Annotated in this window: 108 protein-coding genes, 2 tRNA genes and 9 pseudogenes (2 of these 119 cut by a window edge); 78 read left to right on the top strand and 41 right to left on the bottom strand. The window is 65.0% G+C overall.

What is annotated here, in order from left to right:
* The 3 genes from PE067_RS06025 to PE067_RS06015 form a co-directional block, all read left to right on the top strand.
* On the top strand, window positions 1–75 hold the 3' end of the coding sequence (locus PE067_RS06025) for a LysR family transcriptional regulator (RefSeq protein ID WP_276188277.1). 204 nt of this gene lie to the left of the window's left edge; the window shows 75 of its 279 coding nt (coding positions 205–279); its start codon lies beyond the left edge, outside the window; the stop codon is at window positions 73–75.
* On the top strand, window positions 27–395 hold the full coding sequence (locus PE067_RS06020; RefSeq protein WP_276188276.1) for a LysR substrate-binding domain-containing protein: 369 nt from the start codon (window positions 27–29) through the stop codon (window positions 393–395). The genes PE067_RS06025 and PE067_RS06020 overlap by 49 nt, the downstream gene beginning before the upstream one ends.
* A gap of 82 nt (window positions 396–477) precedes the next feature.
* Complete coding sequence (locus tag PE067_RS06015; RefSeq protein ID WP_276188275.1) at window positions 478–699, top strand: LysR substrate-binding domain-containing protein; 222 nt, start codon at window positions 478–480, stop codon at window positions 697–699.
* Between the two features lie 75 nt (window positions 700–774).
* Here PE067_RS06015 and PE067_RS06010 read toward each other — a convergent pair whose 3' ends face one another.
* From PE067_RS06010 to fabA, 4 genes are read right to left on the bottom strand one after another with little or no spacing between them, the layout of a single operon-like run.
* Window positions 775–1596, bottom strand: coding sequence for an alpha/beta hydrolase (locus PE067_RS06010; RefSeq protein ID WP_276188313.1), 822 nt, complete (start codon window positions 1594–1596; stop codon window positions 775–777).
* An 8-nt stretch (window positions 1597–1604) separates the two neighbouring features.
* The gene (locus tag PE067_RS06005) at window positions 1605–2393 is read right to left on the bottom strand and encodes an enoyl-ACP reductase (protein ID WP_276188274.1); all 789 of its coding nucleotides are present in this window, start codon (window positions 2391–2393) and stop codon (window positions 1605–1607) included.
* Between the two features lie 19 nt (window positions 2394–2412).
* Window positions 2413–3645, bottom strand: coding sequence for a beta-ketoacyl-ACP synthase I (gene fabB / locus PE067_RS06000; protein WP_276188273.1), 1233 nt, complete (start codon window positions 3643–3645; stop codon window positions 2413–2415).
* A gap of 21 nt (window positions 3646–3666) precedes the next feature.
* The gene (gene fabA / locus PE067_RS05995) at window positions 3667–4176 is read right to left on the bottom strand and encodes a bifunctional 3-hydroxydecanoyl-ACP dehydratase/trans-2-decenoyl-ACP isomerase (protein WP_276188272.1); all 510 of its coding nucleotides are present in this window, start codon (window positions 4174–4176) and stop codon (window positions 3667–3669) included.
* A gap of 190 nt (window positions 4177–4366) precedes the next feature.
* Between fabA and PE067_RS05990 the strand changes: the two genes are divergently transcribed.
* From PE067_RS05990 to sulP, 6 genes are all read left to right on the top strand, one after another.
* A complete protein-coding gene (locus PE067_RS05990) occupies window positions 4367–5062 on the top strand; it encodes a fumarylacetoacetate hydrolase family protein (RefSeq protein ID WP_276188271.1) in 696 nt (231 codons plus the stop codon).
* A gap of 83 nt (window positions 5063–5145) precedes the next feature.
* The gene (locus PE067_RS05985; RefSeq protein ID WP_276188270.1) at window positions 5146–6027 is read left to right on the top strand and encodes an MBL fold metallo-hydrolase; all 882 of its coding nucleotides are present in this window, start codon (window positions 5146–5148) and stop codon (window positions 6025–6027) included.
* Window positions 6028–6030: 3 nt separating this feature from the next.
* The gene (locus PE067_RS05980) at window positions 6031–6339 is read left to right on the top strand and encodes a metalloregulator ArsR/SmtB family transcription factor (RefSeq protein WP_276188269.1); all 309 of its coding nucleotides are present in this window, start codon (window positions 6031–6033) and stop codon (window positions 6337–6339) included.
* 43 nt (window positions 6340–6382) lie between these two features.
* The gene (locus tag PE067_RS05975) at window positions 6383–6808 is read left to right on the top strand and encodes a YeeE/YedE family protein (protein WP_276188268.1); all 426 of its coding nucleotides are present in this window, start codon (window positions 6383–6385) and stop codon (window positions 6806–6808) included.
* A complete protein-coding gene (locus tag PE067_RS05970; protein WP_276188267.1) occupies window positions 6808–7227 on the top strand; it encodes a DUF6691 family protein in 420 nt (139 codons plus the stop codon). Before PE067_RS05975 ends, PE067_RS05970 begins: the two co-directional genes overlap by 1 nt.
* A gap of 6 nt (window positions 7228–7233) precedes the next feature.
* On the top strand, window positions 7234–8949 hold the full coding sequence (sulP, locus tag PE067_RS05965) for a sulfate permease (RefSeq protein WP_276188266.1): 1716 nt from the start codon (window positions 7234–7236) through the stop codon (window positions 8947–8949).
* A gap of 89 nt (window positions 8950–9038) precedes the next feature.
* Here the strand turns inward: sulP and panC are convergent, their stop codons facing one another.
* The 3 genes and pseudogenes from panC to PE067_RS05950 all read right to left on the bottom strand — a co-directional run bounded on the left by panC (window position 9039) and on the right by PE067_RS05950 (window position 11260).
* A complete protein-coding gene (panC, locus tag PE067_RS05960) occupies window positions 9039–9887 on the bottom strand; it encodes a pantoate--beta-alanine ligase (RefSeq protein ID WP_276188265.1) in 849 nt (282 codons plus the stop codon).
* Window positions 9884–10715 (bottom strand): annotated as a pseudogene (panB, locus tag PE067_RS05955) (3-methyl-2-oxobutanoate hydroxymethyltransferase). Before panB ends, panC begins: the two are co-directional and overlap by 4 nt.
* A 470-nt stretch (window positions 10716–11185) precedes the next feature.
* A tRNA-Gly gene (locus PE067_RS05950) sits at window positions 11186–11260 on the bottom strand.
* Window positions 11261–11596: 336 nt separating this feature from the next.
* On the opposite strand from PE067_RS05950, the gene PE067_RS05945 reads away from it, so the two are divergent.
* On the top strand, window positions 11597–12091 hold the full coding sequence (locus tag PE067_RS05945) for a DUF5671 domain-containing protein (protein WP_276188264.1): 495 nt from the start codon (window positions 11597–11599) through the stop codon (window positions 12089–12091).
* Window positions 12084–12527 carry a hypothetical protein gene (locus PE067_RS05940; protein WP_276188263.1) on the top strand — a complete coding sequence of 148 codons (444 nt, stop codon included), beginning with the start codon at window positions 12084–12086 and terminating at the stop codon, window positions 12525–12527. Before PE067_RS05945 ends, PE067_RS05940 begins: the two co-directional genes overlap by 8 nt.
* Window positions 12528–12583: 56 nt before the next feature.
* On the opposite strand, the pseudogene PE067_RS05935 reads toward PE067_RS05940, so the two are convergent.
* Both PE067_RS05935 and PE067_RS05930 read right to left on the bottom strand, forming a co-directional pair.
* Window positions 12584–16022 (bottom strand): annotated as a pseudogene (locus PE067_RS05935) (pyruvate carboxylase).
* A 142-nt stretch (window positions 16023–16164) separates the two neighbouring features.
* Window positions 16165–16626: a nucleoside deaminase gene (locus tag PE067_RS05930; RefSeq protein WP_276188262.1), complete on the bottom strand. Its 462-nt coding sequence runs from the start codon at window positions 16624–16626 to the stop codon at window positions 16165–16167.
* 108 nt (window positions 16627–16734) lie between these two features.
* Here PE067_RS05930 and PE067_RS05925 point away from each other — a divergent pair, with 108 nt between their 5' ends.
* Window positions 16735–18270 (top strand): pseudouridine synthase, encoded by a 1536-nt coding sequence (locus PE067_RS05925; protein ID WP_276188261.1) that lies wholly within the window; start codon window positions 16735–16737, stop codon window positions 18268–18270.
* Here PE067_RS05925 and PE067_RS05920 read toward each other — a convergent pair.
* Window positions 18222–18398: a hemin uptake protein HemP gene (locus tag PE067_RS05920; RefSeq protein WP_276188260.1), complete on the bottom strand. Its 177-nt coding sequence runs from the start codon at window positions 18396–18398 to the stop codon at window positions 18222–18224. The two genes, PE067_RS05925 and PE067_RS05920, sit on opposite strands and share 49 nt — an antisense overlap.
* A 170-nt stretch (window positions 18399–18568) precedes the next feature.
* Complete coding sequence (locus tag PE067_RS05915) at window positions 18569–19573, bottom strand: zinc ABC transporter substrate-binding protein (RefSeq protein ID WP_276188259.1); 1005 nt, start codon at window positions 19571–19573, stop codon at window positions 18569–18571.
* Between the two features lie 201 nt (window positions 19574–19774).
* Here PE067_RS05915 and PE067_RS05910 point away from each other — a divergent pair, with 201 nt between their 5' ends.
* The 4 genes from PE067_RS05910 to PE067_RS05895 all read left to right on the top strand — a co-directional run bounded on the left by PE067_RS05910 (window position 19775) and on the right by PE067_RS05895 (window position 22229).
* Complete coding sequence (locus tag PE067_RS05910; protein WP_276188312.1) at window positions 19775–20206, top strand: Fur family transcriptional regulator; 432 nt, start codon at window positions 19775–19777, stop codon at window positions 20204–20206.
* A gap of 29 nt (window positions 20207–20235) precedes the next feature.
* Window positions 20236–21024, top strand: coding sequence for a metal ABC transporter ATP-binding protein (locus PE067_RS05905; RefSeq protein ID WP_276188311.1), 789 nt, complete (start codon window positions 20236–20238; stop codon window positions 21022–21024).
* The gene (locus tag PE067_RS05900; protein WP_276188310.1) at window positions 21017–21799 is read left to right on the top strand and encodes a metal ABC transporter permease; all 783 of its coding nucleotides are present in this window, start codon (window positions 21017–21019) and stop codon (window positions 21797–21799) included. The genes PE067_RS05905 and PE067_RS05900 overlap by 8 nt, the downstream gene beginning before the upstream one ends.
* Before the next feature lie 208 nt (window positions 21800–22007).
* Window positions 22008–22229, top strand: a complete 222-nt coding sequence (locus tag PE067_RS05895; RefSeq protein WP_276188258.1) for a hypothetical protein — start codon at window positions 22008–22010, stop codon at window positions 22227–22229.
* A gap of 141 nt (window positions 22230–22370) precedes the next feature.
* On the opposite strand, the gene PE067_RS05890 is transcribed toward PE067_RS05895, so the two are convergent.
* From PE067_RS05890 to PE067_RS05875, 4 genes are all read right to left on the bottom strand, one after another.
* Window positions 22371–23024, bottom strand: a complete 654-nt coding sequence (locus PE067_RS05890; RefSeq protein WP_276188257.1) for a YjbF family lipoprotein — start codon at window positions 23022–23024, stop codon at window positions 22371–22373.
* Entirely contained in the window at window positions 23021–25219 is a 2199-nt protein-coding gene (locus tag PE067_RS05885; protein WP_276188256.1) for a YjbH domain-containing protein, read from the bottom strand. Before PE067_RS05885 ends, PE067_RS05890 begins: the two co-directional genes overlap by 4 nt.
* A gap of 86 nt (window positions 25220–25305) precedes the next feature.
* Window positions 25306–26370: a hypothetical protein gene (locus tag PE067_RS05880; protein WP_276188255.1), complete on the bottom strand. Its 1065-nt coding sequence runs from the start codon at window positions 26368–26370 to the stop codon at window positions 25306–25308.
* A 163-nt stretch (window positions 26371–26533) separates the two neighbouring features.
* Window positions 26534–27916, bottom strand: a complete 1383-nt coding sequence (locus PE067_RS05875) for an L-serine ammonia-lyase (protein ID WP_276188254.1) — start codon at window positions 27914–27916, stop codon at window positions 26534–26536.
* 379 nt (window positions 27917–28295) lie between these two features.
* Here PE067_RS05875 and PE067_RS05870 point away from each other — a divergent pair.
* The 10 genes and pseudogenes from PE067_RS05870 to hflX all read left to right on the top strand — a co-directional run bounded on the left by PE067_RS05870 (window position 28296) and on the right by hflX (window position 40372).
* A pseudogene (locus PE067_RS05870) lies at window positions 28296–29229 on the top strand (tRNA-dihydrouridine synthase).
* The gene (locus tag PE067_RS05865; protein ID WP_276188253.1) at window positions 29226–30341 is read left to right on the top strand and encodes an ATP-binding protein; all 1116 of its coding nucleotides are present in this window, start codon (window positions 29226–29228) and stop codon (window positions 30339–30341) included. Before PE067_RS05870 ends, PE067_RS05865 begins: the two are co-directional and overlap by 4 nt.
* Before the next feature lie 14 nt (window positions 30342–30355).
* Window positions 30356–31847, top strand: a pseudogene (locus PE067_RS05860) (response regulator).
* 87 nt (window positions 31848–31934) lie between these two features.
* Window positions 31935–34199: a PAS domain-containing sensor histidine kinase gene (locus PE067_RS05855; RefSeq protein WP_276188252.1), complete on the top strand. Its 2265-nt coding sequence runs from the start codon at window positions 31935–31937 to the stop codon at window positions 34197–34199.
* On the top strand, window positions 34196–35584 hold the full coding sequence (locus PE067_RS05850; RefSeq protein ID WP_276188251.1) for a sigma-54 dependent transcriptional regulator: 1389 nt from the start codon (window positions 34196–34198) through the stop codon (window positions 35582–35584). The genes PE067_RS05855 and PE067_RS05850 overlap by 4 nt, the downstream gene beginning before the upstream one ends.
* 165 nt (window positions 35585–35749) lie before the next feature.
* Complete coding sequence (gene trkA, locus PE067_RS05845; protein WP_276188250.1) at window positions 35750–37126, top strand: Trk system potassium transporter TrkA; 1377 nt, start codon at window positions 35750–35752, stop codon at window positions 37124–37126.
* Window positions 37127–37134: 8 nt separating this feature from the next.
* On the top strand, window positions 37135–38151 hold the full coding sequence (locus PE067_RS05840; protein WP_276188249.1) for a hypothetical protein: 1017 nt from the start codon (window positions 37135–37137) through the stop codon (window positions 38149–38151).
* Window positions 38094–38726, top strand: coding sequence for a potassium transporter TrkG (locus tag PE067_RS05835; protein ID WP_276188248.1), 633 nt, complete (start codon window positions 38094–38096; stop codon window positions 38724–38726). Before PE067_RS05840 ends, PE067_RS05835 begins: the two co-directional genes overlap by 58 nt.
* 104 nt (window positions 38727–38830) lie before the next feature.
* Window positions 38831–39064, top strand: a complete 234-nt coding sequence (gene hfq, locus PE067_RS05830) for an RNA chaperone Hfq (protein WP_276188247.1) — start codon at window positions 38831–38833, stop codon at window positions 39062–39064.
* Window positions 39065–40372, top strand: coding sequence for a GTPase HflX (gene hflX / locus PE067_RS05825; RefSeq protein WP_276188246.1), 1308 nt, complete (start codon window positions 39065–39067; stop codon window positions 40370–40372). It begins immediately after the preceding gene.
* Window positions 40373–40718: 346 nt separating this feature from the next.
* On the opposite strand, the gene PE067_RS05820 is transcribed toward hflX, so the two are convergent.
* From PE067_RS05820 to PE067_RS05800, 5 genes are all read right to left on the bottom strand, one after another.
* Window positions 40719–41639 carry a carbohydrate kinase gene (locus tag PE067_RS05820; RefSeq protein WP_276188245.1) on the bottom strand — a complete coding sequence of 307 codons (921 nt, stop codon included), beginning with the start codon at window positions 41637–41639 and terminating at the stop codon, window positions 40719–40721.
* Window positions 41640–41655: 16 nt separating this feature from the next.
* Window positions 41656–42966 (bottom strand): zinc ribbon domain-containing protein, encoded by a 1311-nt coding sequence (locus PE067_RS05815; protein ID WP_276188244.1) that lies wholly within the window; start codon window positions 42964–42966, stop codon window positions 41656–41658.
* An 11-nt stretch (window positions 42967–42977) separates the two neighbouring features.
* The gene (locus PE067_RS05810) at window positions 42978–44099 is read right to left on the bottom strand and encodes an SPFH domain-containing protein (RefSeq protein ID WP_276188242.1); all 1122 of its coding nucleotides are present in this window, start codon (window positions 44097–44099) and stop codon (window positions 42978–42980) included.
* Window positions 44100–44207: 108 nt separating this feature from the next.
* Window positions 44208–44786 (bottom strand): DUF2927 domain-containing protein, encoded by a 579-nt coding sequence (locus PE067_RS05805; protein WP_276188309.1) that lies wholly within the window; start codon window positions 44784–44786, stop codon window positions 44208–44210.
* Window positions 44787–45368: 582 nt separating this feature from the next.
* Window positions 45369–46514, bottom strand: a complete 1146-nt coding sequence (locus tag PE067_RS05800; protein WP_276188241.1) for a toxic anion resistance protein — start codon at window positions 46512–46514, stop codon at window positions 45369–45371.
* 180 nt (window positions 46515–46694) lie between these two features.
* Between PE067_RS05800 and fabF the strand changes: the two genes are divergently transcribed.
* The 22 genes and pseudogenes from fabF (at window position 46695) to cysE (ending at window position 65518) form a co-directional block, all read left to right on the top strand.
* Window positions 46695–47957, top strand: a complete 1263-nt coding sequence (fabF, locus tag PE067_RS05795) for a beta-ketoacyl-ACP synthase II (RefSeq protein ID WP_276188240.1) — start codon at window positions 46695–46697, stop codon at window positions 47955–47957.
* On the top strand, window positions 47954–49135 hold the full coding sequence (gene mltG, locus PE067_RS05790; RefSeq protein WP_276188239.1) for an endolytic transglycosylase MltG: 1182 nt from the start codon (window positions 47954–47956) through the stop codon (window positions 49133–49135). The genes fabF and mltG overlap by 4 nt, the downstream gene beginning before the upstream one ends.
* A 119-nt stretch (window positions 49136–49254) precedes the next feature.
* On the top strand, window positions 49255–49701 hold the full coding sequence (locus tag PE067_RS05785) for a hypothetical protein (protein WP_276188238.1): 447 nt from the start codon (window positions 49255–49257) through the stop codon (window positions 49699–49701).
* A gap of 312 nt (window positions 49702–50013) precedes the next feature.
* Window positions 50014–50358 carry a permease gene (locus tag PE067_RS05780; protein ID WP_276188237.1) on the top strand — a complete coding sequence of 115 codons (345 nt, stop codon included), beginning with the start codon at window positions 50014–50016 and terminating at the stop codon, window positions 50356–50358.
* Window positions 50315–51654 (top strand): annotated as a pseudogene (locus PE067_RS05775) (terminase family protein). The gene PE067_RS05780 and the pseudogene PE067_RS05775 overlap by 44 nt, the downstream one beginning before the upstream one ends.
* Before the next feature lie 85 nt (window positions 51655–51739).
* Window positions 51740–52924 (top strand): phage portal protein, encoded by a 1185-nt coding sequence (locus PE067_RS05770; RefSeq protein WP_276188236.1) that lies wholly within the window; start codon window positions 51740–51742, stop codon window positions 52922–52924.
* 3 nt (window positions 52925–52927) lie between these two features.
* A complete protein-coding gene (locus PE067_RS05765) occupies window positions 52928–53161 on the top strand; it encodes a hypothetical protein (protein WP_276188235.1) in 234 nt (77 codons plus the stop codon).
* A gap of 67 nt (window positions 53162–53228) precedes the next feature.
* Window positions 53229–53702, top strand: coding sequence for an HK97 family phage prohead protease (locus tag PE067_RS05760; RefSeq protein WP_276188308.1), 474 nt, complete (start codon window positions 53229–53231; stop codon window positions 53700–53702).
* Window positions 53703–53735: 33 nt separating this feature from the next.
* Entirely contained in the window at window positions 53736–54899 is a 1164-nt protein-coding gene (locus tag PE067_RS05755) for a phage major capsid protein (protein WP_276188234.1), read from the top strand.
* A 151-nt stretch (window positions 54900–55050) separates the two neighbouring features.
* Window positions 55051–55674 (top strand): hypothetical protein, encoded by a 624-nt coding sequence (locus PE067_RS05750; protein WP_276188233.1) that lies wholly within the window; start codon window positions 55051–55053, stop codon window positions 55672–55674.
* On the top strand, window positions 55671–56015 hold the full coding sequence (locus tag PE067_RS05745) for a head-tail adaptor protein (protein WP_276188232.1): 345 nt from the start codon (window positions 55671–55673) through the stop codon (window positions 56013–56015). Before PE067_RS05750 ends, PE067_RS05745 begins: the two co-directional genes overlap by 4 nt.
* Complete coding sequence (locus PE067_RS05740; RefSeq protein ID WP_276188231.1) at window positions 56012–56431, top strand: DUF3168 domain-containing protein; 420 nt, start codon at window positions 56012–56014, stop codon at window positions 56429–56431. The genes PE067_RS05745 and PE067_RS05740 overlap by 4 nt, the downstream gene beginning before the upstream one ends.
* 13 nt (window positions 56432–56444) lie before the next feature.
* Window positions 56445–56858 (top strand): phage major tail protein, TP901-1 family, encoded by a 414-nt coding sequence (locus PE067_RS05735; RefSeq protein WP_276188230.1) that lies wholly within the window; start codon window positions 56445–56447, stop codon window positions 56856–56858.
* Window positions 56858–57172: a gene transfer agent family protein gene (locus tag PE067_RS05730; RefSeq protein WP_276188229.1), complete on the top strand. Its 315-nt coding sequence runs from the start codon at window positions 56858–56860 to the stop codon at window positions 57170–57172. The genes PE067_RS05735 and PE067_RS05730 overlap by 1 nt, the downstream gene beginning before the upstream one ends.
* Window positions 57169–57408, top strand: coding sequence for a phage tail assembly chaperone (locus PE067_RS05725; protein ID WP_276188227.1), 240 nt, complete (start codon window positions 57169–57171; stop codon window positions 57406–57408). Before PE067_RS05730 ends, PE067_RS05725 begins: the two co-directional genes overlap by 4 nt.
* A gap of 15 nt (window positions 57409–57423) precedes the next feature.
* Entirely contained in the window at window positions 57424–58089 is a 666-nt protein-coding gene (locus PE067_RS05720) for a phage tail tape measure protein (RefSeq protein WP_276188226.1), read from the top strand.
* Between the two features lie 4 nt (window positions 58090–58093).
* The gene (locus tag PE067_RS05715) at window positions 58094–58726 is read left to right on the top strand and encodes a DUF2460 domain-containing protein (RefSeq protein WP_276188225.1); all 633 of its coding nucleotides are present in this window, start codon (window positions 58094–58096) and stop codon (window positions 58724–58726) included.
* Window positions 58723–59562, top strand: coding sequence for a DUF2163 domain-containing protein (locus PE067_RS05710; RefSeq protein WP_276188224.1), 840 nt, complete (start codon window positions 58723–58725; stop codon window positions 59560–59562). Before PE067_RS05715 ends, PE067_RS05710 begins: the two co-directional genes overlap by 4 nt.
* Window positions 59563–59565: 3 nt before the next feature.
* Complete coding sequence (locus PE067_RS05705) at window positions 59566–59991, top strand: peptidase (RefSeq protein WP_276188223.1); 426 nt, start codon at window positions 59566–59568, stop codon at window positions 59989–59991.
* A 25-nt stretch (window positions 59992–60016) separates the two neighbouring features.
* Window positions 60017–63907 (top strand): annotated as a pseudogene (locus PE067_RS05700) (glycoside hydrolase/phage tail family protein).
* Window positions 63900–64613, top strand: a complete 714-nt coding sequence (locus tag PE067_RS05695; protein ID WP_276188222.1) for a DUF2793 domain-containing protein — start codon at window positions 63900–63902, stop codon at window positions 64611–64613. The pseudogene PE067_RS05700 and the gene PE067_RS05695 overlap by 8 nt, the downstream one beginning before the upstream one ends.
* A 68-nt stretch (window positions 64614–64681) precedes the next feature.
* Window positions 64682–65518: a serine O-acetyltransferase gene (gene cysE / locus PE067_RS05690; RefSeq protein WP_276188221.1), complete on the top strand. Its 837-nt coding sequence runs from the start codon at window positions 64682–64684 to the stop codon at window positions 65516–65518.
* A gap of 13 nt (window positions 65519–65531) precedes the next feature.
* Here cysE and PE067_RS05685 read toward each other — a convergent pair whose 3' ends face one another.
* Window positions 65532–66590, bottom strand: a complete 1059-nt coding sequence (locus tag PE067_RS05685) for a quinone-dependent dihydroorotate dehydrogenase (protein WP_276188220.1) — start codon at window positions 66588–66590, stop codon at window positions 65532–65534.
* Window positions 66581–66919, bottom strand: coding sequence for a DUF952 domain-containing protein (locus PE067_RS05680; RefSeq protein WP_276188219.1), 339 nt, complete (start codon window positions 66917–66919; stop codon window positions 66581–66583). Before PE067_RS05680 ends, PE067_RS05685 begins: the two co-directional genes overlap by 10 nt.
* A gap of 157 nt (window positions 66920–67076) precedes the next feature.
* Here PE067_RS05680 and PE067_RS05675 point away from each other — a divergent pair, with 157 nt between their 5' ends.
* Entirely contained in the window at window positions 67077–68675 is a 1599-nt protein-coding gene (locus tag PE067_RS05675) for a bifunctional metallophosphatase/5'-nucleotidase (RefSeq protein ID WP_276188218.1), read from the top strand.
* A gap of 42 nt (window positions 68676–68717) precedes the next feature.
* Here the strand turns inward: PE067_RS05675 and PE067_RS05670 are convergent, their stop codons facing one another.
* Both PE067_RS05670 and PE067_RS05665 read right to left on the bottom strand, forming a co-directional pair.
* Window positions 68718–69878 carry a Hint domain-containing protein gene (locus PE067_RS05670; RefSeq protein WP_276188217.1) on the bottom strand — a complete coding sequence of 387 codons (1161 nt, stop codon included), beginning with the start codon at window positions 69876–69878 and terminating at the stop codon, window positions 68718–68720.
* A 123-nt stretch (window positions 69879–70001) separates the two neighbouring features.
* Entirely contained in the window at window positions 70002–70343 is a 342-nt protein-coding gene (locus PE067_RS05665; protein ID WP_276188216.1) for a metalloregulator ArsR/SmtB family transcription factor, read from the bottom strand.
* Between the two features lie 187 nt (window positions 70344–70530).
* Here PE067_RS05665 and PE067_RS05660 point away from each other — a divergent pair, with 187 nt between their 5' ends.
* The 5 genes from PE067_RS05660 (at window position 70531) to PE067_RS05640 (ending at window position 73165) form a co-directional block, all read left to right on the top strand.
* The gene (locus PE067_RS05660; RefSeq protein WP_276188215.1) at window positions 70531–70875 is read left to right on the top strand and encodes an AtpZ/AtpI family protein; all 345 of its coding nucleotides are present in this window, start codon (window positions 70531–70533) and stop codon (window positions 70873–70875) included.
* 2 nt (window positions 70876–70877) lie between these two features.
* A complete protein-coding gene (locus PE067_RS05655; RefSeq protein WP_276188214.1) occupies window positions 70878–71624 on the top strand; it encodes a F0F1 ATP synthase subunit A in 747 nt (248 codons plus the stop codon).
* 59 nt (window positions 71625–71683) lie between these two features.
* Window positions 71684–71917, top strand: coding sequence for a F0F1 ATP synthase subunit C (locus PE067_RS05650; RefSeq protein WP_276188213.1), 234 nt, complete (start codon window positions 71684–71686; stop codon window positions 71915–71917).
* A gap of 76 nt (window positions 71918–71993) precedes the next feature.
* Window positions 71994–72614 (top strand): F0F1 ATP synthase subunit B', encoded by a 621-nt coding sequence (locus PE067_RS05645; RefSeq protein ID WP_276188212.1) that lies wholly within the window; start codon window positions 71994–71996, stop codon window positions 72612–72614.
* Window positions 72611–73165 carry a F0F1 ATP synthase subunit B gene (locus PE067_RS05640; RefSeq protein ID WP_276188211.1) on the top strand — a complete coding sequence of 185 codons (555 nt, stop codon included), beginning with the start codon at window positions 72611–72613 and terminating at the stop codon, window positions 73163–73165. The genes PE067_RS05645 and PE067_RS05640 overlap by 4 nt, the downstream gene beginning before the upstream one ends.
* A 178-nt stretch (window positions 73166–73343) precedes the next feature.
* On the opposite strand, the gene PE067_RS05635 is transcribed toward PE067_RS05640, so the two are convergent.
* Together PE067_RS05635 and PE067_RS05630 are read right to left on the bottom strand one after the other, a co-directional pair.
* Complete coding sequence (locus PE067_RS05635) at window positions 73344–73985, bottom strand: OmpA family protein (protein ID WP_276188210.1); 642 nt, start codon at window positions 73983–73985, stop codon at window positions 73344–73346.
* Window positions 73986–74140: 155 nt separating this feature from the next.
* Complete coding sequence (locus PE067_RS05630) at window positions 74141–74737, bottom strand: methylated-DNA--[protein]-cysteine S-methyltransferase (RefSeq protein WP_276188209.1); 597 nt, start codon at window positions 74735–74737, stop codon at window positions 74141–74143.
* Window positions 74738–74858: 121 nt separating this feature from the next.
* Here PE067_RS05630 and nth point away from each other — a divergent pair, with 121 nt between their 5' ends.
* The 3 genes from nth (at window position 74859) to PE067_RS05615 (ending at window position 77156) form a co-directional block, all read left to right on the top strand.
* Entirely contained in the window at window positions 74859–75527 is a 669-nt protein-coding gene (gene nth / locus PE067_RS05625; RefSeq protein WP_276188208.1) for an endonuclease III, read from the top strand.
* On the top strand, window positions 75524–76537 hold the full coding sequence (locus PE067_RS05620) for an adenosine kinase (RefSeq protein ID WP_276188207.1): 1014 nt from the start codon (window positions 75524–75526) through the stop codon (window positions 76535–76537). Before nth ends, PE067_RS05620 begins: the two co-directional genes overlap by 4 nt.
* A gap of 166 nt (window positions 76538–76703) precedes the next feature.
* Entirely contained in the window at window positions 76704–77156 is a 453-nt protein-coding gene (locus tag PE067_RS05615) for a DUF3597 domain-containing protein (protein WP_276188206.1), read from the top strand.
* 60 nt (window positions 77157–77216) lie between these two features.
* Here PE067_RS05615 and PE067_RS05610 read toward each other — a convergent pair whose 3' ends face one another.
* The 8 genes and pseudogenes from PE067_RS05610 to PE067_RS05575 form a co-directional block, all read right to left on the bottom strand.
* A complete protein-coding gene (locus PE067_RS05610) occupies window positions 77217–79403 on the bottom strand; it encodes a 3-hydroxyacyl-CoA dehydrogenase NAD-binding domain-containing protein (protein WP_276188205.1) in 2187 nt (728 codons plus the stop codon).
* Complete coding sequence (locus tag PE067_RS05605; protein ID WP_276188204.1) at window positions 79400–79918, bottom strand: NADAR family protein; 519 nt, start codon at window positions 79916–79918, stop codon at window positions 79400–79402. Before PE067_RS05605 ends, PE067_RS05610 begins: the two co-directional genes overlap by 4 nt.
* A 4-nt stretch (window positions 79919–79922) precedes the next feature.
* Window positions 79923–81134 carry an acetyl-CoA C-acetyltransferase gene (locus PE067_RS05600; RefSeq protein ID WP_276188203.1) on the bottom strand — a complete coding sequence of 404 codons (1212 nt, stop codon included), beginning with the start codon at window positions 81132–81134 and terminating at the stop codon, window positions 79923–79925.
* The gene (locus PE067_RS05595) at window positions 81131–81772 is read right to left on the bottom strand and encodes a glutathione S-transferase (RefSeq protein WP_276188202.1); all 642 of its coding nucleotides are present in this window, start codon (window positions 81770–81772) and stop codon (window positions 81131–81133) included. The genes PE067_RS05600 and PE067_RS05595 overlap by 4 nt, the downstream gene beginning before the upstream one ends.
* A complete protein-coding gene (locus PE067_RS05590; protein ID WP_276188201.1) occupies window positions 81769–82311 on the bottom strand; it encodes a hypothetical protein in 543 nt (180 codons plus the stop codon). The genes PE067_RS05595 and PE067_RS05590 overlap by 4 nt, the downstream gene beginning before the upstream one ends.
* Window positions 82312–82634: 323 nt before the next feature.
* A pseudogene (locus tag PE067_RS05585) lies at window positions 82635–84411 on the bottom strand (acyl-CoA dehydrogenase C-terminal domain-containing protein).
* Window positions 84408–84821, bottom strand: a complete 414-nt coding sequence (locus tag PE067_RS05580; RefSeq protein WP_276188200.1) for a MerR family DNA-binding transcriptional regulator — start codon at window positions 84819–84821, stop codon at window positions 84408–84410. The pseudogene PE067_RS05585 and the gene PE067_RS05580 overlap by 4 nt, the downstream one beginning before the upstream one ends.
* Window positions 84822–85077: 256 nt before the next feature.
* Entirely contained in the window at window positions 85078–85461 is a 384-nt protein-coding gene (locus PE067_RS05575) for a MerR family DNA-binding transcriptional regulator (protein ID WP_276188199.1), read from the bottom strand.
* 183 nt (window positions 85462–85644) lie between these two features.
* Here PE067_RS05575 and PE067_RS05570 point away from each other — a divergent pair, with 183 nt between their 5' ends.
* The 3 genes and pseudogenes from PE067_RS05570 to PE067_RS05560 all read left to right on the top strand — a co-directional run bounded on the left by PE067_RS05570 (window position 85645) and on the right by PE067_RS05560 (window position 88057).
* Window positions 85645–86082 carry a PaaI family thioesterase gene (locus tag PE067_RS05570; RefSeq protein WP_276188198.1) on the top strand — a complete coding sequence of 146 codons (438 nt, stop codon included), beginning with the start codon at window positions 85645–85647 and terminating at the stop codon, window positions 86080–86082.
* Window positions 86083–86118: 36 nt separating this feature from the next.
* Window positions 86119–86620, top strand: a pseudogene (locus PE067_RS05565) (PaaI family thioesterase).
* An 81-nt stretch (window positions 86621–86701) separates the two neighbouring features.
* Entirely contained in the window at window positions 86702–88057 is a 1356-nt protein-coding gene (locus PE067_RS05560) for an MATE family efflux transporter (protein WP_276188197.1), read from the top strand.
* Window positions 88058–88144: 87 nt separating this feature from the next.
* On the opposite strand, the gene PE067_RS05555 is transcribed toward PE067_RS05560, so the two are convergent.
* Window positions 88145–88462, bottom strand: coding sequence for a DUF1476 domain-containing protein (locus PE067_RS05555; protein ID WP_276188196.1), 318 nt, complete (start codon window positions 88460–88462; stop codon window positions 88145–88147).
* A gap of 152 nt (window positions 88463–88614) precedes the next feature.
* Here PE067_RS05555 and purC point away from each other — a divergent pair, with 152 nt between their 5' ends.
* The 11 genes from purC (at window position 88615) to PE067_RS05500 (ending at window position 99209) form a co-directional block, all read left to right on the top strand.
* The gene (gene purC / locus PE067_RS05550; RefSeq protein ID WP_276188195.1) at window positions 88615–89379 is read left to right on the top strand and encodes a phosphoribosylaminoimidazolesuccinocarboxamide synthase; all 765 of its coding nucleotides are present in this window, start codon (window positions 88615–88617) and stop codon (window positions 89377–89379) included.
* An 11-nt stretch (window positions 89380–89390) separates the two neighbouring features.
* Window positions 89391–89630 carry a phosphoribosylformylglycinamidine synthase subunit PurS gene (purS, locus tag PE067_RS05545; RefSeq protein ID WP_276188194.1) on the top strand — a complete coding sequence of 80 codons (240 nt, stop codon included), beginning with the start codon at window positions 89391–89393 and terminating at the stop codon, window positions 89628–89630.
* 66 nt (window positions 89631–89696) lie between these two features.
* Complete coding sequence (locus PE067_RS05540; RefSeq protein WP_276188193.1) at window positions 89697–90575, top strand: LysR family transcriptional regulator; 879 nt, start codon at window positions 89697–89699, stop codon at window positions 90573–90575.
* 98 nt (window positions 90576–90673) lie between these two features.
* On the top strand, window positions 90674–91165 hold the full coding sequence (locus PE067_RS05535; protein WP_276188192.1) for a formate dehydrogenase subunit gamma: 492 nt from the start codon (window positions 90674–90676) through the stop codon (window positions 91163–91165).
* Window positions 91162–92715, top strand: coding sequence for a formate dehydrogenase beta subunit (locus PE067_RS05530; protein WP_276188191.1), 1554 nt, complete (start codon window positions 91162–91164; stop codon window positions 92713–92715). Before PE067_RS05535 ends, PE067_RS05530 begins: the two co-directional genes overlap by 4 nt.
* A complete protein-coding gene (gene fdhF / locus PE067_RS05525) occupies window positions 92712–95591 on the top strand; it encodes a formate dehydrogenase subunit alpha (protein WP_276188190.1) in 2880 nt (959 codons plus the stop codon). Before PE067_RS05530 ends, fdhF begins: the two co-directional genes overlap by 4 nt.
* A gap of 19 nt (window positions 95592–95610) precedes the next feature.
* Window positions 95611–96453, top strand: a complete 843-nt coding sequence (fdhD, locus tag PE067_RS05520) for a formate dehydrogenase accessory sulfurtransferase FdhD (RefSeq protein ID WP_276188189.1) — start codon at window positions 95611–95613, stop codon at window positions 96451–96453.
* A complete protein-coding gene (locus PE067_RS05515) occupies window positions 96435–96656 on the top strand; it encodes a formate dehydrogenase subunit delta (protein ID WP_276188188.1) in 222 nt (73 codons plus the stop codon). Before fdhD ends, PE067_RS05515 begins: the two co-directional genes overlap by 19 nt.
* A 378-nt stretch (window positions 96657–97034) precedes the next feature.
* The gene (locus tag PE067_RS05510; protein ID WP_276188187.1) at window positions 97035–98066 is read left to right on the top strand and encodes an IS110 family transposase; all 1032 of its coding nucleotides are present in this window, start codon (window positions 97035–97037) and stop codon (window positions 98064–98066) included.
* A gap of 71 nt (window positions 98067–98137) precedes the next feature.
* Entirely contained in the window at window positions 98138–98386 is a 249-nt protein-coding gene (locus PE067_RS05505) for a hypothetical protein (protein WP_276188186.1), read from the top strand.
* 1 nt (window position 98387) lies between these two features.
* Entirely contained in the window at window positions 98388–99209 is an 822-nt protein-coding gene (locus PE067_RS05500) for an IS110 family transposase (protein WP_276188185.1), read from the top strand.
* A gap of 210 nt (window positions 99210–99419) precedes the next feature.
* Here the strand turns inward: PE067_RS05500 and PE067_RS05495 are convergent, their stop codons facing one another.
* Entirely contained in the window at window positions 99420–99701 is a 282-nt protein-coding gene (locus tag PE067_RS05495) for a hypothetical protein (RefSeq protein ID WP_276188184.1), read from the bottom strand.
* A 244-nt stretch (window positions 99702–99945) separates the two neighbouring features.
* On the opposite strand from PE067_RS05495, the pseudogene PE067_RS05490 reads away from it, so the two are divergent.
* Window positions 99946–100701 (top strand): annotated as a pseudogene (locus PE067_RS05490) (IS5 family transposase).
* Between the two features lie 1134 nt (window positions 100702–101835).
* Here PE067_RS05490 and PE067_RS05485 read toward each other — a convergent pair.
* Window positions 101836–101915: transfer RNA gene (locus tag PE067_RS05485), tRNA-Thr, on the bottom strand.
* Between the two features lie 267 nt (window positions 101916–102182).
* Between PE067_RS05485 and rnr the strand changes: the two genes are divergently transcribed.
* Window positions 102183–104447: a ribonuclease R gene (gene rnr, locus PE067_RS05480; protein ID WP_276188183.1), complete on the top strand. Its 2265-nt coding sequence runs from the start codon at window positions 102183–102185 to the stop codon at window positions 104445–104447.
* Window positions 104448–104583: 136 nt separating this feature from the next.
* On the opposite strand, the gene PE067_RS05475 is transcribed toward rnr, so the two are convergent.
* Window positions 104584–106182: a phosphoenolpyruvate carboxykinase gene (locus PE067_RS05475; protein WP_276188182.1), complete on the bottom strand. Its 1599-nt coding sequence runs from the start codon at window positions 106180–106182 to the stop codon at window positions 104584–104586.
* 234 nt (window positions 106183–106416) lie between these two features.
* Here PE067_RS05475 and PE067_RS05470 point away from each other — a divergent pair, with 234 nt between their 5' ends.
* Genes PE067_RS05470 through PE067_RS05450 form a run of 5 tightly spaced genes read left to right on the top strand, consistent with a single transcriptional unit; the run spans window position 106417 to window position 109163 of the window.
* Window positions 106417–106827 (top strand): serine kinase, encoded by a 411-nt coding sequence (locus PE067_RS05470; RefSeq protein ID WP_276188181.1) that lies wholly within the window; start codon window positions 106417–106419, stop codon window positions 106825–106827.
* A gap of 5 nt (window positions 106828–106832) precedes the next feature.
* Window positions 106833–107768 (top strand): RNase adapter RapZ, encoded by a 936-nt coding sequence (gene rapZ / locus PE067_RS05465; RefSeq protein ID WP_276188180.1) that lies wholly within the window; start codon window positions 106833–106835, stop codon window positions 107766–107768.
* A gap of 28 nt (window positions 107769–107796) precedes the next feature.
* Window positions 107797–108225: a PTS fructose transporter subunit IIA gene (locus tag PE067_RS05460; RefSeq protein ID WP_276188179.1), complete on the top strand. Its 429-nt coding sequence runs from the start codon at window positions 107797–107799 to the stop codon at window positions 108223–108225.
* Window positions 108222–108500, top strand: coding sequence for an HPr family phosphocarrier protein (locus PE067_RS05455; RefSeq protein WP_276188178.1), 279 nt, complete (start codon window positions 108222–108224; stop codon window positions 108498–108500). The genes PE067_RS05460 and PE067_RS05455 overlap by 4 nt, the downstream gene beginning before the upstream one ends.
* 12 nt (window positions 108501–108512) lie before the next feature.
* Window positions 108513–109163 (top strand): TetR/AcrR family transcriptional regulator, encoded by a 651-nt coding sequence (locus tag PE067_RS05450; protein ID WP_276188177.1) that lies wholly within the window; start codon window positions 108513–108515, stop codon window positions 109161–109163.
* Window positions 109164–109313: 150 nt separating this feature from the next.
* On the opposite strand, the gene PE067_RS05445 is transcribed toward PE067_RS05450, so the two are convergent.
* The 3 genes in view from PE067_RS05445 to PE067_RS05435 are tightly spaced (at most 50 nt apart) and all read right to left on the bottom strand, a layout consistent with a single transcriptional unit that may run on beyond the window.
* Window positions 109314–110009 (bottom strand): hypothetical protein, encoded by a 696-nt coding sequence (locus PE067_RS05445; RefSeq protein ID WP_276188176.1) that lies wholly within the window; start codon window positions 110007–110009, stop codon window positions 109314–109316.
* A gap of 9 nt (window positions 110010–110018) precedes the next feature.
* Complete coding sequence (locus PE067_RS05440; protein WP_276188175.1) at window positions 110019–111389, bottom strand: glutamate--cysteine ligase; 1371 nt, start codon at window positions 111387–111389, stop codon at window positions 110019–110021.
* Between the two features lie 50 nt (window positions 111390–111439).
* Window positions 111440–111704, bottom strand: the 3' portion of a protein-coding gene (locus tag PE067_RS05435; RefSeq protein WP_276188174.1) for a hypothetical protein. It continues 260 nt past the right edge of the window; 265 of the gene's 525 nt are visible here — the last part of the coding sequence; its start codon lies beyond the right edge, outside the window; it ends in the stop codon at window positions 111440–111442.

The following is a 111704-nucleotide window of genomic DNA, read 5'->3' as shown; positions in this document are numbered from 1 at the left end:
CCGCGCCGACCTCGGCGGCCTTCGACATGCTGCGCGACGCGGCTGATCAGGTCGAGATGCGGCAAAGCGTGCTGACGATTTCATCGCTGGTCAGTCTGGCAGGGAACTGGCTGGCGCCGCGGCTGGACCTGTTCCAGATGCAGCATCCCGAACTGACCGTGCGTCTGGAAACCACCGACCGCAGCGTCGATTTCTCGCGCGAGGATATCGATGTCGCGATCCGTTACGGCCGGGGCGAGTGGCCGGGGCTGGAAACGGTCTGGCTGATGGATTTCAATTTCTCGCCCATGCTGTCGCCGGCGCTGATCGAACGCGCGGGCGTGCGCGAACCTGCCGACCTGCTGCGCCTGCCGCGCATCGATCCGACGAACCGCGCCTGGTCGATCATCGGATGAAATCGGCGGGGGTCGATTTTCCGATGCGCCGGCGGTTCCCCGGCTGGTTCTGGGCACCCGGTTGCACGAGGCGCGGGTGGCGATGGCCGGGCGGGGAGTGGCGCTGCTGACCCCGCGCTTTTTCCGCTATGAACTGGCCAGCCAGGATCTGGTCCAGCCCTTCGCTCAGGTCAGCGGCAATGGCGCGTCCTATTGGCTGGTCTATCCCCCGGGGCGCAGGAACCGGCCTGCCATCCATAAGTTCCGCGCCTTTCTTCTGGATGAGATTGCAAAGGACAATCAACAGGCTGCGATCAATATGTGACCGGATGGCGGTGCGTTGCCGCGCCAGGCGTTTCGCGGTAGCTGGCCGGATCCGCATGCCCTGCGGGGCGGGGTTTCAGCGCAGCAGTTGCAGCCAGGCATTGATTGCGGACAGGGATTCGGTTTCGTCCAGAAAAGGAATATGGGCGCGATCCGGCACTTCGGCCAGGATCATGTCGGGCCGGCGGCGGTGCATTTCCCTGGCTGTCGCTGCCGACAAAAGGTCGGAATTCGCCCCGCGGATCAGGGCCAGCGGCAGTGCGGCCAGATCGAGCAAGGGCCAGCCATCAGGCAGCGGCCCGTCGAAAGCCGCAAGAAAGGCCTCTCTCAGCGCGGGATCGTAGTTGATCTGCAGCGACCCGTCCGGTTGGGCGATATAGTGGTGCCGCGCCTCTTGCAGCCAGCGTTCATGCGGCACATTCGCGAAGCCGGGCATGACACCCGGCAGCTTGGCGGCCAGTTCCTCATGGTTGCGCGCGGCGGGGTTGCGGCCGATGTAATCCTTGATGCGGTCAAGTCCGGGCTTTTCAATGACCGGGCCGATATCGTTCAGGCACAATCCCAGCATCCGGTCGCGCGACGTTGCCGCCAGAAACATCCCGATCAGCCCGCCGCGCGGGGTGCCCAGAATGGCGGCCTTTTCGATCCCCAGATGATCCAGCAGGGCGATGGCATCGGCGGCTTCCTGCGGGACGGTATAGGTGGCGGGCCCCGTCCAGTCCGAGCCGCCACGACCGCGATAATCGGGCCGGATCAGGCGCACATCCCGCAGATGCGGCGCCAGATAATCGAAATCGGACCCGTTCCGCGTCAGCCCGGCCAAAGCCAGAACCGGCAAACCCCGGCCTTCGTCGCGATAGGCAAGCCGGGCGCCATCTGCTGCGGTGAACTGCAGCAGATCCGGCATCACAGATTCTCCGATTGCGGCATGCCCAGAACGTGGTAACCGCCATCGACCAGCACGACCTCGCCCGTGGTGCAGGCGCCCCAGTCCGAGGTCAGCCAGACCGCCGTGCCGCCAATCGCCTCCAGCGTGGCATTGGCGCGCAGGGGGGCATTGGCTTCGGTGTGGCGATATGTTTTCCGCGCGCCGCCGATCGCCGCCCCGGCAAGCGTTTTCATCGGGCCGGGGCTGATCGCATTGACGCAGATCCCGTCCGGGCCAAGATCGTTCGCCAGATATCTGACGCTGGATTCCAATGCAGCCTTGGCCACCCCCATCACGTTGTAATACGGCGTCACCCGATTCGAGCCCGCATAGGTCAGCGTGATGATCGAGCCGCCATTCGTCATCAGAGGCTGCGCCCGGCGGGCGACATCGATCAGCGAATAGCAGGAAATCGTCAAGGAATTCTTAAAATTGTCGCGGCTGGTGTTGATGATGCGGCCGGTCAGCTCATTCTTGTCGGAAAAGGCGATGGCATGGACGATGATGTCCAGCCCGCCCCACCGCTTCTGGATCTCGGCAAAGCCGCGATCCAGCGATTCGTCATCGGTCACGTCCATGTCCAGAAGAAACTCCGAACCGACCGACCGGGCCAGCGGCTCGACCCGTTTGCCAAAGGCCTCACCCTGATAGGAAAAGGCAAGCTCGGCCCCCTGGGCCGCCAGCGCGCTGGCGATGCCCCAGGCAATCGAGCGCTCATTCGCGACGCCCATGACAAGCCCGCGTTTTCCCTTGAGCAATTCGGTCATGACTTAACCTTTTCTTATATCAATCGCGGTAAGACGAAAATGCCAGCGTCGCATTGGTGCCGCCAAAGCCGGGAAACTGTTGGAAAGGACCGAGATCGAAATCGACATCATCCACGCGCTTCAGCGCGATTTCCTCGGGGCGGATCTGCGGGTCCAGATCGGTTACATTGGCCGATGCCGCGATAAAGCGGTTCTGCATCATCAGCAGCGAATAGATCGCCTCATGCACGCCGGTCGCGCCAAGCGAATGGCCGGTCAGCGATTTGGTCGAGGCAGCAACCGGGGTCGAACCCATGCCAAAGATCCGGCGGATCGCGTCGATTTCGCCGACATCGCCAACCGGGGTCGAGGTGCCATGAGTATTGATATAGCTGATCTTGCGATCTTCGGGCAGCGTGGACAGGGCCAGGCGCATCGAACGCTCGCCACCCTCGCCCGACGGGGCGACCATGTCATAGCCGTCGCTGGTCGCGCCATATCCGGTGACCTCGGCGTAGATCCGGGCGCCGCGTGCCAGCGCGTGGGACAGTTCCTCCAGCACGACCACGCCGCCGCCGCCCGCGATGACAAAGCCGTCGCGCGTCGCATCATAGGCGCGCGACGCGGTTTCGGGCGTGTCGTTATATTTCGACGACATGGCGCCCATGGCGTCGAACAGGCAGCTGAGCGTCCAGTGCAGTTCTTCGCCGCCTCCGGCAAAGACGATGTCCTGCTTGCCCAACTGGATCTGTTCTACCCCGTTGCCGATGCAATGCGCGCTGGTCGAACAGGCCGAGGTGATCGAATAATTCACGCCCTTGATCTTGAACGGCGTCGCAAGACAGGCCGGAGTGGTCGAGGACATGCAGCGCGTCACCATGAAAGGCCCCATGCGCTGGGGCGCACCCTTTTCGATGACGGTGCGATGGGCGTCGAACAGGTTCGCGGTCGACGGCCCGCCCGATCCCATGATCAGACCGGTGCGCTCGTTCGACACATCCTTTTCCTCCAGCCCGGAATCGGCAATCGCCTGTTCCATCGCGATGAAATTATAGGCCGCACCCATGCCCATGAAACGCAGGTTGCGCTTGTCGATATGATCCTCGACCGTGATCCGGGGCATGCCGTGGACCTGACTGCGAAAGCCCAGCTCGGCATATTCGGGCGCAAAGACGATGCCCGAGCGGCCGGCCCTGAGGCTGTCGGTGACTTCGGCAGCATTGTTTCCGATGGGCGAGACGATCCCCAGCCCGGTGACGACGACGCGACGCATGACGTCCTCCTTTTTTCTGGGTCAGCTGGCGGACAAAGCCACCTTCATGTCCTTGACTTCATAGATCGTTTCGCCGTCGGCCTCGACCCGGCCATCGGCCACGCCCATGGTCAGGCGGCGGGTCTGGATCGCCTTGGTGAAATCGACGTGATAACGCAGCATCTTGCGGTCGGGGCGGACCATGCCGGTCAGCTTGACCTCGCCGACGCCAAGCGCGTAGCCGCGGCCCTGCCAGCCCCGCCAGCCCAGATTGAACCCGGTCAACTGCCACAGCCCGTCAAGGCCAAGGCAGCCCGGCATGATCGGATTTCCGGGAAAATGGCAGGTAAAGAACCACAGGTCGGGATGGATGTCGAATTCGGCGATGACATGCCCCTTGCCATGCAACCCGCCGTCGCCGGAAATCTCGGTGATGCGATCCATCATCAGCATCGGGGGCTCTGGCAGCTGGGCATTGCCCGGACCAAACAGCTCGCCGCGCGCGCGGGCAAGCAGATCTTCTATGTCAAAACTGGTCCGATTCATGGTCATATGTTGATCTGCCTGTCGCCTTTTCCAAAGGGGCGGCTGCCCCGAGGTGTTGTGGTTCGGTCTATCATCGCGTCCACAATACGTGCAAGTGTGCAGAAATTTATCACGGGAATCGCGGCGATGGCGCCCCAATGCGCGCCTTTTTTCCGCGACGGATCGCCGCTGTGCGGCAGCTTGCAAAGGATATCCGATGACCGATCGTGTTTTTCCCGCCCTGCAGACCCCGGACCTGCCCGTTCTGGGCCAGACGGCGGTTTTCCCCGTCCGGCGCATCTTTTGCGTCGGGCGCAATTATGTCGATCATGCCCGCGAAATGGGGTCCGAGGTCGATCGCGAAGCGCCGTTCTATTTCACCAAATCCGCCTTTGCGCTGGCCCGGTCGGGGCAGGTCCTGCCCTATCCGCCGGGCACCGAAAACTATCATCACGAGGTCGAGCTGGTCATCGCGATCGGCGCCCCGGCCTTTCGCATTGCCGCCGCGCAGGCGATGTCCGTCATCCACGGCTATGCCGTCGGGCTGGACATGACGCGGCGGGATCTGCAATCCGCGCTGAAAGACCAGCAACGGCCCTGGGATCTGGCCAAGGATGTCGAAAATTCGGCCGTGATCGGCACCATCACCCCCGCCGCCGGCTTTACCCCGGCAGGGCAGGCCATCCGGCTTGGGGTCAATGGTGTTATCCGTCAGGACGGGCAGGTGTCGGACATGGTCTGGCGCACCGCCGATCTGATCTGCCACCTGTCGGGCTATTATCATCTGCAACCGGGCGATCTGATCATGACCGGCACGCCCGCCGGTGTCGGCCCGGTGTCCCCCGGCGACGACATCCTGGCCGAGATCGACGGGTTGGAGCCGGTGACATTGTCGATTGGCGCTGCGGAATAGGCGAAAAAACGATTGCGTATTTTCGCAATCGTTTATATGCAATTGATATCGCCATTCCGGCACCCGATTGTGGAGAGTTCCCGATGTCCCGGCATCCCGAAGTGACCGGCTTTTTCGACAAGCGCACCTGGTCGATCCAATATGTCGTTGCGGACCTCGAAACCGGGGACTGCGCGATCATCGACCCCGTGCTGGATTACGACGAAAAATCCGGCGCGACGGCGACGCGGCATGCCGATGAAATCCTTGGGTTCATTGCGGAAAAAGGCTACAGGGTTCAGTGGATCCTGGACACCCATCCCCATGCCGACCATTTTTCCGCCGCCGCCTATCTGCGGGACCGGACCGGCGCGCCCACGGCCATCGGCGACAAGGTGGTCGAGGTGCAAAGGCTGTGGAAACAGATCTATAACTGGCCCGATTTTCCCGCGGACGGGTCGCAATGGGACCATCTTTTCGCGGATGACGAGGTGTTTCGGATCGGCGGCATTCCCGGCCGCGTGATCTTTTCGCCCGGTCATACGCTGGCCTCGATCACCTATGTGATCGGCGATGCGGCCTTTGTCCATGACACCCTGTTCATGCCCGACAGCGGCACGGCGCGGGCCGATTTTCCGGGGGGCAGCGCCGGCGTCCTGTGGGATCTGATCCAGCGCATCCTGTCCCTGCCCGACGAGACGCGCCTGTTCACCGGCCATGATTACCAGCCGGGCGGGCGTGCGCCGCAGTGGGAATCGACCGTGGCCGAACAGCGGGCCACGAACACCCATATCGCGGTCCATCGCACGAAACAGGCCTATGTCGCGGCGCGTCAGGCGCGCGACCGGACCCTGCCGATGCCCAAGCTGATCCTGCACGCGCTGCAGGTCAACACGAACGGCGGCCGCCTGCCTGCGCCCGAGGCGAATGGCCGGCGGTATCTGAAAATCCCGCTGGATGCGCTGGACGGGGCGGTCTGGGATTAGGCGATGCAGCCGCTCTTGCCCGAAACCGCCGAGATGCGGGAAAAAGTCGCAGAGGCCTCGGGCTTTCTGAAAAAGCTGGCCAACCCCGACCGGCTGCTGGTCGCCTGCGCGCTGGTCGAGGGCGAACGATCGGTGCGCGAGCTGGAGGACGCGCTTGGCATCCGCCAGCCCGGCCTGTCCCAACAGCTTGCCGCCCTGCGCGGGGCGGGGCTGATCGTCGGCCGGAAAGAGGGCAAGCAGGTCTTTTACCGGCTGGCCGATCCAAGGGTCGAGACCTTTATCCACACGATGCACGCGCTGTTTTGCAGATAGCGGCGCGTCACGACCAGACAGGCGACGGAAAACGGGGGCTGCAATGACCGAATTCACACCCTGGGCATCGCTGGCGGGCGGCGCGCTGATCGGTCTGGCCGCCGTGCTGCTGATGGCGCTTCACGGCCGGATCGCGGGGATTTCCGGCATCCTGACCGGGATCCTGCCACCCGTGGCAAGGGATTGGGGCTGGCGCGCGGCCTTTTTGCTGGGTGCGGTTCTGGCGCCTGCGGGCATCGTCGGACTGGGCGCAACGCTGCCCTTTGACAGCCCGGTTCCGGCCTTCTGGGTCGTGACCGGCGGGTTTGTCGCCGGGATCGGCGTGCAACTGGGCGGCGGCTGCACTTCGGGGCATGGCGTCTGCGGACTGGCGCGGCTGTCGCGCCGGTCCATCGCGGCGACGCTGGTTTTCATGCTGACGACGGCGGTGACGGTTTACGTCATCCGTCATGTCATGGGGGGATGGTGATGGCGCGGCTTATGGGCGGTTTCGTGATCGGGCTGGTCTTTGGTGCGGGAATTGCGCTGTCGGGCATGATCAACCCCGCCAAGGTTCTGAATTTCTTTGACCTTGCCGGGAATTGGGATCCGTCTCTGGCCTTTGTCATGGGCGGTGCGCTGGTGGTGACGGCGCTTGGCTATCGTTTTGTCCTGCGCCGTCCCGGCCCTGTGCTGGCGCGCGCGTTTCACCTGCCCGTGCGGCGGGACATCGACCTGCCCCTGCTGGGCGGTGCGGCGATTTTCGGCATGGGCTGGGGCATCACCGGCTTTTGTCCCGGCGGTTCGATCCCGGCCTTGGGGCTGGGCGAGCCTGCGGCGCTGATGTTCGTTGCCGCCTTGGCGGCCGGCATCATGGCCGCGCGCAGGCTGCGCGGCCCGGCGGGGTGATCCGGCATGAGGCGCCTTGGCCGCTATCTGCCGATCCTCGACTGGGCGCGCAGCTATGACCGGCAGACGCTGGAAAGCGATCTGCTGGCGGCGGTGATCGTCACGATCATGCTGATCCCGCAATCGCTGGCCTATGCGATGCTGGCGGGACTGCCGCCCGAGGTCGGGCTGTACGCCTCGATCCTGCCGCTGGTCGCCTATGCGGTTTTCGGGACCAGCCGGGCGCTGGCGGTCGGGCCGGTGGCGGTGGTGTCGCTGATGACGGCCTCGGCCATCGGGCAGATGGCACAACAGGGGACGGCGGATTATATCGCGGCGACCGTGGTGCTGGCGCTGATGTCGGGGCTGATGCTGGTCGCCATGGGCCTGTTTCGTCTGGGTTTTCTGGCGAATTTCCTGTCACATCCGGTGATTTCGGGCTTTATCACCGCATCGGGCCTGCTGATCGCTGCGGGGCAGTTGCGTCACCTGCTGGGCATATCGGGCGGCGGGCAGACGCTGCCACAGATCCTGCGGGGGCTGGTCGAACATGGCGCCGGGACCAATGGGATCACGCTGATGATCGGGGTCGGCGTGCTGGGCTTTCTGGTCTTTGCCCGGACCCGGCTGAAGGGTGTGCTGACGCGCGCGGGCCTGCCCTCCCGCCCGGCCGGGATGCTGACCAAGGCCGCGCCGATTCTGGCCGTGGCGGCAACCGTCGCGCTGTCGGCGGGGCTGCAACTGGCGACGCGCGGCGTGCCTGTCGTCGGTGCCATCCCGCAGGGGCTGCCGGTGCCGGGGCTGCCGCGGATCGACATGCAGATGGTCCGCGCGCTGGCCTTGCCCGCCTTTCTGATTTCCATCGTTGGCTTTGTCGAATCGGTGTCGGTGGCGCAGACCCTGGCCTCGCGACGGCGCCAGAGGATCGACCCGAATCAGGAATTGCTGGGTCTGGGGGCGGCCAACATCGCCTCGGGTCTGACCTCTGGCTATCCGGTGACGGGGGGATTTGCGCGGTCGGTGGTGAATTTCGATGCCGGGGCGCAAACCCCGGCGGCGGGCGTGTTTACGGCGATCGGCATCGCGCTGGCCGCGCTGCTGCTGACCCCCTTGCTGGCCGATCTGCCGCAGGCGACGCTGGCCGCGACGATCATCGTCGCCGTGCTGTCGCTGGTCGATGTCGGGGCGATGCGGCGGGTCTGGGCCTATTCGCGGTCGGATTTCGCGGCGATGGCCGCGACCGTTCTGGCCACGCTGCTGGCCGGGGTCGAGCTGGGCATCGTCGCGGGTGTCGTGCTGTCGCTGGTCCTGCATCTGTATCGCAGCAGCAAGCCCCATATGGCCGTCGTCGGGCAGGTTCCGGGGACCGAGCATTACCGCAACATCCGCCGCCACGAGGTCCGCACCTGTCCCGAAGTCCTGTCGCTCCGCGTCGATGAAAGCCTGTATTTCGCCAACTCCCGCTATCTTGAGGATCGGGTTTCGGCGCTGGTCGCGGAACGAACCGAACTGCGCCATCTGGTGCTGATGTGTTCGGCGATCAATGCCATCGACGCCTCGGCCCTGGAAAGCCTGACCGAAATCAACCGGCGCCTGACCGAGGCGGGGATCGGTTTCCACCTGTCCGAGGTCAAGGGGCCGGTCATGGACCGCTTGCGCGGCACCGAATTGCTGCACGCGCTGAACGGCCGGGTCTTTCTCAGCCAGCACGAGGCCGCCTGCGTGCTGGAGGGGCGCTGCTAGGGCGCTTCGTTGACATGCCGAAATGCCGCAGGCTTTTGTTCTTGGGCATTTTCGGGCGCGAAACCGGCATCCGCTTTGCTGAAAATGCTTTAGGGCAGGGTCACGCCGACATTGTCGATCAGCCGCACCCCGTCCAGCCATGCCGCGACCAGCAGCCGCGCCGGCCGGTCGGGCAGGACCGGGCCAAGCGTGGCGGCATCGCGCAGTTCCAGATATTCGACCTCTCCGAAACCGGCATCGGCAATGGTGGCCAGCGCCGATGCCAGCGCCTGCTGTTCGGGGGTGCCGGATTCGATCTGGCGGGCGGCCTCGAACAGGGCGGCGGGCAGGGCGGCGGCCTGCGCGCGGCCCTGTGGCGTCAGGCGCTGGTTGCGCGACGACAGGGCCAGCCCGTCATCCGCGCGGATGCTGGGGCAGGGGATGATCTCGACCGGCAGTTTCAGGTCCTGAACCAGCCGGGTCACGACCTGCAACTGCTGCCAGTCCTTTTCCCCGAAATACGCGCGGTCGGCCTGCGTCATGTTGAACAGCAGCGTCACCACCGTCGCCACGCCGTCGAAATGGCCGGGACGATGCGCGCCTTCCAGCGGTTCGCTGATGCCAGAGACCGACACGACCGTCGCATGGGATGGCGGATAGACCTGCGCCGCGTCGGGGACAAAGACCGCATCGACGCCAAGGGGCGCCAGCAGCGCGGCATCGCTGTCTTCGGTCCTGGGATATCTGGCGAAATCCTCGGCGCTGTTGAACTGGCGCGGGTTGACGAAGATCGTCACGATCACCCGGTCGCAGCTTTCCCGCGCGCGGCGCACAAGGCTGAGGTGGCCGTCGTGCAGCGCGCCCATCGTGGGGACGACACCGATCACCTGACCGTCGGCTTTCCACTGCCGGACGGCGGCGCGCAGATCGGCCAGATCGGGCAGGATCGGCGCGCTCATGCGGGTTTTCCGGTGCTGGCAAAGGAATGTTCGGGGGCGGGAAAGCGCCGCGCGCGGACATCGGCGGCATAGGCGGCGATGGCGTCCTGCCCGTCGCGGGCGAATTCGGCATAGCGTTTAACGAATTTCGGGCGGAAATCGGCGAAAAGCCCCAGCATGTCATCGACGACCAGCACCTGCCCGTCGCAGCCGACGCCCGCACCGATGCCGATGGTCGGCACGGCGATCTGTCCGGTGATGCGGGCGCCCAGATCCTCGGGCAGCTTTTCCAGCACCACGCTGAAGGCCCCCGCGTCGGTGATCGCCCGCGCATCCGCCAGCACGCGGTCGCCATCCGCGCCACGGCCCTGCACCTTGTAGCCGCCAAGCGTATTGACCGCCTGCGGCGTCAGCCCGACATGACCCATGACCGGGATGCCCCGCGCCACCAGAAAGGCGATGGTGTCGGCCATGTGCTGCCCGCCTTCCAGCTTGACCGCGCTGACAGCCGGTCTCGGCCATGAGCCGCGCGGCATTGCGGAAGGCCTGTTCCGGCCCTTCCTCATAGCTGCCAAAGGGCATGTCGACGACCATGCAGGCGCGCTGCAACCCGCGCGCCACGGCCTTGCCGTGCAGGATCATCATCTCCAGCGTGACGCCCAGGGTCGAGGGCAGGCCGTGCAGCACCATGCCCAGGCTGTCGCCGACCAGCGCGATATCGCAAGAGGCATCGACCAGACGCGCGACCGGGGTGGTATAGGCGGTCAGGCAGACGATCGGCTCGCGCCCCTTGCGGGCGCGGATATCGGTCGGGGTCAGTTGCCCCGTGGTCCCTGGCGTGGCGCTCATCTGTTCTCCTCCTGCGACGAATCCCTGTCGCGGATGCAGATAGCAGGTCACCAGCCCCGAGACCATTTTTTCCGTCATCGCAGCCGTTTCGAATGAAATGCCGGATGTGATCACAACTGCCCCGGATTGCGGGCGGGGCGCCTTGGCAGGCGCTGCCGGGTGATGCCATTTCCCGCAATCGCGGGGTGAATTTCGCCCGGAGGCGATCTGCATCGGGTTTGATTGTGGCGCACCATCAGGGCGGGCGTTTCGATTTCGGGATAATGCGGCGCGGAAATCTATTCCTGTTCCCGTTCTTGTCCGGCGATCTTTTTCGCGGCGAAGGGGTGCGGGATCTGGGCGCATATGCCAATGCAAGGCCTGTGCCCCGCCCGCATTCGGCAGCAGACCAACGGCGAAACGTCGACGTCGGACCAATGCCCGACCATCGCGACATCCCCGAAGGGAAACCAAATTTTCAGATGATTTTCTGGAGCGGGCGATGAGATTCGAACTCACGACCCTAACCTTGGCAAGGTTATGCTCTACCCCTGAGCTACGCCCGCACTCCATCCCGGTGGTGTTCCCCGCCGGTGAGGGGTGATTTATTGAACGTTGCGGGGGGTGCAAGGGCAAAAAACCGGGTTTGTTGAAATTTCTGTCACCAAGGCGGATTTCCCCGGATTTTCGCGATAACTGCCCCGAACAGGCACCGGAATTGACAAGATCGGACCTACCCGGAATGCTGGCCTTGCCGCATTTTCGACGGCAGAGGTGCAGATGAAGGCCCCCGATCCGCTGACCGGCTTTGTCCGCGAAGCCCTGTCCGCAGGCCAGCCCCCGATCCCATCCGCGCGGCGCTGATCGAGGCGGGCTGGCGCGAATCCGAGGCACGGCTGGCGTTGCAGGGCTGGGCGATCTTGCCCGGCATGCCGCCCGCGCCGCGCCCGCGCCCCTATGTTTCGGCGCGCGAGGCTCTGCTTTTCGGGCTGTTGTTCCTGTCGCTGGCGGTGGTCTGCGGACATATCTGCTCGCTTGGCTTTTACCTGATCGACCGGCTTGTGACAGATGCGGATGCGGCCAACCGTCAGGCGAGCAGCGCGGTGCGTTGGGGCGTGGCGGCGCTGCTGACTTTCGTGCCGCTGTTCTTGCTGCTGGATCGTCGCGCGCGCCGCATGGATGGCGATGGCATGCCACGGCGCCGGTCGCTGGTGCGCCGCTGGCTGGCGACAATCACGCTGTTTGCGGCCTCTCTGGTCCTGCTGGCCGACCTTGCGATGACGATCTATTCGCTGCTCAGCGGCGAGTTGACACTGCGCTTTGCGCTGAAGGCCGGATTGGTTGCACTGACCGCGCTGTTGATCTTTGGCTATTACCGGGACGAAATGGATGCGTGACCGGTTGAGGACAGTGGCGACCGTCGGGATCGCCGCATTGTCGGCGGGGCTTGTCGTCGCCGCGCTTGCCCTGACGGGCGGACCGGTTCACGCGCGCCGGGAATATCGCGACAACATTCGCATGCGGGATCTGCGCGAGATTGCCCGGCATGTCGGCTGCGCCGTGGAAGGCAGCACCGGCCCGCTGCCTGCCAGTCCCGAGGCCGTGGCGGGCTGCGGCAACCCGCCCCGGATGCTGGACCCTTATACCGGGCAGCCCTATCGCTATGAGGTTCTGGACCTGCGAACCGTTCGCCTGTGCGCGGGGTTCGAGTTGCCTCCGGATCCGCACCAGCAGGGGGCGAATGAATCCATCGGCGCGGATCCCGATTGCCGCGATCTGCGCGTCTGGCGACCGGATGCCGTCCTTGATGCGTCGCCAAACGCGGATGGCTAGCGCATGAAAAAGGGGCCGGTTGCGCGGCCCCCATCGGTTCCTGTGATCTGGCGGATTTATTCGATTTCGACCATCAGATCCTTGGCGTCGATCTGTTCGCCGGGGCGGACATGCAGGGCCTTGATCGTGCCGGCGCGATCGGCGTGGATGCCGGTTTCCATCTTCATCGCCTCGATCGTCAGCAAGAGGTCGCCGGGGTTGACGCGGGCGCCCTGGGTCACCGCGACCGTGGCGACGACGCCGGGCATCGGTGCACCGATCTGGCCGGGGTTCGCGGGGTCGGCCTTGGGCCGGGCGCTGGCGGTCGATTTCACCAGACGGTTCGGCACGCGGATGACGCGGGGCTGGCCGTTCAGTTCGAAAAACACCTTCACATCGCCGCTTTCATCGGTGTCGCCGATGGTTTGCAGGCGGATTTCCAGCGTCTTGCCGGGGTCGATTTCGGCCTCGATTTCTTCGCCCGGTTCCATCCCGTAGAAAAAGGTCCGGGTGGGCAGGGTGCGGACCGGGCCATACATGCGGTGCCGGCCCATGTAGTCCAGAAAGACCTTGGGATACATCAGATAGCCGTTCAGGTCCTCGTTATCTATGGTCATGCCTTCCAACTCGTCCGAGACATCGGCGCGGGTCTGTTCCAGATCGACCGGCTCCATCGAGGCGCCGGGGCGCGTGGTCAGGGGCGCCTCGCCCTTCAGCACCTTGCGCTGCAGCGCCTCGGGCCAGCCGCCGGGGGGCTGGCCCAGATTGCCGCGCATCATGTCGATCACCGAATCGGGGAATGACACCTCGGTGCCCGGATCCTCGACCTGCGCGCGGGTCAGGCCCTGAGCCACCATCATCAGGGCCATGTCGCCCACGACCTTGGACGAGGGCGTGACCTTGACGATATCGCCGAACATGCGGTTGACCTCGGCATAGGTTTTCGCGACGTCGTGCCAGCGGTCTTCCAGCCCGAGGCTGCGCGCCTGCGCCTTGAGGTTGGTGAACTGGCCGCCGGGCATTTCATGCAGCCAGACCTCGGACGCCGGGGCATCCAGACCCGATTCAAAGGCCGCATATTGGCCCTGCACCGCTTCCCAATAGTTGGAAATCTCGCGGATCGCCTCGATATCCAGCCCGGTGTCGCGGTCGGTGTGGCGCAGCGCCTCGACCACGGACCCAAGCGTCGGCTGCGAGGTATTGCCCGAAAACGCATCCATCGCGCAATCGACCGCATCGACGCCCGCATCGGCCGCGGCCAGCACGGTCGCGCCCGCGATGCCGCCGGTGTCATGGGTGTGGAAATGGACGGGCAGGCCGACCTCTTCCTTGAGCGCCTTGACCAGAACGCGGGCGGCGGCGGGTTTCAGCAGGCCCGCCATGTCCTTCAGGCCCAGAACATGGGCGCCCGCATCACGCAATTCCTGCGCCATGCCGACATAGTATTTCAGATCGTATTTGGCGCGGTCGGGGTCCAGAATGTCGCCGGTATAGCAGACCGTGGCTTCGGCAGACCTTGCTCGGCCTCGATCACCGCATCCATCGCGATGCGCATGTTTTCGACCCAGTTCAGGCTGTCGAAGACGCGGAACACATCGACGCCAGATCCGGTTGTCTCTGACGCACGAATTCCTGCACGACATTGTCGGGGTAATTCGTATAGCCGACCCTGTTCGAGGCCCGCAGCAGCATCTGCGTCATCAGGTCTCGGCATGCGCGCGCGCAGGTCGCGCAGGCGCTGCCACGGGCATTCCTGCAAGAAGCGATAGGCCACGTCGAAGGTCGCCCTGCCCCAGCATTCGACGCTGAACAGATCGGGCAGGTTCGCGGCATAGCTGGGCGCGACGCGAATCATGTCCAGCGACCGCATCCGGGTAGCCAGCAGCGACTGGTGGCCGTCGCGCATGGTCGTGTCGGTGATCAGCAGCTTTTTCTGCGCCAGCATCCAGTCGGCGACGGCCTGCGGTCCCTGTTCGTTCAGCAGTTGCAGCGTGCCGGGCGCCGGTTCCGCGCGGGGCGCGGGGGCGACCGGAATGCGCGCCTCGGCCGGGGCAGGGGGCGGCCTGCGGTTTCCGGGTGACCGTTGACGGTGATATCGGCGATATAGATCAACAGCTTGGTGGCGCGGTCGCGGCGTTTGCGGAACTGGAACAGATCCGGCGTCGTGTCGATGAATTTCGTCGTATAGGTGTCGTCCAGAAAGGTCGGGTGTTTCAGCAGGTTGATGACGAAATCAATATTCGTGCTGACGCCCCGCACCCGGAATTCGCGCAGGGCGCGGTCCATGCGCTTGATCGCCTGTTCGGGGGTCTGCGCCCATGCGGTCACCTTGACCAGCAGGCTGTCATAATAGCGCGTGATCACACCGCCCGCATAGGCGGTGCCGCCGTCCAGACGGATGCCCATGCCCGTGGCCGAGCGATAGGCGGTCAGGCGGCCATAGTCGGGGATGAAGTTGTTCAGCGGGTCTTCGGTCGTGACCCGGCATTGCAGCGCATGGCCCGACAGGGTGATGTCGGACTGGCTGGCATGGCCGGTGGCCTGCGCCAGAGTCGCGCCTTCGGCGATCCGGATCTGGGCCTGCACGATGTCGATGCCGGTGACTTCTTCGGTGACGGTATGTTCGACCTGAACGCGGGGGTTGACCTCGATGAAATAGAACTGCTGGCTGTCCATATCCATCAGGAATTCGACGGTGCCCGCGTTCTGATAGCCGACCGCCTGACCGATCTTCAGCGCAAGGCCGCAGACTTCGGCGCGCTGCTCGTCGGTCAGATAGGGGCGCGGGGCGCGTTCGACGACCTTCTGGTTGCGGCGCTGCACGGTGCAGTCGCGTTCAAACAGGTGGTAAAGCCCGCCGTGGCTGTCGCCCAGCAGTTGCACCTCGACATGGCGGGCGCGCAGGATCATCTTTTCCAGATAGCCTTCGCCATTGCCGAATGCCGCCTCGGCCTCGCGCCGGCCTTCGCGGACCTTTTCGGCCAGTTCATCGGCGGAATTGATCGGCCGCATCCCGCGACCGCCGCCGCCCCAGCTGGCTTTCAGCATCAGGGGATAGCCGATTTCGGCGGCCTCGGTGCGGATCGCGTCGAAATCATCGCCCAGAACCTCGGTCGCGGGAATGACCGGCACGCCCGCGCCGATCGCCACGCGCCGCGCGCTGGCCTTGTCGCCAAGGGCGCGCATCGTATCCGCCGACGGGCCGATGAATGTGATCCCGGCGGCATGGCAGGCATCGACGAAATCGGGGTTTTCCGACAAGAGGCCATAGCCCGGATGGATCGCATCGGCACCGCATTCGCGGGCAACGCGGATGATTTCGGGGATCGACAGATAGGCCGCGACCGGACCCAGCCCTTCGCCGATCCGGTAGGCCTCATCCGCCTTGAAGCGGTGCAGGCCCAGCTTGTCCTCTTCGGCATAGACGGCGACCGTCTTTTTCCCCAACTCGTTCGCCGCCCGCATCACACGGATCGCGATTTCTCCGCGGTTGGCGACAAGAATTTTCTTGAACATCGGCTCTCCCCTGCGCGTCATTCCGGCATCCTGTGCATGCTGCGATGCGGCGCAAGCGGCGCGATGCAACATTTGCAACTTTTGTTGCGAATTCTGCAACAAGCATTGCGGGCCCGTTGCGTGTATTGCGAAACCGGACGGCTCAGCGTCGTCCGGCAAAGAATTGCAACAACAGTTCGCGTGACTGGTCGGCGCAAAACCCGTCATAGACCTGCGGTCGATGGTGGCATTGTGGATGATCAAAGATGCGCGCGCCATGGGCCACCCCCCCCATTTTTGCGTCATCCGCACCGTAATACAGCGTCCGGATACGCGCGGCGGATATCGCGGCGGCGCACATCGGGCAGGGTTCCAGCGTCACCCACAGCTGCGCGCCGGGCAGCCGTTCGCTGCCCAGAATCGCGCAGGCCTGACGGATGGCCAGGATTTCGGCATGGGCGGTCGGGTCGGACAGTTCGCGCGTGCGATTGCCCGCCTGCGCCAGAATGGTCCCGTCGGCGCCGACCAGAACCGCCCCCACCGGCACCTCGCCGCGCCGGGCGGCGGCACGGGCCTGCGCCAGTGCCAACGCCATCTGGCTGTGAAAGGGGGGGCGGTTTTCCATGCGCGTTTGTCGCGCGCCGGGGCCTTTCGCGCAAGAACCGCTTTCAGTCGGGCGATAACATGTATAATGCGGCGACTTTGCCACCGCAGAGATGCGCAGGAGATCGCGATGACCGACGACACCACCACCCCCGAAAACACTCCCGAAAACACTCCCGCAGCCCCCAATGGCGAACGGATCGCCAAGGTCATGGCCCGCGCCGGCGTCGCCAGCCGCCGCGAGGCAGAGCGCATGATCGTCGAGGGCCGCGTCACCGTGAACGGCCGGAAAATCGACAGCCCGGCGCTGGACATCCTGCCCTCGGACAAGGTCAGGATCGACGGCAAGCCGATGGAGGAACCGCAGGAAACCCGGCTGTGGATGTATTACAAGCCGACCGGGCTGGTGACCTCGGCATCCGACGAAAAGGGCCGCCAGACCGTGTTCGACGCGCTGCCCCGCGACATGCCGCGCGTGATGACCGTCGGTCGGCTGGACCTGAATTCCGAAGGCCTGCTGCTGCTGACCAATGACGGCGAACTCAAGCGGCGGCTGGAAATGCCCGCGACCGGCTGGCTACGCCGCTATCGCGTGCGCGTCAACGGCCGTCCGAACGATCTGAGTTTCGATCCCCTGCGCCGCGGCGTCACCATCGAGGGCGAGGATTTCGCCCCGATGGAGGTCAAGCTGGACAGCCAGCAGGGCGCCAACGCCTGGCTGACCGTCGGCATCCGCGAGGGCAGGAACCGCGAAATCCGCCGCGCCATGGCCCATATCGGCCTGACTGTGAACCGCCTGATTCGCATCGGCTACGGCCCCTTCAAGCTGACCGGGATGGAGGAAAACGAGGTCCGCGAGATCAAGCGCAAGGTGTTGCGCGATCAGCTGGGCGGGTTGTTGACCGGCGAGGTCGAAGAAAAGGACCGCGATTTCCGCGAACGCGGCGCCGAAGGCCGCAGCCGCCCGGCGCGTGGTCGAGAGGACGGCGACCGCAAGCCCTTCGCGCGCCGCGAAGACGGTGATCGCAAGCCCTACAGCAAGCGTGAGGACGGCGACCGCAAGCCCTTCGCGCGCCGCGAAGATGGCGACCGCAAGCCCTATGCCAAGCGTGAAGACGGCGACCGCAAGCCTTTTGCGCGTCGCGAAGATGGTGATCGCAAGCCCTATGGCAAGCGCGAGGACGGCGACCGCAAGCCCTTCGCGCGCCGCGAAGATGGTGACCGCAAACCCTTTGCGCGTCGCGAAGATGGTGACCGCAAGCCCTACGGCAAACGTGAGGATGGCGACCGCAAACCCTTTGCGCGCCGCGAAGATGGTGATCGCAAGCCCTACGGCAAGCGTGAAGGCGGCGACCGCAAGCCTTTTGCCCGTTCCGAGGCGGGCGGTGCGCAGGGCAAGCCGCGTTGGAAAACGGGCGACAGGCCCGAGGGGGGCAAGGGGGCTCGTGGTGGCTTTGGTGGAAAAGGCGGCAAAGCCGGTGGCGATCGTCCGTCGGGCGACCGTGGTGGCGCGGAGCGCCCGGGAAGCGACAAGGCAAGGGGCAGCGACAAAACAAGACGCGCCCCGCAAGGCGGAGCGCGTCCAGAGGGAGGAAGCCGCGCAAGCCGCGCGGTTGATTACTTGGTCAGGATCAGCTTGCCCGCGCGGGTGATGCGCAGGTTGTAAACCTGGTCGCCCAGAACGATCAGGGCCTGATTGCCGCCGTTCGTCAGTTCGGTGGCGTCATGCTCGGGCAGGCGGTGCAGAGCGGTGATTCCCGGGCGGGCAAATTCGGCAGGGCGGGTCGCGGTCATGTTGCTGTGTCCTTTGAATGTCGCGCTGAAGGTAACCTGACAAAATTACTTGGCTATGTCAAAGGAAAAGAGTCGGAAATAAAAAAGGCGGCGACATTTTCCCGAATGCCGCCGCCCGCCGACCCGAAGAATGTCGGAGGAACATTCTTCAGATCACTGATATGTCGTGATTATTCCGACAGGCAGTCGGTCAGGCCCTGGGCGATCCCTTCCAGAACCTGCAGGTAGATCCCGGGGCCGGTGGCCAGCGCGCTGCCCTCGGGGTCCAGCGGCGCGCCAAGGCGGATCCCGGTGCCCTCGATGGCGGCGCGCATCAGCCGGTCGTCATGATCTTGTTCCGGAAAGGCGCAGGTCACATCCTGCGCGGTCAGTTCGGTCTGGATCTGGCGCAGCCGCGCAGCCGAAGGCGGCGTCGCATCGTTGAGCGCGACGGCAATCGCATCCTGCAACCCGAAGCTGCCGGTGAAATAGCGATAGGCATCGTGCTGGACGACGAAATGGCGGTCGGCAAAGGGTGCGAGTTGCGCGGCGATCCGATCCCCGCTGGCGGCGATGGCCGCGCTGCTGCTGGCGGCATTGGCGCGGTAGGTCGCGGCATTGTCGGGGTCGCGGGCGGCCAGTTGCTCGGCGATCTGGTCCAGCCAGTTCCGGGCGTTTTCCGGCGCAAGCCGTGCATGGGGATCGACCGGGCCATGGTCATGGCCGTCGCCATGGTGATGATCTTCGTGGTCGTGGTCGTGGTCGTGGTCGTGGTCGTGGTCGTGGTCGTGGTCGTGGTCGTGGTCGTGTCCACCATGATCGTGGGGCGCCTCGGCCCCGGCGCGGGCGATCAGCCTTGTGCCGGGCAGGTCCAGCAGCACCATCGACTGCGCCCCCTCGCCAAGCGAATCAACGGCGCGCTGCATCCAGGGGGCCAGCCCCGGACCGACCCAGATGACCAGATCGGCATCGGCGACATCGCGCGCCTGACTGGGGCGAAGCTGATAGTCATGGGCATCGCCACCCTGCGGCAAAAGCACCGTGGCCTGACCCAGATCGCCCAGCACCTGCTGGACCAGAGATCCGGTGATGCCGATATCCGTGACGACCTGCGGCACCTCGGCCGAGGCGGGCAGGGACAGCGCGGCCAGCGTGGCAATCGCGGTCAGGGGGCGGGAAAGGCGGGAAAGGTTCATGGTCGCACCGATTTTCTGATGGTCTTGTCCGGTGGCTGCGGTTATTTATGTTATAGAATAACAAGTCAATGAAAATGTGATAGTATAACAATGCCTGATCCGCAGCCGTCTGGCCCGCACCCATCCGACCCGCACCCGTCCGACTTGCCCGGCCCTGATCCGTTCCACGATCACGACCATGCGGCCTGCGCCAGCGCCGTCATGGCCACGGCCGAACGCCAGACCGCCGCCGAGGGCATCCGCCTGACCCCCGTGCGTCGCCGCGCGCTGGAAATCCTGCTGGAAAGCCACCGGGCCATGGGCGCCTGCGAGGTGTTGGAACGTCTGTCTCAGGACGGATTCGGCAACCAGCCTCCGGTCGCGTATCGGGCGCTGGATTTTCTGGTCGAACACGGTCTGGCCCATCGCATCCAGCGCCTGAACGCCTATGCCGCCTGCCACGCGCCGGGCCAGCCCCATGCGCCGGTCTTTCTGATCTGCCGGGGCTGCGACAAGGTTGCGGAAACCGGGACCGACAGCCTGCGCGGCGCGCTGGACGATCTGGCCCGCGCCAGCGATTTCACGATCGAGCGCATGGCCGTCGAGGCGCTTGGCCTGTGTCCCGCCTGCCGCGCGGCGGAGGACGCATCTTGAACGGCGCCGCTCTGATCGGTGCCCGTGACATGACGATCCAGCCGCGCGATGCCGAACGGGCCGTGCTGCAGGGCGTCAGCCTGTCGGTTCACGCCGGGGAAATCGTCACCGTGGTCGGGCCGAACGGCTCGGGGAAATCGACGCTGGTGCGGGCGCTGCTGGGCCATGTCGGGCTGACGGGCGGGGCGGTCACGCGCGCGCCGGGGCTGCGCATCGGCTATATGCCGCAGCGCGTCCATATCGAGCGCGCGATTCCGATGACCGTCGCGCGTTTCCTGTCGCTGCCGAAAAAGGTCGCCGCGACCACTGCCGCCGCCATGCTGGAACGGACCGGCGTGCCGGGGCTGGAATCGCGGCAGCTGTCGCAACTGTCGGGCGGTCAGTTCCAGCGCGTCCTGCTGGCCCGTGCCCTGCTGAACGATCCGCAACTGCTGGTGCTGGACGAGCCGACGCAGGGGCTGGACCAGCCCGGCATGATCGGTTTCTACAAGCTGATCGAAGAGGTGCGCGACCAGATCGGCGCGGGCGTTCTGCTGGTCAGCCATGACCTGCTGGTGGTCATGCGCTCCTCGGATCGGGTGATCTGCCTGAACGGCCATATCTGCTGCGAAGGCACGCCCGCAGATGTCAGCGCCGCCCCCGCCTATCGCGCGCTGTTCGGCGCGCAGTCGCAGGGCATGCTGGCGCTGTATCAGCACCATCACGACCATGACCATGACCACGATCATGGGCATGACCACGGACACCACCACCATCATCATGCCCATGCGGATCATGCCGCCGATGCGGGCGAAAGGCGCGGCGCACAGGATGCTTGACGATTTTCTGATCCGCGCGGTGCTGGCCGGGCTTGGGCTGGTGCTGGCCAGCGGCGCGCTTGGTGCTTTCGTCGTCTGGCGGCGCATGGCCTATTTCGGCGATTCGATGTCGCATGCCGCGATTCTGGGCGTGGCCGCCAGTTTTGTCGCGGCGGTGCCGGTCTATCTGGGCACACTTGCGGTCGGCGTCATGGTCGCGATTCTGGTCACATGGCTGTCGGGGCGGGGGCAGGCGGCGGACAGCGTGCTGGGGGTGATCGCCCATTCCGCGCTGGCGCTTGGGCTGGTCGCGGCCAGTTTCGTGCCCGCGCTGCGCGTCGATCTGCAGGCCTTCCTGTTCGGCGATATCCTGGCCGTCAGCCGCACGGACCTGATCTGGATCTGGAGCGGCGCGCTGCTGGTTCTGGCCGTCCTGATCTGGCGCTGGCAAAACCTGGTCACGGCCACCGTGAACGAAGAACTGGCGATGGCCGCGGGAATCAATCCGGCGGTCGAACGGCTGATCCTGTCGCTGATGCTGGCGCTGCTGATCGGGGTCGCGATCCGCATCGTGGGCGCCCTGCTGATTTCGGCAATGCTGATCATTCCGGCCGCCGCAGCGCGCGGGCTGTCGCGCACGCCCGAACACATGGCGTTGATCGCGACGGGGATCGGCGCCTTTTCCGTGCTGGCCGGTCTGCAGGCCAGCCTGGGGCTGGATACCCCGGCGGGCGCGTCCATCGTGGTCGCCGCATCGTCGGTTTATGTCGTTATTCTAATGGCTTGCAGAAAATAGGACCGGGTCGGGAAAATGATTTGCGCAAAGCCGATCTGTTTTTTCAGACATATTTGCCGATTGGCATCGGCGGGTGTTGGCCAGAATGCAACACTTGGCGTAAACCCGCGCAGTTCTTCAATCAATTCGCCTTCCCAAGCTGATGGGTTTATGCGAGTGTCCCTTGGATGCTGCCGGTAACGGTGGCCTTCAAAGTACTGAACGGAGCATGATCATGACCAAATTTGCTACTTTTGCCGTCGCTCTCGGCCTGACGGCTTCGACCGCCCTCGCTGGTGGCTACGTTGCCCCCGTCGTTGAAGTCGAGCCGATCGTCGTTGACGAGAAGCCCGCTTCGTCGAACGCTGGCCTGGTTGTCCCGGCCCTGCTGCTGCTCGGCGTCATCGCCGCAGTTGCTTCGGACGACGACGACGACGACGACACCAACTGATCGTTCCTTCGGGAACCTTTGGTTCAAGGGGTCGGCCTTCGGGTCGGCCCTTTTCCTATGCGGCCTGCGATTTTACGCATTTGCCCAGAAAAAAGGCCCGCCGGAAGTGGCGGGCCTTGCTGTGACGTGGTGCGATCTGTCTCAGCGCAGCGTCTGGATGGTCATATAGCCAAGCGCCGGGCCAACCCATTGGCGCGACACGGTGACCCGCCCGCCCGATGTGATGTAGCTGTTCTGGATCGACAGACCCAGACCGGTGCAGTCCTCGACCATGACGCCCGGTTTGGGGCCGGGGCCGACGCGGCAATCCAGCGGTATGGCACGTTCCAGCCCGTCGCCGCTGTAATGGCGCATGACACGCTGCGCCTGACCGCTGCGCCCCGCCAGAATCAGCGCGGCCGAGCCAGAGGATTCGGCGACCGACAGGTCGTTGCCCAGTCCCCGCGTGCCGACCAGCATGCCGTTGCGCAGGATGACGGATTGTTCGTTCTTGGTCATATAGGTGCGCATGCCGTTGTTTTCGCCGGTCATGGCCAGAACCTGCGTCGTGCCCGCGCTTTCCATGCCGACCATGATCAGCGGGCCGGGGTTCACGCGCAGCGCCTCGGCCGTCATGGCCGAAGGATCGGGCGCCGCGACCGGCGTCTGATCGGCCTTGCGCGCGGCGACGATCTGGGTCGCGGCCTGACGCATCACCGAAAAGCCGGATGGGCTTTCCTGTTGGTCGGTTCCGCAGGCGCTCAGCGCGGCCGTCAGGGCCACAGCGGCGGCGATACGGGATGTTGAACGGATCATCGCCAGAATCTCCCCCAGCCTTGGTATAGATCGCCCGCTTGTCCGTCGCGGACGGTTTCGTAAAGCCTGCCGTCGATCGACACGCGCGACCCGCCGTCGCGCGACAGCGACCGCAGCGAACCGCCGACCCGGCGCAGCGACGGATCGCCCGTGCCCCATGCCAGCGGGATCGAGATGTTCACGCCCTTGTCGAACGAACCTTCGCCAAAGTCTTCCTCGCTCATGTCGGTCTTGGTGACCCATGCGCCAAGCCGCCAGCCATTGGCGAACTCGCGGGTCAGGGTCAGGGTCGCGCCATTGTCGCCGGCCAGATATTTCCCGGCGTCCAACTGGGCGGAAAAGCCGTTGCCGAACTGGTAATAGGCCGACAGATGGCCGGTCGTGACCTCGTAATCGCGGAAGCTGAAGGCGTCTTCGAAATCACGCTTGCGAACGCGGTTGATTTCCGCGCCAAGCGCCAGCGGCGAATTCGACGGCCACCACAGCATCTCGCCCGAGACGCCGCCATAGGCGCGTTCGAACATCCCGACCGACACCCGCGAATACAGCGTCTCGGTGGGTTTGGCATACCAGTTCAGCGTCAGTTCCGGGATCGTCGGGCGTTTGTTGCCCGAATACATCCGCGCATCGGACCGCACGCGCGGCACGCCGTTTTCGTCGTAATCGCTGCCAAGCGATTCATATTCGTCGACGGTCATATTGCCCGGCGCTTCCTGACGGGTGCTGCCGAAGGCGCGCTGACGCAGCTTGCCCGACAGGATCAGGCCCGGCATCAGCTCGTAACGCATCACGGCCTCGGCCCCGACCTCGTAGCGGATGGGGTCGTCGGGATCGAAGAGCGAGGTCGACAGATAGGGTTGCAGCGCCCACCGCAGGCGCGGGTAAAGCTCGGGCGAGTAGACAAAGCCCTCGGGGCGCGGGTCGGCGCTGGTCAGCACGGCGGCATTGGCGATCTGCCCGGCCTCGGTATTCTCCAGCCGCTCGACATCGGAACGGCGCAGCGTCAGCGAGGATGTCGGAACGCCCGCGCCCGACGAGGTGATGACCAGCGTTTCGACCGAAGGCGGCAGGGCGCGGGTCATCAGGCGCGCGGTCCGGCCAACCGCTTCGGCCTGCTGGATATAGCGGGTGTTGCGGATGCGGACCTCGGCGCGGTTGGCGGTCAGGACCATGCCTTCCAGCGTCTGGCCTTCCTTGGCCAGCGCATCGCCCAGGGCCTTCTGGATCGCGGGTTGCGCGGTCGGATCGGCGGCCCGGGCACCCGACCAGCCATCGGGATCGGCCGAATGCGCGGGGCGCGGGCGCACCGGCGCCGGGCCTTTTTCCAGCCCCGAGGGGTAGGGCGCCTGACGCGGGTTCATCGCCACGCTGAACTGCACCCCGGCCTGTTTGCCGCCCAGCAGATAGCCGCCGACCTGATAGTTGTCGCCAAAGGAATAGGTGAAGCCCAGATTGACCTTGTTTTTCAGCTCGTCATGGTCCGACAGCCAGGCGGCGCGGCGGCAATCCTCGGCCACGCCGGTTTCACAGGCGTGGTTGTCGCCCGAATATTCGGCGGTCAGGCTGAGCTTGTCGGTCGCCTGCCAGGTGGCGCTGACAAAGGGCGCGACCTCGCCACGAAACCATTCGTCGACATTGGGCTTGCCGCCGGTGCCCGAATCGGGGTCGGGACGGTCGCCAAAGGGCGAACCCATGCCGCCGGTCGAGGCCAGACGGCCCCAGCCCAGACCCGCGCTGACCCGCAGGCGCGGGTTGATCGTCTTGGTCGCGACCAGATATTCCGCGCTGAAGATCCCGGTGCCCATGAAATCCTGCAGGCCCACGGCCACGGCCGGGCGCCAGCCATCGGGGTCTTCGTCCAGGAACTGGAAACGGATGTCGAAGCTGCGATCCCAGATATAGCCCCGGCGGTCGGCATTCAGATCGATGCGGCTGTAGCGCAGGCCCACGGTCACGCGCGGCATGGCCTGAAAGACCAGCGTGTTGCGGCGCGACAGTTCGGAATAGGCCAGCGTCGCGCCAAGCGTGCCATCGGGCAGCATCTCGGCACTGGGCGTGTCGATGCCGCCGGGCAGGCCGTAGCTGTTCATATTGTCGCCGATCAGCGGCGCGGCCTGCGCGCCGGATGCCAGCAGCAGCGAAACCGGCAGGGTCGAGGCAAGCAACCGGCGAAGCAGGGTTGAATGGGAAGGCATCGGCGGGTCCTTTTCAGATCACGTCACGCGGTCTGTTGGTGATCAAGGCCCGCGCGGTCGGACGCGGGCCGGATGGGTCTGGCGGATTATTCCGCCGCGTCTTCCGGGGCGGGCAGGACGGTCGTGCCGCTGCCGGGCGTCGTGCTGCCCGAGGAGCCTCCAGCGGTCGAACCGCCGGTGGACGAGCTTTCCGTGGACGAACTGCTGCTATCCGTGGAAGTGCTGCCCGTCGAGGTGTTGCCCGTCGACGTGTTGCCCGACGTCGAAGATCCTGCCGACGATGAAGCCTCCGCCGAGGGCGTGGTGGTCGAGGATGTGCCCGACCCGGTCCCGGTGGTCGCGGTCCCCGATGTCGAATTGCCCGTCGTGCCAGAGGCATCGCTGCCCGAAGGCGCCGCCGTCCCCGAGGTCGAACCCGTCGAAGCCGCGCCATTCGTGGTTGACGGCGTGGTTGTCGGGGTGGTCACGGGGGTAGTCGTGGTGCCGGGCGTCGTTTCCGGCGTCGTCGTCGCGTCGTTGGTGGTGCCCGTGGTCGTGCTTGCGGGTGTGTTGTCGGCCGGGGTCGTCTCGGCTGCCGGGGTGGCCGGACGGGTCGCGGCGGGCGTTGCGCGACGGGTCGTCGTCGCGGGCGCCGAACTGGCGCGGACCTGCGCCTTGGGCATCGCGTCGGTCGGGCCCGCACAGCCGGTCAGGCGCTGGCCGCCCGCCGAAAGCCGCGCGGTAAAGGGATATTTGGTGTCCGACATCCCGTCCGAACAGGCGGCGGCCTGCAGGTTCAGGGTAAAGGGGCGGCCGTTCATCACGCCGATGAATTCGACGCCGCGCCCATAGGTGATGCGGCGGACGCTGACGCCGACGGACCGCTGGCCGGGGCGTTCGTAAACCGCCGTGTCGCTGCCTGCGGTGACGGCCCAGAAGGGTTCCGTCCCGACGGCGCGAAAGATCGCCGTGTTCATCGTCGTGGCCTCGGCCGTCGAAACTGCGGTGCCTTCGCCCCCCGTTTCGATCGGCTGGTCGATCGGCGAGACGGTGGGGGGGCCGGAATGGCCGTTGGCCTCTGGCGCGGATTCAGACTGGCCAAGCGGCAGTTCACCGCAGGCGCCCAGTGCCAGCGTCAAAGACAGCGCGGCAAGTGCCGGACGGAAATTCATCGCGATATGTCCCGGTTCCTGTGTTTTCTTTGCTTATTCGCTACAGGAACCCCCGCCCTTGGGCAAGCGGCGATGCGATTCGGGCGGGTCTGCTCGGCAAGCCTGCGCCGGGGATGCCACGCTTTTCCGCACAGGTTTCCGTGCAGGGCCGGGGCAGAGGGGCTCAGCAGTTCGGCACATTCACCGCAAGGCCGCCAAGCGAGGTTTCCTTGTATTTGTCCATCATGTCCTGGCCGGTCTGGCGCATCGTCTCGATGGCCGCGTCCAGCGGCACGAAATGCTGGCCATCGCCGCGTAGGGCCAGGCTGGCCGCCGACACGGCCTTGATCGCGCCCAGGCCGTTCCTTTCGATGCAGGGCACCTGCACCAGCCCGCGCACCGGGTCGCAGGTCATGCCAAGGTGATGTTCCAGCGCGATTTCGGCGGCATTCTCGATCTGTTCGGGGGTGCCGCCCAGAACCGCCGCCAGCCCGGCCGCCGCCATCGCGGATGCGCTGCCGACCTCGGCCTGACAGCCGCATTCCGCCCCGGAAATCGAGGCATTGTGTTTCACCAGCCCGCCAATCGCCGAAGCCGTCAGCAGGAAATCGGGCAGTTGTCGTTCCGACGCGCCCGGCACATGGTCCAGCCAATAGCGGATCACGGCCGGAACCACGCCCGCCGCGCCATTCGTGGGCGCGGTGACGACCTGACCGCCTGCGGCGTTTTCTTCGTTCACCGCCATGGCATAGGTCGAAATCCAGTCGTTGATGACATGGGGCGCGGTCAGGTTCATCCCGGCCTCGCGCTTCAGGCTGTCCAGAATCGCAGGGGCCCGGCGGCGGATATTCAGCCCGCCGGGCAGGGTGCCGCCGATCGTCAGCCCCCGGTCCATGCAGTCGCGCATCACCTGCCAGACGCGGTTGATGCCTTCGCGGATTTCCGCGTCCGAGCGGAAATGCCGTTCGTTTTCCAGCTTGAGCGTGGCGATGGTCTTGCCGGTCGCCGCCGCCATTTCCAGCATCTCCGCCGCCGATGCAAAAGGATGGGGCACGCGCGGCGCATCATCGGATCGCGTGTCATCGCCGCGCGCCGCCAGTTCGGCGGCGGTCAGAACAAAGCCGCCCCCGATGGAATAATAGGTTTCCTGAAAGATCACGTCGCCCTGGCTGTCGGTCGCATACAGCACCATGCCATTGGCATGGCCGGGCAGGGTGCGGTCATAGTCAAAGATCAGATCGCGTTCGGGATCGAATGCCAGATCGCCCAGCCCTTCGGGCGACAGGATGCGGGTTTCGCGGTTTAGGGCCAGCGCGGCCTCGGCCTTGTCATTGTCGATGGTGGCCGGGACAAAGCCCGCAAGGCCAAGGATCGTCGCACGGTCGGTCGCGTGGCCCTTGCCGGTAAAGGCCAGGCTGCCATGCAGGCTGGCGCGCAGCCCATGCGCGCGAAAGGGCTGGGCGCGCAGGGCGTCCAGAAACATCGCGCCCGCCACCATCGGTCCCATCGTATGCGACGAGGACGGCCCGACCCCGATCTTGAACATGTCGAATACGGACAAAAACATCGCTGACTCCTTGGCTTCGGCCCAAGATAAGCACGAATGACGCACTTGCCAGCCCGGATGCGACATGCGCAAAGCAGGGCAGCGACACGGTTTCGCGGCGCCCGCGATGCAGGGGGATGCCGCGCAACTGTCGTTTGCGTGTTTTTTGACCAAACTGCCTATATATTGCGCAAACCGGACGCATCACGGTAAAGCCTGCGCCCGGTTTGCGCCCACCGCCTTCCGGCTGACCGCTTCCGCTGCATACGAGATAGTCATGACGACACCCGCCTTGAACATTTCAGGTCATTTGACGACCGCAGGCATCGCCCCCGATGCATCCCCCGCTGCGATCCGGCTGGGCGATGTGGTGCTTGGCGCGCCGGTCTTTCTGGCGCCGATGGCGGGCATTACCGATCTGCCCTTTCGCCGCGCGGTGGCGCGGCATGGCGCGGGGCTGATGGTCAGCGAAATGGTCGCATCCAGCGAAATGGTGACGCCACGCCCGTCGAACCGCGCAGCCGTGCGCGCCAAGGCCCTGACCGAAGGCACGCTGCCCGTCAGCGTCCAGATCGCCGGGCGCGAGGCGGGGGCGATGGCCGAAACCGCGCGGATCGTCGCCGACATGGGCGCGCGGATCATCGACATCAACATGGGCTGCCCGGCCAAAAAGGTCACGGGCGGGCTGTCTGGTGCGGCGCTGATGCGGGATCTGGACCATGCGCTTGGCCTGATCGACGCGGTGGTGGGGGCGGTCGATCTGCCGGTGACGCTGAAGATGCGGCTGGGCTGGGACGACGCCTGCCTGGAACGCGCCGGAACTGGCCAGCCGCGCGACGGCGGCGGGCGTGCGGATGCTGACGGTGCATGGCCGGACGCAGGCGCAATTCTACACCGGACAGGCCGACTGGCGCGCGATTGCGCGGGTCGCGAACCTGCCGGACCGCCCGCCGCTGGTCGCCAATGGCGATGTGGTCGATGCGGCCAGCGCGTGTGCGGCGCTGGCGCAATCGGGGGCCGATGCGGTGATGGTCGGGCGGGGGGCGCAGGGGGCGCCGTGGCGTCTGGCGCAGATCTCGCACGAACTTTGGGGCACGCCTGCGCCGGACATCCCGCAAGGCCCCGCGCTGGCCGACGCGGTCGAGGAACATTATCACGATATCCTGTCCCTGTATGGCGCCGAACTGGGCCTGCGCGTCGCGCGCAAGCATCTGGGCTGGTATGCGGATGCGAATGGCGCCCCGAACCGCGCTGAATTGCTGCGCGCGCCATCGCCCGCCGAAACCGTCGTAGCGATTCGCGCGGGCTTTGCCGAAACGGTGGGGGCGGCATGAACGCAGGCCGCTTCATCCCTGCCAAGGTCGGGCCGAACTGGTCGGGGCTGCCCTTGCCCGCGCTGATCGTCGACCGGCAGGGCCGCATCGCGGCGATGAATGATCTGGCCGAACCATTTCTGAATGTCTCGGCGCGTTCTTCCATCGGGCAGGAGCTGGAAGGCGCGGCGATGCAGGCGCGGCTGCGCATCCTGCCGCCGCTGCAACCGATCATGGAACGCGCGCGCGCGGGTGCCGATGCGCTGACCCATGCGGGCGTCCGCTTTGAAATCGGCAATCGCGCGGGCGGGCACACGACCCATAGCGCGACCGTCCATATCGGCCCGGTCGCCAGCCCCGAAGGCGCGGTGATGATCCTGATCACGCCGACCGATGGCGCGGCTCGTCTGGGGCAGGGCGCGGCGGTGCGTCAGGCCGCGCGTTCCGCCATCGGCATGGCCGAGATGATGGCCCATGAAATCAAGAACCCGCTGGCGGGCATTCGCGGCGCGGCGCAGCTTCTGGCGATGAACCTGTCGGCCGAGGATCGCGACCTTGCCGATCTGATCGTCGCCGAATCGCGCCGCATCGTGAAGCTGCTGGAACAGGTCGAACGCTTTGGCGACACCACCGAACCCAAGCTGCGCCCGGTCAACCTGCATGACGTGATGGAACGCGTCCGCCAGTCCGCCGTGGTGGGTTTCGCCCGCGAGGTGCGGATCACCACGGATTACGACCCGTCGCTGCCGCTGGCGCTGGTCGATGCCGACCAGCTTGTGCAGGTCATCATGAATCTGGTGAAAAACGCCGCCGAGGCGATCCTGCGCGAAGGTCTGGACGATGGCACGATCCGCCTGCGCACCTTTTACGACGGCGCGCTGCGGCTGGCGAATGGCAACGGCTCGCCCGCGGCGCTGGCGTTGCCCTTGCAGATCGAGATCGAGGACAATGGGCCGGGCATCCCCGATTCCATCGCCGATCAGGTCTTTGAACCCTTTGTTTCCGCGCGGGAAAACGGCACCGGGCTGGGGCTGGCGCTGGTCAGCAAGATCCTGACCGACCACGGCGCACGGCTCAGCGTCGAAAGCCGCCCCGGTCGCACATTATTCCGCATCTCATTACCCAAGGCCTGAGCAGGAGCACCACCATGGACGGAACCGTTCTGATCGCCGACGACGACCGCACCATCCGAACGGTGCTGACACAGGCGCTGACCCGCGCCGGATGCCGCGTCCATGCCACCGGCAGCCTGGGCCAGTTGCAACGGTGGGTCGAGGAAGGCCGGGGCGATCTGGTCATCACCGATGTGATGATGCCCGACGGCAACGGCATCGACATGATCCCGACGATCCGGCGTCTGCGCCCCGACCTGCCGGTGATCGTGATTTCCGCGCAGAACACCATCGTCACCGCCATCCGCGCGACCGAGGCCGATGCCTTCGACTACCTGCCGAAACCCTTTGACCTGCCCGATCTGATGGTGCGGTCCGGTCAGGCGCTGTCGCGGCGGGTGCGCAAATCCGACCTGCGCCCCGACGCGGGTGACGCCCCGGCCCCCGCCGTCGCCGATCCGGCAATGCCGCTGATCGGCCATGCGCCGGCGATGCAGAACCTGTTTCGCATGGTCGCCCGCGTGCTGAACGCCGATCTGGCCGTGATGATCGCGGGCGAGGCCGGGGTCGGCAAGACGATGGTGGCGCGTTCGTTCCACGACCTGTCCGACCGCCGGGAATCGGGGGCGGCGGTGCTGACCTCGGCCGATACCGGGGATGAGGCGATCCAGCGCGCAGGCGAAGAGGCCTGGGGCGGGACGCTGGTGATCGAGGATCCGGCCAGCTTCGACGCGGCGGGTCAGGCGCGGCTGATCGGTTTCATCGAGGCGTGGGAAACCGGTGCCGACCGCGCCCATGCGCCGCGGCTGATTTCGACGACCGGCGCCGATCCGCAGGCCGATGTCAGTTCCGGGACGGCTGCGCGCCGATCTGTATTACCGGCTGGCGGGCGTCACGCTGACCGTGCCGCCCCTGCGCGCGCGCATCGACGATATCCCGCCCTTGGCCCGCCATCTGCTGACCCGCGCCACCGCGCAGGGCCTGCCCGCGCGCAGCCTGTCGGATGCCGCGACCGCGCTGATCCGCGCCTATCCCTTTCCCGGCAATGTCCGCGAGCTGGAAAACCTGATGCGCCGTCTGGCCCTGACCGCCGCCGCCGAGGACATCACCGCCGCCGAGGTCGAGGCCGCGCTGGCCGAGGCCGCGCCGCTGGCCGGTCAGGCCACGATTGCCCCGGCAAAACCGGCAGCGACGACCGCCACGCCCCTCAGCCCGCAGCAGGCCGAACCCTTTGCCAATCCGGCGGCGGGCCGCCCCTTTGCCGAACCCACGAACGCGCGGCTTGGCCAGTCGGTCGAGGCGCATCTGCAGCGTTATTTCGATCTGCACGGCGACCAACTGCCGCCGCCGGGCCTGTATGACCGCATCATCCGCGAGGTCGAACGCCCGCTGTTGCAGATCGCCCTGGATGCGACCGGCGGAAATCAGCTACGTTGCGCCGACCTTTTGGGCATAAATCGGAACACGCTGCGTAAGAAGCTGACGGACCTGAATATCGAGGTGACACGGCGCCGCAAACTGATGTAAAATCGCCACAGATGGCCGCGATACAGTCACGCGCAGGCCACAACAAAGTCGCAGCAAGCGGCGGAGGCGGAACATTTGTCGGGCACGTTGACCAGACGCACCTGGGAACGGTTGGAGCGTTTGCGCAGACAGCGCAAATTGCAGAACATTTCGACCATCGGGCTGGTCATTCTTGGTCCGGTGCTGGCGATCCTGACATTTCTGGCGATGGGGGATATCCCCGGCCAGTCGACCAGCGGCAATGCGCTGCGGCTGATCCTGCTGGCCGATCTGATCTATCTGCTGATCCTGACCGGGCTGGTCGCGGCGCGGATGGTCCAGATTTTTGCCGCGCGGCGCAAATCGGCGGCGGGGTCGCGGCTGCATATGCGGCTGGTCCGGGTCTTTGCCGGGATCGCGCTGGTGCCGACGGTGCTGGTCGCGCTGTTTGCCGGCCTGACCTTTTCGATCGGGCTTGAGGGCTGGTTTTCGAACCGCGTCCATCAGGTTGTCTCCAGTTCGCAAGCCGCCGCCGAAGCCTATCAGGAGGAACACCGTCGCGACCTGACCAAGGATGCACAGGCGCTGGCCAGCCTGCTGCGTCAGGATGCGCGACAGGATCCGCTGATGGATGACGGCGATCTGCGCCAGCTCCTCGGCCTGTATCAGTCGCTGATCCAGCGCGGATTGCGCGAGGCCTATATCGTCGATGGCGGGGGCATGATCCGGGCGCGGGGCGAACGCAGCTATCTGTTCTGGTATGAAAAGCCGACGCAGGCGGAATTCGCGGCTGCCTCGAAACAGGGGCTGGAACTGATCGAGGACTGGCCCAACGACGAATTCCGCGCGCTGGTGCCGCTGCCGCCGCTGCCGGACCGTTTCCTGTATGTGACCCGCGATGTTGATGGCAGCCTGCTGGGGCTTTTGGACGACACCCGCGCCACGGTCAGCGAATATCAACGGCTGGAACAGGAACGCGGCCGCGTGCTGCTGGAATTTTCCGCGCTGTATCTGGGCTTTGCGCTGCTGCTGCTGGCCGGTGCGATCTGGTTCGGCCTGTGGTTCGCGGAACGGCTGGCGCGGCCCATCGGGCGGCTGGCCGCGGCATCGGAACAGGTCGGGCAGGGCAATCTGGACCTGCAAATCCCCGAGACCGAAACCGGCGACGAAATCCAGACGCTTGGCGAATCCTTCAACCGCATGACCCGCCAGTTGAAAGCGCAGCGGATCGAGCTGATGGACGCCTATCGCAGTTCCGACGACCAGCGGCGGCTGTTCGATTCGGTGCTGTCCTCGGTCACCTCGGGGGTGATCGGGCTGGATGCGGCAGGGGAAATCGACTTTCTGAACCGCTCGGCCACGCGGCTGTTGCGGCTGGACCCGGAACGCGATCTGGACCTGCTGCTGGCCGATGTCGTGCCGGAATTCGCGCCGCTGTTCGACCGGCTGGCGCATTCGGTCGCCGAAACCGTGCAGGACGAAATCCGCCTGACCCGCGATGGCCGCGTCGAAAGCCTGCTGGTGCGCATGGCGATCCGGCGCGGCTCGGCCGGCGCGCTGGAGGGGTATGTGGTCGCCTTCGACGATGTCACCGATCTGGTGTCGGCGCAGCGCATGGCGGCCTGGGGCGATGTCGCCCGCCGCGTCGCGCATGAAATCAAGAACCCGTTGACCCCGATCCAGCTTTCCGCCGAGCGCATCAAGCGCAAGTTCAGCAAGGTCGCGGGCGACGATCTGGAGGCGCTGAACCAATATACCGACGTCATCATCCGCCAGACCAACGACCTGCGCCGGATCGTCGATGAATTCTCGCGCTTTGCCCGGATGCCCGAACCCGACCGTCAGGAAACCGATATCGCCAAGCTGCTGCGCGATGCGGTGCTGATGCAGCAGGACGCGCTGAAAGGCGCGCTGCGGGCCGATATTCCCGACCTGCCGGTGATCGTCGATTGCGACCCCGGCATGATGAATCAGGTCTTTACGAATATTCTGAAGAATGCGGGCGAAGCGGTTGATGAATATTCGGAAAAACAGACCGATCCGGATTGGAGGCCAGCCATCGGCGTGACGATGGATGCGGCCCCTGATGCGATCACGATCCGCATCACCGACAATGGCGCGGGCCTGCCCGAGGACCGCTCGCGGCTGTTTGACCCCTATGTCACGCTGAAACCGGGCGGCACGGGGCTGGGCCTGCCCATCGTCAAGAAGATCGTCGAGGAGCATGGCGGCAGCTTCTCGTTGACCGATCTGCCCGAAGGCGCCCCCGACGCGCATGGCGCAATGGCCGAAATCCGGCTGCTGCGCGAACGTCATTCGGTCCGGCTGAACGGCCGTCGCAACAACAAGAATGAGCAGGAAGTGGTGAAATGAATGATATTCTGATTGTCGATGATGAAAAGGACATTCGCGAACTGGTGTCCGACATTCTGCGCGATGAAGGTTTCGCGACGCGGATGGCCGCGAATTCCGATCAGGCGATTGCGGAACTCAATAGCGCGGAACCCGCGTTGATGGTGCTGGATATCTGGCTGAAGGACAGCCGGATGGACGGGATCGACATCCTGAAACAGGTCAAGCGCAACAATCCCGATGTGCCGGTCATCATCATTTCCGGCCATGGCAATATCGAAATCGCTGTGGCGGCGATCAAGCAGGGGGCTTATGACTTTATCGAAAAGCCCTTTAACATCGACCAGTTGATGGTCGTCGTGAATCGCGCGATGGAAACCAACCGGCTGCGGCGCGAAAACAACCAGCTCAGGCGTGGCGAGGTGCGTCAGGCGGAAATGCTGGGCCATTCGTCGTCCTTCAAGCGGTTGCGTGACCAGTTGGACAAGGTCGCCAAATCGAACGGCCGCGTCATGCTGACCGGAGAGCCGGGGACGGGCAAGGAAATGGCCGCGCGCTATATCCACGCCCAATCCCCGCGCGCGGGCCAGCCGTTCGTCACGGTGTCATCCGCCGCCATCGAGCCCGAGCGCATGGAAGAAGTGCTGTTCGGCCGCGAAACCCCCGAACGCGGCATTGAACCGGGCCTGCTGGAACAGGCCCATGGCGGCATCGTCTATTTCGACGAGGTGTCCGACATGCCGCCGGGCACCCAGCCCAAGATCCTGCGGGTGCTGACCGAACAGCAATTCACCCGCGCGGGCGGCACCGACAAGGTGCGGGTCGACCTGCGGGTGATTTCCTCGACCAACCGCGATCTGGCGGCCGAGATCGCGGCGGGCCGGTTCCGGCAGGAATTGTATGACCGGCTGAATGTCGTGCCCATTGCCGTGCCTTCGCTGGCCGAACGGCGCGAGGATATCCCGCTGCTGGCCGAACAGTTCATCGAACAGTTCAACGCCGCGCAGGGCCTGCCGCTGCGCCCCCTGCCCGAGGAAACCGTCGCCGCGCTGCAATCCATGCGCTGGCCGGGCAATATCCGCCAGTTGCGCAATGTCATCGAACGGGTGCTGATTCTGGCCGACAGCAACGGCCCGATCCAGCCCGCGGAACTGGAAACCCAGGGCAGCGGCACCGATGGCAGCGATGTTCTGGCGCTTGGCCCCCAGATCACCAGCCTTGCCCTGCGCGAGGCGCGTGAACTGTTCGAACGCGAATATCTGCTGGCCCAGATCAACCGTTTCGGCGGCAATATCAGCCGCACCGCGCAATTCGTCGGCATGGAGCGCAGCGCCCTGCACCGCAAGCTGAAATCGCTTGGCGTGGTCGGCGGCGTCCGCATCGAAGAGGAAGCCGCGACGATGTAAGGGCGCCGGTTTCAGCGTTTTGCCGGGAAGCGGCCGGGTTTCGACGGCGGATGGTTTCCTGATCCGATTTCAGCGGGGATGTGCGCGGCCTGTTCTTTTTCGCCGCGGCTTGCGCTAATCCTGCAAGGGGCGGGACGGTCCCACGGCAAGCAAGACAGGCGGAACATGAAGATCATCATTTGCGGTCTGGGGCAGGTCGGCTGGAACATCGCCCGCCATCTGTCGAACGAACGCAACGACGTGACCGTCGTCGATACCAATGCCGAACTGACGCGGCGGGCATCCGACGCGCTGGATGTGCAGGCGGTGACGGGCTTTGCCAGCCATCCCGACGTGCTGGACCGGGCCGGCGCGCGCGATGCCGATCTGGTCATTGCCGCGACCAGTTCGGACGAGGTGAACATGGTCACCTGTCAGGTCGCCCATACGGTGTTTCAGGTCTCGCGCAAGATCGCCCGGTTGCGGTCTGCCGCCTATCTGCAGGCGATGTATTCGGACCTGTATCGCACCGAACATCTGCCCATCGACGTCGTCATCAGCCCCGAGCGAGAGGTCGCGCGGGCGGCGATGCAGCGGCTGTCCACGCCCTCGACCTTCGACACGGAAACCTTTCTGGACGGGCGGCTGCAACTGCTGGGGATCGCGCTGGATGCCGATTGCGCCGCGCTGAACACGCCCCTGCGCCAGCTGGACGAGATGTTCACCAGCCTCAGCGCGATTGTCGTGGGCGTCAGGCGCGGAGAGCGGCTGTTCGCCCCGGAACCCGGCGATCAGCTGTTTGCGGGCGACCAGATCTATATCTTTACCCTGACCGAAGATATCGAGCGCACGCTGGAAATCTTTGGCAAACCCCATGCGAAACAGGAACGTGTCGTCATCATCGGGGCGGGCAATGTCGGCCTGTCGATCGCGACAGAACTGGAACAGCGCCCCGAACGCATCCGCTGCCGCCTGATCGAACGCGACCGGGCGCGGGCCGAACAGGCCGCCGATGTCTTGCAGCGCACCATCGTCCTGAACGGCGACGGCATGTCCGCCGAACTGCTGGAAGAGGCCGGCATGGCGCAGGCCGATGCCGTGGTCGTGGTCACCGATGACGACAAGACGAATATCCTCGCTGCCGTGCGCGGCAAGCAGGCGGGGGCGAAAATGGCGATTTCGCTGGTCAATGACCCGACGATGATGCCGCTGATGGGGGCATTGGACATCGACGCCTTCATCAACCCGCGCGCGACCACCGTGTCCACCATCCTGCGCCATGTCCGCCACGGCCGCGTCCGCGACATCTATTCCATCGGCGATGCCGAGGCCGAGGTGATCGAGGCGCAGGTCCTGTCCACCTCGCCGATTTCGGGGCGTCCGGTGCGCGATATCGACTTTCCTGAAGGGGTATTGCTGGGCGCGGTGCAAAAGGGCGGCAAGATCCACAAACCCGTCGGCAATCTGCGCGTCGAAGAGGGCGATATCATCGTCCTGTTCGCGCTGGCCCATGACGTCCCCGAGGTCGAGCGCCTGCTGCAGGTCTCGATCGACTTTTTCTAAGGGGCGGGATGTTGCGGCTGCTCAGCCACCTGCCTTTGATGGTGATCCTGGCCGGGGTGGGGGCGCTGGCCATGCTGGTGCCGGCGGCCTATGCGGCGGCGCTGGAACAGGACGAACTGGCGCGGATCTTCGCCATGTCCTCGGCCGTGTCGCTGGTGCTGATCGCGGTGACGGCGCTGGCGACAGCGGCGGCGCCTGCGGGGGATACGACGCGGACCATGCTGCTGACGATGCTGGGCACGATGGTTCTGCTGCCCGTGATGCTGGCCGTGCCGGTGCTGGTCGCGCTGCCCGATACCGGGCTGTTCAACGCATGGTGGGAAATGGTGTCCTGCCTGACCACCACCGGCGCCTCGCTGTATTCGGCCGAGGCGCTGCCCGCGCCCTTGCATCTGTGGCGGGCGCTGGTCGGCTGGATGGGCGGGCTGTTCATGCTGGTCGCGGCGATTTCGATCATGGCGCCCTTGCGCATCGGGGGGTTTGAAATCATGTCCTCGCCCTATCAGGAGGGCGGCCCGCAGCGGGGGCAGGGGCTGCATGTCGCACCGGCGGCCGGGGCCAGCGACCCGGTGATGCGCGTCTTGCGGGCCGGGCGCGATGTCTTTCCGGTCTATGCCGGGCTGACGCTTGGGCTGTGGATGCTGTTGCTGATGCTGGGCGACACCGGGCCGATGGCGCTGAGCCGGGCGATGGGCACGCTGTCGACCAGCGGCATCGCCATCCAGACCGGGCACGAAGGTCAGGTCAGCGGTATCCCCGGCGAAATCGCGATTTTCGTCTTTCTGATCCCGGCGCTGTCGCGGCGCTTCTGGCCGGGGGCGGAGAGTTGCTGGCCAGCGAAAGCTGGCGCAGCGACCCCGAATTGCGGCTGGCCGCTGCCGTGGTGCTGTCGGTCGCTGCGATCCTGTTCGGTCGCCATTTCATCGGCGCGCTGGAAATCAGCTATGGCAACAATGGCAACGGCTTCATGGCGCGGATCGACAGCGCGGCTTCGGCGGCCTGGGGGGGGATGTTCAACGGGCTGAGCTATCTGACCACGACAGGCTGGAATTCCGTCGAATGGCAGGGCGCCCGGCATTGGTCGGGGCTGACCGCGCCGGGGCTGATTCTTGCAGGGCTGGCGATGATGGGCGGCGGCGTCGCGACGGCGGCGGGGGGCGTCAAGCTCTTGCGCGTCTATGCCCTTGCCGCCCATAGCGAACGCGAGATGGAAAAGCTGATCCACCCCCATTCCATCGGCGGCGGCGGGCGCATGCTGCGCCGTCTGCGGGCCGAAGGCGGCTTTTTGTCCTTCGTCTTTTTCATGCTGTTCGCGCTGTCGATCGCGGTCGTCGTGGCGCTGGTTTCGCTGCAGGCGATCCAGTTCGAAAGCGCGACGATCCTGTCGATTGCCGCCCTGACCAACACCGGACAGCTTGCCGGGGCGATTCCCCTGACCCCTTCCTTCGAGGGGTCTGCGGGATCTGCGGGCGCCCCCTGGGCCGGTTGGGCGGGGCTGCCCGATCCGACAAAAGCCGTTCTGGCGGGCGCCATGATCGTCGGACGGATCGAAACTTTGGCACTTCTGGCCCTGTTCAACCCGGAAATATGGCGCAGATAGCGCGCAGCCACGGCAAAATCGCGGATAATCACGGCTTGGCTTGCATGGGCCGTCCCGCTCACATAAGTGTTGGCAAAACATAAGGAAGGAACCGGGAGGGTTCGATGGCCGGTGACAAGCAAAATCTGCAGGATGCATTCCTGAACAACGTCCGCAAGGGCAAGGTGCCGGTGACGATCTTTCTGATCAACGGCGTCAAGCTGCAAGGCGTGATCACCTGGTTCGACAACTTCTGCGTTCTTCTGCGCCGTGACGGTCAGTCGCAGCTTGTGTATAAACATGCGATTTCCACCATCATGCCGGGCCAGCCGATCAGCCTTTACGAAGGCGAGGACTGATTGGGCGAACTGACAGAGACCGAGTCCCGCCCGACGCGGGCCTATGTCCTGCATCCCGATCTGGGAAATTCCCGCACACGTCGCGAACCCGGCCTTGCGCTGGAGGAAGCCGTGGCGCTGGCCCATGCCCTGCCCGCGATCACGGTCGAAGGGGCCGAGGTCGTGCGCCTGCGCAGCCCCGAAGCGGGCATGTTGTTTTCCAAGGGCAAGCGTCAGGAAATCGCCGAACAGCTGAAGGCTGCGGCGGATGGCGAGGGCGCCGAGCTGGTGCTGATCGACGGGCCGGTGACGCCGGTGCAGCAGCGCAACCTGGAAAAGGAATGGGGCGTCAAGATTCTGGACCGGACCGGGCTGATCCTGGAAATCTTTGCCGACCGTGCCCAGACCCGCGAAGGCGTCCTGCAGGTCGAACTGGCGGCGCTGGCCTATCAGCGCACCCGGCTGGTTCGGGCCTGGACCCACCTTGAACGGCAGCGCGGCGGGCTTGGTTTCGTCGGCGGCCCCGGCGAAACCCAGATCGAGGCCGACCGCCGCGCCATCGACGAACAGATGACCTGGCTGCGCCGCCAGTTGGAAAAGGTCGTCAAGACCCGCGAATTGCACCGCAAGTCGCGCGCCAAGGTGCCCTATCCGATTGTCGCGCTGGTGGGCTATACCAACGCCGGAAAATCGACGCTGTTCAACCGGTTGACCGGCGCGGACGTGGTCGCCAAGGACCAGCTTTTCGCGACGCTGGACCCGACCATGCGGCAGTTGCGCCTGCCTTCGGGGCGGCGGGTGATCCTGTCGGATACGGTGGGTTTCATCAGCGACCTGCCGCATGAACTGGTCGCCGCCTTCCGCGCCACGCTGGAAGAGGTGCTGGAGGCCGATCTGATCCTGCATGTCCGCGACATCAGCCACCCGGAAACCGAGGAACAGGCCGGCGATGTCGGCGATATTCTGGACAGTCTGGGTGTCGCCGATGACGTGGCGCTGGTCGAGGTCTGGAACAAGATCGACGCGCTGTCGCCTGAAACCCGCGCTGCGCTGCGCCGCACCGACCGCCGCCATGATGCGATTCAGGCGGTCAGCGCGCTGACCGGCGAAGGTCTGGACGATCTGCTGGACACCATTGATCAGGCCCTGACCGTCGCCTTGTCCGAACCGGTGCAGGACGATGTCGTGATGCTGGCCCATGGCGATGGCCGCCGCCGTGCATGGCTGCATGGCAAGGGCGTCGTGACCGCGGAAACCCAGACCGAGGATGGCCTGCGTCTGGACGTGCGCTGGACCGAACGCCAGCAGGCGGAATTCGCCGCGCTGTGACCCGGCCCGCCGAGGTTCCTTGCCGCGCGGATCAAGCCTTTTGATCGCATCCGCCGTTTCCTGCCGTGCAGGGGCGTGAAGCCCCCGGAACCGCGCCAATCCGTTCCGCAGAATCGCCCGAAACGGATTTTGCGCCACCCACGCCTTTGTTTGCCGACAGTCATCAGAAACGGGTCAGCCGGGACAGACGGGCGCCCCTTCGCGCGCGCGATTGCGGGTGATCCAGCAACCGCCGCCACAGCGCGTGATGCTGCCTTCCGCCCCCGCATTCGGTTGCGGCTTGTCATGTGGCGCGTGGCCAATTGCAGGCAGAGGATCTTTTCGCCCTCTGCCGCGCGATTGCGGCTCAGCCCTGACCCAATTCGTGCGCCCAGGGCGGGTTGGCGCCTGCGCGTGACACGGTGATGGCCGCCGTGCGGATGCCGTGGGCCAGTGCATCGGCCAAGATCTGATCAAGCGGGGCCAGATCATGGGCGCGCGCGGTCAGGGCGCTCGCCGCCGCCAGCGCGGCCAGAACGCCCGCGTTGAAGGTATCGCCCGCCCCGATCGTATCGGCGACGGTGACACGTTGCGCCGGGACGCTTTGCGCGCCGCCCGCGTGATGCGCGGTCGCGCCCTCGGCGCCGCTGGTGCGGAACACGACCGAAGGGCCTGCGGCAAGGATCCGGGCGACGGTTTCGGCGTGGTCCTGTCCGGGGGCCAGCCAGTCCAGATCATCCGCCGACAGCTTGACGAAATCCGCCAGCGCGATCAGCCGTTCCAGACGCGCGCGATAGGCCGCAGAGTCCTTGATAAAAAACGGGCGGATATTCGGGTCCAGCATCACCGGGATGCCGCGCGCGCGGGCGCGTTCGGCCAGCACCTCGATGGCGGCGCCGCAGGGGTCGGGAACCAGGCTGATGCCGCCGATGAACAGCGCCTGCACCTCTTGCGGCAGATCGGGCAGTTCGGCCGCCGAAAACATCCGCCCGGCCGAACCTTCGTCGTAAAAGGAATAGCGCGCTTCCGACCCGGTCAGCGTGACAAAGGCCAGCGTCGTCAGCCGGTCGGTGCGCGGGCACAGGCTGATATCGACGCCTGCCTGTGTCAGCGGCGCGACCAGCGCCTGCCCGAAGGGATCGGTCGAGATCGGCCAGAGATATCCCGTGCTGACCCCAAGACGGCCAAGCGCCACCGCCGTATTATAGACCGCGCCGCCGGGCAGGGGCCGGAAACCGCCTTCACCCGGCACCATGTCGATCAGCGATCCACCTGCGCAAAGGATCATCTTGCCCCTCTTGGTCCTATCCCGTTCGTGGCTGATACCCGAGAATGGCTCTGCCAAGGTCATGACGGGCAGGGAAAGAAATGTTTGCGCTAACTGCGCCTGTCGGCGCATGGGCAGGCTCGGCGCTCATCGCCTGGCTGCCATAGGCGATCACCGCTGCGACGATCAGTGCCAGCAGCACCGCCAGCGCGATTTTCCACACCGACCACGGCCGTTCGCCCTGCACCCGGCCCGACTGGCCATTGACGACAAAGCGATAGCTTTTGCCGTTGTAGCGATAGGCGGCGGACCAGATCGGCAGCATGATATGCTTGAAGGTTTCCCCGGACCAGTCGGTCGACAGCCGGTCGATGCGCTGGACATTGCCGCCGATGTCGCGGCGCGCATCCATGGCAATGACGCCCGCCATTTCCTGCCGCGCGATCTGGTGGCCATCGGCGAGGGCGACGGTATAGCCCTCGGCCAGAAAGCCCGACAGGTATTCGGGGCGGTAGGTCGCCAGATGCGACAGGTCCCAGGGCGCCAGCGCATCGGTAAAGCGGCGCGGCAGCGAGGTCGCGGCCAGCACCAGCACATCGTTGAAATGCCGCCCGATCCGCCCGCTGACCGGGGTCCAGCGGATTTTCTGGACCTGACGCGGCACCTGCTGCGTCTTGCCGTCGATGACGGTCGTGACCCATTGGGTTTCATAATAGTAATCGCCGCGCTGGCCGGAATATTGCGACCGCGTGGTGGCGTCGAATGTCCAGAAGGGCGAATAGACCCCGGCCATCCTGCGCCCGCGCCGGGCATAGGCGGTCAGGCCCGAAGGCGCGAACCACAGCCCGCTGAGCCAATCCTCCAGTGCGGATTTCGCCTGCGCCTCGCTGATGACAAAGGGCAGGACGCCCTGCGGCTTGATCAGCCGCGTCCGGCCGGTATCGGTCACGACCGGGGTTGCGCAGAACGGGCAGGTCGAGGCCGTCTGTTCCGAGGTCACCTCGATCTTCGATCCGCAATTCGGGCAGGACAGCGTGCGATGGCTTTCGGTCAGGTCGCTGTCGCGGTCGATGCGCAGCCCCTTTTCCAGCGGGATTTCCGCAAGTTCGGGCGATTTGTGGCCCGCGTCCCATTGCAGCGCCCGGCCCGTCGACGGATCCAGCAGGATTGCGCCGCTGCCATCGGCGCCGCCATCGCTTTGCCGTCCCGGCGCGCGGGAGGCGCCCGGTCCGATGTCCTGTTCGTGGCCGCAATAGGGGCAGACCAGTTTTTGCTGCCCCGGAGAGAATTCAAGGCTGGCGCCGCAATTCTCGCAGGGGTAGCGGTATTGGTTCGGGGCCGAGGGCATCTTGTGTCGGCTCAGTTACCGGGCAGCGGCGGGGGCGGGGGCGAGACGGTGAAAAGCTGCGCCAGTTCCGCCACGTCATCGGCGGGCTGCCAGCCGTCCTGACCCGGCGTCCAGACCAGCGTTTCGCGGGTAAAGCGCCCTTCGCGTGCAAGGCGGCCCAGATCGGCGCGGCCATAGGGGCCATCGGCCTGACCGTTCGCGGCGATATGCCAGACCTTTTCCGATTGCGGCAGCGGCGGGGGGACCGCCGCGCCCGCCTGCTGGCCCTGCGGCACCGCGCCCCACGGCCCCTGACGCATCGCCATGCCCATGCCGACGCCCATCGCGGCACCCAGCCCCGCACCCATGCCGCCGCCCTGGTTGTTCGAGGCGTTCAGGATCGCCTCGGCCTGGGCATATTGGCCAAAGCGGTTCAGGTCGCCGACGATCCCCATCGAGGTCCGCTTGTCCAGCATCTTTTCGACTTCGTCCGGCAGGCTGATGTTTTCGATGTAGAATTCGGGGATGGTCAGGCCGTATTCGGCAATCGTGGGCGCAATCGCCTTGGCCACGATCTTGCCCAGATCGGCGGTATTCGCGGCCATGTCCAGCACCGGGATGCCCGATCCCGCGATCATCCGCGAAAATTCCTGCACGATGACATTGCGCAACTGATAGCTGATTTCATCGCGGGTGAATTCGCCATCCGTCCCGACGATTTCCAGCATGAATTTCGCGGGATCGCTGACGCGCATCGAATAGGTGCCGAAGGCGCGCAGGCGGACCGGGCCGAATTCCGGATCGCGCAGCATGACCGGGTTGCGGGTGCCCCATTTCAGGTCGTTGAAGCGGGTGGTGTTGACGAAATAGATTTCCGACTTGAACGGGCTGCGGAAACCGTGGTCCCAGTGCTGAAGCCGGGTCAGCACGGGCATGTTGTTGGTTTCCAGCATGTAAAGGCCGGGGCCAAAGACATCGGCCAGTTGCCCTTCGTGGATGAAAACCGCCGACTGACCTTCGCGGACGGTCAGCTTGGCGCCGTATTTGATCGCCTTGCCGACGGTCGGAAAGCGATAGACCATCGTGTCGCGGCTGTCGTCGGTCCATTCGATGATGTCGATGAATTCGCCGCCGAGGATGTCGAAAATAGCCATCTGATTGCCTTTCCGGGGTCGGTCCTGTTGGTCATCCCGCCCATGCGCGGCGGGATCGTGTTGGATTCTGGCGCCCGTCAGAAAGGGGGGCGCGGCGGTGCTACGCTATCAAACGCTTTGCCCCGCCAGAAGTTCGCGGGCGATCTGCAGGACGATGGGGCGGGCCTCTGCCTCGTGCATGCCGGGGTGCAGGCGCGGGTCATAGAGGATGCGCAGCAGCAGTTCGTCGTGATAAGTCAGCAGGGCGAATTCTTCGTCATCGTTGAAGATCGAGGGGCGGACGGTCGGGCTGTCATTGGCGGGACCCATGCCCTGCGCCAGCTCTTCGTGGATGCAGCTGAGCATCAGGCGGTTGGGCAGTTCCGACCGGATCAGCGCCACGGCCCGGACATAGGACGAACCATTGCCCCGCGAATAGGCAAAGACCGTGCAGTAATTCTGCGGCGCAAGATCGGTCAGCGCGGCGACATCGCTGGCCGGGATGCCCGGCACCAGCGCCGACAGGCGCGGGCCCGAGGCGCGGCGTTCGTCCTCGGACAACAACAGGACCAGGAAATTGCCGCCCGATTGCGTGACGGAGACCGGATGGCCGGTCGCCCGTTGCAGACGCGCGGCAAAGCTGCGGATGTCGCTGCCGATGCGGCCGCGCTGCGCGGGCGAGATCGAGGCGCCGTATTCGACCTGCATGTTCACGCGGCACCTCCCACCGGCGCAGGGCGGCGGCCTGGCGGCGCGCGACCAACCTGTCGCCGTCGCGGCTGTATTCGTCATGCAGCGCGGTCTGGACAAAGGCTTCGGTCAGTTGTTCGGGGGTGATCGCGCCAAGCGACCGCCCGTCATCCGTGCGCAGCTTGCCGCGCGACACCAGCGAGGATTCGACCTGCGCCAGATAGCTGCGCATGTTGCGGCTGGCCGGGGTTCCGGCAGCGGCCTGCGCGGCCAGATTGGCCTGCCGGGCATCCTCGGCCCGTTTGCGGCGCAGTTCGGCCTGGCGGATGGCCAGATCCGGGCGCGGCAGCGGGGCCGCCGCGGACAGCACGGGTTTTTCCGTCGCGACGGGTTTTTGCGAACAGCCCTGCACAAGGCCGGCGGCGATGAACAGCGCGGGAAGAAGGCGCAGGATCCGGCCGCGCAGGGGCGACCGGATCAGGTGGGGCTGGATCGGATGGGACCGGATCAGGCAGGTCTGGGCGTTTGGGTCCACGGCACTAACGATTGCGGCACTCAGGATAATGGGGTGGGGGTCGATTACGGGGTGGGGGTCGAGGATCAGGCGCGCGACGCGGCCAGCGTGTTGCGCAACTCCTGTTCCATGGTTTTCAGGTCGTCTTCGGCGGCGGCGCGGCGGGCCTTGCCTTCGTCGGCGATGCGCAGGCTGTCCTCGATCGTGGCGATCAGTTCGGCATTGGCGGTGCGCACGGCCTCGATATCGAAAACGCCACGCTCGATCTGGGTGCGGACGGCGGAATTCGCCTCGCGCAGGTTCTTGGCGTTGGCGGTCAAGAGGTCGTTGGTCAGGTCATTGGCGGCCTTGACGGCCCGCGCCGCTTCGGTGCTGCGCTGGATGGTCACGGCCTGTGCGAGCTGGGTTTCCCAGAGCGGCACGGTATTGACCAGCGTCGAGTTGATTTTCGTCACCAGCGACTTGTCGTTTTCCTGAACCAGCCGGATCGAGGGCAGGGATTGCATGGTCACCTGACGGGTCAGTTTCAGGTCATGGACCCGGCGTTCCAGATCGTCGCGGGCCGAACGCAGGTCGCGCAATTCCTGCGCGGCCATGACCTTGTCGTTTTCGGCGGCAGCATCGACCGCCGCAGCCTTGGCAGGGATGTCGGTGGCATCGAGTTCGCGCAGCTTTTCCTCGCCCGCAGAAATATACAGCGCCAGTTCGTCGTAGAAATTCAGCGTGCGGTCATAAAGCACGTCCAGCGATTTGATATCCTTCAGCAACGTATGCTGGTGGCGGTCAAGGTCGACAGAGATGCGGTCGATCTGGTCCTGCACCTCTTCGTAATTGGAAACGAATTTCGCAAAAGGCGCGGCGCGGCCCAGCAGTTTTTCCCACCAGCTGCGTTCGCGGCGCACGTCCAGTTCGCTGACCGAAAAGCCGCGAATGGTCGTGACGATATCGCGCAGGGATTCGCCCGCCGGGCCGACATCCTTGTTTTTCACATCGGCCAGCATCGCCTGGCTGATTTCCTGCAGTTCGTTTTGCGCGCGGGCGCCGAAATGCACGATGGACCCGCTGTCGCGGATGTCGATTTCATCCATGCGTTTGCGGATTTCCTGCGCGACCGGGGCGCCTGCGGTTTCCAGGGCCACGACCTCGGATGCGGGTTCCGGCAGGACGACGGCGGTCACGGTTTGAATCTCGTCAAGTGCGGCCTGCGCGCTGCGCTGCGTTTCAGTGGTCATCCGAAGGGGTCCTTTCTTCCTTCTTGCGTTGCCAGAATAGGCGGAATTCAAGTCAGTTCAACGACCTCCGCAAAGTCAAAGTTCCGGTGTTGCCGGGATACCAAGCCATTTGGCCAGCGACGTTGCGTGACATGGCGCGCGCGTGTAGAACCTGCCAGACAAGACGAGGAAGGATCTTCTATGCGCAGAGTTGTCGTCACCGGTCTGGGGATGGTCACGCCACTGGCGTCGGGCGTTGAAGCGACGTGGGAAAGGCTGCTGGCCGGACAGTCCGGCGCAGGCCCGATCACCCGTTTCGACGCCAAAGATGTGGTGACGAAATATGCCTGCGAGATCCCTTTCGGCGATGGCAGCGACGGCAGCTTCAACCCCGATGAGTGGATGGAGCCGAAGGATCGCAGAAAAGTCGATGATTTCATCCTGTACGGCATGGCCGCCGCGACGCAGGCCGTGCGCGATTCGGGTTGGGAACCCGAAAGCCTTGAGGACCGCGAACGCACGGGCGTGATGATCGGGTCGGGGATCGGCGGGCTGTCCTCGATCGCCGATACGGCCGTTCTGATCAAGGAGCGCGGGCCGAAACGGGTCAGCCCCTTCTTTATCCCCGGCGCGCTGATCAATCTGGTTTCGGGGCAGGTGTCGATCCGGTTCGGCTTCAAGGGGCCGAACCATGCGGTCGTGACGGCCTGTTCGACCGGCGCCCATGCCATCGGCGATGCGGCGCGTCTGATCATGCTGGGTGACGCAGATGTGATGATCGCGGGCGGCACGGAATCGCCGATCTGTGAAATCGGGGTCGCCGGTTTCAACGCCTGCAAGGCGCTGTCGACCGAACGCGGTGACGCGCCGACCACGGCCAGCCGTCCTCGGGATGCAAGCCGCGACGGTTTCGTCATGGGCGAAGGCGCGGGTGTCGTCGTGCTGGAAGAATACGAACATGCCAAGGCGCGCGGCGCGAAAATCTATGCCGAGATTCTGGGCTATGGGCTGACCGGCGACGCCTATCACATCACCGCCCCGTCCGAGGATGGCGACGGCGGTTTCCGGTCCATGACCGCCGCGCTGAAACGCGCCGGGATCGAACCGGGGCAGTTGGATTACATCAATGCGCATGGCACCTCGACCATGGCGGATGTGATCGAACTGGGCGCGGTCGAGCGTCTGCTGGGCGATGCGGCGGGGGATGTGGTCATGTCCTCGACCAAGTCGAGCATCGGGCATTTGCTGGGCGCGGCTGGCGCGGTCGAGGCGATTTTCTGCATTCTGGCGCTGCGCGACCAGATCTGCCCGCCGACGATCAATCTGGACGATCCGGTGCGCGACACCGCGATTGATCTGGCCGCCAATGCCGCCGTGCGGCGCAAGGTCGATTACGTGCTGTCGAACAGCTTCGGCTTTGGCGGCACGAACGCCAGTCTGGTCATGGGCAAGGTTCGGGAATGATCTGGCGCAACCTGGCATCCAACCTGCTGTCGCTGCTGGTCGTCGTGCTGGTGGCGGTCGCGGGCGCGATTGCCTGGGCCCGGCATGAATTCACCGGCCCCGGCCCCAGCACGCGGGCGACCTGCGTGCAGGTGGCGCCCGGCGACTCGCTGAACCGTGTCAGCGAAACCCTGCGCGAACAGGGGGTTGTGTCCAATGCCTATGTGTTCCGTGCAGGCACGGATTACGCTGACAAGGCGCAATCGCTGCGGTTCGGGTCATATATGATCCCGCCGGGGACCAGCATGCAGGATGTGCTGAACACCCTGACCGCCGGCGGTCCCAGCACCTGCGGGACCGAGGTGACGGTGCGCATCGGCGTACGCGAAAGCGCGGTCGTGCTGCGCGATATCGACGCCGAAACCGGCGAATATGTCGAGATGATGAAATACAACCCCGCCGAAATGGATGCCCCCGAGGCGATCCTTCAGGCGGTGGACAAGTCGGATGCCCGGCTGCGCATCGCGATTGCCGAAGGCGTGACAAGCTGGCAGATCGCCGAAGGATTGAAGGCCGCGAGCTTCATGAGCGGCGAAATCGCCGAAACCCCGCCCGAAGGCAGCCTTGCCCCCGATACCTATGACGTGCGCAAGGGCGCGGATCGTCAGGCGCTGCTGGATGAAATGACCGCGCGTCAGGCGACGATCCTGCTGCAGGCTCTGGAAGGCCGGGCGCCGGGGCTGCCCTATGCCTCGCCCGAGGAGGCGCTGATCATGGCGTCCATCGTGGAAAAGGAAACCGGGGTGGCGGCAGAGCGGCCTCAGGTCGCGAGCGTGTTCGTGAACCGGCTGGAGCGCGGCATGCGGCTGGAAACCGACCCGACCGTGATCTATGGCGTGACAGGTGGCGAAAGCGTGCTGGATCGCGGCTTGCGGCGGTCGGAATTGCAGCGGCGCACGCCCTATAACACCTATCAGATCGACGGGTTGCCGCCGACCCCCATCGCCAACCCCGGACGCGCGGCGATTCAGGCAACGATGCATCCCGACACGACGGAATATATTTTCTTTGTCGCGGACGGGACCGGGGGCCATGTGTTTTCCCGCACGCTGGACGAACATAACGCCGCCGTCGCCCGCTGGCGCGAGATCGAGCGCGAACAGGGCCAGACGATTCCGTCGATGGTGCAGGGCGAATAGATAATCCGGCATGGCAGGATGGCGGCATTCCCCAATGGGGTGCCGCCATTCGCGTCTTTGGGGATTTGACAGAATCCCCGCCGCACCCCACCATCGCGCGGATGGATGGAGGAACAGCGATGAAACTTTCCGATCTTTTCACCAATCTGGCCGATGGCGCCCGCACCATGGAAACGCGGGTCAAGAAATGGCAAGAGGAACTGGAAGCCAAGAACAGCGACATGATGGAAAGCGCGCGCCGCTGGCAGGCGGATGCGGCGAACCGTCAGGAGGATCTGCAGAAAAAGATCCAGGGCTATCTGGACGACGCCAGCGAAAACGTCCGCTCGCAATGGGGCCAGATGCAAAAGGGCTGGGAGGAGCAGGTCGCCCAGACCAGAGCCAAGGCCGAGGAGATGCGCGCCAAGGCCGCCGCCATGAATGCCGAGGACAACGCCGACTGGTTCGAAGCCTATGCCGCGACCATGGTGAATTTCGCGCAAAAGATGCAGGACGAGGCCAGCAATGCCGTTGCCGCCGCGACAGAGGCGCGCGCCAAGGCGGAAAACCTGAAGAAAGACGTCTGAGGGCGGGTTCGTTGCAACGGGGATCTGCCGGGATTCGCGGTGGATCGGCCCCGGATCCGGGTGTTCTTACGCCCTGTTGCAGCCGCTGTTGCACAGCGCGCGGCGGGGTGTTGCGCGGATCAATACCTTGTTTTCATGGGTAAATGATCCGCAACCTGATCGCCCTGTGATTTAAGATTTGACTCACCGAACGCATTAAGGTAGAACGTATCCATGCTGGGAGAAATGGGCAAGCGGCCGGGTCGATGACCTTGCCGCTTTTTTCATGGCTCGCTCGTGCGGACAGGCACACGAGGGCAGGGCAATTCAAGAATGACAATCACTTTCGATCCGGGCCCAGAGGCTCCGGAGGGGCCGTTTGCGGCCGAAACCGCGGTGGATCTGGTGACCATCGCGGATGAGTTGTTCCACTCTGTCGCCGCCGATCTGACGCGCTTGCGCCGAAAGATCCAGGCCGGAGAGGTCGATGAGGTCAGGGAAGCCGCCAAGCTGGTTCGCGATCTGCGGACGGCGACGCAGCTTGTGTTGGAAGAAAGGAACCGCGTTGACAAGCTTCGCAAGGATGTCGCCGGAAACGTCGGTGCAGGGACGCTCGACCTTGACGCGGCACGAGATGAAATCGGGCGCCGCCTGGCTTGTCTGCGCCGCGCCGGATGAGGTGGACGCCTTTCTGGGCGGGCTGTCGGACAATGCGCTGGCAAGCCTGCCATGGCTGTTCGAGTTCTGGGCCCTGCCGCACCAGTTGCCCCCCGGGGGCGACTGGAAAAGCTGGGTCATCATGGGCGGACGCGGCGCGGGGAAAGCCCGCGCCGGGTCGGAATGGGTGCGCGGTCAGGTCGAGGGCGCAACGCTCTGGCGGCTGGCCGCGCCAAGCGGCTGGCGCTGGTCGCGGAGACATTCGATCAGGGCCGCGATGTGATGGTGTTCGGCGACAGCGGCATTCTGGCCTGTTCGCCCCCGGACCGTCGCCCCGCGTGGGAGGCGACGCGGCGCAGGCTGGTCTGGCCGAATGGCGCGGTGGCGCAGGTGTTTTCGGCCCATGAACCCGAAGCCCTGCGCGGCCCGCAATTCGACGCGGCCTGGGTCGATGAGCTGGCCAAGTGGAAAAAGGCCGAAGAGACCCGGGACATGCTGCAATTCGCCCTGCGTCTGGGCGAACATCCGCAGCAGGTGATCACGACGACGCCGCGCAATGTGGGGGTGCTGAAAATGATTCTGCAGAATGCCTCGACCGTGGTGACCCATGCGCCGACGGATGCGAACCGCGCCTATCTGGCGGAAAGTTTCCTGACCGAGGTGCAGACCCGTTACGCGGGCACGCGGCTGGGGCGGCAAGAACTGGAGGGGCTGCTGCTGGACGATGTCGAAGGCGTGCTGTGGACCACGGCGATGCTGGAATCGGCGCGCGTTGCGCAGGCCCCGGCGCTGGACCGCATCGTGGTCGCCGTCGATCCGGCGGTGACCAGCGGCAAGGCCAGCGACGAATGCGGCATCGTGGTCGCGGGCGTCAGCCAGCAGGGCGAGCCGCAGGACTGGCGTGCCTATGTGCTGGAGGATGCGACGATCCGGGGCGGGCCGACCGAATGGGCGCGGGCCGCATTGGCCGCGATGGACCGTCACGGCGCCGAAAGGCTGGTGGCCGAGGTCAATCAGGGCGGCGATCTGGTCGAAAGCGTGATCCGCCAGATCGACCCGCTGGTGCCGTTTCGCGCGCTGCGGGCGGGGCGGGGCAAGGGGTTGCGCGCCGAACCCGTGGCGGCGCTGTATGAACAGGGCCGGGTGCGCCACCTGCGCGGGCTGGGCACGCTGGAAGATCAGATGTGCCGCATGACGGTGCAGGGCTACGAGGGGCGCGGATCGCCCGACCGGCTGGATGCGCTGGTCTGGGCGATCCATGAATTGATGATCGAACCGGCGGGACAGTTCCGCAGGCCGCGCGTGCGCGGTCTGTAGGCCCGGCCGGAAAAAGGGCGCCAGGCGCCGGATGGGGTCGCGATTTCTCGCGGCCCTTTTTCTTTGCGGACAGCAGGAGGAGCGGATGGCGTTTCGATTGTTCGGGCGGGCGGAGCAGCCTGCGCCGGTAGTGGAAAAAAAGGCCAGCGCGACGGGTCGTGTCGTGGCGCTGGCGGCGGGATCGGGGCGGGTCGTCTGGTCGCCGCGCGATATCGGCAGCATGACGCGGGCGGGTTTCGTCGGCAATCCGGTCGGGTTCCGCTCGGTCAAGATGATCGCCGAGGCGGCGGCGGCGGTGCCCTTGCTGTGTCAGGACCGCAAGGCGCGCTATGACACCCATCCGATCATGGATCTGCTGCGCCGCCCCAACCCCGGACAGGGGCGGGCCGAACTGTTCGAGGCGCTGTTCGGCCAGCTTCTTCTGTCCGGCAACGGCTATCTGGAAGCGGTGGGCGAAACCGCGCAGGGCCTGCCGGTCGAGCTGCATGTGCTGCGGTCGGACCGCATGAACATCGTGCCTGGCGCGGATGGCTGGCCGGTCGCCTTCGAATACAGCGTCGGCGGGAAAAAGCACCGGTTCGACATGACGGGCAGTCCCGATCCGATCTGTCATATCAAGAGCTTTCATCCGACGGATGACCATTACGGGCTGTCGCCGATGCAGGCGGCGGCGGTGGCGGTGGATGTGCACAACAGTTCCTCGGCATGGTCCAAGGCGCTGCTGGACAATGCCGCGCGGCCAAGCGGGGCGATTGTCTATCGCGGCGCGGACGGGCAGGGCAGCCTGTCGCCCGACCAATACGACCGGCTGGTCACGGAAATGGAGATGCATCATCAGGGCGCGCGCAATGCCGGCCGTCCGATGCTGCTGGAAGGCGGGCTGGACTGGAAACCGATGGGGTTCAGCCCCTCGGACATGGAGTTCCACGAAACCAAGCTGGCGGCCTCGCGGGAAATCGCGCTGGCCTTTGGCGTGCCGCCGATGCTGCTGGGGATCCCCGGCGATGCGACCTATGCGAATTACGCCGAGGCGAACCGGGCGTTTTACCGGCTGACGGTGCTGCCTCTGGTGACGCGGGTCGCGGCATCTGTTGCCTGGTGGCTGTCGGAACATCTGGGCGTCGAGGTCGATCTGCGCCCCGATCCCGACCAGATCCCGGCGCTGGCCGAGGAACGCGACCAGCATTGGCGCCGCGTCGGCGAGGCGAGCTTTCTGACCGATGCCGAAAAGCGCGCGGCCCTTGGGCTGCCGCCGCTGGCGGAGGGATAGGGCATGGAGGGCTCGCGTTTCGTCAAGGAGCCCTTTGGCTGGCACGATCAGAGGTTTGAAACGCAGGAGCGGATCATGGCGCTGCAATTCGGGCAGGTCGAAAAGCGGCTGGAGCGGATCGAATCCCTGATCGAGGGGCTGGAGCGGCGGCTGTGGATGACCGTCTACGGCGTCGTCGCCGTCATCCTGACCCAGGCCGTGCAATCCATCCTGCAATTTACCCCGAAAGGAGGATGACGTGAATCCAGATGATTACAGGCTGGAGTTGAAGTTCTCTCGCGGTTCGCCGCTGAAGGCGGATGGGATGGCGCTGGAAGGTTACGCCAGCCTGTTCGGTCTGGCCGATCAGGGCGGCGACATCGTCCAGCGCGGCGCCTATGCGGCCAGCCTCGCCCGTCTGGCGGCCAAGGGCGACAAGGTGCGGATGCTGTGGCAGCACGATCCGGCCCGCCCCATCGGGGTCTGGGACGAGATCCGCGAGGATGACAGGGGCCTGTGGGTCAAGGGCCATCTGCTGCCCGATGTCGCCCGTGCCCGAGAGGCGGCGGCCCTGATCGAGGCGGGGGCGATTGACGGGCTGTCGATCGGCTACCGGACGATTTCCGCCGAACGCGACAGCAAGGGCCGCCGCCTGCTGGCCGAGGTTGAGTTGTGGGAGGTGTCGCTGGTCACCTTTCCGATGCTGCCCGACGCCCGTGTCGGTCGCAAATCCGATGACACATTCGAATTGGCAGCGGCCTTTCGCGCCGGTGCCGATGCCCTGCGGCAGGCCAGATAGCTTCGCTGCAATTCACCACCGAAGGAGACAGGAATGACCGAGGTGAAAGCCGCGGCCGGGGCCGGAGTGCCTGGCGGGCTGCAGGATGAAATTCTTGGGTTCGTCAGCGAACTCAAGATCTTTCGTGACGATATTCATAAAAAACTTCAAGCACAGGACGAACGCATGACCATGCTGGACCGTAAGAATGCGCATCAGCGCCGCGCCCCGCTGTCGACCCAGGCCGAGGTCGAGGTGCCGCATCAAAAGGCGTTCAACGCCTATCTGCGCCACGGCGACGATGACGCGCTGCGCGGGATCGTGCTGGAAGAAAAGGGCATGACCAGCCTCAGCGACGGCGGTTTCCTGGCGGCGCCGCAGGTTGCGGTGCAGGTGCAGGACGCGCTGGCGGCCAAGGTTTCCATGCGCGCCGTCGCCAATGTCGTCGCCGTCGAATCCGCCGCCTATGAGGTGCTGGTCGATATGGGCGGCACGGGTGCGGGCTGGGCGACGGAAACCGCGGTCACGGAAACCGACGCGCCGGTGGTCGAGCGTGTCGTGATCCCGGTTCATGAGCTGTCGGCCATGCCCAAGGCCAGCCAGCGCCTGCTGGACGATGCGGCATTCGACGTGGAAACCTGGCTGTCGGGGCGCATCGCCGACAAATTCGCCCGTGCCGAGGCGGCGGCCTTCATCAACGGCGATGGCGTCGACAAGCCGCGCGGTCTGCTGACTTATCCGGCAGCCGCCGAAGGTGCGAATACGGCGGCGCAGATCGGTCTGGTGTCGTCCGGTGCCGAAGGCGATTTCGACCCCGACAACGGTGCCTCGGCGCTGATTGATCTGGTCTATGCGCTGCCCGCCGAATACCGCGCCAATGCCAGCTTTCTGATGAATTCGAAAACCGCCGCTGCGGTGCGCAAGATGCGCGATTCGGATGGTCGTTTCGTCTGGACGGATTCGCTGGCGGCGGGTCAGCCCGCGCAACTGCTGGGCTATCAGGTCGTGATTTGCGAAGACATGCCCGATATCGACATCGACAGCCGCGCGATCGCCTTTGGCGATTTCGCGGCCGCCTATACGATCGTCGAACGCCCGGATCTGCGCGTGCTGCGCGACCCGTTTTCGGCCAAGCCGCATGTCCTGTTTTATGCGACCAAGCGTGTCGGCGGCGGTCTGACCGATCCCCGTGCCGTCAAGCTGATGAGTTTCGCCTGATCTGATCGGGCGAGGTGGGGGGCGCGCGTCACGGGCCGTTTGCCGGTCCGGCATCGCATCTGTCCGCGCGCGCAGCGGCAGGCAGCCTGCGCGCCCCCGCAACGCCGGTCACCATGGCCGGCGGATGACGGCACTCACGGAGGGTTCGGGAATGTTTCTTGTGGAAGAATCGGCGCCACCGGCCGAGGCGCTGCCCATCGCGGGGCTGCGCGACCATCTGCGGATGGGATCGGGCTTTGCGCTGGCCGAGGATCCGGCCGAAGATACCGCGCTGGCCGGTTTCCTGCGCGCTGCGATTTCGACCATCGAGGCGCGGACCGGCAAGGTGCTGCTGACACGCAGCTTTCGGCTGCGTCTGGACGATTGGCGCGATGCCGAGGGGCAGACCCTGCCGCTGGCCCCGGTGCTGTCCGTCGACCGGATCGAGATTGAGGACGGGGCCGGTGGCAGCCGCATCGTCGACGCAACAGCCTATCGGCTGGTGCCGGACGGGCAGCGTCCGCGCATCGTTCCGGTCGGATCGTTTCTGCCTGCCGTGCCCTATCGCGGATCGGTGGTCATCACCTTTACCGCCGGTTTCGGCGCGGCATGGGGTCATGTTCCTGCTGATCTGGCGCAGGCGGTTCTGCTGCTGGCCGCGCGCTATTACGAGGATCGCAGCTTTGAAGGCACGACGGGCGCGATGCCGCATGGCGTCAGCGCGCTGATCGAACGCTGGCGTTCGGTCCGCGTGCTGGGCGGGCGGGCTGCGCGCGGCGCCGGGGGGCGGGCATGAGCGCCGCCCCCCCAAGGTTGCAGGTGCCGCTGATCCTGGAAACGCCGGTCAGGACGCCGGATGGCATGGGCGGTTTCGTTCTGGACTGGCAGCCGGTCGGCAAGTTGTGGGCCGAGATGCGGGCCGGCGCGGGCGCCGAGAAATTCGCCGAAGTGGGGGCAAGCAGTGTCGTGACCTGGCGGATCACTGTCCGGGGCGCGCGCGAAGGCGACCCCCGGCGCCCGCGCCCGGATCAGCGGCTGCGGTCTGGCGCGCGGCTGTTTCGCATTCTGGCGGTGGCTGAACGCGACGCGCAGGGCCGCCATCTGGTCTGCACCGCGCAAGAGGAGAAACTGGGATGAGCTATGGCGCTTCGGTCGCCTTGCAGACTGCTGTCTATGAGGTGCTGCGCGGCAGTGCCGAACTGAACGCGGTGGTCGGCGATGCGATCTATGATTCGATGCCGGTGGCCGCGCCCGCCGGGGCCTATGTGTCCATCGGCACCGAAGAGGTGCGGGATGCGGGCGATATCACGGGGGCGGGCTCCAGCCATGATTTCGTCGTTTCGGTCCTGTCGGGGACGGATGATGCCGCCGGTTTCGGCGCGATCAAACAGGCGGCGGTCGCGGTGTCGGATGCGCTGGACGGCCAGCCGCTGACGCTGCGCCGGGGGCATCTGGTCGGCCTGTGGTTCCAGCGCGCAAGGGCGCGCCGGGTGGAAAATGGCGCGGGGCGGCGGATCGACCTGACCTTCCGCGCCCGCATTGATCTGGCTTGAAAGGAAGAATGTCATGGCAGTCCAGAGCGGACGGGATCTGTTGATCAAGATGGACATGACCGGGGACGGTCAGTTCGAAACCATTGCCGGTCTGCGCGCCTCGCGGATCGGCTTCAACGCCGAAACGGTCGATGTCACCAGCCTGGAAAGCGAAGGGCGTTGGCGCGAATTGCTGGGCGGTGCGGGTGTGCGTTCGGCCTCGATTTCCGGGTCGGGGGTGTTTCGCGACGGCACGACCGATGAACGCGCGCGGCAGGTGTTTTTCGACGGCGAGATCCCGCGTTTTCAGGTCGTCATCCCCGATTTCGGCACGGTCGAGGGGCCGTTTCAGCTGACCAACCTGGAATATGCGGGCAGCTATAACGGCGAGGCCAGCTATGAAATGACACTGGCCAGCGCCGGTGCCCTGACCTTCGTGGCGCTGTGATGGCCAATCCTTATGCGGGCGAGGTTCAGGTCGTTCTGGACGGGCAGCCCCATGCCGCCCGGCTGACGCTTGGCGCGCTGGCCGGGCTGGAAACCGAACTGGCCGAAAGCAGCATGATCGCGCTGGTCGAACGGTTCGAGACCGGGCGCTTTTCCAGTCGCGACGTGCTGGCGGTGCTGGTCGCGGGGCTGAAGGGGGGCGGTTGGCGGGGCGAAGCTGGCGACCTGATGACGGCCGAGATTCAGGGCGGCCCGGTCGCGGCCGCTCAGGCCGCTGCGGCGCTGCTGGCGCGGGCCTTCGGCGCGGTGCCATGACGAGAAAGGCGTTGGGCGGGCTGGACTGGCCGGGACTAATGCGTGTCGGCATGCGCCCCCCCGCGCAGGGCGGGCTGGGGCTGAAACCCGTCGAATTCTGGGCGCTGACCCCTGCCGAACTGGCCCTGATGCTGGGGGTCGAGCCGGGCCGGGGCGTGATGACTCGTGACCGGCTGGCAGAGCTTGTGGCGCGCTTTCCCGACGCGAAAGCGAAAGGCGCGCCCCCAACCACATAAGCACAGGAGGCCGGAGTGGCGACAAAGGACGGATTTGACCGGCTGGACGCAAGTCTGGAAAACGGTCTGGGCGAGGGGCTGAACCAGGCCAGCCGCATGACCGTGGCCTTCGAGGCCGAACTGGCCCGGTTGCGGCAGTCGATGGTCTATACCGGCCGCGAGGTCGGCACGCTGACCAATGGCATCGGCAACGGCCTGCGCCGTGCATTCGATGGGCTGATCCTTGACGGGATGAAGCTGTCGGACGCGCTGAAAGGTGTCGCAAGCTCGATCGCGCAGACGGCCTTTTCGGTGGCGATGAAGCCGATCGAACAGGCGCTGTCGGGCGCCATCGCGCAGGGCGTCAACAATATGGTGTCGGGCGTCCTGCCCTTTACCGATGGCGGGGCGTTTTCGCAGGGGCGGGTGATGCCCTCTGCGCAGGGCGGCGTCGTCACGCAGCCGACCTATTTCCCGATGCGCGGCGCGACCGGGTTGATGGGCGAGGCCGGACCCGAGGCGATCATGCCCCTGCGCCGTGGCGCGGATGGCAGGTTGGGCGTCGCCGGTGCCAATGGCGGGCGGGCGATGAATGTGACGATCAACGTCTCGACCCCCGATGTCGCGGGCTTTCAGCGCAGTCAAAGCCAGATCGCCGCGCAGATGGGCCGCATTCTGGCGCGCGGTGACAGGAACGGGTGAGGACATGGCATTTCACGACATCAGATTTCCGGCGAACCTGTCATTCGGTTCCGTCGGCGGGCCCGAGCGGCGGACAGAGATCGTCACGCTGGCCAATGGTCACGAGGAACGCCGCACCCCATGGGCACATTCGCGGCGTCACTATGATGCGGGTCTGGGGCTGCGCTCTCTGGACGATGTGGCGCTGCTGATCGCCTTTTTCGAGGCGCGGGGCGGGCAGTTGCACGGCTTTCGCTGGAAGGACTGGTCCGATTTCAAAAGCGGCCCGCCAAGTGTCGCCGTGACCTTTCAGGATCAGGTGATCGGGACGGGCGACGGGCGGCAGACGGTCTTTCAACTGACCAAGACCTATGTTTCGGGCCTGTCCAGCTATGTCCGCCCGATCACCAAGCCGGTCGAAGGCTCGGTCCGCGCCGGAATCGGCGAGGTCGAGGCGCTGCCGGGTCTGCAATTCGCGGTCGATCTGACGACGGGGACGGTCACCTTCGATGCGCCGCCGGGGCCGGGAGCGGTGGTGACGGCGGGCTATGAATTCGACGTGCCGGTGCGTTTCGACACGGATCGCATCGCGGTATCGGTGTCGAATTTTCAGGCGGGTGACCTGCCCAATGTCCCGGTGATCGAGGTGCGGCTATGAGCATCCTGACCTCGACCACCATCGCGCGGGCCTGGGCGGTGCAGCGCCGCGACGGCACGGTGCTGGGCTTTACCGATCACGATCAGCCGCTGCAGTTCGACGGCATCGGCTTTCGCCCCGACACGGGGCTGAGCGCATCCGCCGTGGTTCAGGGCCTGGGCCTGTCCATCGACAATACCGAGGCGATGGGCGTCCTGACCGATGACGCGATCACCGAACGCGACCTGATGGCGGGGCGTTGGGACGCGGCCGAGGTGCGGCTGTGGGATGTGGACTGGACCGATGTGGCCTCGCGACGGCTGATCTTTCGCGGCCATCTGGGCGAGGTCTCGCGCAATGGCGGGGCGTTTCGCGCGGAATTGCGCGGCCTGTCGGAACCGCTGAACAACCCGCAGGGCCGGGTCTATCACCCGCGTTGTTCGGCCGATCTGGGGGATGGGAAATGCGGCATGGACCTGACGCGCCCCGGATATTTCGCCGAAGGAACGGTCGCGCAGGATGATGAAGGCCTGAGGCTGGTGCTGGACGGGATCGCGGGGCACGAGGCGCGCTGGTTCGAACGCGGTCGGCTGCTGGTTCTGTCCGGCCCTGCGGAAGGGCTGTCGGGGCTGGTCAAGGTCGATCGCGCGCTGCCCGGCAACCAGCGCGCGGTGGAATTATGGGCGGCGCTTGGGCTGCGGCCGCAGATCGGTGACCGGGTGCGGCTGGTGGCGGGCTGCGACAAAAGCGGGGCGACCTGTCGGCTGAAGTTCGACAACTTTCTGAATTTCCGGGGCTTTCCGCATCTGCCGAGCGAAGACTGGCTGCTGTCGCCGCAAGCGCGGCAGGGGGGCTGAGCGATGCGGGATGATATTGTCGCGCAGGCGCGGCTGTGGATCGGCACGCCCTATGTCCATCAGGCCTCTGTCCGGGGGGCGGGGGCGGATTGTCTGGGGCTGGTGCGCGGGGTCTGGCGCGAGATCCATGGCGCCGAACCCGAAGCCGTCCCGGCCTATACCCCTGATTGGGGAGAGGTGGGCGATGACGAGCTTTTGCTGGGTGGCGCCCTGCGCCATCTGCAACCGGCTGCGACCGAGGCGGCGGGCGACCTGCTGGTCTTTCGCATGCGGCAGGGCGCGGTCGCCAAACATCTGGGCATTCAGGCCGGGATCGGCGCGGGTGCCAGTTTCATCCATGCCTATGACCGCCACGGCACGGTCGAAAGCCCGCTGTCGCAGCCCCGGCGGGCGCGGATCGCGGGGCGTTTCCGCTTTCCTGCGGCATAGGTTCTGAACACAAGGAAGGATCGCAATGGCTACGTTACTGCTTTCGGCGGTCGGGGCATCGCTTGGCGCGGGCTTCGGCGGAACGGTGCTGGGCCTGTCGGGGGCGGTCATCGGCCGCGCTGTCGGCGCCACCATCGGCCGCGCCATCGACCAGCGCCTGCTGGGGCAGGGCTCGAAGGCCATTGAGACGGGGCGCGTTGACCGGATGCGCATCCAGACCGCAGGCGAGGGCACGGCGATTGCGCGGCTTTGGGGCCAGATGCGCCTGCCCGGCCATGTGATCTGGGCGGGGCCTTTGGTCGAGGTCGCGCGCGAACAGGGCGGCGGCAAGGGTTCGGGGCCGCGTGTCACCGAATACAGCTATCGGCTGAGCTTTGCCGTCGCCCTGTGCGAGGGGCCGATCCGGGGCATCGGCCGGGTCTGGGCGGATGGCGAGGAAATCGCCGTCGACGATCTGGATATGCGGGTCTATCTGGGTGACGAAAGCCAGTTGCCCGACCCGGCCATCGCCGCACAGGAAGGCGAGGCCGCGCCCGCCTATCGCGGCACCGCCTATGTCGTGATCGAGGATCTGGCGTTGCAGCGTTGGGGCAACCGTGTCCCGCAACTGAGTTTCGAGGTCTTGCGGCTGGCCAAGGGTGGGCAGGGTCTTGCCCGTCAGGTCGAGGCCGTGGCGCTGATCCCCGCGACCGGCGAATACACCCTTGCCACGGCCGAGGTCAGCTATGATTTCGGACTGGGCGAACGGCGTGTGACCAACCGCAACCTGCCCGCATACGTGACCGATTTCGGCGTTTCCATGCGCACCCTGCGGCGCGAGTTGCCGCGGGTGGGTTCGGTTTCGGTCGTGGTGTCGTGGTTTGGCGACGATCTGCGGGTGGGCGAATGCACCCTGCGCCCCAAGGTCGAGGACAAGGCCGTCGAGGGCGCCGAGATGGTCTGGCGCGCGGGCGGCATCGGTCGCGGCGACGCGATGGAGGTGACGCGGGCCGAGGACCGCCCGATCTATGGCGGCACGCCGGCCGATGCCTCGGTCATTCAGGCGCTGGAGGCGCTGAAGACAGGGGGCCGCAAGGCGGTGTTCTATCCCTTTATCCTGATGGAGCAGTTTCGCGGCAACAGCCTGCCCGACCCCCGGTCGGGGCAGGCAGGCCAGCCGGTCATGCCATGGCGTGGCCGGATCACGACCAGCCTTGCACCGCAACGCGATGGCACCACGGACGGGACCGTGGCTGCGGTGGCCGAAGTCGCGCGGTTCTTTGGCACGGCGCAGGCCGGTCATTTCAGCCGCTCGGGCACCGAAATTCATTACAGCGGGCCGGATGAATGGTCCTATCGTCGCTTTATCCTGCATTACGCGCATCTGTGTGCGGCGGCGGGGGGCATCGACAGCTTTCTGATCGGGTCGGAAATGGTTGGGCTGACCCAGATCCGTGGGCCGGGCAACAGCTTTCCTGCGGTGGAACAACTGCGCCTGCTGGCCGCCGATGTCCGCGCGATTCTGGGCGAAGAGGTCAAGATCGGCTATGCCGCCGACTGGTCGGAATATTTCGGCTATCAGCCGGGCGGCGGGGAGCTGTTCTTTCATCTGGATCCGCTGTGGGCCGATGACAACATCGACTTTATCGGCATCGACAATTACATGCCGCTGTCCGATTGGCGTGCGGGTGACGATCATCTGGATGCGCATTGGGGCACGATCCATGCGCCAGGCTATCTGCGCGCCAATGTCGCCGGGGGCGAGGGCTATCACTGGTATTACGCCAGCGATTTCGACCGCGACAATCAGCTTCGCACGCCGATCACCGATGGCGCATATAACGAACCCTGGGTCTGGCGCTACAAGGATATCCGCAACTGGTGGTCCAATCCCCACCACGACCGGCCCGGCGGCATCCGTCAGGAACAGGCCACGGCATGGGTGCCGAATTCCAAACCCGTCTGGTTCACCGAAATGGGTTGCGCGGCGCTGGACAAGGGCACCAACCAGCCCAACAAGTTTCTGGATGCGATGAGTTCGGAATCGATGCTGCCCCATTATTCGGACGGGCGGCGCGATGATGTCATCCAGCAGGGCTATATCCGCGCGATGACCGAATTCTGGAACGATCCGGCCAATAATCCGGAACGTCCCGAATACGGCCGGACCGGGGCGGGGCGGATGATCGACATGTCGCGCGCCCATGTCTGGTGCTGGGATGCGCGGCCCTATCCGGCCTTTCCCGCGCGCACCGATCTGTGGTCGGATGGCCCGGCGTGGGAGCGGGGGCACTGGCTGAACGGTCGCGCCTCGTCCGTGCCGCTGGCCGATGTGGTGGCCGAAATCTGCCGCGAGGCGGGTGTCCGGCATTTCGACACCTCGGCCTTGCACGGGATCGTGCGGGGCTATGCGCCGGGCGGGGCCGAAAGCGGTCGGGGGATGTTGCAGACCCTGATGCTGGCCCATGGTTTCGATGCGGTGGAACGCGATGGCACCCTGCGGTTCGTCATGCGCGATGCGCGTGTCACCGCCGAACTGGGGCCGGACGATCTGGCGCTGGCGGAAAACGTTACGAGCACCGAGGTCTTGCGCGCCGCCGAGGCAGAGATCGCCGGTCGCATCCGTCTGACCCATGTTCAGGCGGGTGGCGATTACGCGGTCGGCACCGCTGAAACGATGCTGCCCGGCGCCGATTTTCAGGCGGTTTCGGACAGCGAATTGCCGATGAGCCTGACCCGCGCCGAAGGGCGGGGCATGGCCGAACGCTGGCTGTCCGAGGCGGTGGTGGCGCGTGACAGCATGCGCTTTGCCCTGCCGCCGTCCCTTGGGGATCTGGGTCCGGGCGATGTCGTGCGGCTGCGCGAGGATCGCGCCGAAACCCGGCGCTGGCGCATCGACCGTGTCGAGCGTGCGGGTGCCCTGGTCGTCGATGCGGTTCGGGTCGAGCCGGGTGTTTATCGCCCGACCGAAGGGACCGAGGATGCGACCCTGCTGCGGCAGTTCTCGGCCCCGATTCCGGTTTGGCCGGTGTTTCTGGACCTGCCGCTGCTGCGGGGGGACGAGCAGCCTCATGCGCCGCATGTCGCGGCCACGGCGACGCCCTGGCCCGGTTCGGTCGCGGTCTGGATGTCGCCGCAGGAGGCGGGTGGCTACGACATGAACACCCGCCTTGGCCTGCCTGCGATCATGGGGGAAACGGTCACGCCGCTGGACGCCGCGCGACCGGGGGCCTGGGATCGCGGGCCTGCGCTGCGTTTGCGGCTGAAGGGCGGCAATCTGCGCTCGGCCACGCCATCGGCGCTGATGTCGGGGGCCAATCTGATCGCGATCGGCGATGGCACGCCCGAAGGGTGGGAGTTGCTGCAATTCGCCGATGCGCAGCTGATCGCGCCCGGCCTGTGGGATGTGTCGATGCGGCTGCGCGGTCAGGCGGGGACGGATGCCTTCATGCCCGCCGTCTGGCCGGCCGGCAGCAAGGTCGTGGTCATCGACCGGGCTGTGACGCAGGTCGATCTGGCGCCTTCGGCACGCGGGCAGATGCGGCATTGGCGCATTGGTCCCGCCAGCCGCAACCCCGACGATGCGAGCTTTGTCCATATCGCGCAGGCGTTTCGCGGCGCAGGGCTGCGTCCGCTGGCCCCCTGCCATGTCACGATCCGGGGGCGCGAGGTCAGCTGGATCCGGCGCAGCCGGATTTCGGCCGATGGCTGGGACGGTCCCGACATCCCGCTAGGCGAAAGCCAGGAGGCCTATTCGGTCCGGCTGACCCGCGCCGCCACGGTTCTGGGGCAGGCCAGCGTTTCGGTTCCGCGCTGGACGGTTCCACAGGCGCTGTGGGACTAGGCGGCTGCCAGGGGCAGCTTTGCCATAGAGATCGCCCAATTGTCCGACGAATTCGGACCGGGCCCCTTTGTCAGGAGAGAGATCCATGTCTGAGAACGCCACCGCAAACCATGACCTTCCGCTGCTGATGCCCGCGCAGGCGCAGAAACATGTCACGGTCAATGACGCGCTGATGCGTCTGGACGGGATGGTCGATCTGGTCCTGCAAAGCCTTCAGCGCGTGACGCCGCCCGCCACCGTGGTCGACGGCATGTGCTGGGGCGTGCCTGCGGCGGCGGAAAATGCCCGGGCGGGGCAGGGCGGCAAGATCGCGATCGGCGCGAACGGCGGCTGGGTCTTTGTCACCCCGCGGGCGGGGGCGCGCGCCTTTGTGCTGGATCAGGGGGGCGGCGCGATTCACGACGGCACGGGATGGATTGCCGGCGCCGTCAACCTTGGCACGCATGGGTCGGGGCTGATCGCCATGCAGCAGACGGTCGAGGTGACGCTGACGGCCGGCGCGGTCGTCCAGTCCGACCTGCTGATTCCGCCGGGTGCGATGATGCTGGGCGTCACCGCCCGCGTCACCCAGCAGATCACCGGCACGCTGACAAGCTGGCGTCTTGGCACGCAGGGCGCCGATGACCGCTTTGGTCAGGGGCTGGGCACGGGGCTGAATTCCTGGGGGCGCGGCATCCTGTCCCAGCCCCTGACCTATTGGGATCTGTCGCCGGTCATCCTGTCCGCGACCGGCGGTCAATTCGCTGCCGGACGGGTCCGGCTGGTCGCTCATTGGCTGGAGTTGCGCATTCCGGATTGATCTTCGCCTTTCCGTCCCCATCTTGATGGGATAAAATAACTGCGGAACGCTGCTGATACAGGATGAACGTGCCAGGTAAGATCGCCATAGCCGCCGCCACGGGGGAAGCCCCGTCCACGCATGATCCCTTGTGGACACGCATCCAGCGAGAGGCGCGTGTCGCCGTGCGCGAAGAGCCGTTGCTGGGTGCGCTGATCCATGCCGGGCTTTTGCATCACGCTACCTTCAAGGCCGCGCTGGCCTATCGGTTTTCGCTGAAACTGTCCTCTCGCGAGATGAGCGAGCAGTTGCTGCGTGAACTGGCGGATGAGGCCTATGCCAGCGATCCGGCCCTTGCTGCGGCGGCAAGGGCCGATCTGGAAGCGGTCTATGACCGCGACCCGGCGACCCATCGGCTGATGCAACCGATCCTGTTCTTCAAGGGCTATCAGGCGCTGCAGGCTTATCGGATCGGGCATTGGCTGTGGGACTGCGGGCGCCATGACATGGCCTATTTCGTGCAGATGCGCTGCTCCGAGGCCTTTGGCGTCGATATCCACCCGGCGGCACGGATCGGCACGGGGGTGATGATCGACCACGCCCATTCCATTGTCATCGGCGAAACTGCGGTGGTCGGCAATGACGTGTCGATGCTGCATTCCGTGACGCTTGGCGGCACTGGCAAAGAGGATGGCGACCGCCATCCGAAAATCGGCAATGGCGTCATGATCGGCGCCGGGGCCAAGGTGCTGGGCAATATTCAGGTCGGGCATCGTTCGCGAATCGCCGCCGGTTCGGTCGTGCTGAGCGATGTCCCCCCCTGCAAGACGGTCGCAGGCGTTCCCGCCCGGATCGTTGGCGATGCGGGCTGTTCGGATCCGTCCGGGACGATGAACCAGCTTTTGGGACTGGACGGGGTTTTCTAGGCGGCGGCTGTCATCACAGCCAGTCGTCGCAGCCGCTGCCGGTCAGTTCCTGCAAGGTGACGTTTTCCGCTGCCAGCCGTGCGTCGAGTTCCTGCAGGATTCGCGCCGTCAGCGAAAAACCCTGATAAATCAGCGCGGAATAGATCTGGAGGGCAGATGCCCCGGCACGGATCTTTTGCCAGGCATCATCGGATGAGGTGATGCCGCCAACACCGATCAGCGGAATCCGCCCCCCGGTTTCACGATAGAGCCGGGCGAGGATATGGGTCGAGATCTGGAACAGCGGGCTGCCCGACAGTCCGCCCGCTTCGCGTGCCTGATCATCGCTCAGGCCGTCGCGCGACAGCGTCGTATTGGTGGCGATGATCGCATCGATCCCGGCATTCAGCGCAACGGCGGCAAGATCGCTCAGCCCTTGCGGATCAAGGTCGGGCGCGATCTTGACAAAGACCCTGGGGCGCCGTGACAGCGCGTCGCGCGCCTGCATCACGCCATCCAGCAGCGCGGCCAGCGCATCAGGCCCCTGCAGGTCGCGCAGCTTTTCGGTATTCGGGGACGATACGTTGACGGTGACGAAATCCACCGTCTCGCCCGCCTTGCGCACCACGGTTGCGAAATCGGCGCTGCGGTCGGTCGAGGTCTTGTTGGCGCCGATGTTCAGCCCGACGGGGACGCCCACGGGACGGGACGCCAGACGCTGCGCGATGGCATCGACCCCCTGATTGTTGAAGCCGAAACGGTTGATGATCGCGCGGTCCTGCGACAGGCGGAACAGCCGTGGCCTGGGGTTGCCGGGCTGGGGCAGGGGGGTGGCGGCGCCGACCTCGACAAAGCCGAAACCGACCTTCATCAGGGGGGCGACGACGCGGGCGTTCTTGTCATAGCCCGCCGCCAGCCCAAGCGGGTTGTCGAGCGCCAGACCGGCGATTTCGGTTTGCAGCCGGGGCGTCGAAAAGGGCTTGTCGGGCAGCGGCACAAGGCCAAGCGAAAGCGCCTTGATCGACAGGTCATGCGCGCGTTCCGGGTCCAGCCGATGCAGTGCCGACAGGCCGATTTTCTCGATCAATCCCATGAGAATTCTCCGATCATCCGGCCATCGGGGCCGGGCTTCAGCGCCGTTTCGCGCAGGACGTCATCCTTGCGCAACTCGCGGTAAAGATGGGGAAACAGCGCGCCCCCGCGAGAAGGCTCCCATTTCAGGGGGGCCAGCGCGTCGCTTTCCAGTTCCAGCAACATCAGGCCGGTTTCGCCCGCAAAATGCCTGGCCAGCGTTTCGTCTAGCTGCGCGCCCGTGGAGAGGTGGATATAGCCATCGGCCAGATCGACCGGCGCGCCGCTGCTGCGACCGGCCGAGATCAGGGCCCGATATTCGTCGTGACGAAGAACTTTGTAGATACGCATGTGCGGTTCTTGCTGTGACGCGCGGCAAGGGTCAAGCGCCTTTGCCGGGCTGTTGACGTTTGCGCGAAGATCGCAGGAAACCCGCCGGGGCGCGTTGACCGCTTCATCAGCATCGACCAATCTGCCCGCACATTGCGCTTTTCTTTGGGGGATGGTGATGAAACGGTGGTTACTCGCGACATGCTGTGTGATGACATGCGCGGGCGTGGCCCAGGCCGATTACACGCTGCATGTTCTTCATATCAATGATTTTCATAGCCGGATCGAGCCGATCAACGGTTTCGACAGCACCTGTGACGCGGAAACCGATGCCAAGGGCGAATGCTTTGGCGGGGTCGCGCGGGTTGCGGCCAAGATCCGGGAGTTGCGCGATCAGTTGAAGGCCGATGGCCAGAATGTCATCGTTCTGGATGCGGGCGATCAGTATCAGGGCAGCCTGTTTTACACGACCTACAAGGGCAAGGACACGGTCGAATTCATGCGCGCCATCGGCTTTGACGCCATGGCGGTCGGCAATCACGAATTCGACGACGGCCCCGAAGGGCTGCGCATTCTGACCGAAGGTGTCGATTTTCCCGTCACCTCGGGCAATCTGGACCTGTCGCAATCCGATATTCTGCGCGATCAGGTTGCGGGCACCGTCACGCTGGAGGTGGGCGGCGAAAAGATCGGTATCGTTTCGGCTTTGGCGATGGACACCCCGGAAACGGCATCACCGGGCGATCAGGTTATCTTTACCGATGATATCGAAAGCCTGAAGGGTGACGTGTCGGAACTGACCGATGCCGGTATCAGCAAGATCATCGCCCTGACCCACAGCGGCTACAGGCGCGATATCGAATTCGCCGAACAGGTGCCGGGGATTGATGCGATCATCGGCGGTCACAGCCATACGCTTCTGGGTGACATGGAAGGTGCGGCCGGCCCCTATCCGACGATGGTCCAGCCTGCCGAGGGCGCGGGCGTTCCCGTGGCAACCGCCTATGCCTATGGCAAATATCTGGGCCATCTGACCCTGAGCTGGGATGACGAAGGCACGCTGACCAAGGCCGAAGGACAGCCGATTTTGCTGGATGCCTCGGTCCAGCCCGATGCGCAGATCGCGGCGCGGGTTGCGGAAATGTCGGCCCCCATTGATGAGTTGAAACAAAGGGTTGTCGCGACGATTGCGGCACCGATTGATGGCGCGCGCGAATCCTGTCGTGTCCGCGAATGCGAGATGGGCACCTTGGTCGCCGATGCAATGCTGGACCGGGTCAAGGGGCAGGGCGTGACGATTGCCATCCTGAACGGCGGCGGGCTGCGCGCCTCGATCCCGGCGGGGCAGGTGACGATGGGCGATGTCCTGACCGTGCTGCCCTTTCAGAACACGCTTTCCACCTTTGAACTGAAGGGCAGCGATGTCATTGCCGCGCTGGAAAACGGCGCCAGCCAATATGAAAATGCGGCAGGGCGTTTTGCGCAGGTCGCGGGGCTGAAATATACGGTCGATCCGGCAGCCCCGGCGGGCAAGCGCATCAGCGATGTGCAGGTCCGCAAGGGCACGGAATGGGGGCCGATTGATCCGGCCCATGTCTATGGCGTCGTGTCGAACAACTATATGCGAGGCGGCGGGGATGGTTATGACATCTTTGAAACCGCCGGCATGAATGCCTATGATTTCGGGCCGGATCTGGCGGATGTTCTGGCGGAGCATCTGGCGCGGCAAGGGACTGAATTCGCGCCGAAACTGGACGGGCGCATCACCGTCAAATGAAGGACAAAGGGGCCTGCCGGATATCGGGCAGGCCCCTTTGCATCAATCCGCCACGACCAGTTCGCGCCCGTTTCGGGCGTGACGTTGGGCCAGCTTCCGGCTTTGGCGGCCATTCGGCATCGGGCGCGCGGGGCGGGGCGTGGTCCGCGCCAGTTCGGGAAAAAGCGACAGGATTTCCCGCCTTTGGGCGCCTTTCAGATTTTTCAGCGCCTGCGGGCCGATGAAGAAGGATTCGCTCCACGCCCCTTCCGACAGCAGGATCTGATGGTCGTCGAACAGCAGGTGCAGATAGGTCACCGGCGCCAGATCGCGGCAAATGGCAATGCCCGGCAGTCCGACAAGATGCTTGGCCGCGATCAGGACCTCGGAACAGGCGAACATCCGCGATGCCACGGCGGAACGCACCAGCACGCGATGCTGGGGCGAGACGGTCAGATCGCGCCGGGGCAGCCCCGCGCCAAGCGCGCTCGCACCGATCCGGATCGGGCGCAGGTTCGGCGACAGGTCCAGCCGCCCGGCATCCAGCACCCGCCCCCCGATCCAGCGCAGAGGCTGGGCGCCGTGATCACGGGTCAGGATCAGGTCGCCGATGCGCAGATCCTGCACCTCGCGCGGGCCATCCGGGGTCTGGATCAACGTGCCCGCCGTGAAACAGGTCGGATCGGACGGATCAACCTGAGAGGACGGATCATAGGGGATCGAGGGCGTGTTGGTGCCGAAGGTGATGGTTCCCGTCTGGCGGAAAACCAGCGTGGGGTCGAAACTGGGCCAGATCTGCACACCCTCTGCATCGGTGGAAGGGATCGGCAGGATCAGCGCCGAATGCCTGTCCCCGACCTCGATGGGCGCGCCGCCCTCGGGATCGGCAATCGTGGTGAACAAGGCGTAAAATTGCTGGCCCAGTGAATCCGTCAGGATCGAGCCGGGATAGGCGCTGAACTGCGTGCCTGCGGGAAGGGGCGCCGTATCGGTTCCGATGATCGTCGGATCAACCAGAACCTGCCGATGTTCAACCGGATAATTCGTCGCGCCATGGCGGATATAGTCGAAACCTTCATCGTCATCCTCGATCACCACCTGACCGACCTGCGCATTGGTGAAATCGAAATTGCGCTGGCCGTAAAACGCCCGCCGCGCATCTGTTCCAGACGCGCCCGACGGAATGGTGGTGCTGAACGTGACCATCGTAATGGCATATTGCATGGCAGGCCCCAGTTTCGACTGTGGCCATGCAGGCGTTTCCGGCTTTGGAAAACATCACAAATCACAACCACAAGATGATGATTCAAGGATGATATCAATTTAAGAGATTAACAACAGCTATATTCAATCTGGACGTGTTTTCAATTCCACTTCCAGAAACCGTTCAAAATCATCCAGGTCTATCGGATCGAATTGGCCGAAGCCCTGCATCCAGATCGAGGCATCGCGCATCGCATCGGGCTGCAGCATGCACCAGATGATGCGCCCGCGCCGTTCCTGACGGATCAGCCCGGCATTGGCCAGCACGGCCAGATGTTTGGACACCGCCGCAAGGCTGACCTGAAACGGGGCGGCGACATCGGTCACGGCCATGTCGTCCTCCAGCAGCATGCCCAGAATGGCCCGCCGCGTCGGATCGGCGAGAGCGGCAAAGATCTGGTCGAGTTGCTGGGCCGGGGCGTTCATCTTTTTCGTCGTTCAACCGCTCAGTTGAATATGAAAGAGATGGCAGGGGCAACGCAAGGGCCCAATTTCTCCGACAGGCCAGAACTGCAATGTCATTTAAAATCAGATAGATGTATAAATTCTTCCGCTGCTTGACTCATCGCGGCAGAGCCCCTATCACCCCAGCAAGCAAACAGGAGCCAGAGTTTTGCCAGACCCATCTGATGACGAGGCCGAAAGGGCCCGTGATGCAGAACGGTTGCGCGGACTTGAGCAGCGCCTGAGCGGGAAGGGCAAGGATCGTCCCGGCTCGCGGACGGAAGAACATTTCAGCCAGGCCAATATGGCGTGGCGCATGGTGACCGAACTTGTGGCCGGGCTGGTCCTTGGGTTCGGGATCGGTTACGGGCTCGACCAGTTGTTCGGCACAATGCCGATCCTGCTGGTAATCTTTACCCTTCTGGGGCTTTGGGCCGGGGTAAAGACGATGATGCGGACGGCCGCAGAGATAGGCAAGAAGCCGGGCACATCCGGCAGCGACAAGGGTGAATGACGATGGCGACAGAAGAAACGGGCGGATTGTCCTTTCATCCGATGGATCAGTTCGTGGTCAAGCCGCTGTTCGGCGATGGCCCGGTGAACTGGTATACGCCGACCAACGCGACCCTGTGGCTGGCCCTTACCGTGCTGGCGATCATCGCGCTGATGGTCATCGGCACCCGTGGCCGTGCCATTGTCCCGAACCGCACGCAGTCGATCGCCGAACTGATGTATGGCATGGTCCGCAAGATGGTCGAGGATGTGACCGGCAAGGACGGCCTGAAATACTTCCCCTACATCATGACGCTGTTCATGTTCATCCTGTTCGCGAACGCGCTGGCCCTGCTGCCGAAGTCCTTCTCGACCACGTCGCATATCGCGGTGACGGCGGTTCTGGCGCTGTTCGTCTTTGTCGGCGTCACGGTCCTGGGCTTCGTCAAGAACGGCACGCATTTTCTGGGCCTGTTCTGGGTGTCGTCCGCGCCCTTGGTCATGCGCCCCATCCTGGCCGTGATCGAGGTCATCTCGTATTTCGTTCGCCCGGTCAGCCACTCTATTCGTCTTGCCGGCAATATCATGGCAGGTCACGCGGTGATGAAGGTGTTCGCAGCCTTTGCCGCCATCGCCGCCCTTGCCCCGGTTTCGGTTCTGGCCATCGTCGGCGTCTATGCACTGGAAGTGCTGGTCGTCACCATCCAGGCCTATGTCTTCACCATTCTGACCTGCGTCTACATGCGTGACGCATTGCACCCCAGCCACTGAGGCCAAGGGAACACGTCGGAACAATCTCAAACCCTTTCCAAGCCTCAAGGAGCATTCACATGGAAAATCTGGGTCAACTCGGTCAGTATCTCGGCGCCGGTCTGGCTTGCGTCGGTATGGCTGGCGCTGCCATCGGTGTGGGCAACGTTGCCGGCAACTACCTGTCCGGTGCCCTGCGCAACCCGTCGGCAGCCGCGTCGCAAACCGCGATGCTGTTCATCGGCATGGCCTTTGCCGAAGCTCTGGGGATCTTCTCGTTCCTCGTCGCGCTGCTGCTGCTGTTCGCAGTCTGATCCTTTGCCATCCTTGCGGTTGGGTGGGGGCGTGACGCGCCCACCCGATTGTGAAACGACCGGCATGGGGTAGGAAATGATCAGCCTGTTGCAACAGACCGCGACTGACGCGGTTGGAAATACCGATGCGGTGCAAGTCACCGAATCTGCCGATGCGGCGCATCATGCCTCTGCTGCTGCGGAAGCGGCGACAGCCAGTGCCGGATTGCCGCAGCTGGATATCACGACCTTTGGCAATCTGATCTTCTGGTTGCTGGTTTCGCTGGCTGTGATCTATTGGGCGCTGTCCAAGATCGCGCTGCCGCGGATCGGGGGCGTGCTGTCCGATCGTCAGGGCGCCATCACCGGCGATCTGATGGCGGCCGAAGAATTCAAGCAAAAGGCCAAGGACGCCGAGGCCGCCTATGACAAGGCGCTGGCCGATGCGCGCGCCGAGGCACAGAAAATCGTCGCGGCCAATCGCGCCGAAATCCAGAAGGAACTGGATCAGGCCATCGCCCATGCCGATGCCGAAATCGCAGCCCGCGCCGCGGAATCGGAAAAGCGCATTGGCGAGATCCGGGCTTCGGCCATTGACGACGCCCGCAGCGTTGCCCGCGATGTGACGGCCGAACTGGTCAGCACCTTCGGCGGCAATGTCGATGCGGCGCTTGTCGATCAGGTCGTGGACCAGCGTCTGAAAGGAAGCGTGCAATGAAACGTCTCGTCGCATTTCTCGCGCTGACCGCCTCGCCGGCCTTTGCCGCCAGCGGTCCCTTCTTCAGCCTGCGCAACACCGATTTCATCGTGACGCTGGCCTTCATCGTCTTTGTCGGCATTCTGGTCTATTTCCGCGTGCCGCAACTGGTCGCGGGCCTCCTGGACAAACGCGCCGAAGGCATTCGCAACGATCTGGCCGAGGCGCGTCGCCTGCGTGAAGAAGCGCAGGAAATCTATGCCTCCTACGAGCGCCGCCAGCGTGAGGTCAGCGTTCAGGCCGATGAAATCGTCGCCAATGCCAAGCGCGAGGCGACCGCTCAGGCCGAAAAGGCCAAGCAGGACCTCAAGGCCTCGATCGCGCGCCGCCTGCAGGCAGCCGAGGATCAGATCGCCAGCGCCGAAAGCGATGCCGTCCGTGCCGTGCGCGACCGCGCCGTTCAGGTCGCCATCACCGCCGCGACTGAAATCCTGCAGAAACAGGCAACCGCCGCCGACCGCAGCGCGGGCATCGACCGCGCCATCGACGAAGTCGCGACCCGCCTGAACTAAGACATATCTTCCGGTCGCCAATGACCGGGAACCCCGGACAGTGATCAGAGGCCTCGCCGCGAAACGGGCGGGGCCTTTCCGTCGTGATCTGCCTGCGCGCGGCTCCCGTAACCCGGCAGGCATGAAAAAGGGGCCGGGACATGGCGTCCCGCCCCCTGTTCCGATCCGGTCCGGCCGATCAGCTGCTCGGGAAGATCAGGATTTCCACGCGACGGTTCTGCGCGCGGCCTGCGGCGGTGTCGTTGCTGGCGACCGGCTGACCGGCGCCATGGCCGGTGGTCGTCACGCGCGAGGTGGCGACGCCACCGGCGGTCAGGATGCCCGCGACCGAGCGCGCGCGGCGTTGCGACAGATCCATGTTATAGGCCTGCGATCCGGTCGGATCGGTGTGGCCGATGACCTGGATCGTGCTGTTGGGATATTGGTTCAGGTTGCGCGCGATCGTATACAGATCGTTCTGGCCCTGCGCGCCGACCGCAGCCGAATCCACGGCGAACAGCGTCGTTTCCGGCATGATGACGGCCAGATGGTTGCCGCGGTTGACGACCTGAATGTTCGGGTTGTTCAACTGCTGTTTCAGCGCGCGTTCCTGCTGGTCCAGAATTGCGCCACCGACGGCGCCGACACCGGCACCCAGGATCGCGCCCTTGACGGCGTTCTGTTTGCTTTCACCGGCGCCGATCAGGCCACCGACGACCGCGCCCGCCAGGGCGCCCTGCTGCGTGCGGCTTGGGGCGGTGGTTTGCCCATATTGGTCCGTGCAGGCACCAAGAGCGATCAGGCCGGCCGAGGCGGCGAGCAGCGAGATGCGGGTTTTCATCTGTCAACCTTTCTGTATGGGCAGATCACCTTTGCCCGAATTTTCCCTTGCGCACCGCTTTGATGTGCAGCGCCGACAAGATCCAAACAGCGATTACCTTTCCTTGGTTCCATGAAATTCGCAAGCGCGAATACCCGGAAACATCTGACATCCGGTCAGAACTCTGCGATCAGCAGGGGCGCGATGGCGGCGCCTTCGCGCGACAGCAGGGCGCGTTTGACCGTCTCGCCCCAGTGATAGCCGCCGATTGCGCCCCCGGTGCGTGTGACGCGGTGGCAGGGCACAACCCAGGATACCGGATTGGCCCCGACCGCGGTTCCGACCGCCCGCACCGCGCGGGGCTGGCCGATCATGCCGGCCAGCGTGGCATAGCTGACGACCTTTCCGGGCGGCACCTCCAGCAGGGCCTGCCAGACGCGGGTCTGGAACCCGGTTCCGGCCAGCCGCACCCGGATTTCGCCCTTTCCGGCGATCAGGGTTGCGATGGCGGGTGCCAGCGCCTCGGGGGCGTCGACGAAGCGGGCGCCTGGAAAGCGTGCGGTCAGGTCTGCGCGGACATCCTCGGCCGGGATTTCTGCGGCCAGACCAAGCGCCCAGAGCGTGCCTTCGGCGCCGATGGCGATGACCGGGCCAAGCGGCGTGGCAAAGCTGCCGATGCACAGGACCGCCCCCCGGCCGCTGTCGGGCATGTGCGTGACGGTAACGCTCAGCCCCTCATCGGGCGGGGGGATGTGCAGCGGGGGACGCATCATGGCCGGGCCTTTCCTGTCTGCGCATGTTCATCTGCGGGTGCATATGGGAAATGCCGCAAGGCCGCCGCCGGTTCCGACGCGCCTGCTTGCACTGGCGGGCCGGGCAGGGCATGGACAGCATATGGCAAAACAGCTTTCGACACGTCTGCCCCCGGCCTTGCCCTATGCCGAACAGGTTGCGATCTTTTCGCGCCTGCGCGACGGCAACCCCGAACCCGTCACCGAACTGGAATATACCAACGCCTTTACCCTGCTGGTCGCGGTGGCGCTGTCGGCGCAGGCGACCGATGTCGGGGTGAACAAGGCGACGAGGGCGCTGTTTGCGCAGGTATCGACCCCTCAGGACATGCTGGATCTGGGGCAGGAGGCGCTGACGGATCACATCAAGACCATCGGGCTGTTCCGGCAAAAGGCCGGGAACGTCATGGCCCTGTCGCGCATTCTGGTCGAGGATTTCGGCGGGCAGGTGCCGACCTCGCGCGCGGCGCTGATGCTGCTGCCGGGCGTCGGGCGCAAGACCGCGAATGTCGTCCTGAACAGCGTCTTCGGGTTTCCGGCGCAGGCCGTCGATACCCATATCTTTCGCCTTGGCAACCGCATCCGCATCGCCCCCGGCCGCGATGTGATCGAGGTCGAGCGTGCCATCGAAGACAACATCCCCGTCGAATTCCAGCAGAACGCCCATCACTGGCTGATCCTGCATGGCCGCTATATCTGTCAGGCGAAACGTCCGCGCTGCGGCGTCTGCATCATCGCCGACCTGTGCCCCTATGAGGAGAAGACCCCATGACCACCCCCTATGTGATCGGGATCGGCAATGCGATCATGGATGTGATCGCGCCGACGACGGATCAGGCGCTGGCGCGTCTCGGCATCGAAAAGGGGATCATGCAGCTGATCGACCGCGACCGTGCCGAGGGGCTTACGGCGGCGCAGGCCGCCGACAGCGCGGCGGTGCGGCTGGCGCCGGGTGGTTCGGTCGCGAATACGCTGGCGGGGATCGGGATGCTGGGTCTGCGCACCGCCTTTATCGGGCGGGTCGCCGCCGATCCGCTTGGCCTCAGCTATGCCGAACAGACCGAGGCCGCGGGCACGGTTTTCGTCAATCCTCCCGTGAATCCTCCCGTGGCCGGAGAGGTCGAGCCGACCTCGCGCTCGATCATCTTCGTCACCCCGGATGGCGAGCGGTCGATGAACACCTATCTGGGGATTTCCGCCGAACTGGGCGAAAGCGACGTCAACCCGGCGGTTTTCAGCGGGGCGGACTGGCTGTTTCTGGAAGGCTATCTGTTCGACAAGGACGCGGGCAAGGCGGCATTCCTGCGCGCGACCGAGGCCTGCCATGCCGCAGGCGGGCAGGCGGGTATCGCGCTCTCGGATCCGTTCTGCGTCGACCGCCATCGCGGCGATTTCCGCAAGCTGGTCGCGGGGCCGATGGATTACGTCATCGGCAATATCCATGAATGGCAGTCGCTGTATCAGACCGAGGACCTCGAGGACGCCCTGCGTCAGGCCCGCGCCGATTGCGGGACGGTGATCTGCACCCGATCCGGCGATGATGCGATCCTGATCCGTGGCGATGAGCGGGTTCTGGCCCCGGTCCGGCGCATCGTGCCGGTGGATGCGACCGGGGCAGGGGATCAGTTCGCGGCAGGGCTGATCTATGGTCTGGCGACCGGCGCGCCTCTGGCCGCTGCCGGGCGCATGGCCTGCATCGCTGCGGCCGAGGTGATTTCCCATGTTGGCCCCCGCCCCGAGCGCGACATCCGTCCGGATTTTCGCGCGGAAGGTCTGATCTAGGCGCCGTTCGGGGCGGTTGCGCGGTCTTTTGGGTATTTTCATGATGAAGAAAGCAGGGGTTGGCCCTGTGACCCAGGGTCGCGAGGGAACTGCAGGGTGCTTTGTGCTCTTGTGATCAGGACCGGCTGATGTGAACGTCGGACCATATGGATCATCGGAGGATGAGATGGGAATTTTCGACAAGATCAAGAACGCGATCTGGGGAGAGGCCGAGGCGGCTGAACCGGCAAAGGCGCCCCCTGCGGCCGCTTCCGAGGCCGCGAAGCCTGCGGCTGCTGCGCCTGCTGCCGCCCCCGCATCTGCTCCGGCCGCATCTGCCCCGGCCGCCGCTGCGCCGAAGCCCGCTGCGGCGCAGCCTGCGGTCGCTGATGTCGATGTGGCGGCTGTTCTGGATGCGGCCGTGGCGCGTGCCGGGCAACCGCTGGATTGGCGCAAGTCGATCGTTGATCTGATGAAGGCGCTTGGGCTGGACAGCAGTCTGGCGCATCGCAAGGAATTGGCGACCGAGCTGGGTTATACCGGCGATATGGGCGATTCTGCGGCGATGAACATCTGGCTGCACAAGCAGGTGATCCAGAAGCTGAAGGAGAACGGCGGCAAGGTTCCGGCGGATCTGTAGGATCTGCGGGATCTGCCGGAAAGGGTGCGGGCGGGGGTGTTCCCCGCCCGTTTCCATTTCTCAGGCGGCTTGTTTGCCTTTGCCGAAGCGGCCGTAGAAGCTGTCGCCGCTGGCGGCGAGATCGCGCAGGATCTGCGGGGCGGCGAAGCGGGGGCCGTGGCGTTCGGCCAGGGCATCGGCGATTTCGACGGCGCGGGGGGCGCCCAGCATGTCCAGCCAGCTGAACGGGCCGCCCGACCAGGGCGCAAAGCCCCAGCCCAGGATCGCGCCGACATCGCCTTCGCGGATGTCTTCGAGAACGCCGTCTTGCAGGGCGCGGACGGCTTCGAGCGACTGGACGAACATCAGGCGGTTCTGGATTTCGGTGAAATCGGGCTGGTCGTCGCTGACCGGCCATTCGGTGGCCAGACCGGACCAGAAATCGCCGCGTTTGCCCTGATCGTCGTAGTCGTAAAAGCCTGCCTTGGATTTGCGCCCGAGGCGGCCCTGATCGGCCAGCTTGAAGATGACCTGATCGACTTCGCCATCGGGATAGGCGTCGCCCATGGCGCTGCGGGTCGCCTTGGCGATTTTCACGCCAAGGTCGATCGAGGTTTCATCGACCAGTTGCAGCGGCCCAAGCGGCATGCCCATGTAGCGCGCGGCATGTTCGACCAGCACCGGATCGACACCTTCGGCGACCATGCGGATGCCTTCGTTGATATAGGGGATGATGCAGCGGTTGGCGTAGAAAAACCGCGCGTCTTTGACCACGATGGGCGTCTTGCGGATCTGGCGGACGAAATCCAGCGCCTTGGCGACGGCGGTGGGGCCGGTCTGTGTGCCCTTGATGATTTCGACCAGCAGCATCTTGTCGACGGGCGAAAAGAAATGGATGCCGATGAACTGTTCGGGGCGGGTGCTGGCGCGGGCCAGTTCCGAGATCGGCAGGGTCGAGGTATTCGTCGCGAAAATCGCGTCCGAGGGGATCACGGCTTCGGCCTGTTTCGTCACCTCGGCCTTGATGGCGGTGTCTTCGAACACGGCCTCGACCACCAGATCGCAGCCTTGCAGTGCGGCGTAATCGGTGGTGGCGGTGATGCGGTCCAGCACCTCGGCCTTTTTCTCCTCGGTGGATTTGCGGCGGCTGATCGCCTTGTCCAGCAGGCCCTCGGAATAGGCTTTGCCGCGGTCGGCGGCGTCCTGCGCCGCGTCGATCAGCACGACCTGAATCCCCGCCATGGCGCTGACATGGGCGATGCCCGCGCCCATCATGCCGGCGCCCAGAATGCCGACCTTCTTGACCGTCTGGTCGGGCGCTGCGGGGCGGTTCGCGCCTTTTTCCAGTGCTTCCTTGTTGATGAACAGGCTGCGGATCATCGCGGTGGACGAGGGGTTCATCAGGATGTTCGTGAACCAGCGCGCCTCGATCTTCAGCGCCTGATCAAAGGGCACCAGCGCGCCTTCGTAGACCGCCGACAGCAGCGCCTTGGCCGCCGGATAAACGCCAAGCGTCTTGCCATGCACCATCGCGGATGCCCCGACAAAGGTCATGAAACCTGCCGGATGATAGGGCGCGCCGCCGGGCATCTTGTAGCCCTTGGCGTCCCAGGGCTTGACCAGATCGGATTCGGTCGCGTTCAGCACCCATTCGCGGGCGGCCTGCACCGGGTCGGCTGCGACCTCATCGACGATCCCCGCCGCTTTCGCGCCCTTGGGGTCGTTCAGCTTGCCTTCCAGCAGCAGCGGCGCGGCGACCATCGCGCCCAGTTTGCGCACCAGCCGCGTCGTGCCGCCGCCGCCCGGAAAGATGCCGACCATGATTTCCGGCAGGCCGATCTTGGCCTTGGGGTTGTCGGCCGCAAAGATGCGATGCGTGGCCAGGGGCAGTTCGACACCGATGCCGAGCGCCGTCCCCGGCAGGGCCGAGGCGATGGGCTTGCCGCCCTTTTTCGTCTTGGGGTCCATCCCCGCCAGCTCGATCTTGCGCAGCAGGTGATGCAGGCTCATGACTCCGTCAAAGACGCCCTGCGCGCCGCCCCGTTCGCGCATCCCGGCGATGACGTTCAGGTCCATCCCCCCGGCGAAATCCTTCTTGCCCGAGGTGATGACGATGCCCTTGACCGTCTCATCGGCCAGCGCGTCGTCGATCAGCCCGTTCAGGTCGGCCGCGCCGTCCATCGACAGCACGTTCATCGACTTGCCCGGCACGTCCCAGGTGATGATGGCGACGCCGTCGGCGTGCTTTTGCATGGTGAAATCGGTCATGATTGTCCTCCTTGAGGGGCGCAGGCTGCGGCTTCGGCCGGGTGCTCTTGCGCTAATGTTTCGCGGACGCCAGTCAGAATGCGGCCAAGCAGGTTCTGGCCCGGCCATTCCTCGGGTGGCGTGCTGGCGGCGGCAGCGGCGTCAAGGCCGATGCCCCAGATGGTATCAAGCGGGCTTGCCTCGACCAAAGGCGCGGTGCCGGTCTGGAACAACTTGCGCCGCAAGCCCTTGTTCTGGCCGAATTTTGCCAGATTGATGCGGGTGATCAGCGCGGTTTTCGCGCCGTCCCAGATTGCCTGATCAAAGCCCGCAACCTGACGGCCAAGCGCCTTCTGGCGACCCGGATCGGTGCTGACCATGATCTGCGCAGCAGTGACGTCATCGCCGAATAACAGCGCCTTGCCGTGCATCATTGCCTGTTCGGCGGTGCTGTAGGTCACGCCGTCCAGCGTGAATTCGCAAGCGAACCACTGGCTGAACGGTCCAGACCAAAAGAAATGATGCGCGGCGGGCAAGGCGTCAGACCCTCTCGATGATCGTCGCGGCACCCATGCCCGATGCGACGCAAAGCGTGGCAAGGCCAAGGGTCTTGTCCTGACGTTCCAGCTCGTCCAGCAGGGTGCCGATGATGATCGCGCCGGTCGCGCCAAGCGGATGGCCCATGGCGATGGCGCCGCCGTTGGCGTTGACGCGGGCCGGGTCGACATCGAACGCCTGCATGAAGCGCAGGACGACCGACGAAAACGCCTCGTTCACCTCGAACAGGTCGATGTCGCTGATCGAAAGACCGCTGTCGCGCAGGATCTTTTCGGTGACGGGAACCGGGCCGGTCAGCATGATCGTGGGATCGGTGCCGATCTTGGTGGTGGCGCGGATACGGGCGCGGGGCGTCAGCCCGTGGGCCTTGCCGAATTCCGCATTGCCGATCAGCACCGCCGCCGCACCATCCACGATGCCGGATGAATTCCCGGCATGGTGGATGTGGTTCACGCCCGACAGTTCCGGGTATTTCAGCATGGCGACCTTGTCGAAACCGGGCATGACCTCGCCCATGTCCTTGAAGGCGGGTTTCAGACCGGCCAGCGTGTCCAGCGTGGTGTCGGGGCGGATGTATTCATCGCGGTCCAGAATGGTCAGGCCGTTCTGATCCAGCACCGGCACGATGGATTTCGCAAACCGCCCCTCGGCCCAGGCTTGAACGGCGCGGCGCTGGCTTTCGGCGGCCAGCGCGTCCGCCTGTTCGCGGGTAAAGCCGAATTTCGTCGCGATGATATCGGCCGAAATCCCCTGCGGCACGAAATAGGTCTTGAAGGTCAGCGCCGGATCGACGGCAATCGCCGCGCCGTCGCTGCCCATGGCGACGCGGCCCATCATCTCGACCCCGCCGGCGATATAGGCGTCGCCCGCCCCGCCGCGCACCTGATTGGCGGCGATGTTCACGGCTTCCATCCCGCTGGCGCAGAAACGGTTGATCGACAGGCCGGGGATGCGTTCGTCCAGATCCGACAGCAGCACGGCGGACCGGGCCAGACAGCCGCCCTGTTCCATGACCTGGGTGACATTGCCCCAGATCACGTCCTCGACCGCGTGGCCCTCCAGCCCGTTGCGGGCCTTGACGGCGTTCAGCAGCCGGGCCGACAGCGCGACCGAGGACACCTCGTGCAGGCTGCCATCGGGGCGACCCTTGCCGCGCGGCGTGCGGGCCGCGTCATAGATATAGGCTTCGGTCATGTTTCCTCCTTGGGCGCCCGGTCGGACGGATTGCCGGGCATCAGATCATAGGGATGTTTCCAGCCGGGCAGCGCGGAAATCCGCGCCAGCCAGGCGTCGATTGCGGGCCATTCGGCACGGTCGAAACCAAAGGGCTCGGGGTAATACAGATAGCCGCAGCAGGTGAAATCGGCGATCGTGAGCTGGTCGTCGGCGATCCAGTCGCGGCCCGTCAGGCGGCGGTCCAGAACCTGATAGCTGGCCCGCATCCGACCCTGCAGAAAGCGGATCACCTCGGCCGGACGCTTGGCCTCGGGCAGGAAATTCATCAGGAACCGCAGCGTGCCGATCTGGCCGGACAGCTTGTGATTGTCCCAGAACATCCAGCGCAGAACCTCATTCGCATCGCGGCCCTGGAACCTGCCGGTGCGACCCGCGACATGCAGTTGAATGACCGACGATTGCGTCAGCGTCAGATCGCCCTCGCGAAAGACCGGGGCCTCGGCCATTTCGTTCAGCGCCTGATAATCGCCCGACCGCGCCGCGCCGCCAAAGAAATCGACAAAGACCGGCTGCCAGCCATAGCCCGACAGCTCCATCGTCAGCGCGGCCTTGTAGGAATGGCCGGATCTGCCAAAGCACCACAGGCGCGCGGTCATTCCTCGATCACCTCGGTCGTCGCGGCCGGAAAGCTCACCCCGGCAAAGGACGGATAGGCATCGGTCAGCATCTGCTGCTGCGCCGGGTCGGACACCCGGACCAGATACCACGCGCCGCCATCTTGCAGCGCCAGCGTCTGGCTGTTCTGCTCGAACACCTGGCGCCCGCCGCTTTCGGATTTCATCGCGATGACCGAATGGGTCGGGATCAGCGCATAGGGCGTGCCATCGCCGGTTTCATGCCAGGTCATCGCATCGACGGACATCTCCGCCTCGCGGAATTCCGCGACATCCTTCATCTGCGCGACCTGCAACCGCATCATGTCCTTGAACTTCTCCGGATCGAGCGAGGTCATTTCCGCCCCCGCCGCAATGATCCCCGGCGCCATCATGTCCACCGTGGGCGTCATGTCTCCGCTCAGCGTCACCGCCATCAGATGATCCGAGACGGCCTTGATCGCGGCCTCATCCTCGGCAGATTGGGCAAGGACCGGTCCGGCAAACAGCAAGGCCGCGATCAGGCAGGTCGGTTTCAGCATCTCATTCTCCCTTCGTGGCGACGATTTCGGCATCGCCGTTCACGCTCTGTTAATCCGGCGATGATAGACAGCCCCTGCGGAACAGACTGGGGAGCCGATGGCCGCTGATGGAGAAAGCCCCGGTTCCGGACCCGGTGACAGGAACCGCGCCCGGTTCCGGGGCAACCCCATCCGCGCCCCGAACCGTTCCCATAGCACCAACACAAACCCGCGCCCCAAAAAACGGAGCCCTGCCTTTCTTCATCACCCAAATACCCCCGCCGGAGGCGGTCCTGCCCCCGCAACCGGCACGGGCGCGGCGGTGGGGAACAGGTCGGGCCATCTCAGAACTGCTCCGCGTCCAGTGCCATCACCGGTGCCGCGCCGGTCAGGATGCGGGCCAGATGCATCTTTGTCGCGGGCAGTTGACGCTGCATGTAATAGCGCCCCGTGGCCAGCTTCGTCTTGTGGAAATCGGTCTGCGTCCCGGCTTTCAGCGCCGCCTGCGACACCACCGCCATGCGCGCCCACATCAGGCCAAGCGTGACATGGCCGAACATATGCATGAAGTCGTAGGACCCGGCGAGGGCGTCGTCCGGATTCTTCATGCCGCGTTCCAGAAAGAACATGGCCGCCGTCTGCAGCTCTTTCGAGGCGTCTTTCAGCGGCGACAGGAAATCACGGTTCAGATCTTCGTCGCTTTCATGTTCCTTGATGAAATCGCGGACCGACTGGAAAAACGCCATGACATGCTTGCCGCCGTCGGCGGGCAGCTTGCGCCCGACCAGATCCAGCGCCTGCACGCCATTCGCCCCTTCATAGATCGGGGTGATGCGGGCGTCGCGGACGAACTGGGACATGCCCTGTTCCTCGATATAGCCGTGACCGCCAAAGATCTGCTGGGCCAGGATCGTGCTTTCCAGCCCCTTGTCGGTCAAAAAGCCCTTGATCACCGGGGTCAGCAGCGACACCAGCCCCTCGGCCTGATCGTCGCCGGTGCGGTGATAGCGGTCGATCAGATGGGCGACCCACATGGCCAGCGCGCGCGCCCCTTCGATAAAGCTTTTCTGATCCATCAGGCTGCGGCGGATGTCGGGATGGACGATCAGCGGATCGGCGGGACCGGTCGGGTTTTCCGGCTCGGGCATGGCGCGGCCCTGCAGCCGGTCCCCGGCATAGGCGAGGGCGTTCTGATAGGCGCCTGCGGCCAGCGCATAGCCCTGCATGCCGACGCCCATCCGGGCCTCGTTCATCATGGTGAACATGGCGCGCATGCCCTTGTGCAACTCGCCCAGCAACCAGCCCTGAGCGCCGTCGTGCATCCATGACGCAGGTGGCATTGCCGTGAATGCCCATCTTTTCCTCCAGCGCGCCGACCGAAACCCCGTTGCGTTCGCCGATCGAGCCATCCGCCTTCACCAGAAACTTCGGCACGATGAACAGGCTGATGCCGCGCGTGCCTTCGCCGCCGCCCGGCGCCTTGGCCAGCACCAGATGGATGATGTTTTCGGCCAGATCGTGATCGCCCGCGGAAATGAATATCTTTTGCCCGGTGATCCGGTAGCTGCCGTCCTCCTGCGGTTCGGCCTTGGTGCGCAGCAGGCCCAGATCCGTGCCCGCATGGGGTTCGGTCAGGTTCATCGTGCCGGTCCAGTCGCAACTCGCGAGCTTTGGCAGATACAGCGCCTTTTGTTCCGGCGTGCCGTGGCTGCGGATCGCCGAATAGGCGCCGTGGGTCAGGCCCTGATACATGTTGAAGGCCATGTTCGTCGCGATGAACATTTCCGACACGGCCAGCGACAGCACATAGGGCATGCCCTGACCGCCGTCTTCGGGGTCGCAGTCCAATGCGGTCCAGCCGCCTTCCTTCATCATCGCGAATGCGCGGTCGAAACCCGTGGGCGTGCGGACGATGCCGTTTTCCAGCCGGCAGCCCTCGCGGTCGCCGACCGGGTTCAGGGGCGCCAGCACCTCGGATGACAGCTTGCCCGCAGCGTCAAAGATCGCGGCGGTGAAATCGGGGTCCATCTCGTCATGGCCGGGCAGGTCCGAGGCCGAGAGCTGCAAAAGCTCGTGCAGGACGAACTGCAGGTCCTGAACGGGGGGGGTATAAGTCGTCATTTTTCCTCCGAGGGAGCCGCTTCGGCAAGGGCCCGTAGCTTGAGCAAGGCAGCCTCGCCTTCCTCGATCTGTTCTTCGAGGTCGGTGATCGCGAAGCCAAGCTCAAGATATTGCTGTTTCATGTCAGCCAGACGTTCGCGCGCGGTCGTCAACGCGGCTTCGGTCTGGCTGAGGTTCTTTTCCGCGGGGTTATACAGTTCCAGAATCTCGCGGATCTGTTCGAGCGAGAATCCAAAGCGTTTGCCGCGCAGGATCAGCTTCAGCCGCGCACGGTCGCTTTTGCTGTAAAGCCGCGACTGCCCACGGCGCAGCGGCGACAGAAGATCGCTGGATCTGTAAAAACGCAGCGCCCGGGGCGTGACGCCAAAGGATCTGCTCATTTCGCGGATCGACATCAAATCTTCGGACATCACGACACCTCGACCGACAGGGCTATCGCTGCTCAGGTAAGCGCGTCTTTACGCGAACGTAAACGTAAACGTAACGTCAGAGAAGTCAATTCCGCGATCAGGCGCCGGGCGGCGGCCTGCCGATCGCGCCCGCATAACCTGCCCGGAATTCAGGCAGCGGCGGGATGCCGTGCCAGATCACAACCCGGCGGCGTCGGGTGGGGCAGGGATGACGGGCGCAGAGATGACGGGGGCAGGGATGACGGGCGGTGAAGCCTTACGGCTCCATCTTGTCCAGAAGGTCCTGGGTTTCGTCGCGCAGGCCCTTCAACTCTGTCAGAACGGTCTGCAATTCCTCGAGCTGCCGCGACAGCGTGGCATATTGCCGGTCGGCCAGTTCGATCCAGATGCGGTATTGTTCGCGCGTGCCTTTCTGGCCATAGACCAGCAGCCATTGCCGGATGTCTTCCAGTGAAAAGCCAAAGCGCCTGCCGCGCAGGATCAGCTTCATCCGGGCCAGTTCACGCGGGCCATAGAACCGCGACCTTCCGACCTTTTTCGGGCTGAGAAGCTCGATATATTCGTAGTAACGCAGCGTGCGCGGCGTGACGTCAAATCTGGCGCACATGTCCTTGAAGCTGATGAAACCTTCTTCGACCATCAATCCGGCTCTTGATACGAATGGCCCGAAGCCCAGCCGACGCAAGATCATAACTCAACCTCAAGTACATAGGCAGAGTTGCCGATAGGCGGGCAGGTGTCGCGGGCATGTTCCGCAGGGTGCAGGCTTGCCGCCGCAGCGTGCCGCATCCTATCGTGGCCCACCAGTGCAAGGGGAAAGACCATGGCCGAATCGACCGGGACCAAAGCTGACCAGATGGGCAGCGCCCGCCGCTTTATCGAGGTAATCCCCCATGCCGCCGCCCTTGGCATGCGCATCGACGAGATCGGCCCACAGGGCACGGTGATTTCCATGCCCTGGGACGCGCGTTTCGTCGGCGATCCGCGCTCGGGGGTGATTCATGGCGGGGTGATTTCGGCGCTGATGGATACCTGCGCGGGCGCGGCGGTTCTGGCGCGGGGTGATGGTGTGCGTTCGACCGCGACCATCGACCTGCGCATCGACTATATGCGCGCGGCAACCCCCGGCCAGCGCATCACGGCGCGGGCGGAATGCTATCACATGACCCGTTCGGTGGCCTTTGTCCGGGCCTGGGCCAGCGATGACGATCAGGACAATCCGGTGGCGACGGCGACGGGCGCCTTTACCGTCGGACGCTAGCGGCAGGGTGCAGGCAGGGGCAAGCGGGGACAGCGGATGGCACAGCAGGAAACACTTGGCATGATCAAGGCGCGGCGCGATGGCGCGCTTGAGGCGCTGGCGGCCGCGATCCCCTATGCGCAATGGCTGGGGATCGGCTTTGACCGGCGCGGGGACGAACTGACCGCCGTACTGCGCTATGACGACAAGCTGATCGGCAACCCCATCCTGCCCGCGTTGCACGGCGGCGCGATTGCCGCCTTTCTTGAGGTGACGGCGGTCGTGCAACTGACCTCGACCCATATCTGGAACGATGTCGAGGAGGGCCGCATCGCCCCCGACATGCAACTGCCCGACACCTTGCCGCGCCTGCCCAAGACTATTGATTTCACGGTCGATTACCTGCGTTCGGGGCTGGCGCGCGATGCTTATGCGCGGGCGCGGGTGGTGCGTTCGGGGCGGCGCTATGCCAGCGTCCAGGTCGAGTGCGTGGCAGGACAATCGGGATCGCATGTTCGCGCAGGCGACCGGGCATTTCATGATGCCGTCCGATCGGTAGGCGGCCCGTCCGCCAGTCCTTCGCCTGCCGGATGTCCTTTGCCTGCCGGATGCCCTTTGTTTGACCGCCCCCTGATTTCAGATGCCTGCCGATTCCGTGCCCGATCCCGTCCCCGTGTCCGTGCCCGCGTCGCCGCCGGCGCCCCTGACCGACCGTCGCGTGCTGGCCATCGCCCTGCCGATTGTCCTGTCCAATGCCACGATCCCGATTCTGGGCGCGGTGAACACCGGCGTCGTCGGCCAGTTGGGGCAGGCGGCGCCGATTGGCGCGGTCGGTCTGGGCGCGGTGATTCTGGCGGGTATCTACTGGATCTTTGGTTTCCTGCGCATGGGCACCTCGGGGCTGGTGGCGCAGGCCCGCGGCGCAGGGGACGAGGCCGAGGCCGCCGCCCATCTGGCCCGCGCGCTGGTCATCGGTCTGGTTCTGGGCGTCACCATCACGCTGGTCCATGCGCCGCTGATCGCGGGCGCCTTTGCGCTGGCCCCGGCCTCGGCCGAGGTCGAGCGGCTGGCCGGGCAATATCTGGCGATCCGTTTCTGGGGCGCGCCCGCGACGATTGCCATCTATGCGATCACCGGCTGGCTGATCGCGCTGGAACGCACCCGCGCGGTGCTGGTCCAGCAACTGGTGATGAACGGGCTGAACATCATCCTGTCGGCCTGGTTCGTGCTGGGGCTGGGCCGGGGCGTGCCGGGTGTCGCGGTGGCGACGCTGATCGCGGAATACGCCGGGCTGGTCATCGGCCTGTGGTTCGCGCGTCACGCGCTGGCCGGTGTCTTTGGCCGGGCGGGGCTGTTCGCGGCTGAGAAGATGCGGCGTCTGCTCAGCGTCAATGGCGATATCCTGATCCGCTCGGTCCTGCTGCAGGGCAGCTTTACCACCTTCATGTTCATGGCGGCGGGGCAGGGCGATCAGGTGCTGGCCGCCAATCAGGTGCTGCTGCAGTTTCTGGAAATCACCGCCTATGGGCTGGACGGCTTCGCCTTTGCGGCCGAGGCGCTGGTCGGTCAGGCCGTCGGCGCCCGCAGGCCCGGGCGGTTGCGCGCGGCGGTCCGGATCAGCGTGAAATGGGGCGTCATCGGTGCGGTGGCAATCAGCGCGGTTTTCTGGCTGGCCGGTCCTGCGATCATCGACATGCTGACCACCGCCCCCGGCGTCCGGGCCGAGGCACGCGCCTATCTGCCCTGGCTGGTCGCGGCCCCGGTGATCGGCATCGCAAGCTGGATGCTGGACGGCATCTTCATCGGCGCGATGCGCACAAGGGACATGCGCAACGCCATGCTGATCGCGGTCGCGGCCTATGGCGCGCTGGTCCTGGCGCTGCCGCCCGTGCTGGGCAATCACGGGTTATGGGCGGCGCTGATGGGGCTGAACCTGCTGCGCGGGCTGACGCTGGCGCGGCGCTATGGCAGCGTCCGGGCGGCTGCGCAACCCTGAGGCCCGCGCGGAGGGGCGCAGCAAGCGGAGGGGCGCAGCAAAAAGGGGCCGCGAAGGCCCCTTTTGCGTTACCCCTGCGGGGACGGATCAGTCCGCTTCGCCGGCGATCTGCTTGCGCGCCACGATGCGCAGCTCGGCCATCTTGGCGCGGATGCCGGCCTCATCGACCTTGCCTTCCAGATCGGCCTGCAGCTTCTTGAACACGTCTTCATCGCCCGGTTCCTCGAAATCCGAGGTGACGACGGTCAGCGCATAGGCGCGCGCGTCATCGCCGCTTTTGCCCAGAAGCTCGGCGGCCCATTCCCCCAGCAGGCGGTTGCGCCGTGCCTCTGCCTTGAAGTTCAATTCCGCATCCAGCGCGAATTTGGCTTCGTAAGAGCGTTCGCGATCGTCAAAGGTCGTCATCCTGGCCTCCGTCAATGGGCGTCAAATGGGGGTCGCTGTTTCATCATCTGATATGCGCAACTGTATCACGGCCTGCAAGCCCGTATTGCCCCCCGGCCCCTTTCTGGCCTATAGCCCCTTGAAACGGGCCTGCTGACGGAAAGGCGCATTCAATGGCACCACGGCGCAAGAAGATTTACGAAGGCAAGGCAAAGATCCTTTACGAAGGCACCGAGCCGGGCACGCTGATCCAGTATTTCAAGGATGACGCGACTGCCTTCAACGCCCAGAAAAAGGCGACGATCGAGGGCAAGGGGGTCCTGAACAACCGCCTGTCCGAATTCTTCATGAACGGGCTGACCAATATCGGCGTGCCCAATCACTTCATCCGCCGCATCAACATGCGCGAACAGCTGATCCGCCAGGTCGAGATCATCCCGCTGGAAGTGATCGTGCGAAACTTTGCCGCAGGCTCGATTTCCAAGCGCCTCGGCATGGAGGAAGGCACGGCCCTGCCGCGCCCCATCGTGGAATATTCGTTCAAGAACGACGAACTGGGCGACCCGATGGTGTCCGAGGAATACATCATCGCCTTTGGCTGGGCGTCGCAGCAGGATCTGGACGACATCGTGTCGCTGGCGCTGCGCGTCAACGATTTCCTGTCGGGCGTGTTCTTTGGCGTCGGCATCAAGCTGATCGACTTCAAGATCGAGATCGGCCGGATCTGGGACGGCGATTTCATGCGCCTGATCGTGGCCGATGAAATCAGCCCCGACAGCTGCCGGCTGTGGGACGTCAAGACCGGGCAAAAGCTGGACAAGGACGTGTTCCGCCGCGATCTGGGCAGCCTGACCGACGCCTATACCGAGGTCGCCCGCCGTCTTGGCCTGATGCCCGCCAATACGACCAACCTGACCAAACCCACGCTGATCAACTGAAAGGCCGGCCGATGAAAGCTCGCGTCACTATCATGCTCAAGGATGGCGTGCTCGACCCGCAGGGCGAGGCGATCCGGCACGCGCTTGGCGGTCTTGGCTTTGGCGGCGTCGGCGGCGTGCGTCAGGGCAAGGTCATCGAACTGGACCTGACGGCGACCGATGCGGCCACGGCCGAGGCCGAGGTCAAGCGCATGTGCGAGGGGCTGCTGGCCAATACCGTGATCGAAAAATACGCGGTGGAAATCGTCTGATCGCGTGACATCGGCGGGGCGCCCGTGCGGCGCCCCGGTCATTCTCTGGCGTTGGGTGGCAGGCACATGATCGACCGGCTCAACATGTTCATGGTTCTGGCGCGCGAGGAACATTTCGGCCGCGCCGCCGAATCGCTTGGCATCACGCAACCGACCCTGTCATCGGCCATTCGCGCGCTGGAGGATCAGTTGGGCGTGCAACTGGTCCGGCGCGGCTCGCGCTTTCAGGGGCTGACACCCGAAGGCGAAAGGGTGCTGGACTGGGCGCGCCGCATCGTCGCCGATGCCCGCACCATGCAGGCCGAGGTCCGCGCCAGCCGCGAAGGCGTCACCGGGCGCCTGCGCCTTGGCGTCATCCCGACCGCCATGCCGCGCATCGCCGAACTGACCGGCCCCTTTCTGACCCGCCACCCCGGCGCCGCCGTCACCATCCTGTCGCGGTCCTCGGACGAGATCCGCGAACAGATCGAGGCGCTGGAACTGGACGCGGGCGTCACCTATCTGGACAGCGAACCGCTTGGCAGCGTCAAATCCATGGCGCTCTATCGCGAAACCTATTGCCTGATCGACCGCACCGAACAGACCGGCGCCGTGACCTGGGCCGAGGCCGCGCGGCGTCCGCTGTGCCTGCTGACCCCCGACATGCAGAACCGCCGCATCGTCACCCGCCACCTGCTGTCCGTGGGCGCGCAGGCAGAGCCGCGCGTCGAATCGACCTCGATGCTGGCGATCCTCGCCCATGTCGCGACCGGCGAATGGGCGGCGATCCTGCCGCGCGGCCTGGCCGAAGGTCTGCCCCTGCCGGTGGGGGTCCGCGCCCGCAACCTGAAGGGCGACGGCCATCTGGTCGGGCTGGTCGCCGCCGCCCGCGAACCGCACCCGCCGCTGGTCGATGCGATCTGGAAAATCGGGCGGTCGATCGAAGGCGTCGATGGTGCCGCTTGATAGGAAACGTCAATCAATGAACGATAGATTGCGATTGTAACGACTATCAAACTTTTTTATTCTGGGTTAAATCTTGTATAGCGCGGATATGCCCAGCCATGACACGAACCAGCCCGGCTGCTGAATTTGACAGCGAATCGATTGAAAGGCTCGATCAGATCATCGCCTCGCATCTGCATCGCGAGGGGCCGTTGCTGCCGATCCTGCACGATATTCAGGCAGAATGGGGCATGGTCCCCGATGATGCGCAGCCGATCATTGCCAAGGCGCTGAACCTGACCCGTGCCGAGGTTTATGGCGTCGTCAGCTTTTACCACGATTTCCGCGACCATCCGACCGGCACCCATGTCCTGCGGCTGTGCCGCGCCGAAAGCTGCATTTCGATGGGCGCGGATGATCTGGCCGATCAGGTCTGTCGCGCGCTTGGCATCGGCTGGCACGAAACCACGCCCGACGGCCGGCTGACATTGGAACCCGTCTTCTGTTTGGGGCTTTGTGCTTGTGGGCCTTCGGCGGAATTCGACGGCAAGCTGGTCGGTCGCGCGAATCTGGCGAAAGTCACCCGCTTTGTGCAGGAGGCGCGCGCATGAAAATTTATGTTCCCATTGACGCCGCCGCCCGCGCGCTCGGGTCCGACGAAGTTGCCGATGCGCTGCGTGTCGAGCTGCAAAAACAAGGGGTTGAGGCGCAGATCGTCCGCAATGGCACGCGCGGCATGATCTGGCTGGAGCCGCTGGTCGAGGTCGATCTGGACGGCACCCGCCATGGTTTCGGCCCCTTTGAACCCGAAGACGCGCCCGCGCTGGTGCAGGCGATCATGGCCCGCGACATGGCCGCTCATCCCCGCGCCATCGGCGTGGTCGAGGATCACGATTGGATGAAGGGCCAGCAGCGTCTGACCTTTGCTCGCGTCGGCGTCATCGACCCGGTGTCCGTCGCCGATTACGAAGCCCATGGCGGTCTGGCCGGGCTGCGCGCGGCCATTGCCGCCGGTCCCGAAAAGATCATCGAGGAGGTGATGGAATCCGGTCTGCGCGGTCGCGGCGGCGCCGGTTTCCCGACCGCGATCAAGTGGAAAACGGTCGCCGGTGCGGAAGGCGCGCAGAAATACATCATCTGTAACGCCGACGAAGGTGACAGTGGCAGCTTTGCCGACCGCATGCTGATGGAGGGCGACCCGCTGTGCCTGATCGAAGGCATGGCGATTGCCGGAATCGCGGTCGGCGCCACGCAGGGCTACGTCTATATCCGCAGCGAATACCCCGATGCGATCTGCGCCATGAACGACGCAATCGCCGATGCGCGCCGTCAGGGCGTGCTGGGTCAGTCGATGCTGGGATCACAATATGCTTACGACATGGAGGTCCGCGTCGGTGCGGGCGCCTATGTCTGCGGCGAGGAAACCAGCCTGCTGAACAGTCTGGAGGGCAAGCGCGGCGTCGTCCGCGCCAAGCCCCCGATCCCGGCGCTGGTCGGTTTTCTGGGCCGCCCGACGGTCGTCAACAACGTGCTGTCGCTTGGTGCGGTGCCCTGGATCATGGAACATGGCGGCGCGGCCTATGGCGCGCTTGGCATCGGCCGCTCGAAAGGCACGATCCCGATCCAAATCGCGGGCAATGTCAAATATGGCGGGCTGTATGAGGCGGCGTTCGGCATGAAGCTGGGCGATATCGTCAACGGCATCGGCGGCGGCACCCTGTCCGGGCGCCCGGTCAAGGCGGTGCAGGTCGGCGGTCCGCTTGGCGCCTATGTGCCGGTGTCGAATTTCGATGTGCCTTTCGGCTATGAAGAACTGGGGGCGAAAGATGCGCTGCTCGGCCATGCCGGGATCACCGTTTTTGACGACACCGCCGATTGCGTGAAGCTGGCGCGTTTCGCCATGGAATTCTGCGCGGTCGAAAGCTGCGGCAAATGCACGCCTTGCCGCATCGGCTCGACCCGCGCGGTGGAAACGATCGACCGCATCGCTCAGGGTGACAGCGAGGCGATCGAGACGCTGAAAGATCTGTGCAACACGATGAAATGGGGCTCGCTCTGCGCTCTGGGGGGCTTTGCGCCTTTCCCGGTCATGTCGCTCTTGACCCATTTCGAGGATGAATTTACCGGGCCGGGCGCAGCCCGCAGGGAGGCCGCAGAATGAAGGATTTCATCATTCCAGACCGTGACATGGGCACGCCCATGTCGAAATCCACGACCATGGTGACGCTGAACATCGACGGGATTTCCGTGACCGTGCCGTCCGGCACCTCGGTCAGGCGCGCGGCTGCCGAGGCGGGGATTTCTGTCCCGAAACTCTGCGCGAGCGACAATCTTGAGGCCTTCGGCTCCTGCCGCCTGTGCGTCGTCCAGATCGACGGCATGCGCGGCACGCCCGCATCCTGCACGACACCCGTGTCCGAAGGGATGAAGGTCCACACCCAGACCGACGAAATCGCGCAGATCCGCAAGGGCGTGATGGAGCTGTATATCAGCGACCACCCGCTGGACTGCCTGACCTGCGCGGCCAATGGCGATTGCGAATTGCAGGACATGGCCGGTGCCGTGGGTCTGCGCGAGGTGCGCTATGACGCGCCGAAAAACCATTTTGCCCGCCGCTCGGCCGTCGGCCCCAACCCCGAATGGCGGCCCAAGGACCAGTCCAACCCCTATTTCACCTTCGATCCGTCGAAATGCATCGTCTGCAACCGCTGCGTCCGCGCCTGCGAGGAAGTGCAGGGGACATTCGCCTTGACCATCGAGGGCCGGGGCTTTGACAGCCGCGTGTCGCCGGGCATGGGTTCGGACAGCTTCCTGTCGTCGGATTGCGTCAGTTGCGGCGCCTGCGTGCAGGCCTGCCCGACCGCGACGCTGATCGAAAACACCGTGATCGAGATCGGCACGCCCGAGCGCATCGTGAAAACCACCTGCGCCTATTGCGGCGTCGGCTGTTCCTTCGACGCCCATATGCGCGGCGAACAGATCGTGCGCATGGTGCCCTCGAAAGACGGCAAGGCGAACCACGGCCACAGCTGCGTCAAGGGCCGTTTTGCCTGGGGCTATACCAGCCACCGCGACCGGATCCTCAGCCCGATGATCCGCGAAAAGATCACCGATCCCTGGCAGGAAGTCAGTTGGGATGAGGCGCTGGATTTTGCCGCGACCCGGTTGCGCAAGGCGCAGGCCGATCATGGCAAGGATCTGATCGGGGTAATCACCTCGTCGCGCTGCACCAACGAAGAAACCTATCTGGTGCAGAAACTGGCCCGCGCGGTTTTCGGCAACAACAACACCGACACCTGCGCCCGCGTCTGCCATTCGCCCACCGGCTACGGTCTGGGCAAGGCATTCGGCACCTCGGCCGGGACGCATGATTTCGATAGCATCGACGACACCGACCTGATGTTGATCATCGGCTGCAACCCGACCGACGGCCATCCGGTCGTCGGCTCGCGGATGCGCGCGCAACTGCGCAAGGGGGCGGGGCTGATCGTCCTCGATCCGCGCCGCACCGATATTCTGGACACCGCCCATATGGGCGAAAGCTGGCACCTGCCGCTGCGTCCGGGCACCAATGTCGCCGTCGTCACCTCGATGGCGCATGTGATCGTGACCGAGGGGCTGTATGACGAAGCCTTCATCCGCGAGATGTGCGATTGGGACGAATTCCAGATCTATATGGAATTCGCAGCCGATCCGCGCCATGCACCGGAAGAGGTCGAAAAGCTGTCGCAGGTCCCCGCCCATCTGATCCGCGAGGCGGCCCGCGCCTATGCGGCGGCACCCCGTGCCAGCATCTTCTATGGTCTGGGCGTGACGGAACATTCGCAGGGATCGACCACGGTCATGGCGATCGCGAACCTTGCGATGATGACCGGCAATATCGGCAAGCCGGGGACCGGCGTGAACCCGCTGCGCGGCCAGAACAACGTGCAGGGCTCGTGCGACATGGGGTCCTTCCCCCATGAATACCCCGGCTATCGCCACGTCAGCGACAAGGCCACGCGCGAGATGTATGAGCGTGTCTGGGGCGTGCCGCTGTCGGAGGAACCCGGCCTGCGCATCCCCAACATGTTCGACGGCGCGCTGCACGGCAGTTTCCGCGGGCTGTATTGCCAGGGCGAGGATATCGTCCAGTCCGACCCCGACACCAAACACGTCACATCGGCGCTGACGGCGATGGATATCGTGATCGTGCAGGACCTGTTCCTGAACGAAACCGCGAACTATGCCCATGTGCTGCTGCCGGGTTCCAGTTTCCTTGAAAAGGACGGCACCTTTACCAATGCCGAACGCCGGATCAACATGGTGCGCCGCTGCATGACGCCCAAGAACGGTTTCGAGGATTGGGAGATTACCCAGATGCTCGCCAACCGCATGGGGGGCAACTGGAATTATCAGCATCCATCTGAAATCATGGATGAAATCGCCCTGACGACGCCCAGCTTCGCCGGTGTCAACTATGACCTGCTGGACCGCGAGGGATCGGTGCAATGGCCCTGCAACGAGGACGCGCCGCTTGGCACGCCGGTCATGCATATCGACGGTTTCGTGCGCGGCAAGGGCAAGTTCCTGCACACCGAATATGTCGCAACGGATGAACGCGCCGGCTCGCGCTTCCCGCTGCTGCTGACCACCGGGCGGATCCTGTCGCAATACAACGTCGGCGCGCAGACCCGCCGGACCGAAAATGTGGTGTTCCACCCCGAGGATATTCTGGAAATCCACCCCTCGGACGCCGAGGTGCGGGGCGTGCGCGAAGGCGATTGGGTGCGGATTTCGTCGCGCTCCGGGGATACGTCGCTGCGCGCGCATATCACGGAACGGGTGTCGCCGGGCGTGGTCTATACGACCTTCCACCACCCGACGACGCAGGCGAACGTGGTCACCACCGACAATTCGGACTGGGCGACGAACTGCCCCGAATTCAAGGTGACGGCGGTGCAGGTCAGCCCCTCGAACGGGCCAAGCGAATGGCAAGAGGAATATTCCGCCCATTCCGAACTGTCGCGCCGCATCCTGCCCGCCGCTGCCGAATGAGCAGGGCAGGATGAAGGACATGTCCGACGCATCGCCCCAATCCGTGATGCGCTGGCGGGGTGGTGCATGGGTCCGGGCAGAAGCCCCGCCCAGCCCGCAGGAGATGCCGGTGGCCATCGTCGTCGACGGCATGTCGCAGGCCGTCCTGATGGCGACCCCGCATGACCTGCAGGATTTCGCGACGGGCTTTGCCCTGACCGAAGGGTTCATCGCCGATCCTGCGGATATCATCGGTTTCGATACGGTCGAGGTGCAGGCGCAGGACATGCCGGGCATCGAGGCGCGGCTCTGGCTGCGGCCCGGCCTGTCCGTCAACCTGATCGAGCGTCGCCGCGCGATGATCGGCCCGGTCGGCTGCGGGTTGTGCGGCGTCGACAGCATCGCCGCCGCATTGCCCGACATCGTGCCGGTTTCGGGCAATTTCCAGATGCCGCCGCAGGACGTGGGCCGCGCCATGCAGGCGATGGCTCAGGGGCAGGTCCTGCGCCGCGAAACCCCGGCGATCCACGGCGCAGGGTTCTGGGATGGCAGCACCGCGACCGTCCGCGAAGATGTCGGGCGCCACAATGCGCTCGACAAGCTGGCCGGCGCGCTGGCGCGGCAGGGCGTGGATGGCGGGCAGGGGGCGGTGGTCATGTCCTCGCGCCTGTCGGTCGATCTGGCGCAAAAGGCCGCGCGCATCGGCGCCCCGATCATCATCGGTGCCAGCGCGCCCACCCAGCTTGCGCTGCTTTGGGCCGAGGCGGCGGGGCTGACCCTGATCGCGCGTGCCCGCGATAGCGATTTCGATCTTTTCACCCATCCGCAACGCATCGCGGACCAAGGCAGAAGCAGGACAGGAACATGGCAACGGACAAGCTGATCCGAATGGCAACCCAGATGGCGGATTTTTTCCGCAACCAGCCCGATCATCCCGCACCCGAGGCGGTCGCCGAACATATCAACCAGTTCTGGAGCTACCAGATGCGCCGCGACTTCATCGCCCAGATCCGCGCCGGGGCTCAAGCCGACCCGATCGTCAGTGCTGCGGCGGATTTCATCACATTGCCCCAATCGGCAGAGTGACCCCGCTTTCTTCATCACGGAAATACCCCAGGGAACGCCTTTCAGCCTCTATCTGACGGATGTCAAAAGGTTTGAGCCTTTCGGCGCGAAAGTCGCCATTTTCGCGGTATTTCCGGAATTTTTCCGATAAAAATCAATTAGTTAGAGGGTAAGATGTGCACGGCTTTGCGCACATCGCACATCTCAAGACGAAAGGATCCTTGAGGCTTTATCCTGCGTAATTTCGACCAGCCGTTCCGTGCGGCTTTGCCTCCAAAGCTCCAGGTCTTCGCTGGTCACACCGCGCTCAAGGTAAGCGATGGGGTGGACGCCCCCCCCCGACGGCATCGATGTGCCAAGGTAGCGGTTGTTGAAACACCGCTATAGAGGAGAGCGTCCATGGGAGAGGTTAGCATCATCGGGCTGGATTTGGCCAAGAACGTCTTCCAGCTTCACGGTGCCAGCGCGGCTGGGCATGTAAAGTTCCGCAAGAAGGTGACACGAGGCCAGTTCCGGCACTTCATGGCGACGCACGAACCCGCCATCGTGGTGATGGAAGCCTGCGGTAGCGCAAGCTACTGGGCGCGAGAAATGGTCAGGCTTGGCCATGAGGTCCGGTTGATCGCGCCGCAATATGTCAGACCGTTCGTAACGCGCCAGAAGAATGATGCTGCCGACGCCGAAGCAATCGTGATCGCAGCACAACGCCCGGAAATGCGCTTTGTCGAACCGAAGACGGAAGAACAGCAGGCGCGTGCAATGCTGTTTCGTGGCCGGGAACGTCTTGTCCACCAGCGTACTGAACTGGTGAACGCGTTGCGATCACATCTCTACGAATACGGCCACGCCGTCCCGCAGGGCATTAGCCAGATAAGGTCTATTGAGGCGATCATTTTGGCCTCGAACAGCGACCTTCAGAAACTCGTCCGGGAGGAATGCCTGGATCTGCTCAAGCAGATCGCCGAGAAAACGACACGGATTGACGTCAAAACCAAGAAGATCACGGCATTGGCGGCTGAGGGAGACACAGCGCGGCGACTTCAGACAATGCCAGGCGTCGGCCCTCTGACCGCGCTGGCGATTGAGGCTTTTGCGTCTGACATGGGGCGTTTCAGGCGAGGCAGGGACTTCGCAGCCTGGCTGGGACTTGTGCCCCGGCAGCATTCCTCGGGAGGGAAAGAGCGGCTCGGACGTGTCTCCAAGGCCGGGCAGGCCGACATTCGCCGCCTTCTCATTACTGGGGCTATGTCGCGGCTCAGCTGGCTAAAGCGCAAGCCAGCCCCCGAAGGATCGTGGCTAGCGCGAATGTCGCAGAAAAAGCCACGGATGCCTGTCGCGGTCGCCTTAGCCAACAAGATGGCGCGCGCGATCTGGGCTATGCTGGTGAAGAACGAAGACTATCGGAATCCGGCGCAAGCAGCAGGTGCATGATCCACATGCCCCGCAAGGCTGCATGGTGTCGGTGAAGGAGGTGTAGGAAGTCGACAGCCTGAATGGGTACAATGATCGAACAGATCGGGATCGGGAAAACCAGCGCAGGCCTCAGAGAGTTTGAAAGCTCGCTATGGAGTTTTGGGTCCGATCCGCAGATCACCATCCCGGCCAGCGGCCTTCACAGCGTCGCACATGAAGGCCTGACAGAAGACCGCACTCGATCACACACTCAATCGGTCAAAGATCTTCTTGCATCACGGGCGGCAACCACAGAAGGCCTGCGCCACGTCGCATCACTGGGGCCGGAAGATCGGTGAGTTGGGCCACGCGGTCAGACTGATTGCGCCGGCCTATGTGAAGCCGTTCGTAAAGCGCCAGAAGAACGACGCTGCCGATGCCGAGGCCATCGCGGAGGCGGCATCGCGGCCAACCATGCGGTTCGTGGCGGTGAAGATCGTGACGAAACAAGCTGCGGGCCTGACGTTCAAGACGCGCGATCTGCTCGTGCGGCAGCGAACGCAGGCGATCTCGGCGCTGCGGGGGCATCTGGCGGAATACGGCCTGATTGCCCCGCAGGGCCCGGCGCATTTGGCACGCCTGAAGTATGCGCTCGAGCAGTCTGGTTCCGAACCGCCCGAAGCTGTCATCGAGATCGGGATGGAACTGCTGTCGCACATCGAGGCTCTGGAGGTGCGGATCGACGGGTTGAGCGCACGCCTTCGCACCGAAGCGCGGCAGGATGAGATGGTGCGGCGCCTGATGACGATCCCAGGCGTGGGACCAGTCTGCGCCGTGGCCCTTGCGGCACTGGCCCCACCGGTCGAGAGCTTCTCGAAAGGCAGGGACTTCGCGGCCTGGATCGGGCTCGTGCCACGGCAGGACTCGTCTGGTGGCAAGGCCCGGCTGGGGCGGACTGCGAGGATGGGACAGCGCGACCTGCGTCGCCTGCTCATCATCGGGGCCACGTCTGTTGTGCGCTGGCGGGCTCGGCACGGCGCGCCCGCGGGATCGTGGATGGCGCGGATGCTGGCGACGAAGCCAAAGATGCTGGTTGCCGTGGCGCTGGCCAACAAAATCGCCCGCGTTGCACGGGCGTTGATGCGCGGCGATGGGGTGTATCGGGCTCCGGCCACCGCCTGACGACAGGCGGACTGGCCGGGGACCGTCGGAGGGTGTGAACGGTCGACTGGAGGTTATGGACGAAGATCGAGAAGGCGCGATTGGGCAAACCATCAGGCCGGACAGCGCCTCGAGCGCGGGTAAGCGTTCTGGACCCGATCCCCTGGCTCCATAAGGGCCTGCGGCGCACGGAAAGCCGCATCACGAGGCCGGATACACGTCGGAACCCGATCACCCGTCCAAACCCCGCCAAAATACTGCTTGCATCTGAAGGGGCGTCCATACACGTCCGGCTTCTTCCATTGTTCGCTCGCCGATTTCGGCAGCCCATATATCGACGGAAAGACCCAATAGCTCTTCATCCTCATAGATTTCGGGGGCGTGTTTCGAGAGCCGCCCCATCACCGCCTCAAAAATCGCGAGGCCAGCGGCGGTGGCAGACCTGTTGACGAGGAACTCTGTGGGCGCAGCTGAAGGGCCGCCTACACCGAACACCAGCCAGTCGAGAGACACACCCAGCCCCTTTGACAGGGAGGATAAGCGCCTCCAAGCCGGGCAAACTCGCCCCTTCGCGAGCCATGTACTTGTCAAGAATTCGCTTGGGTATGCCGGTCCGGTAAGTCATCTCACTCACAGTCCAGCCCTGGTCCAGCAAATGCGTAGCCGGGTGCTGATATCAAGCTCCATGTGTTAGGCTCAGGACCCATTGATTTCCGACTGGCGGCGTGATTCACGGTTCGAAAAGCGAGCGGTGACCATGTCTGATCTTTTTTGGTTGACGGACGCGCAGATGGCGCGTCTTGAGCCTTTCTTCCCCAAGTCCCACGGCAAGCCTCGCGTCGATGATCGACGCGTGTTAAGCGGGATTATCTTCATCAATCGCAATGGCTTACGGTGGCGCGATGCCCCGGCAGCCTATGGCCCGCACAAGACACTATACAACCGTTGGAAGCGGTGGAGCGACAAGGGCATCTTTGCCCAAATGATGGCGGGTCTGGCGGCCGGGCACGGCGAAGAGAAGACCGTGATGATCGACGCCACTTACCTGAAGGCCCACCGCACCGCGACCAGCATGGGCGTGAAAAGGGGGCGTGGGCGCCTGATTGGTCGCACCAAGGGCGGCATGAACACCAAGTTGCACGCCATCTGCGACAGCCGAGGCGCCCCCTCAACCTGTTCGTCACTGCCGGACAGGTCAGCGATTACATCGGCGCGCGGGCATTGCTGAGCAGCCTGCCGGATGTCGATTGGCTGCTCGGGGATCGCGGCTATGACGCCGACTGGTTCAGAGAAGCGTTGAAAGACAAAGGGATACGCGCCTGCATCCCAGTGCCGGAAGCAGCGGAAGAAAACCGTCAAGTACGACAAGCGCCGGTACAAACGGCGCAACCGGATCGAGATCATGTTCGGCAGGCTCAAGGATTGGAGGCGTGTGGCGACCCGGTACGACCGTTGCCCCAAGGTATTCTTGTCAGCAATCGCACTTGCTGCCCTCGTCATCTACTGGCTTTGAAACTCAATGAGTCCAGACCCTAGGAAGTTGCTCGGAGTTGCGGAAGTTCCCACGCACAGAAGTTCGGCTTCCCGTTGGTTCGATATTCGCGGAACGCCCACGCCAAGGGGAAATGGTGGCGCTATCGAGGTCGTCGCTCTCTCCGACCTTCCCGCCGATGTTCGCCGGGGCTATCTCTCGCTCGCCATGCGGGGCTGGGCCAGGGCGCTCTGCATGTCCGATCCCGACAGTTCCGATCTGCTCATCGAAAAGGCGATCCCGCCATTCGCGCATCTGTTCAAGCCTCTGTCCACATCGGCCGCCCCGCCGGACCTTGCGCGCAGCGACAGGTTTGCGGGCGGCGCGGCCGAGGAAATCGCGATCCGTGCGCAACTCGGCCCGAAACCCGGCGCGCTTCGGGACCGACCGGATCGGCCCGTGCCTTCGGCGGTGTGCCTGATGCGCCGCCGAAACCCTGCGCGCCGGCCGGATGGAGGGCCGGCGCGCAGACCCACCACACGAGAACGGACATGACGCGAAACGCCGGTTCAACGCCTGATGAAACCCTGTTGCAGCACGTGACGGCACATCGTCCCGGCCGGGAAAGATCGCCCCGGACCCGGAATTGCGCGCCTTCGTCGAGGCGCGGCTTGCGCATATGACATTCGCCGCGATCGAGGCCCATGTGGCCGCGCATTTCCCGCCCGACCGCCGCGACCGCCCTCAGCGCCATTCACCGCTGGTGGCAGCGGATGCAGCGGGGCGAGACATGAGCCAGCACAACGGCCCACCTGCGCCGCCCAGATTGCGCCCTTCGTGCAAGTGCTGGGGCGTGAGGGCGCGATCTGCTTCATCCTCGCCTTCGGTGGTGCCGAGCTTTCCATCGGCAAGAACCCTCGCGACACAAACGAGCCGATCGCAGATGTTCGGGCGCGAATCCGTCGATGCCCTGGTGAACCTCGCCACATTGCCCCGCCGCATTCCCCCGGCGAAACCATGGCGCGCCGCCCATTGCCACGCGCAGGGCCTGCCCATCGCCCGGATCGCCCGCAAGCTGCGGGTGTCGGATGTGGCGGTCCGCACCTACCTGCGCCGCAAAGCAGAAAACCGCGAAAGGCTGCGGGCAGAGGCCGAACGGCAGGCACGGCAGAGGCATGAGGCCGGGCTGGGCTCGAACCAACATCAATTCGCCACCAGCGTGGCAAACCCCCTTGCCCAGAGGGGTACACGGCCTCACAGCAAGACATAAAGTCATGATCAAGGCCGCAAGCAACAACGTCCAAAAACCGGGCCTCCCCCACCACCGCCCGCAATCAGCTGTCATCGGATATGCCCATTTGTTCCCACGAAAAACAGGCTTAAACCTTTTGACACATGACACCCACCGAGGGGGCTGAAAGGCAGCGGGGCTGCGCCTCCGGTGACCCGTTTCAACCTTGCGATCCGGGTGAGCCCGCGTTTTGCCTCTGCCAACCGCCCCGCTTCGGTGCTAGCGTCGCGACATGGCCCAGATACCTTCCCGACAGCAGATTCTAGATTGGGTGGCCGACCACCCCGAGGCGAGCGCCAAGCGCGACATCGCCAAGGCTTTTGGCCTCAAGGGGGCCGAGCGGATCGAGCTCAAGCGCCTGCTCAAGGAGCTTGAGGCCGAAGGCCTGCTGGAACGCCGCAAGCGCCATTACCACGATGCCGAACGCCTGCCGCCGGTCACGGTCGTCCAGATCCTGCCGCCCGATGCGGACGGCGACGTTTTCGCCCGCCCGATGGAATGGCAGGGCGACGGCCCGCAGCCGCGTATCCTGTTCATCCCCCGCCGCGAGGAACCGGCCCTTGGCGCCGGGGACCGCATCCTTGCCCGTCTGGCCGAGGTTCAGGGTCAGGATCACCAATATGAGGCCCGGCTGATCTGCCGCATCGGCCATGCGCCGCACAAGATCGTCGGCATCTTTCGCAAGGGCGCGGATGGCGGGCGCATCCTGCCCATCGACAAGGGCGCGGACAAGGAATGGCGCGTCCCCGCCGCCACCATGCTGGGCGCGCAGGACGGGGAACTGGTCGAGGCCGAGCAATCCGGCCCCAGGGGGCGGCTCGGCCTGCCGCTGGCCCGGATCACGGAACGGCTCGGCGACCCCTCGGCGCCGCGCGCGGTCAGCCTGATCGCCATTCACCAGCACGGCATTCCCGACGATTTCCCCGATGCCGTTATCGCCGAGGCGGATGCCGCGCAGCCCGCCACCCTGCATGGCCGTGGCGCGGGCGGGCGCGAGGATCTGCGCGACCTGCCGCTGGTCACCATCGACCCCGCCGATGCCCGCGACCATGACGACGCCGTCGCCGCTGAAATCGAAGATGACGGCGGCGCGGTGATCTGGGTCGCCATCGCCGATGTCGCCCATTACGTCCGCCCCGGCAATGCCATCGACCGCGAGGCGTGGAAGCGCGGCAACTCGACCTATTTCCCCGACCGCGTCGTGCCGATGCTGCCCGATATCCTGTCGGGCGACCTGTGTTCGCTGCACGAAGGCGTCGACCGCCCGGTGATCGCGGTGCGGATGCGGCTGGACGGCGAGGGCAACAAGATCTCGCACCGGTTCCATCGCGGCATGATGATTTCACGCGCCAGCCTGTCCTATGAACAGGCGCAGGCGGCGGCCGACGGCAACCCCGATGACCAGTCGGCACCGCTGATCGACAGCGTCATCCGTCCGCTGTGGCACGCCTACGACCTGCTGAAAAAGGCGCGCGAGCGCCGCCAGCCGCTGGAACTGGACCTGCCGGAGCGCCGCATCGAGCTGGCTGCGGATGGCCGGGTCAAATCGGTGAACTTCCGCGACCGCTTTGACGCGCATAGGCTGATCGAGGAATTCATGGTCCCGGCCAATGTCGCCGCAGCCGAGGAATTGACCGGCAAGCGCCGCCCCCTGCTGTTCCGCGTTCACGAAGAACCTTCGCTGGCGAAAATCGACGCGCTGCGCGAGGTGGCCGAGGCGTCGGGGTTCACGCTGGCCAAGGGGCAGGTGCTGCAGACCCGGCATCTCAACCGGCTGCTGGATCAGGCGCAGGGCACGGATTTCGACGAGCTGATCAATATCACCGCCTTGCGGTCGATGACGCAGGCCTATTACGACCCGGAAAACTATGGGCATTTCGGTCTGGCGCTGAAAAGCTATGCGCATTTCACCAGCCCGATCCGGCGCTATTCCGACCTGATCGTCCATCGCGGACTGATCGCGGCGCATGGCTGGGGCAAGGACGGGCTGTCGCCTCAGGACATCGAAAACCTGTCGGAAACCGCGAAACATATCAGCGAAACCGAACGTCGCTCGATGGCGGCGGAACGCGACACGACCGACCGCTATCTGGCCGCCTATCTGTCAGATCGCGTGGGATCGGAATTCGCGGGCCGGATCAGCGGCATCCAGCGTTTCGGCGCCTTTGTCAAACTGGATGAGACGGGCGCCGACGGGCTGCTGCCGATCCGCGAAATCGGCAATGAATATTTCCACTACGATCCCGACAGCCAGACCCTGCTGGGATCGGAAACCGGGCTGGAAATCGGCATCGGCCAGCGCGTCACCGTGCGCCTGTCCGAGGCCGTGCCGCTGACCGGCGGGCTGATGCTGGAACTGGTCGAACTGGAAGGCCGCAGCATCCTGCAAGGCCCCAAGGGAGGCCGCAAGAAGGGCCCGCGCCGCATGTCCACGCAGGCCCGGCTGGCCGAGGTCAAGCGCGCCAAGCGCCGCAAACGCATCCGCAATACCAGCTAAGCTCGCGGCATCATCGAAAACAGCACGATCATCGTAAACAGCACGGCGGCCAGATAAACCGGCCGCCTTTCTTCATCATCCAAATACCCATGCGACAATGCTGCCGGGCAGCCACGCCGCCCGGTGAACAGCGGGTTCAGCCGATGGCCGCAGCCTTCACATCGTCGTCGATCTTGTCGACATATTGGGCAAAGTTGTCGCTGAACATGCCGACCAGTTTCCGGGCCTGCGCGTCATAGGCGGCGGGATCGGCCCAGGTCTGGCGCGGGTCCAGCAGCTTGGCATCGACACCGGGAACCGCGACCGGAACCTCGAAACCGAAATTCGGATCCTTGCGGAATTCGACATTGTTCAGCGAACCGTCCAGCGCGGCGGCCAGCAGGGCGCGGGTCGCCTTGATCGGCATGCGCTTGCCGGTGCCATAGGCGCCGCCGGTCCAGCCGGTGTTGACCAGCCAGCAATCCGCCCCGGATTTCGCGATGCGTTCCTGCAGCAGCTTGCCGTAAACCTCGGGGCGGCGCGGCATGAAGGGGGCGCCGAAACAGGTCGAGAAGGTCGGGATCGGCTCGGTCACGCCGACCTCGGTGCCCGGCGTTTTCGAGGTGAAGCCGGACAGGAAATGATACATCGCCTGCGCCGGCGTCAGCCGCGAGATCGGCGGCAGGACACCATAGGCGTCGCAGGTCAGCATGATGACGTTTTTCGGCGTGCCGCCCAGGCTGTCCTCGGATGCGTTGGAAATATAATCCAGCGGATAGGCGCAGCGCATGTTGTCGGTGATCGAGTTATCCTCGAAATCCAGCTCCAGCGTGTCTTCGTCATAGACCATGTTTTCGATGACGGTGCCGAATTTGGAACAGGTCGCGTAGATTTCCGGCTCTGCCTCGGCCGAGAGGTTGATGGTCTTGGCATAGCAGCCGCCTTCGAAATTGAAGACGCCGCGATCCGACCAGCCATGTTCGTCATCGCCGATCAGCGTGCGCGAGGGATCGGCCGACAGCGTGGTCTTGCCGGTGCCCGACAGGCCAAAGAAGATCGCGACATCGTTCTTGTCGCCATGCGCGTGGTTGGCCGAGCAATGCATCGGCATCACGCCCTTGGCGGGCAGCAGGTAGTTCAGCAGGGTGAACACGCCCTTCTTGTTTTCGCCCGAATACTGGGTGTTGCCGATCAGGATCAGTTTCTTGTCAAGGTTGATCGCGATGACGGTTTCGCTGCGGCAGCCGTGCCGGGCCGGATCGGCCTTGAAGCTGGGGCAGTTGATGATGGTGAATTCGGGCACGAAACCGGCCAGTTCGGCCGCCTCGGGGCGGCGCAGCAGGTGGCGGATGAACAGGTTGTGCCATGCCAGTTCGCTGACCACGCGGACATCCAGACGCAGCGCGGGATCGGCGCCGCCGAACAGGTCCTGCACGAAATAGTCGCGGCCCTTCATGTGGTCCAGCATGTCGGCATGCAGGCGGTCAGCCGCGTCGGCATCCATCGGCTTGTTGTTTTCCCACCAGATCGTGTCTTCGACCGAAGCGGTGCGGACGACGAATTTATCCTTTGGGGACCGACCGGTATGGGCGCCGGTGCTGACCAGAAAGGCGCCGCCAAGGCCCAGCTTGCCTTCGCCGCGTTCGATGGCGGCATTGATCAGCGCGGGTTCCAGCAGGTTGTAATAAACATGACCCAGACCCGTGATCCCCTGGTCCTCAAGACGGCAGTTCGGGTTGACGCGCGGTGTGGCCATGTTCGTAAGCTCCTGATGAAATAAATCGGCCACGCAAGGCCGATCCGTAGGGCTGCTATAACATGTCATTTATACGAAGAAAGTCGTGTTTCCGGGCCGGTAGCGCAAACAGGATTGTTTAGCGCAATCATTTGGCCGGGGTTTTATCCGTTGCGGATATTCGCAAGGATTGCAGGCAGGGTCAGGTCGCGCGTGGCCCGGTTGCGCAGCGGCAGGAAAGGGTGATCTGCGACGATGAACATGCATGCGTCCTGCATCAGCCTGGGGGGGCGGGGGCTTTTGATCCTTGGCCCGTCGGGGGCGGGGAAATCGAGCCTTGCGCTGTCGCTGATGGCGATTGGCGCCGGGCTGGTCGCCGATGACCGCACCTGCCTGCGGCGCGAGGGCGCGCAGGTGATCGCGGATGTCCCCGACACCCTGCGCGGCCGGATCGAGGCGCGCGGCGCGGGCATTCTGGCCGCGGATGCCGCGGGACCCACCGCTTTGGCGCTGATCGTCGATCTGGGCCGGGTCGAGGATCAGCGCCTGCCGCCCGAAAGGACGCATGACCTGCTGGGGGTCAGCTTTCCCCTTGTTCTCGGGCCCTATACTCCGCATCTTGCCCCCGTATTGAAACAATATCTGCTGAAGGGCCGGATCTGGTAGCGCGCATGGAGCAAGCTGAACGGGAAGAACGGGCGCAGCGCCTCGTGCTGGTCACCGGCCCTTCGGGCGCGGGGCGTTCGACCGCGATCGATGTGCTGGAGGATCTGGGCTATGAGGCGATCGACAACCTGCCGCTGACGCTGATCCCGCGTCTGCTGGACGGGGCGGCGCGGCCGGTGCCGCTGGCGCTTGGGCTGGATGTGCGCAACCGCGACTTTTCGGCGTCGAACCTGATCGAACTGATCGACCGGCTGACCCGGATGCCCGATTACGCGCCCGAGGTGTTGTATCTGGACTGTTCGCCCGATCTGCTGGTCCGGCGCTACAATGAAACCCGCCGCCGCCATCCGCTGGCCCCCGAAGGCGATCCGTTGATGGGGATCATGGCCGAACGCGACCTGCTGGCGCCGATCCGCGCCCGCGCCGATGTGCTGATCGACACGACCGAATTGTCGCCCCATGACCTGCGGGCCGAACTGGGGACGTGGTTCGCCAGCAGCCCCGACCGGCGGCTGGCGGTGTCGGTCCAGTCCTTTTCCTACAAGCGTGGCGTGCCGCGCGGGGTGGACATGATGTTCGACTGCCGCTTTCTGACCAATCCGCATTGGCAGCCCGAATTGCGCGCGCTGGATGGCCGCGATGCTGCGGTGCAGGATTACGTTGCGTCCGATCCGCGATCTGCCGCCTTCTTCGAACAGGTCCGCGATCTTGTGCTTTTTACCCTGCCTGCCCATCTTGAAGAGGGAAAGACACATCTTGCCATCGGCTTCGGGTGTACCGGAGGGCAACACCGTTCCGTCACAATGGCCGAGAAGATGGCTGATTCACTTGCGGAAGCTGGCTGGCAGGTGTCTAAACGTCATAGGGAACTTGAACGCCGAAACCCGGCGCCGGCACCTGCGGACGAAGCATCGTCCGGTTCAGGCGCCGCAAGGCGTTAGGGCGGCCGTCGATGCGTGGTGGTAGGAATTGATAGGTGTAGTCATCGTGGGGCACGGAGGCCTGGCGCGTGAATATCTTCTGGCGGTCGAACATGTCGTTGGCCCGCAGCAGGGGATAAAAGCCGTCATGATCGAAGAAAACCACGATCGCAGCCAAAAGCAGGAAGAAATCCGGCAGGCTGCCGATCTGGTCGATACCGGTGCGGGTGTCGTGGTGGTGACGGATCTGTTCGGCGGATCGCCATCGAACCTGTCGCTGCTGGCCTGTTCGGCCAAGAACCGGACCATTCTTTACGGTGCGAACCTGCCGATGCTGGTCAAGCTGGCGAAATCGCGGCACATGTCGGTGCCCGAAGCGGTGACCGCCGCGAAAGAGGCGGGGCGCAAATACATCAACAGCTACGACGTTGCACCGGCGCCCGTCGTCGCTGCCGTCGCAAGTCGGGCGGCATCATGACGGTAACCGTTACCCAGGACCTTCAGATCATCAACGAAAAGGGCCTGCATGCACGGGCCAGCGCGAAATTCGTGGAAACCGTCGAACGTTTCGACGCCACCGTGCTGGTCGAAAAAGACGGTCTGGAAGTGTCCGGTGATCTGATCATGGGCCTGCTGATGCTGACCGCGCCGCGCGGCTCGACCATTCGCATCACCATTCGCGGGGCCGAGGCGGCGCAACTGGGCGATGCGCTGGCCGCGCTTGTCGGGGATTATTTCGGCGAAGGCATGTAAGGCCTGCGGGACGTGCCACGCAGCACCTACCACCACGGAAATCTGAAACAGGCGCTTGTCGATGCGACAGTGGGCCTGATCGAGGAAAAGGGCCCCCTGGCCTTTACCCTGACCGAAGCCGCGCGCCGTGCCGGTGTCAGCGCCGCCGCCCCCTATCGCCATTTCGCCAGTCGCGACGATCTGCTGGCCGAGGTGGCGCGGCAGGGCTTTGTCGAATTCACCGAAAGGCTGGAAGCCGCCCATGCCCAGGGCGACCCCCATCCCGTCGTCGCGATCCAGCGCCTTGGGACCGCCTATCTGCTGTTCGCGCAGCAACGGCCGGGGCTTTACATGGCGATGTTCGAATCGGGCAGCAACGCGCTGGACGGCGAACGCACCTCGGCCGAGGCGCAGCATGCCTATCAGATCCTGTATCGCGCGGCCGATGCCCTGTTTCAGGGCGTGGAGGTCAGTCAGCGGGTGTCGACCTCGCTGGTGGCGAACCACTTCTGGTCGATCAGCCACGGCATCGTCGAACTGTTCACGCGCGGCGCGCCGATCCAGGCAAGGGACCTGACCGCCGAACAGATGCTGGCCAGCGCGGGCGAGATCTATTTTCGCGGGCTTGGCGTCATGCCGGAGGGCGGGTTGCCCGACGCGGAAACCGACCCTGCACGCGATTGAATGCGCCGCCTGTTCCGGTGTCTGGGCAGCAAACCGGAACATGAGCCGCGCGGATTTCAGGACTTTCTGCGCCAGCCGTGCCGGGCCGGGGAAACATGCGACGACTTCATGCGCAACCGCCGCGCGGCCATCACGACGGGTCGTCAGGGCCTAGCGTGGAAAGCGGCGCTCGGCGATCAGCCGGGGCGCGCGTATCGCAGGGGAGGCTGACGAGGGTGCCGGGCCATCCGGCGTTTCTTTTGTCACGCCGGGCTGCGCGACCGGCGCAGGCGTGGGTTCGGGCGCGGGTTCGGCATGGATGCGCGGCATGGCGCGGCCGGAAAAGACCGAACGTTCAGCCGGTTGCGGCACGGGCTGCGGGGCTGGCTGCGGCGCGGGGGCGGTAGCTTTGGCGGCGGCAGGTTTCGCAGCCGCCGGTTGCGGGGTGACAGGTTGCGGTGCTGGCGCGACAGCGACAGTTTCCGCGAAATCCGCCTCACCATCCCATGCGTCGTGACTGGCTTCGGGCAAGGGGGCGGGCCGCGCCTTGGCCGGGATCCGCTCGGGGGCGCGTTCGGGCTTGAGCGTCGCGGTCAGCGGACGCGCGCCCTTGGTGCCCTGCGCCATCAGACCGATCATGCGGCGCGAATTGTCATGCATGGCAATCGCCAGAAAGGACACGCCCGCAACCGCGATCACTGCCAGCCAGCCGCCGACCAATATCACGGCGGCGGTCAGATATTGGCGGGTGTCGCCGGGCTGCGCCTCGACCGCGATGCGGGCGGCCAGCGCCGCGACCGCAAGCACGGACAGGATCGTCAGGACGCTGAGAAGACGCTCGAAACCGGAAATGAAAAAGCGCCGCATCATGTCCCCTTAATAGCTGTACTCCGCATAGATGCGGTTCAGGTCGCCCGCCCAGTCATGGGCATATTTGTCCAAGAGTTCATCTGCCTGAACGCGGCCGCTGTCCACAGACTCTCGCAAAGTGTTGAGGAAATGTGTCTCATCCGGCACCAGACCGCCCGCACCGGGACGGGCGCGGGCCTTCAGCCCGGCTTCGGCGATGTCCAGAACCTCGCGCGCCAGATCCTGCATGCTGCGGCCGTTGACCACGCCCTGCAAGCCCTCGCGGCAGGCAACCCCGCGCCACGCATCGCGGGTTTCCGCGTCCCAGCCCCTGATCAGATCGGTCGCCGCATCCAGCGCGCCCTGATCATAGAGCAGCCCGACCCAGAAGGCGGGCAGGGCGCACAGCCGCCGCCACGGGCCGCCATCGGCGCCGCGCATTTCGATGAATTTCTTGACGCGGGCTTCGGGAAAGACGGTCGTCAGGTGGTCGGCCCAATCCGACAGGGTCGGAACCTCACCGGGCAGCGCGGGCAGCCTGCCCTGCATGAAATCGCGGAAGCTCTGGCCAAGCGCGTTGATGTATTGCCCATCGCGGTAGACAAAATACATCGGCACATCAAGGACGTAATCGACCCAACGCTGATAGCCCATGCCGTCCTCGAAGGCGAAGGGCAGCATGCCGGTGCGATCCTTGTCCAGATTCTGCCAGATCCAGCTGCGCCAGCTTTTCATGCCGTTTTTCTGGCCGTTCAGAAAGGGCGAACTGGCAAACAGCGCCGTCGCCACCGGCTGCAAGGCCAGCGAGACGCGCAGCTTCTGCACCATGTCCTGTTCCGACGCGAAATCCAGGTTCACCTGCACGGTGCAGGTGCGATACATCATGTCGCGACCCATCGTGCCGACGCGGGTCATGTAATCGGTCATCAGCCGGTAACGCCCCTTGGGCATCATCGGCATGTCCTCCAGCCGCCAGACCGGGGCCGCGCCCAGACCGATGAAGCCCGCGCCCATGCCATCGGCGATCTCCTGCACCTCGGCCAGATGCTGGTTCACCTCGTCGCAGGTCTGGTGAATGGTTTCCAGCGGTGCGCCCGACAGTTCCAGCTGCCCGCCCGGTTCCAGGCTGACATTGGCGCCGTTGCGGGTCAGGCCGATGATATGGCCCGCCTCCAGCACGGGTTCCCAGCCAAAGCGCTGTTGCAGCCCCTCCAGCATGGCCTTGACCGAGGTGTCGCCCTCATAGGGCAGGGGCATGTGGTTCTGATGGTCATAGCCGAATTTTTCATGTTCGGTGCCGATCCGCCAATCCTCGCGCGGTTTCTCGCCCGAGGCGATATAGTCGGCAAGCTGCTGCGGATTTTCGATCGGGCCACCGCCCTGCTGAGGAATGGACATCGGGGGCCTTTCGTCTGGCTTTGCTGGTCACAGGTGGCAAGCCCGGGCGGTCAAGTCAAGCGGGGCTGTGCGGGCCTCGTCCAAACGGTCTGCATCGGCGGGCCGTCCGTGGCCAGCGCATGGGCGATGCGGCCCATGTCCACGCCGGGCAGGGCGGCGAAGGCATGGGCCAGATGATCGGCGCCCGCCGCCTCGACCGGGATCAGCAGGGCCTGCCCGTCCAGCGTCCTCAGCCGCCAGTGGCGCTGGCCCGACAGGCGCAACATGCGGATTTCCACCAGATCGCGCAGGGGGATTTCGCCGCCAAGGATACGC

The organism is Paracoccus sp. DMF-8 (genome assembly GCF_029309835.1).
In the GTDB taxonomy this organism is placed as follows: domain Bacteria; phylum Pseudomonadota; class Alphaproteobacteria; order Rhodobacterales; family Rhodobacteraceae; genus Paracoccus.
This window is presented reverse-complemented; position numbering and strand designations above follow the sequence as displayed.

Coding starts and splice junctions, on each gene's coding strand:
- PE067_RS06020 (WP_276188276.1), top strand. CDS start 27: ATGCTGCGCGACGCGGCTGATCAGGTCGAGATGCGGCAAAGCGTGCTG.
- PE067_RS06015 (WP_276188275.1), top strand. CDS start 478: ATGGCCGGGCGGGGAGTGGCGCTGCTGACCCCGCGCTTTTTCCGCTAT.
- PE067_RS06005 (WP_276188274.1), bottom strand. CDS start 2,393: ATGACCGAATTGCTCAAGGGAAAACGCGGGCTTGTCATGGGCGTCGCG.
- fabB (WP_276188273.1), bottom strand. CDS start 3,645: ATGCGTCGCGTCGTCGTCACCGGGCTGGGGATCGTCTCGCCCATCGGA.
- fabA (WP_276188272.1), bottom strand. CDS start 4,176: ATGACCATGAATCGGACCAGTTTTGACATAGAAGATCTGCTTGCCCGC.
- PE067_RS05990 (WP_276188271.1), top strand. CDS start 4,367: ATGACCGATCGTGTTTTTCCCGCCCTGCAGACCCCGGACCTGCCCGTT.
- PE067_RS05985 (WP_276188270.1), top strand. CDS start 5,146: ATGTCCCGGCATCCCGAAGTGACCGGCTTTTTCGACAAGCGCACCTGG.
- PE067_RS05980 (WP_276188269.1), top strand. CDS start 6,031: ATGCAGCCGCTCTTGCCCGAAACCGCCGAGATGCGGGAAAAAGTCGCA.
- PE067_RS05975 (WP_276188268.1), top strand. CDS start 6,383: ATGACCGAATTCACACCCTGGGCATCGCTGGCGGGCGGCGCGCTGATC.
- PE067_RS05970 (WP_276188267.1), top strand. CDS start 6,808: ATGGCGCGGCTTATGGGCGGTTTCGTGATCGGGCTGGTCTTTGGTGCG.
- sulP (WP_276188266.1), top strand. CDS start 7,234: ATGAGGCGCCTTGGCCGCTATCTGCCGATCCTCGACTGGGCGCGCAGC.
- panC (WP_276188265.1), bottom strand. CDS start 9,887: ATGAGCGCGCCGATCCTGCCCGATCTGGCCGATCTGCGCGCCGCCGTC.
- PE067_RS05940 (WP_276188263.1), top strand. CDS start 12,084: ATGCGTGACCGGTTGAGGACAGTGGCGACCGTCGGGATCGCCGCATTG.
- PE067_RS05930 (WP_276188262.1), bottom strand. CDS start 16,626: ATGGAAAACCGCCCCCCCTTTCACAGCCAGATGGCGTTGGCACTGGCG.
- PE067_RS05925 (WP_276188261.1), top strand. CDS start 16,735: ATGACCGACGACACCACCACCCCCGAAAACACTCCCGAAAACACTCCC.
- PE067_RS05920 (WP_276188260.1), bottom strand. CDS start 18,398: ATGACCGCGACCCGCCCTGCCGAATTTGCCCGCCCGGGAATCACCGCT.
- PE067_RS05915 (WP_276188259.1), bottom strand. CDS start 19,573: ATGAACCTTTCCCGCCTTTCCCGCCCCCTGACCGCGATTGCCACGCTG.
- PE067_RS05910 (WP_276188312.1), top strand. CDS start 19,775: ATGGCCACGGCCGAACGCCAGACCGCCGCCGAGGGCATCCGCCTGACC.
- PE067_RS05905 (WP_276188311.1), top strand. CDS start 20,236: ATGACGATCCAGCCGCGCGATGCCGAACGGGCCGTGCTGCAGGGCGTC.
- PE067_RS05900 (WP_276188310.1), top strand. CDS start 21,017: ATGCTTGACGATTTTCTGATCCGCGCGGTGCTGGCCGGGCTTGGGCTG.
- PE067_RS05895 (WP_276188258.1), top strand. CDS start 22,008: ATGATCATGACCAAATTTGCTACTTTTGCCGTCGCTCTCGGCCTGACG.
- PE067_RS05890 (WP_276188257.1), bottom strand. CDS start 23,024: ATGATCCGTTCAACATCCCGTATCGCCGCCGCTGTGGCCCTGACGGCC.
- PE067_RS05885 (WP_276188256.1), bottom strand. CDS start 25,219: ATGCCTTCCCATTCAACCCTGCTTCGCCGGTTGCTTGCCTCGACCCTG.
- PE067_RS05880 (WP_276188255.1), bottom strand. CDS start 26,370: ATGAATTTCCGTCCGGCACTTGCCGCGCTGTCTTTGACGCTGGCACTG.
- PE067_RS05875 (WP_276188254.1), bottom strand. CDS start 27,916: ATGTTTTTGTCCGTATTCGACATGTTCAAGATCGGGGTCGGGCCGTCC.
- PE067_RS05865 (WP_276188253.1), top strand. CDS start 29,226: ATGAACGCAGGCCGCTTCATCCCTGCCAAGGTCGGGCCGAACTGGTCG.
- PE067_RS05850 (WP_276188251.1), top strand. CDS start 34,196: ATGAATGATATTCTGATTGTCGATGATGAAAAGGACATTCGCGAACTG.
- trkA (WP_276188250.1), top strand. CDS start 35,750: ATGAAGATCATCATTTGCGGTCTGGGGCAGGTCGGCTGGAACATCGCC.
- PE067_RS05840 (WP_276188249.1), top strand. CDS start 37,135: ATGTTGCGGCTGCTCAGCCACCTGCCTTTGATGGTGATCCTGGCCGGG.
- PE067_RS05835 (WP_276188248.1), top strand. CDS start 38,094: ATGGCGCGGATCGACAGCGCGGCTTCGGCGGCCTGGGGGGGGATGTTC.
- hfq (WP_276188247.1), top strand. CDS start 38,831: ATGGCCGGTGACAAGCAAAATCTGCAGGATGCATTCCTGAACAACGTC.
- PE067_RS05820 (WP_276188245.1), bottom strand. CDS start 41,639: ATGATCCTTTGCGCAGGTGGATCGCTGATCGACATGGTGCCGGGTGAA.
- PE067_RS05815 (WP_276188244.1), bottom strand. CDS start 42,966: ATGCCCTCGGCCCCGAACCAATACCGCTACCCCTGCGAGAATTGCGGC.
- PE067_RS05810 (WP_276188242.1), bottom strand. CDS start 44,099: ATGGCTATTTTCGACATCCTCGGCGGCGAATTCATCGACATCATCGAA.
- PE067_RS05805 (WP_276188309.1), bottom strand. CDS start 44,786: ATGCAGGTCGAATACGGCGCCTCGATCTCGCCCGCGCAGCGCGGCCGC.
- PE067_RS05800 (WP_276188241.1), bottom strand. CDS start 46,514: ATGACCACTGAAACGCAGCGCAGCGCGCAGGCCGCACTTGACGAGATT.
- fabF (WP_276188240.1), top strand. CDS start 46,695: ATGCGCAGAGTTGTCGTCACCGGTCTGGGGATGGTCACGCCACTGGCG.
- mltG (WP_276188239.1), top strand. CDS start 47,954: ATGATCTGGCGCAACCTGGCATCCAACCTGCTGTCGCTGCTGGTCGTC.
- PE067_RS05785 (WP_276188238.1), top strand. CDS start 49,255: ATGAAACTTTCCGATCTTTTCACCAATCTGGCCGATGGCGCCCGCACC.
- PE067_RS05780 (WP_276188237.1), top strand. CDS start 50,014: ATGACAATCACTTTCGATCCGGGCCCAGAGGCTCCGGAGGGGCCGTTT.
- PE067_RS05770 (WP_276188236.1), top strand. CDS start 51,740: ATGGCGTTTCGATTGTTCGGGCGGGCGGAGCAGCCTGCGCCGGTAGTG.
- PE067_RS05765 (WP_276188235.1), top strand. CDS start 52,928: ATGGAGGGCTCGCGTTTCGTCAAGGAGCCCTTTGGCTGGCACGATCAG.
- PE067_RS05760 (WP_276188308.1), top strand. CDS start 53,229: ATGGCGCTGGAAGGTTACGCCAGCCTGTTCGGTCTGGCCGATCAGGGC.
- PE067_RS05755 (WP_276188234.1), top strand. CDS start 53,736: ATGACCGAGGTGAAAGCCGCGGCCGGGGCCGGAGTGCCTGGCGGGCTG.
- PE067_RS05750 (WP_276188233.1), top strand. CDS start 55,051: ATGTTTCTTGTGGAAGAATCGGCGCCACCGGCCGAGGCGCTGCCCATC.
- PE067_RS05745 (WP_276188232.1), top strand. CDS start 55,671: ATGAGCGCCGCCCCCCCAAGGTTGCAGGTGCCGCTGATCCTGGAAACG.
- PE067_RS05740 (WP_276188231.1), top strand. CDS start 56,012: ATGAGCTATGGCGCTTCGGTCGCCTTGCAGACTGCTGTCTATGAGGTG.
- PE067_RS05735 (WP_276188230.1), top strand. CDS start 56,445: ATGGCAGTCCAGAGCGGACGGGATCTGTTGATCAAGATGGACATGACC.
- PE067_RS05730 (WP_276188229.1), top strand. CDS start 56,858: ATGGCCAATCCTTATGCGGGCGAGGTTCAGGTCGTTCTGGACGGGCAG.
- PE067_RS05725 (WP_276188227.1), top strand. CDS start 57,169: ATGACGAGAAAGGCGTTGGGCGGGCTGGACTGGCCGGGACTAATGCGT.
- PE067_RS05715 (WP_276188225.1), top strand. CDS start 58,094: ATGGCATTTCACGACATCAGATTTCCGGCGAACCTGTCATTCGGTTCC.
- PE067_RS05710 (WP_276188224.1), top strand. CDS start 58,723: ATGAGCATCCTGACCTCGACCACCATCGCGCGGGCCTGGGCGGTGCAG.
- PE067_RS05705 (WP_276188223.1), top strand. CDS start 59,566: ATGCGGGATGATATTGTCGCGCAGGCGCGGCTGTGGATCGGCACGCCC.
- PE067_RS05695 (WP_276188222.1), top strand. CDS start 63,900: ATGTCTGAGAACGCCACCGCAAACCATGACCTTCCGCTGCTGATGCCC.
- PE067_RS05685 (WP_276188220.1), bottom strand. CDS start 66,590: ATGGGATTGATCGAGAAAATCGGCCTGTCGGCACTGCATCGGCTGGAC.
- PE067_RS05680 (WP_276188219.1), bottom strand. CDS start 66,919: ATGCGTATCTACAAAGTTCTTCGTCACGACGAATATCGGGCCCTGATC.
- PE067_RS05675 (WP_276188218.1), top strand. CDS start 67,077: ATGAAACGGTGGTTACTCGCGACATGCTGTGTGATGACATGCGCGGGC.
- PE067_RS05670 (WP_276188217.1), bottom strand. CDS start 69,878: ATGCAATATGCCATTACGATGGTCACGTTCAGCACCACCATTCCGTCG.
- PE067_RS05665 (WP_276188216.1), bottom strand. CDS start 70,343: ATGAACGCCCCGGCCCAGCAACTCGACCAGATCTTTGCCGCTCTCGCC.
- PE067_RS05655 (WP_276188214.1), top strand. CDS start 70,878: ATGGCGACAGAAGAAACGGGCGGATTGTCCTTTCATCCGATGGATCAG.
- PE067_RS05650 (WP_276188213.1), top strand. CDS start 71,684: ATGGAAAATCTGGGTCAACTCGGTCAGTATCTCGGCGCCGGTCTGGCT.
- PE067_RS05645 (WP_276188212.1), top strand. CDS start 71,994: ATGATCAGCCTGTTGCAACAGACCGCGACTGACGCGGTTGGAAATACC.
- PE067_RS05640 (WP_276188211.1), top strand. CDS start 72,611: ATGAAACGTCTCGTCGCATTTCTCGCGCTGACCGCCTCGCCGGCCTTT.
- PE067_RS05635 (WP_276188210.1), bottom strand. CDS start 73,985: ATGAAAACCCGCATCTCGCTGCTCGCCGCCTCGGCCGGCCTGATCGCT.
- PE067_RS05630 (WP_276188209.1), bottom strand. CDS start 74,737: ATGATGCGTCCCCCGCTGCACATCCCCCCGCCCGATGAGGGGCTGAGC.
- nth (WP_276188208.1), top strand. CDS start 74,859: ATGGCAAAACAGCTTTCGACACGTCTGCCCCCGGCCTTGCCCTATGCC.
- PE067_RS05620 (WP_276188207.1), top strand. CDS start 75,524: ATGACCACCCCCTATGTGATCGGGATCGGCAATGCGATCATGGATGTG.
- PE067_RS05615 (WP_276188206.1), top strand. CDS start 76,704: ATGGGAATTTTCGACAAGATCAAGAACGCGATCTGGGGAGAGGCCGAG.
- PE067_RS05610 (WP_276188205.1), bottom strand. CDS start 79,403: ATGACCGATTTCACCATGCAAAAGCACGCCGACGGCGTCGCCATCATC.
- PE067_RS05600 (WP_276188203.1), bottom strand. CDS start 81,134: ATGACCGAAGCCTATATCTATGACGCGGCCCGCACGCCGCGCGGCAAG.
- PE067_RS05595 (WP_276188202.1), bottom strand. CDS start 81,772: ATGACCGCGCGCCTGTGGTGCTTTGGCAGATCCGGCCATTCCTACAAG.
- PE067_RS05590 (WP_276188201.1), bottom strand. CDS start 82,311: ATGCTGAAACCGACCTGCCTGATCGCGGCCTTGCTGTTTGCCGGACCG.
- PE067_RS05580 (WP_276188200.1), bottom strand. CDS start 84,821: ATGTCCGAAGATTTGATGTCGATCCGCGAAATGAGCAGATCCTTTGGC.
- PE067_RS05575 (WP_276188199.1), bottom strand. CDS start 85,461: ATGGTCGAAGAAGGTTTCATCAGCTTCAAGGACATGTGCGCCAGATTT.
- PE067_RS05570 (WP_276188198.1), top strand. CDS start 85,645: ATGGCCGAATCGACCGGGACCAAAGCTGACCAGATGGGCAGCGCCCGC.
- PE067_RS05560 (WP_276188197.1), top strand. CDS start 86,702: ATGCCTGCCGATTCCGTGCCCGATCCCGTCCCCGTGTCCGTGCCCGCG.
- PE067_RS05555 (WP_276188196.1), bottom strand. CDS start 88,462: ATGACGACCTTTGACGATCGCGAACGCTCTTACGAAGCCAAATTCGCG.
- purC (WP_276188195.1), top strand. CDS start 88,615: ATGGCACCACGGCGCAAGAAGATTTACGAAGGCAAGGCAAAGATCCTT.
- purS (WP_276188194.1), top strand. CDS start 89,391: ATGAAAGCTCGCGTCACTATCATGCTCAAGGATGGCGTGCTCGACCCG.
- PE067_RS05540 (WP_276188193.1), top strand. CDS start 89,697: ATGATCGACCGGCTCAACATGTTCATGGTTCTGGCGCGCGAGGAACAT.
- PE067_RS05535 (WP_276188192.1), top strand. CDS start 90,674: ATGACACGAACCAGCCCGGCTGCTGAATTTGACAGCGAATCGATTGAA.
- PE067_RS05530 (WP_276188191.1), top strand. CDS start 91,162: ATGAAAATTTATGTTCCCATTGACGCCGCCGCCCGCGCGCTCGGGTCC.
- fdhF (WP_276188190.1), top strand. CDS start 92,712: ATGAAGGATTTCATCATTCCAGACCGTGACATGGGCACGCCCATGTCG.
- fdhD (WP_276188189.1), top strand. CDS start 95,611: ATGTCCGACGCATCGCCCCAATCCGTGATGCGCTGGCGGGGTGGTGCA.
- PE067_RS05515 (WP_276188188.1), top strand. CDS start 96,435: ATGGCAACGGACAAGCTGATCCGAATGGCAACCCAGATGGCGGATTTT.
- PE067_RS05510 (WP_276188187.1), top strand. CDS start 97,035: ATGGGAGAGGTTAGCATCATCGGGCTGGATTTGGCCAAGAACGTCTTC.
- PE067_RS05505 (WP_276188186.1), top strand. CDS start 98,138: ATGATCGAACAGATCGGGATCGGGAAAACCAGCGCAGGCCTCAGAGAG.
- rnr (WP_276188183.1), top strand. CDS start 102,183: ATGGCCCAGATACCTTCCCGACAGCAGATTCTAGATTGGGTGGCCGAC.
- PE067_RS05475 (WP_276188182.1), bottom strand. CDS start 106,182: ATGGCCACACCGCGCGTCAACCCGAACTGCCGTCTTGAGGACCAGGGG.
- PE067_RS05470 (WP_276188181.1), top strand. CDS start 106,417: ATGAACATGCATGCGTCCTGCATCAGCCTGGGGGGGCGGGGGCTTTTG.
- rapZ (WP_276188180.1), top strand. CDS start 106,833: ATGGAGCAAGCTGAACGGGAAGAACGGGCGCAGCGCCTCGTGCTGGTC.
- PE067_RS05455 (WP_276188178.1), top strand. CDS start 108,222: ATGACGGTAACCGTTACCCAGGACCTTCAGATCATCAACGAAAAGGGC.
- PE067_RS05445 (WP_276188176.1), bottom strand. CDS start 110,009: ATGCGGCGCTTTTTCATTTCCGGTTTCGAGCGTCTTCTCAGCGTCCTG.
- PE067_RS05440 (WP_276188175.1), bottom strand. CDS start 111,389: ATGTCCATTCCTCAGCAGGGCGGTGGCCCGATCGAAAATCCGCAGCAG.